The 115,343-nt window shown below is 26.4% G+C and carries 103 protein-coding genes, 1 other RNA gene, 1 pseudogene and 3 riboswitches (3 of these 108 running past the window's edge); of the genes and pseudogenes, 72 read left to right on the top strand and 33 right to left on the bottom strand.

All coding sequences use genetic code 11. The features are described from left to right. Positions 1–1,009, bottom strand: the 5' portion of a protein-coding gene (locus T364_RS0102135) for a potassium/proton antiporter (protein WP_027128110.1). It extends 383 nt beyond the left edge of the window; the window shows 1,009 of its 1,392 coding nt (coding positions 1–1,009); it begins with the start codon at positions 1,007–1,009; the stop codon falls past the left edge of the window. Between the two features lie 141 nt (positions 1,010–1,150). On the opposite strand from T364_RS0102135, the gene T364_RS0102130 reads away from it, so the two are divergent. From T364_RS0102130 to T364_RS0102075, 12 genes are all read left to right on the top strand, one after another. Continuing rightward, a complete protein-coding gene (locus T364_RS0102130; protein ID WP_035945208.1) occupies positions 1,151–2,119 on the top strand; it encodes a biotin--[acetyl-CoA-carboxylase] ligase in 969 nt (322 codons plus the stop codon). Positions 2,120–2,275: 156 nt separating this feature from the next. Further along, complete coding sequence (locus tag T364_RS0102125; RefSeq protein WP_035945207.1) at positions 2,276–3,253, top strand: tripartite tricarboxylate transporter substrate binding protein; 978 nt, start codon at positions 2,276–2,278, stop codon at positions 3,251–3,253. A 64-nt stretch (positions 3,254–3,317) separates the two neighbouring features. Next, positions 3,318–3,815 carry a tripartite tricarboxylate transporter TctB family protein gene (locus tag T364_RS0102120; protein WP_027128107.1) on the top strand — a complete coding sequence of 166 codons (498 nt, stop codon included), beginning with the start codon at positions 3,318–3,320 and terminating at the stop codon, positions 3,813–3,815. Between the two features lie 3 nt (positions 3,816–3,818). Then, the gene (locus T364_RS0102115; RefSeq protein WP_027128106.1) at positions 3,819–5,318 is read left to right on the top strand and encodes a tripartite tricarboxylate transporter permease; all 1,500 of its coding nucleotides are present in this window, start codon (positions 3,819–3,821) and stop codon (positions 5,316–5,318) included. A 139-nt stretch (positions 5,319–5,457) separates the two neighbouring features. Then, positions 5,458–5,721, top strand: a complete 264-nt coding sequence (gene citD / locus T364_RS0102110; RefSeq protein ID WP_027128105.1) for a citrate lyase acyl carrier protein — start codon at positions 5,458–5,460, stop codon at positions 5,719–5,721. Then, the gene (locus tag T364_RS0102105; protein ID WP_027128104.1) at positions 5,721–6,605 is read left to right on the top strand and encodes an HpcH/HpaI aldolase/citrate lyase family protein; all 885 of its coding nucleotides are present in this window, start codon (positions 5,721–5,723) and stop codon (positions 6,603–6,605) included. Before citD ends, T364_RS0102105 begins: the two co-directional genes overlap by 1 nt. 23 nt (positions 6,606–6,628) lie before the next feature. After that, on the top strand, positions 6,629–8,179 hold the full coding sequence (citF, locus tag T364_RS0102100; protein ID WP_211249018.1) for a citrate lyase subunit alpha: 1,551 nt from the start codon (positions 6,629–6,631) through the stop codon (positions 8,177–8,179). Between the two features lie 124 nt (positions 8,180–8,303). Then, positions 8,304–8,978 (top strand): GntR family transcriptional regulator, encoded by a 675-nt coding sequence (locus tag T364_RS10320; protein WP_051532605.1) that lies wholly within the window; start codon positions 8,304–8,306, stop codon positions 8,976–8,978. Beyond that, the gene (locus T364_RS0102090; RefSeq protein WP_027128102.1) at positions 8,975–10,531 is read left to right on the top strand and encodes a nitrite/sulfite reductase; all 1,557 of its coding nucleotides are present in this window, start codon (positions 8,975–8,977) and stop codon (positions 10,529–10,531) included. Before T364_RS10320 ends, T364_RS0102090 begins: the two co-directional genes overlap by 4 nt. Positions 10,532–10,706: 175 nt before the next feature. Further along, positions 10,707–11,561, top strand: coding sequence for a DUF6282 family protein (locus T364_RS0102085; protein WP_027128101.1), 855 nt, complete (start codon positions 10,707–10,709; stop codon positions 11,559–11,561). 14 nt (positions 11,562–11,575) lie between these two features. Continuing rightward, positions 11,576–12,865, top strand: coding sequence for an SLC13 family permease (locus tag T364_RS0102080; RefSeq protein WP_027128100.1), 1,290 nt, complete (start codon positions 11,576–11,578; stop codon positions 12,863–12,865). Between the two features lie 18 nt (positions 12,866–12,883). Then, complete coding sequence (locus tag T364_RS0102075; protein WP_027128099.1) at positions 12,884–15,118, top strand: hydratase; 2,235 nt, start codon at positions 12,884–12,886, stop codon at positions 15,116–15,118. 114 nt (positions 15,119–15,232) lie between these two features. Here the strand turns inward: T364_RS0102075 and T364_RS0102070 are convergent, their stop codons facing one another. Genes T364_RS0102070 through modA form a run of 3 tightly spaced genes read right to left on the bottom strand, consistent with a single transcriptional unit; the run spans position 15,233 to position 17,672 of the window. Continuing rightward, entirely contained in the window at positions 15,233–16,249 is a 1,017-nt protein-coding gene (locus tag T364_RS0102070; protein WP_027128098.1) for a molybdopterin-binding protein, read from the bottom strand. Continuing rightward, entirely contained in the window at positions 16,236–16,919 is a 684-nt protein-coding gene (gene modB, locus T364_RS0102065; protein WP_027128097.1) for a molybdate ABC transporter permease subunit, read from the bottom strand. Before modB ends, T364_RS0102070 begins: the two co-directional genes overlap by 14 nt. 9 nt (positions 16,920–16,928) lie before the next feature. Continuing rightward, positions 16,929–17,672, bottom strand: a complete 744-nt coding sequence (modA, locus tag T364_RS0102060) for a molybdate ABC transporter substrate-binding protein (RefSeq protein WP_027128096.1) — start codon at positions 17,670–17,672, stop codon at positions 16,929–16,931. A gap of 96 nt (positions 17,673–17,768) precedes the next feature. On the opposite strand from modA, the gene T364_RS0102055 reads away from it, so the two are divergent. The 5 genes from T364_RS0102055 (at position 17,769) to moaC (ending at position 20,813) form a co-directional block, all read left to right on the top strand. Further along, complete coding sequence (locus tag T364_RS0102055) at positions 17,769–18,260, top strand: MogA/MoaB family molybdenum cofactor biosynthesis protein (protein WP_027128095.1); 492 nt, start codon at positions 17,769–17,771, stop codon at positions 18,258–18,260. A gap of 61 nt (positions 18,261–18,321) precedes the next feature. Next, positions 18,322–18,948: a DedA family protein gene (locus T364_RS0102050; RefSeq protein ID WP_027128094.1), complete on the top strand. Its 627-nt coding sequence runs from the start codon at positions 18,322–18,324 to the stop codon at positions 18,946–18,948. Further along, complete coding sequence (moaA, locus tag T364_RS0102045) at positions 18,938–19,885, top strand: GTP 3',8-cyclase MoaA (protein WP_027128093.1); 948 nt, start codon at positions 18,938–18,940, stop codon at positions 19,883–19,885. The genes T364_RS0102050 and moaA overlap by 11 nt, the downstream gene beginning before the upstream one ends. A 1-nt stretch (position 19,886) precedes the next feature. After that, positions 19,887–20,333, top strand: a complete 447-nt coding sequence (locus tag T364_RS0102040) for an MOSC domain-containing protein (protein WP_245596514.1) — start codon at positions 19,887–19,889, stop codon at positions 20,331–20,333. A 9-nt stretch (positions 20,334–20,342) separates the two neighbouring features. Next, entirely contained in the window at positions 20,343–20,813 is a 471-nt protein-coding gene (gene moaC, locus T364_RS0102035; RefSeq protein WP_027128091.1) for a cyclic pyranopterin monophosphate synthase MoaC, read from the top strand. Between the two features lie 36 nt (positions 20,814–20,849). Here moaC and T364_RS0102030 read toward each other — a convergent pair whose 3' ends face one another. Further along, on the bottom strand, positions 20,850–22,559 hold the full coding sequence (locus tag T364_RS0102030; protein ID WP_027128090.1) for a sigma-54 interaction domain-containing protein: 1,710 nt from the start codon (positions 22,557–22,559) through the stop codon (positions 20,850–20,852). Positions 22,560–22,888: 329 nt separating this feature from the next. Here T364_RS0102030 and dpaL point away from each other — a divergent pair, with 329 nt between their 5' ends. The 13 genes from dpaL (at position 22,889) to rplT (ending at position 35,759) form a co-directional block, all read left to right on the top strand. Then, positions 22,889–24,109, top strand: coding sequence for a diaminopropionate ammonia-lyase (dpaL, locus tag T364_RS0102025; protein ID WP_027128089.1), 1,221 nt, complete (start codon positions 22,889–22,891; stop codon positions 24,107–24,109). Positions 24,110–24,128: 19 nt separating this feature from the next. After that, positions 24,129–25,310, top strand: coding sequence for a YgeY family selenium metabolism-linked hydrolase (locus tag T364_RS0102020; protein WP_027128088.1), 1,182 nt, complete (start codon positions 24,129–24,131; stop codon positions 25,308–25,310). Between the two features lie 26 nt (positions 25,311–25,336). Then, positions 25,337–26,848 (top strand): sodium-dependent transporter, encoded by a 1,512-nt coding sequence (locus T364_RS0102015; RefSeq protein ID WP_027128087.1) that lies wholly within the window; start codon positions 25,337–25,339, stop codon positions 26,846–26,848. Positions 26,849–27,018: 170 nt separating this feature from the next. Beyond that, positions 27,019–28,227: a M24 family metallopeptidase gene (locus T364_RS0102005; RefSeq protein ID WP_027128086.1), complete on the top strand. Its 1,209-nt coding sequence runs from the start codon at positions 27,019–27,021 to the stop codon at positions 28,225–28,227. 30 nt (positions 28,228–28,257) lie between these two features. Then, on the top strand, positions 28,258–28,635 hold the full coding sequence (locus T364_RS0102000) for a RidA family protein (protein ID WP_027128085.1): 378 nt from the start codon (positions 28,258–28,260) through the stop codon (positions 28,633–28,635). 171 nt (positions 28,636–28,806) lie between these two features. After that, a complete protein-coding gene (locus tag T364_RS0101995; protein WP_027128084.1) occupies positions 28,807–30,114 on the top strand; it encodes a uracil-xanthine permease family protein in 1,308 nt (435 codons plus the stop codon). Positions 30,115–30,298: 184 nt separating this feature from the next. Continuing rightward, entirely contained in the window at positions 30,299–31,090 is a 792-nt protein-coding gene (locus tag T364_RS0101990) for an FAD binding domain-containing protein (protein WP_027128083.1), read from the top strand. A 1-nt stretch (position 31,091) separates the two neighbouring features. After that, the gene (locus T364_RS0101985; RefSeq protein ID WP_027128082.1) at positions 31,092–31,556 is read left to right on the top strand and encodes a (2Fe-2S)-binding protein; all 465 of its coding nucleotides are present in this window, start codon (positions 31,092–31,094) and stop codon (positions 31,554–31,556) included. Then, a complete protein-coding gene (locus T364_RS0101980) occupies positions 31,556–33,835 on the top strand; it encodes a xanthine dehydrogenase family protein molybdopterin-binding subunit (protein ID WP_027128081.1) in 2,280 nt (759 codons plus the stop codon). The genes T364_RS0101985 and T364_RS0101980 overlap by 1 nt, the downstream gene beginning before the upstream one ends. Continuing rightward, the gene (locus T364_RS0101975; protein WP_027128080.1) at positions 33,835–34,413 is read left to right on the top strand and encodes a nucleotidyltransferase family protein; all 579 of its coding nucleotides are present in this window, start codon (positions 33,835–33,837) and stop codon (positions 34,411–34,413) included. Before T364_RS0101980 ends, T364_RS0101975 begins: the two co-directional genes overlap by 1 nt. 208 nt (positions 34,414–34,621) lie before the next feature. Next, positions 34,622–35,134 carry a translation initiation factor IF-3 gene (infC, locus tag T364_RS0101970; protein WP_027128079.1) on the top strand — a complete coding sequence of 171 codons (513 nt, stop codon included), beginning with the start codon at positions 34,622–34,624 and terminating at the stop codon, positions 35,132–35,134. Between the two features lie 29 nt (positions 35,135–35,163). Next, positions 35,164–35,373, top strand: coding sequence for a 50S ribosomal protein L35 (gene rpmI / locus T364_RS0101965; protein ID WP_027128078.1), 210 nt, complete (start codon positions 35,164–35,166; stop codon positions 35,371–35,373). Positions 35,374–35,408: 35 nt separating this feature from the next. Further along, on the top strand, positions 35,409–35,759 hold the full coding sequence (rplT, locus tag T364_RS0101960) for a 50S ribosomal protein L20 (protein ID WP_027128077.1): 351 nt from the start codon (positions 35,409–35,411) through the stop codon (positions 35,757–35,759). A 152-nt stretch (positions 35,760–35,911) separates the two neighbouring features. Here the strand turns inward: rplT and T364_RS0101955 are convergent, their stop codons facing one another. Both T364_RS0101955 and T364_RS0101950 read right to left on the bottom strand, forming a co-directional pair. Further along, positions 35,912–37,282 (bottom strand): YfcC family protein, encoded by a 1,371-nt coding sequence (locus T364_RS0101955; protein WP_035945205.1) that lies wholly within the window; start codon positions 37,280–37,282, stop codon positions 35,912–35,914. 26 nt (positions 37,283–37,308) lie between these two features. Beyond that, positions 37,309–38,475 carry a M20 family metallopeptidase gene (locus T364_RS0101950; RefSeq protein ID WP_027128075.1) on the bottom strand — a complete coding sequence of 389 codons (1,167 nt, stop codon included), beginning with the start codon at positions 38,473–38,475 and terminating at the stop codon, positions 37,309–37,311. A 153-nt stretch (positions 38,476–38,628) separates the two neighbouring features. Between T364_RS0101950 and T364_RS0101945 the strand changes: the two genes are divergently transcribed. Continuing rightward, positions 38,629–39,513 carry a LysR family transcriptional regulator gene (locus tag T364_RS0101945; RefSeq protein WP_027128074.1) on the top strand — a complete coding sequence of 295 codons (885 nt, stop codon included), beginning with the start codon at positions 38,629–38,631 and terminating at the stop codon, positions 39,511–39,513. A 50-nt stretch (positions 39,514–39,563) separates the two neighbouring features. Here the strand turns inward: T364_RS0101945 and gpmI are convergent, their stop codons facing one another. The 7 genes from gpmI to T364_RS0101910 form a co-directional block, all read right to left on the bottom strand. Beyond that, positions 39,564–41,081 carry a 2,3-bisphosphoglycerate-independent phosphoglycerate mutase gene (gene gpmI, locus T364_RS0101940; RefSeq protein WP_027128073.1) on the bottom strand — a complete coding sequence of 506 codons (1,518 nt, stop codon included), beginning with the start codon at positions 41,079–41,081 and terminating at the stop codon, positions 39,564–39,566. Between the two features lie 33 nt (positions 41,082–41,114). Continuing rightward, positions 41,115–41,870, bottom strand: coding sequence for a triose-phosphate isomerase (tpiA, locus tag T364_RS0101935; RefSeq protein ID WP_027128072.1), 756 nt, complete (start codon positions 41,868–41,870; stop codon positions 41,115–41,117). A gap of 122 nt (positions 41,871–41,992) precedes the next feature. Then, a complete protein-coding gene (locus T364_RS0101930; protein WP_027128071.1) occupies positions 41,993–42,595 on the bottom strand; it encodes a hypothetical protein in 603 nt (200 codons plus the stop codon). Then, positions 42,579–43,250 carry a ComF family protein gene (locus T364_RS10315; protein WP_051532604.1) on the bottom strand — a complete coding sequence of 224 codons (672 nt, stop codon included), beginning with the start codon at positions 43,248–43,250 and terminating at the stop codon, positions 42,579–42,581. Before T364_RS10315 ends, T364_RS0101930 begins: the two co-directional genes overlap by 17 nt. After that, on the bottom strand, positions 43,222–43,440 hold the full coding sequence (locus T364_RS0101920) for a zinc ribbon domain-containing protein (protein ID WP_027128070.1): 219 nt from the start codon (positions 43,438–43,440) through the stop codon (positions 43,222–43,224). Before T364_RS0101920 ends, T364_RS10315 begins: the two co-directional genes overlap by 29 nt. Beyond that, entirely contained in the window at positions 43,424–43,798 is a 375-nt protein-coding gene (locus tag T364_RS0101915) for a YraN family protein (RefSeq protein WP_035945204.1), read from the bottom strand. The genes T364_RS0101920 and T364_RS0101915 overlap by 17 nt, the downstream gene beginning before the upstream one ends. An 18-nt stretch (positions 43,799–43,816) precedes the next feature. Next, on the bottom strand, positions 43,817–44,425 hold the full coding sequence (locus T364_RS0101910) for a ribonuclease HII (protein ID WP_027128068.1): 609 nt from the start codon (positions 44,423–44,425) through the stop codon (positions 43,817–43,819). A gap of 167 nt (positions 44,426–44,592) precedes the next feature. Continuing rightward, positions 44,593–44,766: riboswitch (Lysine riboswitch) on the top strand. Positions 44,767–44,921: 155 nt separating this feature from the next. Between T364_RS0101910 and T364_RS0101905 the strand changes: the two genes are divergently transcribed. After that, positions 44,922–46,319 (top strand): Na+/H+ antiporter NhaC family protein, encoded by a 1,398-nt coding sequence (locus T364_RS0101905; protein WP_051532611.1) that lies wholly within the window; start codon positions 44,922–44,924, stop codon positions 46,317–46,319. Between the two features lie 87 nt (positions 46,320–46,406). Here the strand turns inward: T364_RS0101905 and T364_RS0101900 are convergent, their stop codons facing one another. Then, on the bottom strand, positions 46,407–46,949 hold the full coding sequence (locus T364_RS0101900) for a flavodoxin family protein (RefSeq protein ID WP_027128066.1): 543 nt from the start codon (positions 46,947–46,949) through the stop codon (positions 46,407–46,409). A 165-nt stretch (positions 46,950–47,114) separates the two neighbouring features. Here T364_RS0101900 and T364_RS0101895 point away from each other — a divergent pair, with 165 nt between their 5' ends. The 6 genes from T364_RS0101895 to T364_RS0101865 all read left to right on the top strand — a co-directional run bounded on the left by T364_RS0101895 (position 47,115) and on the right by T364_RS0101865 (position 54,730). Continuing rightward, entirely contained in the window at positions 47,115–48,500 is a 1,386-nt protein-coding gene (locus T364_RS0101895; protein ID WP_027128065.1) for an APC family permease, read from the top strand. Positions 48,501–48,502: 2 nt separating this feature from the next. Next, a complete protein-coding gene (locus tag T364_RS0101890) occupies positions 48,503–50,134 on the top strand; it encodes an amidohydrolase (RefSeq protein WP_035945203.1) in 1,632 nt (543 codons plus the stop codon). A gap of 209 nt (positions 50,135–50,343) precedes the next feature. After that, a complete protein-coding gene (gene sfsA / locus T364_RS0101885; RefSeq protein WP_027128063.1) occupies positions 50,344–51,072 on the top strand; it encodes a DNA/RNA nuclease SfsA in 729 nt (242 codons plus the stop codon). 333 nt (positions 51,073–51,405) lie between these two features. Beyond that, entirely contained in the window at positions 51,406–52,470 is a 1,065-nt protein-coding gene (locus tag T364_RS0101875; RefSeq protein WP_027128062.1) for a branched-chain amino acid aminotransferase, read from the top strand. Between the two features lie 9 nt (positions 52,471–52,479). Further along, complete coding sequence (locus tag T364_RS0101870; RefSeq protein WP_027128061.1) at positions 52,480–53,004, top strand: DUF8052 family protein; 525 nt, start codon at positions 52,480–52,482, stop codon at positions 53,002–53,004. A gap of 22 nt (positions 53,005–53,026) precedes the next feature. After that, positions 53,027–54,730: a carbon starvation CstA family protein gene (locus tag T364_RS0101865; protein WP_027128060.1), complete on the top strand. Its 1,704-nt coding sequence runs from the start codon at positions 53,027–53,029 to the stop codon at positions 54,728–54,730. Positions 54,731–54,804: 74 nt separating this feature from the next. Here the strand turns inward: T364_RS0101865 and topA are convergent, their stop codons facing one another. From topA to T364_RS0101800, 13 genes and pseudogenes are all read right to left on the bottom strand, one after another. Further along, positions 54,805–57,114, bottom strand: coding sequence for a type I DNA topoisomerase (gene topA / locus T364_RS10310; protein ID WP_035945202.1), 2,310 nt, complete (start codon positions 57,112–57,114; stop codon positions 54,805–54,807). Positions 57,115–57,144: 30 nt separating this feature from the next. Next, on the bottom strand, positions 57,145–58,206 hold the full coding sequence (gene dprA, locus T364_RS10305; protein WP_035945201.1) for a DNA-processing protein DprA: 1,062 nt from the start codon (positions 58,204–58,206) through the stop codon (positions 57,145–57,147). 11 nt (positions 58,207–58,217) lie between these two features. Next, positions 58,218–59,024, bottom strand: coding sequence for a tetratricopeptide repeat protein (locus T364_RS10935; RefSeq protein ID WP_051532603.1), 807 nt, complete (start codon positions 59,022–59,024; stop codon positions 58,218–58,220). Further along, complete coding sequence (gene xseA / locus T364_RS0101845) at positions 59,024–60,226, bottom strand: exodeoxyribonuclease VII large subunit (RefSeq protein WP_081775651.1); 1,203 nt, start codon at positions 60,224–60,226, stop codon at positions 59,024–59,026. Before xseA ends, T364_RS10935 begins: the two co-directional genes overlap by 1 nt. Continuing rightward, on the bottom strand, positions 60,226–62,211 hold the full coding sequence (gene uvrB, locus T364_RS0101840; protein WP_027128057.1) for an excinuclease ABC subunit UvrB: 1,986 nt from the start codon (positions 62,209–62,211) through the stop codon (positions 60,226–60,228). Before uvrB ends, xseA begins: the two co-directional genes overlap by 1 nt. Positions 62,212–62,669: 458 nt before the next feature. Beyond that, a pseudogene (locus T364_RS0101835) lies at positions 62,670–63,698 on the bottom strand (asparaginase); the annotation flags it as partial. 178 nt (positions 63,699–63,876) lie between these two features. Continuing rightward, positions 63,877–65,637 (bottom strand): hypothetical protein, encoded by a 1,761-nt coding sequence (locus tag T364_RS0101830; RefSeq protein WP_027128055.1) that lies wholly within the window; start codon positions 65,635–65,637, stop codon positions 63,877–63,879. 10 nt (positions 65,638–65,647) lie between these two features. Continuing rightward, the gene (locus T364_RS0101825) at positions 65,648–68,386 is read right to left on the bottom strand and encodes a DEAD/DEAH box helicase (protein ID WP_027128054.1); all 2,739 of its coding nucleotides are present in this window, start codon (positions 68,384–68,386) and stop codon (positions 65,648–65,650) included. Positions 68,387–68,568: 182 nt separating this feature from the next. Beyond that, complete coding sequence (gene galE, locus T364_RS0101820) at positions 68,569–69,582, bottom strand: UDP-glucose 4-epimerase GalE (RefSeq protein WP_027128053.1); 1,014 nt, start codon at positions 69,580–69,582, stop codon at positions 68,569–68,571. 100 nt (positions 69,583–69,682) lie between these two features. Then, the gene (locus T364_RS0101815) at positions 69,683–70,639 is read right to left on the bottom strand and encodes a YheT family hydrolase (RefSeq protein ID WP_027128052.1); all 957 of its coding nucleotides are present in this window, start codon (positions 70,637–70,639) and stop codon (positions 69,683–69,685) included. Between the two features lie 11 nt (positions 70,640–70,650). Further along, positions 70,651–72,174 (bottom strand): YifB family Mg chelatase-like AAA ATPase, encoded by a 1,524-nt coding sequence (locus tag T364_RS0101810; protein ID WP_027128051.1) that lies wholly within the window; start codon positions 72,172–72,174, stop codon positions 70,651–70,653. A 308-nt stretch (positions 72,175–72,482) separates the two neighbouring features. Next, on the bottom strand, positions 72,483–73,028 hold the full coding sequence (locus T364_RS0101805; RefSeq protein WP_027128050.1) for a nitroreductase family protein: 546 nt from the start codon (positions 73,026–73,028) through the stop codon (positions 72,483–72,485). A 45-nt stretch (positions 73,029–73,073) separates the two neighbouring features. Then, complete coding sequence (locus T364_RS0101800) at positions 73,074–73,907, bottom strand: MBL fold metallo-hydrolase (protein WP_027128049.1); 834 nt, start codon at positions 73,905–73,907, stop codon at positions 73,074–73,076. Positions 73,908–74,081: 174 nt separating this feature from the next. Between T364_RS0101800 and T364_RS0101795 the strand changes: the two genes are divergently transcribed. The 16 genes from T364_RS0101795 to rnpB all read left to right on the top strand — a co-directional run bounded on the left by T364_RS0101795 (position 74,082) and on the right by rnpB (position 93,563). After that, positions 74,082–74,708: a DUF1847 domain-containing protein gene (locus T364_RS0101795; RefSeq protein WP_027128048.1), complete on the top strand. Its 627-nt coding sequence runs from the start codon at positions 74,082–74,084 to the stop codon at positions 74,706–74,708. 14 nt (positions 74,709–74,722) lie between these two features. Next, positions 74,723–75,349 (top strand): LysE family translocator, encoded by a 627-nt coding sequence (locus T364_RS0101790; RefSeq protein ID WP_027128047.1) that lies wholly within the window; start codon positions 74,723–74,725, stop codon positions 75,347–75,349. 804 nt (positions 75,350–76,153) lie between these two features. Beyond that, a complete protein-coding gene (locus T364_RS0101785; protein WP_027128046.1) occupies positions 76,154–80,098 on the top strand; it encodes an autotransporter outer membrane beta-barrel domain-containing protein in 3,945 nt (1,314 codons plus the stop codon). Between the two features lie 209 nt (positions 80,099–80,307). Next, entirely contained in the window at positions 80,308–81,006 is a 699-nt protein-coding gene (locus tag T364_RS0101780; RefSeq protein WP_027128045.1) for an undecaprenyl pyrophosphate synthase, read from the top strand. Next, positions 80,996–81,793: a phosphatidate cytidylyltransferase gene (locus tag T364_RS0101775; protein WP_027128044.1), complete on the top strand. Its 798-nt coding sequence runs from the start codon at positions 80,996–80,998 to the stop codon at positions 81,791–81,793. The genes T364_RS0101780 and T364_RS0101775 overlap by 11 nt, the downstream gene beginning before the upstream one ends. A gap of 16 nt (positions 81,794–81,809) precedes the next feature. Further along, positions 81,810–82,967 (top strand): 1-deoxy-D-xylulose-5-phosphate reductoisomerase, encoded by a 1,158-nt coding sequence (locus tag T364_RS0101770; RefSeq protein ID WP_027128043.1) that lies wholly within the window; start codon positions 81,810–81,812, stop codon positions 82,965–82,967. A gap of 9 nt (positions 82,968–82,976) precedes the next feature. After that, on the top strand, positions 82,977–83,657 hold the full coding sequence (locus tag T364_RS0101765) for a dTMP kinase (protein ID WP_027128042.1): 681 nt from the start codon (positions 82,977–82,979) through the stop codon (positions 83,655–83,657). Then, positions 83,657–84,664 (top strand): M50 family metallopeptidase, encoded by a 1,008-nt coding sequence (locus T364_RS0101760; protein ID WP_027128041.1) that lies wholly within the window; start codon positions 83,657–83,659, stop codon positions 84,662–84,664. The genes T364_RS0101765 and T364_RS0101760 overlap by 1 nt, the downstream gene beginning before the upstream one ends. A gap of 166 nt (positions 84,665–84,830) precedes the next feature. After that, positions 84,831–86,216, top strand: coding sequence for a sigma-54-dependent transcriptional regulator (locus tag T364_RS0101755; RefSeq protein ID WP_027128040.1), 1,386 nt, complete (start codon positions 84,831–84,833; stop codon positions 86,214–86,216). 27 nt (positions 86,217–86,243) lie between these two features. Further along, a complete protein-coding gene (locus T364_RS0101750) occupies positions 86,244–87,947 on the top strand; it encodes a peptidylprolyl isomerase (protein ID WP_027128039.1) in 1,704 nt (567 codons plus the stop codon). Between the two features lie 124 nt (positions 87,948–88,071). Beyond that, complete coding sequence (dnaG, locus tag T364_RS0101745; RefSeq protein ID WP_027128038.1) at positions 88,072–89,877, top strand: DNA primase; 1,806 nt, start codon at positions 88,072–88,074, stop codon at positions 89,875–89,877. Positions 89,878–89,892: 15 nt separating this feature from the next. Next, on the top strand, positions 89,893–91,158 hold the full coding sequence (rpoD, locus tag T364_RS0101740; RefSeq protein ID WP_027128037.1) for an RNA polymerase sigma factor RpoD: 1,266 nt from the start codon (positions 89,893–89,895) through the stop codon (positions 91,156–91,158). 41 nt (positions 91,159–91,199) lie between these two features. Then, complete coding sequence (locus T364_RS0101735) at positions 91,200–91,976, top strand: sigma factor (RefSeq protein ID WP_027128036.1); 777 nt, start codon at positions 91,200–91,202, stop codon at positions 91,974–91,976. Beyond that, positions 91,973–92,755 (top strand): Nif3-like dinuclear metal center hexameric protein, encoded by a 783-nt coding sequence (locus tag T364_RS0101730; protein ID WP_027128035.1) that lies wholly within the window; start codon positions 91,973–91,975, stop codon positions 92,753–92,755. The genes T364_RS0101735 and T364_RS0101730 overlap by 4 nt, the downstream gene beginning before the upstream one ends. Before the next feature lie 10 nt (positions 92,756–92,765). Next, complete coding sequence (locus tag T364_RS0101725; protein ID WP_027128034.1) at positions 92,766–93,200, top strand: hypothetical protein; 435 nt, start codon at positions 92,766–92,768, stop codon at positions 93,198–93,200. 31 nt (positions 93,201–93,231) lie between these two features. Next, positions 93,232–93,563, top strand: an RNA gene (gene rnpB / locus T364_RS10940) — RNase P RNA component class A. A 54-nt stretch (positions 93,564–93,617) separates the two neighbouring features. On the opposite strand, the gene T364_RS0101720 is transcribed toward rnpB, so the two are convergent. Together T364_RS0101720 and T364_RS0101715 are read right to left on the bottom strand one after the other, a co-directional pair. Beyond that, the gene (locus T364_RS0101720; protein WP_027128033.1) at positions 93,618–94,280 is read right to left on the bottom strand and encodes a YwaF family protein; all 663 of its coding nucleotides are present in this window, start codon (positions 94,278–94,280) and stop codon (positions 93,618–93,620) included. A gap of 10 nt (positions 94,281–94,290) precedes the next feature. After that, complete coding sequence (locus tag T364_RS0101715; protein ID WP_081775650.1) at positions 94,291–95,088, bottom strand: ribonuclease H family protein; 798 nt, start codon at positions 95,086–95,088, stop codon at positions 94,291–94,293. 169 nt (positions 95,089–95,257) lie between these two features. Between T364_RS0101715 and rpmE the strand changes: the two genes are divergently transcribed. The 6 genes from rpmE to T364_RS0101685 all read left to right on the top strand — a co-directional run bounded on the left by rpmE (position 95,258) and on the right by T364_RS0101685 (position 102,788). Then, complete coding sequence (gene rpmE, locus T364_RS0101710; RefSeq protein ID WP_027128031.1) at positions 95,258–95,467, top strand: 50S ribosomal protein L31; 210 nt, start codon at positions 95,258–95,260, stop codon at positions 95,465–95,467. Between the two features lie 69 nt (positions 95,468–95,536). Continuing rightward, positions 95,537–96,163: a uracil phosphoribosyltransferase gene (gene upp / locus T364_RS0101705; protein WP_027128030.1), complete on the top strand. Its 627-nt coding sequence runs from the start codon at positions 95,537–95,539 to the stop codon at positions 96,161–96,163. Positions 96,164–96,281: 118 nt separating this feature from the next. Next, complete coding sequence (locus T364_RS10295; protein ID WP_027128029.1) at positions 96,282–98,090, top strand: oxaloacetate decarboxylase subunit alpha; 1,809 nt, start codon at positions 96,282–96,284, stop codon at positions 98,088–98,090. A gap of 578 nt (positions 98,091–98,668) precedes the next feature. Beyond that, positions 98,669–100,288 carry an FAD-dependent oxidoreductase gene (locus tag T364_RS0101695; RefSeq protein ID WP_035945200.1) on the top strand — a complete coding sequence of 540 codons (1,620 nt, stop codon included), beginning with the start codon at positions 98,669–98,671 and terminating at the stop codon, positions 100,286–100,288. A 251-nt stretch (positions 100,289–100,539) separates the two neighbouring features. After that, positions 100,540–101,100, top strand: coding sequence for an alkyl hydroperoxide reductase subunit C (gene ahpC / locus T364_RS0101690; protein WP_027128027.1), 561 nt, complete (start codon positions 100,540–100,542; stop codon positions 101,098–101,100). A 56-nt stretch (positions 101,101–101,156) separates the two neighbouring features. Continuing rightward, positions 101,157–102,788 carry an FAD-dependent oxidoreductase gene (locus T364_RS0101685; protein WP_027128026.1) on the top strand — a complete coding sequence of 544 codons (1,632 nt, stop codon included), beginning with the start codon at positions 101,157–101,159 and terminating at the stop codon, positions 102,786–102,788. Positions 102,789–102,928: 140 nt separating this feature from the next. Here T364_RS0101685 and T364_RS0101680 read toward each other — a convergent pair whose 3' ends face one another. After that, a complete protein-coding gene (locus T364_RS0101680; RefSeq protein ID WP_035945199.1) occupies positions 102,929–103,720 on the bottom strand; it encodes a MetQ/NlpA family ABC transporter substrate-binding protein in 792 nt (263 codons plus the stop codon). A gap of 115 nt (positions 103,721–103,835) precedes the next feature. Beyond that, positions 103,836–103,922: riboswitch (SAM riboswitch) on the bottom strand. 127 nt (positions 103,923–104,049) lie between these two features. Between T364_RS0101680 and T364_RS0101675 the strand changes: the two genes are divergently transcribed. The 8 genes from T364_RS0101675 to thiE all read left to right on the top strand — a co-directional run bounded on the left by T364_RS0101675 (position 104,050) and on the right by thiE (position 110,485). Then, positions 104,050–104,712: a YoaK family protein gene (locus T364_RS0101675; RefSeq protein WP_051532608.1), complete on the top strand. Its 663-nt coding sequence runs from the start codon at positions 104,050–104,052 to the stop codon at positions 104,710–104,712. Positions 104,713–104,945: 233 nt separating this feature from the next. Continuing rightward, complete coding sequence (locus T364_RS10930; protein WP_051532602.1) at positions 104,946–105,527, top strand: TetR/AcrR family transcriptional regulator; 582 nt, start codon at positions 104,946–104,948, stop codon at positions 105,525–105,527. Positions 105,528–105,555: 28 nt separating this feature from the next. Next, entirely contained in the window at positions 105,556–106,902 is a 1,347-nt protein-coding gene (locus T364_RS0101665; protein ID WP_027128023.1) for an OmpP1/FadL family transporter, read from the top strand. 57 nt (positions 106,903–106,959) lie between these two features. Continuing rightward, positions 106,960–107,061: riboswitch (TPP riboswitch) on the top strand. 120 nt (positions 107,062–107,181) lie between these two features. Next, positions 107,182–107,394 (top strand): sulfur carrier protein ThiS, encoded by a 213-nt coding sequence (gene thiS, locus T364_RS0101660; protein ID WP_027128022.1) that lies wholly within the window; start codon positions 107,182–107,184, stop codon positions 107,392–107,394. Positions 107,395–107,441: 47 nt separating this feature from the next. Beyond that, positions 107,442–108,218 carry a thiazole synthase gene (locus T364_RS0101655; RefSeq protein WP_027128021.1) on the top strand — a complete coding sequence of 259 codons (777 nt, stop codon included), beginning with the start codon at positions 107,442–107,444 and terminating at the stop codon, positions 108,216–108,218. Beyond that, entirely contained in the window at positions 108,218–109,324 is a 1,107-nt protein-coding gene (gene thiH / locus T364_RS0101650) for a 2-iminoacetate synthase ThiH (RefSeq protein ID WP_027128020.1), read from the top strand. Before T364_RS0101655 ends, thiH begins: the two co-directional genes overlap by 1 nt. Then, the gene (gene thiF / locus T364_RS0101645) at positions 109,321–109,863 is read left to right on the top strand and encodes a sulfur carrier protein ThiS adenylyltransferase ThiF (RefSeq protein ID WP_027128019.1); all 543 of its coding nucleotides are present in this window, start codon (positions 109,321–109,323) and stop codon (positions 109,861–109,863) included. The genes thiH and thiF overlap by 4 nt, the downstream gene beginning before the upstream one ends. Continuing rightward, on the top strand, positions 109,853–110,485 hold the full coding sequence (gene thiE / locus T364_RS0101640; protein WP_027128018.1) for a thiamine phosphate synthase: 633 nt from the start codon (positions 109,853–109,855) through the stop codon (positions 110,483–110,485). Before thiF ends, thiE begins: the two co-directional genes overlap by 11 nt. Before the next feature lie 92 nt (positions 110,486–110,577). Here thiE and T364_RS0101635 read toward each other — a convergent pair whose 3' ends face one another. Both T364_RS0101635 and T364_RS0101630 read right to left on the bottom strand, forming a co-directional pair. Beyond that, positions 110,578–111,939, bottom strand: a complete 1,362-nt coding sequence (locus T364_RS0101635) for a sensor histidine kinase (RefSeq protein ID WP_027128017.1) — start codon at positions 111,937–111,939, stop codon at positions 110,578–110,580. Between the two features lie 13 nt (positions 111,940–111,952). Continuing rightward, positions 111,953–112,627 carry a response regulator transcription factor gene (locus T364_RS0101630; RefSeq protein WP_027128016.1) on the bottom strand — a complete coding sequence of 225 codons (675 nt, stop codon included), beginning with the start codon at positions 112,625–112,627 and terminating at the stop codon, positions 111,953–111,955. A 122-nt stretch (positions 112,628–112,749) separates the two neighbouring features. Here T364_RS0101630 and T364_RS0101625 point away from each other — a divergent pair, with 122 nt between their 5' ends. Beyond that, the gene (locus T364_RS0101625; protein WP_027128015.1) at positions 112,750–113,472 is read left to right on the top strand and encodes a glycosyltransferase family 2 protein; all 723 of its coding nucleotides are present in this window, start codon (positions 112,750–112,752) and stop codon (positions 113,470–113,472) included. After that, entirely contained in the window at positions 113,465–113,734 is a 270-nt protein-coding gene (locus T364_RS0101620; protein WP_035945198.1) for a lipid-A-disaccharide synthase N-terminal domain-containing protein, read from the top strand. Before T364_RS0101625 ends, T364_RS0101620 begins: the two co-directional genes overlap by 8 nt. 2 nt (positions 113,735–113,736) lie before the next feature. Then, positions 113,737–115,343, top strand: partial view of an ArnT family glycosyltransferase gene (locus tag T364_RS10280; protein WP_035945197.1) — the 5' portion only. It continues 10 nt past the right edge of the window; only the first 1,607 of its 1,617 coding nucleotides appear in the window; the start codon lies at positions 113,737–113,739; its stop codon lies beyond the right edge, outside the window. Continuing rightward, positions 115,338–115,343, top strand: partial view of an ArnT family glycosyltransferase gene (locus T364_RS0101610; RefSeq protein WP_027128013.1) — the start only. It continues 1,464 nt past the right edge of the window; only the first 6 of its 1,470 coding nucleotides appear in the window; the start codon lies at positions 115,338–115,340; its stop codon lies off the right edge, out of view. Before T364_RS10280 ends, T364_RS0101610 begins: the two co-directional genes overlap by 16 nt.

Raw genomic sequence — 115,343 nt, 5'->3', positions numbered from 1 at the left:
CTTTCAAACCAGCCCATGAAACAAAAAATTTTTCTTTTATATCAAATTTAAAAATAGAAAGAAGAGAAAAGACTACGATAAATCTTCCTAAAATAATAACTAAAATAGCTAAAAAACTTCCAGTCCAAATAACAGATAAAAGTTGTGAAGGAAATACTAATAAACCTAAAATTAAGAACATTGTAATTTGCATAATCCAAGAAAAAGCTCTCATATTTCTTAAAAGATTTATTCTATATTCAAATTTTTCATTTCCTACTAAAATTCCCATTAAATAGATTGCTAAGAAACCATTTCCATTTAATAGATTTGTCAAAGAATAACAGATAAATAGGAAAGAAATTACATGAATAATTAAAAATTCTTCTCTTTTTATAGATAAAAATTTAGATATTGGGATAGTTATTTTTCCGAATATGAATCCTAAAGCTCCTCCTATAATAATTTGTTTTAATAAAAATATTATTCCATTAATAATATCCAAATTTCCAATTTCATAAATAGAAATAAAAAATAATATAAGAGCATAGGCCATTGGGTCATTACTTCCTGATTCAATTTCTATTACAGTTTTAACTTTTTTATTTAATTTTGACTCACCTAATATAGATATTACAGCAGCAGCATCAGTAGAGGATACAAAAGCTCCAAATATTAATGATTCCATCCAAGAAAAATTTGTTAAAAAATAAGTAAAAGTAGCTGATAATATAGCTGTTAAGAAAACTCCTAAAGTAGCTAAAGTCCCACTAGGATATAAAGAAGATATAACATCATTTTTATTAGTTTCCAAAGCTCCACTAAATAAAATAAATAGAAGAGCAAAATTTCCTATATTTTGAGCCAAATTATAATCTTCAAATTCAATTCCTCCTATTCCCTCTGAACCAGCTAACATTCCTATAAAAATAAACATAATTAACAAAGGAATTTTTATTTTATGTGATATTTTTATTGAACAAAGACTAAAAAATAATAATAAACCAAAAATAAAGATATAAGATTCTATTTTTAAGACCTCCTTTTTTTGTATACTATTATGTATTATAACATTTTATTCAAATAAAAGCAATTAAATAAATTTATATTGAATTTCAATTAAATAACATTATATAATAAAAATAATAATGTTATTTTTAGGAGAAAGCTTATGACAAAATATAAAATCTTAGAAATTTTATTAAAAAATAAAGGTACTTTTGTTTCAGGAGAATATCTTAGTTCTGTTCTTTTAGTTTCTAGGACAGCCATTTGGAAAGGAATTAATTCTTTGAAAAAAAGTGGTTATAATATAGTAGGAGTTAATAATAAAGGGTACTGTTTATATGATGATAATAATATAAATGAATTTGATATAAAAACAAATATTCAATGTAAAGAAATTGGGAGTAAGATTCTATATTTTGAGCAAATAGATTCTACAAATACTTATATAAAAAAAGAAGTTGATTCTTTACAACATGGAACAGTAGTAATAGCTGAGGAACAAATCAATGGAAGAGCAAAAAATGAAAAGTATTTTTATTCTCCAAAAGAGAAAGGGATATATATGAGTATTTTATTAAAAAAGAATATTTTTTTAGATTCTTTAAAATTATTATCTTTGACATCAACTGTAGCCGTAATTAGAGGGATATTTCAATCAACTGGTATTTCTCCAATGAGTGATTGGAATAGTATTATAATTAATAATAAAAAAGTAGCTGGAATTTTAACAGAATGCAATATAGAATGTGATACTAATAATATAGAATATATTGTTATTGGAATAGGAATTAATGTTAATAATTTATCTTTTCCAAAAACTATTAAAGATAAAGTTACATCACTTAGACTAGAAAAAGGAATAGAAATAAATAGAAAAACTTTAATTTGTAATATATTGAATGAATTAGAAAACTTAATATGTGATAAACGTTATATTTCAAATAGAAAAATTCTAATAGAGGAGTATTTAAAAGATTTTTTATTTCTTGATAAAGTTGTTACATTAAAAACTAATACAAGAATAATAGTTGGAAAAGTTATTGGAATTAATGAAAAAGGTGGAGTAATTCTTCTTAAAGAAAATAATAAAAAAGAAATTTTTTATACAGGTATTATCAAAGAAAAAAAATAGATATATTATATTTATTTTGTTTTAAATTCAGAATAAAATTTCGTAAATAAGACTAAAAAAAGATTGACAAAATGAAGAAAATAAGATAAAATCTTATTAAGATTAATCCTGTATACAAGATTCGGGATTTTAATAAAGTTTAAGGATGGTGAGAATATGTTTAAAAAAAGAGGTTTGTTTGCAGCAATATCTGCATCATTGTTACTAATATTTGGAGGATGTGGTGGTAATGACCAGACTCAAACTAATGGAGAATGGGAATGGGAAAGAAAAGTAGAAATTATTTGTCCTTGGGGAAATGGTGGAGGAGCAGATACAACTACAAGAAATTTTGCAACAGCACTTGAAAAAGAATTAGGTGTACCAGTTGTTGTTAACAATAGAGCTGGAGCAGGAGGAGTATCAGGAATAGAATTTGGAGCAAAACAACCAGCAGATGGATATACATACATAATGGCAACACCATCTCCATTATTAGCTCAAATAGCAGGGGCAACAGATTATGATGTTTATGGCACATTACAACCTTTAGTACAAATGGTACATGATGTTAATATATTTGTAACAGGAGCAAAAGCTCCATATAATACTTATGAAGAATTAATGGATTATGTGGCTAAAAATCCAGGAAAAGTAAAAGCAGGAGTTATGTCAATAACAGGGCTTGATACAGCTTGTGTAAAAAATGCTTTTGGTGATGCTATAGAGCCAGTTGCTTATACTGAAGGGTCTCAATTAAATGCAGATGTTATTGGAGGGCATGTAGGTCTTGCTGTTGTTGGTCCAGCTGAAGTATCAGCAATGATAGCTTCTGGGGATATGAAAGTTATATTAACAGCAACTGAAGAAAGATTAACATTACCAGGATTTGAAAATGTTCAATGTGCAGGAGAGTTAGGTTTAGATTGTTTCTTTGGACCTGCTAGGGGAATTTTCTATATAAAAGGAACACCTGAAAAAGCACTAAAAGCTTTTGAAAATGCAGCAGAAAAAGCTATAGCTAGTGAATCATTCCAAAAATGGGCTAAAACAGAAGGATTAGATCAAAGACAAGGATGGAAAAACACTGCTGATTTTAAGGCACAATGGGATCAAGATTATAAAGATTTAACAGAACTTTTTGGCAAAAAATAGTAAATGAATTAAAAAAGAGTGTATACTCTCTACACTCTTTTTTTTATAAAAGGTGGTGAAAATTTTGGATATTTTATTTTCAATAGGATTAATAATATTTAGTATTTATTGTTTCTTTTTAGTAGGAATACAATCTCCTACTCCAACACCAACTGAGTTAGGAGCAGCATTTTGGCCTAGAATTATTTTAATATTGATGATAATTCTTTTATTTTCAAATTTAATAACAAACTTAAAACAAAAAAAAATAGAAAAAATAAATATTTTTGATTTTTTTAAAAGTAAATTATTTATAGGAATGCTTTTAATAGTTTTTATGACAATTTCAATGTCTTACATAGGATTTATAACAAGTTGTTTTATATTTCTAATTGCTTATGGAGCTCTTTTAGGAGAAAAAAATATAATAAAACTTATTATATTTTCTTTTATAATAACAGCTATTTTATATATAGTTTTTCAGGGATTACTAGATATTAGATTAGAAAGAGGTATAGGAATTTTCCGTAATATAGCACTATCATTAGAAACTATTATACTAAAAATAAAAAGGGGGATATAATATATGTTTAATTTGTTATTTTCAGGTTTAAAAATTATACTTGTACCAAGTACATTTTTATTGATAACAGCTGGAACAGTATTAGGAGTTATCTTTGGAGCTCTTCCTGGTGTTAGTGCTTCAATGGCTGTTGCCTTAGCTCTTCCTTTTGCTTATGCTATGAATCCAGTTATAGCAATAGCTTTTTTAGTTTCTGTATATTGTGCTTCTATTACAGGAGGGGGAATAACAGCTATTTTATTTAAAATACCTGGAACTCCTTCAAGTGCTCCAACAACATTTGATGGATATCCAATGGCTCAAAGAGGAGAGGCTGGAAAAGCTTTAGGTTTTTCTTTAGTAGCTTCTGCAATAGGAGGAATGGTTGCAGCATTTGCAATGGCTTTAATTTCTCCACAATTATCAAGTGTGGCATTAAAATTTGGACCTTCTGAATTATTTGCAGTATCTTTTTTAGGATTATCAGTTTTATCTTGTCTTGATAGTGATAATATAGTAAAAACTTTAATTTCTGGTTTATTAGGGTTATTTTTAGCATGTATCGGAATGGATCCTATGTTAGGAATCGCAAGATTTACTTGGGGAAGTTCTACATTACTTTCAGGAATTGAGATGATTCCTATAATGATTGGACTTTTTGCTGTAACAGAAGTTTTAAAACAAACTGGAAAGAAAAAAGAAAAATTAGAAAGTACTTCAGGAGAAGGAGAAGCAAAAGTAAAAACTGTTTTACCAAGTTTTAAAGAATTATGGGAAACAAAGGCAACTATGACAAGATCTTCCATTTTAGGAACAATAGTAGGAATTTTACCTGGAGCTGGAGCTACAATTGCATCTTTTTTATCTTATGCTATAGAAAAAAAAATAAATAAAAAAGCAGATAAATTAGGAACAGGAATAGCAGATGGGATAGTTGCTTCAGAAGCTGCTAATAATGCAGCAACAGGTGGTTCTATGGTTCCTTTATTATCTCTTGGAATTCCAGGAGGTAATGCTGCAGCAATTATGATGACAGCTTTGGTAATAAAAGGAGTACAAATAGGTCCTTTGTTGGTAAAAACTCAACCTGACTATTTAGCTTCTGTATTTGGATCAATGTTTATAACTAATATAGTAATGGTAATTGTAGCAATGTTGGTAGCAAAAATATTTGCCAAAATATTAGCAGTACCTTATACTATTTTAGGACCAGTTATAATAATGCTTGCTACTATTGGAGCCTATGCTTTAAAAAATAATACAGGAGACATATTATTAATGACAACAGCAGGGATATTAGGATATCTTTTTGTAAAATTAAAATATAATTCAGCTGCTTTGGTATTAGGTTTGGTATTAGGACAAATGAGTGAATCTAATTTTAGAAGAGCATATACTTTAACTAATGGAGATTTTATAGGAATATTTTCAAAACCTATAACAGCTATTTTAGTAAGCGTATGTGTTATTATGTTAGTGTATCCTTTAATAAAAATGGTATTATTTAATAAAAAAAATAAATAAAATAATAAAAATAAGAGAAAAATATTTTTCTCTTATTTTAGAATAATAAAGAAAAGATTGACAAAAGAAGAAAAATATTTTAATATAATAATTAGATATGATGTATACAATATACAGTAGATATAAGGAGGACTACAAAATGATTGGCATTTGTGGCAATGAAAAAGATTCAGATGTTTTAGTAACTGTTGATTTAAATCATGAAGGAATAGAAATTATTATTGAATCTAAATTAAAAAAAATGTTTGGAAAATTAATGGAAAAAGCTGTTAAGGAAGTTATAGAAGAAATGAGTATAAAAAATGCTAAAATATTAGTTCAAGATTTTGGGGCTTTAGATTTTGTAATAAAAGCAAGAACAAGAACAGCTGTAAGAAGAGCAATGAATGGAGGGGAAAAATAGTGGAAATAAAAAGATCAAGAAGAACAATGATGTTTTCTCCAGCAACTAATCCAAAAATGTTAGTGACTGCTCATTTATATGGAGCAGATTGTGTTATCTTTGATTTAGAAGATGCAGTTAAGTATTCGGAAAAAGATTCAGCAAGAGATTTATTAGCAGAAGCTTTAAAAGTAGTTGATTATGGTGATACTGAAATATTTGCAAGAATAAATCCTTTGTATACTGAATTTGGAAGAGATGATGTTAAAGTATTAGTTCCTGCAGGACTTAGAAATATGAGACTTGCTATGACAGAAACTCCAGAACAAATAAAAGAATTAGATGAACTTTTAACAGAAATAGAAAGAGAAAATGGAATAGAAATAGGTTCTTGTAAAATACAAGCTTCTATAGAAACTCCAAAGGCAGTTATGAATGTTTTAAACATAGTAACTGCTTCTCCAAGAATAGTTAGTGTATCTTTTGGAGCAGAAGATTATACTAGATGTTTAGGAGCTTCTAGAACAAAAGAAGGTACAGAGATTTTTATGGCTAGAAATATGGTAGTTATGGCTGCTTCAATAGCTGGAATTGATGCTATAGATACAGTTTGGGCCGATATTTCTGATATGGAAGGATTTAGAAATGAAGTAAAATCTTCTATGAATTTGGGATTTGCTGGTAAATCTTGTATACATCCTTCTCAAATAAAAGTTGTTCATGATGTATTCACTCCAAGTAAAGAAGAAATAGAAAAATCTATAAGAATAGTAGAAGCAGCTAAAGCAGCAGACATTAGTAAAGGTGGAGTTATTACTGTTGATGGAAAAATGGTTGATATTCCTGTAATTTCTAAAGCAGAAAGAGTTGTTAGACTTGCACAAGCTGCAGGAGTTATAAAATAATAAGGAGATGAATAAAATTGGAAATAAAGACATTAATAAATAAAGTAAATAGAGAAATACCTAATTATATAGAAGGATATGGAGAAGTAAAACCTTATGTAGGACCATTTGAGACTATTCCAACAGGAAAAAAATATTCTCCTAATAAATCTTTTTCTAAACCAGGTCAAAATAAAATAGTAGCATCAATAAGAGAAGCACTAGAAAAATGTGAAATTAAAGATGGAATGACAATTTCATTTCATCACCATTTAAGAAATGGTGATTATGTCTTAAATATGGTTATGGATGAAATAGCAAATATGGGAATAAAAAATATTACTCTAGTAGCATCATCTTTAACAAAAGCTCATGAACCTTTAATAGAACATATAAGAAATGGTGTAGTTACTGGGATAAATACCTCTGGTCTTAGAGGAGAAATAGCAAAAGAAATTTCTAAAAACAATATATTAGGAAAACCTGTAGTATTTAGAACACATGGTGGAAGAGGAAGAGCAATTGAAGCAGGAGAATTAAAAATAGATATAGCTTTTATAGCAGCTCCAGCATGTGACCCTATGGGAAATATGAATGGATGTGAAGGAAAATCAGCATTTGGAGCTATGGGATATCCTATGGTAGATGCTGAATATGCTGAAAAAGTTGTAGCAATAACTGATAATTTAATGGATTTTCCTTTAAAGAAAATATCTATTCCAATGATATATACAGATTATGTAGTAGTTGTAGATTCAATAGGAGACCCTGAACAAATAGCTACAGGAGCTACAAGAATAACTAAAAATCCTCAAGAATTATTAATAGCAGAAAATGCAGCAAAAGTTTTAATAGCAACAGGAAGTATAAAAAATGGATTTTCTTTCCAAGCAGGTTCAGGAGGATCATCTTTAGCAGTATGTAGATTTTTAAAAGATTACATGAAAGAAAATGAGATAAAAGGTTCTTTTGTATCTGGTGGAGCAACAGGATATTTAGTAGAATTATTAGAAGAGGGATATTTTGATGTTATATTAGATACACAAAGTTTTGATAGTGTAGCAGCAGCTTCAGTAGCAAAAAATTCTAATCATATAGAAATGTCATCTTCAATGTATGCAAATCCTCATAATAAATCTTGTGTAGCTCATCAATTAGATGTAATGATACTATCAGCAACAGAAATTGATGAAGAGTTTAATATAAATTCTTTAACAGGGTCAACAGGAATGATAATGGGGGCTGTAGGAGGAGCACCAGATACAGCAGCAGGAGCAAAATTAACTTTAGTTGTTGCACCTACAATGAGAAAGAGAATTCCTATAATTGTAGATAAAGTAACAAATGTGGTTACTCCAGGAGAAACAGTAGATATATTAGTTACAGAAAGAGGAGTATGTGTAAATCCTAAGAGAAAGGATTTGCAAGAAGCTTTAGATAGTGTAGGAATTAAAACAAAAACAATGAGAGAATTAAAAGAAGAAGTAGAACATTTAACAGGTATTCCTGAAAAAACTCAATTTGGAGATAATATTGTAGGTATAATAGAATATAGAGATGGAACAGTTATAGATGTAATAAGACAAGTTAAATAAAATAAATGAAAAAATAAAAAAGTAGGAGATAATTTTTAAAGATTTCCTACTTTTTTAATATATTTTGCAATATTTTACATTTTAAAGTATAATGTAAATATAATATGTAAAACGGGGTTAGTTTATGCAAAAAAGAACAAATATAAGTGATAATATATATATTCAATTAAAAGAACAATTTATGACTGGACAATTTGAATTTGGAGAAAAAATAGTTGAATTAGAATTATGTGAAAAACTAAATGTTAGTAGAACTCCTTTAAGAGAAGCTATAAAAAAGTTAGAAATTGAAGGAGTTATAGAAAGAACGCCTAATGGAAGAATAAAAATTATGGAAATGAATGAAGAAAGAATTGAAGAAATTTTTGATATTAGGATGGCACTTGAAGATATTATATTTGATAGACTTTTTTCATTAGATTCAACTGAAAGTTTAATTTTAGAATTAGAAAATAATATTAATTTAACAAAATTTTATATTGAAATATCAAATGTTATCGAATTAAAAAAATTATTTTCTGATTTTAATAAAATTTTATATAAGTATTGTAAATTAGATTTTACTACTAAAATTTTAAAAAGTTATACTTTTATTTTAGGGAAACTTAGATTAAGTTCTTTAGAAAGTGATATTAGATTGAAAGAAGCTTATCTTGAACATATAGAAATATTAAAATGTATTAAAAATAATGAATTAGATAAAGCTAAAAAGATAAACAGAAAACATTTAGCTAAAGCAAAAGAATCAACAATTCAATATTTTAGAAATAAAAATAATAAAGTTAAGGAGAGAGAATGAATAATTATAATCAACTATTAAAAGATGAAATAAAGGATTTTAGAGAATTAGGATATAGATTTTTAAATAAAGAAGTATCTGTAGGTGATTTTAAAGGAAAATCAGGTGGAATGGGGGTTTATGCACAACGTGGTGGAGAAAAGTTCATGATTAGACTACGCACAAGTTCTGGAATTTTACCATTAGAACATCTAAAATTAATAGATACTTTCTTGGATAGATATTCTATAGAACGTTTACATTTAACAACAAGACAAGCTATTCAACTTCATGATTTAGGAATAGATGATGTTTGTGATATAATGTCAGAGTCAATTGATAATAATCTTTATACTCGTGGTGGTGGAGGAAATTTTCCAAGAAATGTTTCTCTTTCAGTTATGTCTGGAGTAGAAAAAAATGAGTATTTTGATGTTACTCCTTTTGCTTTAGAAGTTGGAAAATATTTAATGAGACAAATAATGACTTATAAATTACCAAGAAAATTAAAAATTGCTTTTTCATCAAGTGATGTAGATGAAAGTAATAGTACTTTAAATGATTTAGGATTTATGGCAACTATAAAAGAAGGGAAACCTTATTTTAGAGTATTTTTAGCAGGGGGATTAGGCGGAAATCCAGCTCCAGCTCTTCATTATAATAAATTAATAGAAACTAAAGACATTCTTTATCATGTAGAGGCTATGACACAATTATTTATGGCTGAGGGAGATTATCAAAATAAAGCAAAAGCAAGAACAAGATACATTCCTAGACGTATGGGAATAAATGAATTTTTTGAATGCTATGAAAAGCATTTAAAAGAAGTTAAAGAAAGATTATCATTAGATGTAAATATTCCTATTGAAATATCTAAAACTTTAGAAAGTTATTCTCATAAATTAGAAGAAACAGATTATTTATTACATCAAAGACAAGATAATTTATATACAGTAGTAGTTCACCCTTTAAATGGTCAATTACCAACAAATTCTTTTAAAACTATTGTTAAATTTTTAGATAAAAATCCTAATACAGAAGCTAGACTTAGTATGAAAGAAAGTATATATGTAAGAAATCTTACTGAAGAGCAAGCTTTAGAATTATTAGAATTAACAAAGAACATTAGAATGTTGAATAAAGTACAGCAAAGTGTAAGTTGTATAGGAGTTCCAACTTGTCAAATGGGAATTGAACAAAGTCAGAAATTATTAGTTACTATTTTAGATTATTTAAAAGAAAATAATATTGAAGAAAAATATTTACCATCTATTCATATTTCAGGTTGTCAAAATTCTTGTGCAAGACATCAAATTAATGAAATTGGTTTTGCTGGAGGAAAAAGAAAAGTTGGAGATGTTCTTGAAGATGTTTTTGATTTATATGTAGGCGGAGTATTTAGTAGAGAAAAAACTGAATTAGGAGAAAAAATAGGAACAATAATAATGAGAGAAATTCCTAAATGTATTGGTGATATAGCCTGTAAATTAAATGAAAAGAAAGTTACATTTAGGGAATTTTTAACAACAAATAAAGAAGAATTTTTAGATATAGTAAAACCATATTTAATTTAAAAAATAAAATTTTATAAAAAATACACTTTTTATTTTAAAATTTAAAAAGAAAGGTGTATTTTTTTTATCTATAAAAAACTATTAATATACAAAAAATAAATGATTATTGACAAATATAAAAAAAAATGTTATATTGGATAAAAGAATAATTGTATACAAAATGAGGAGGTTTTTTATGGATAAAGTTTCATTAAAAGGTGTTATTGATTTACATGTACATTCTCATCCTGATATTAGAGAAAGGGCATATACTGATTTTCAATTAATGGAAGCTGGAAGAAGAGTAGGGGCAAGAGCAATAGTAATAAAAACTCATCATGGGACTACAATGGATAGAGCATATTTAGTGAATGAGTACAATAAGAAAGTATATGGAGATAACAATTTTCAAATGTTTGGTGGGATTACGTTAAATGCAGCAGTGGGAGGATTTAATGTAGTTGCAGTAGAGACAGCTTTAAAATTAGGAGCAAAAATTGTTTGGATGCCAACAACATATGCAGAAAATCATTTGAAAGCTTATGGAAAAATTGGTGGAATAAAATGTATAGATAAAAATAAGAGGGTTTTACCAGAAGTAGAGGAAATTATAAAACTTATAATAAAATACGATGCTATTTTGGGAACAGGACACATTTCACCAGAGGAAATATTTATTTTAGTAAAGCGTGCTAAAGAAATGGGATTAAATAAAATTGTAATTACTCATCCAGAGTTTTGGGTTGTTGGAATGTCACATGAAGATCAAATAAAAATAGTTAAAGAATATGATGTTTATTTAGAAAGATGTTATGCTCAACCTATGGGAGGAGGAGTTTACAAAAGTAATTTAGAAGATAATTATGAAGTTATAAAAAAAGTTGGATGTAATAACATTATTGTAGATACAGATGGAGGACAAGTAGAAAATCCTAATTGGGAAATTGCTTTTGAAGAATATATGCAATATTTATATGATAGAGGTATTTCAAAAGAGGAATTAGAAATAATGACAATAAAAAATGCAGCTAAATTATTAGGAATAGAATAACAGGAGGAAAGTTAATGATAAGTTTTTTAATTGTTTTAGCAATAGCTATATCTATTGCTTTAGGATACAAAACTAAAATAAATACAGGCCTTTTTGCTATAGGGTTTGCTTATTTAATAGGATGTTTTATGCTTGATCTAAGTGCGTCAAAAGTAATAGTTATGTGGCCAATAAAAATTTTCTTTGTTATTTTTTCAGTTTCATTATTTTATAACTTTCCAATGACAAATGGAACATTAGAAAAATTATCTCAACATATGTTATATAAGACTAGAAAAGTACCACATTTATTACCATTTGCTATTTTCTTTTCAGCTACTTTAATAGCAGGATTAGGGGCAGGATATTTTACAGTATTAGCTTTTTTTGGACCTTTAACATTAATATTATGTGAAAGAACAGGATTAAGTAAATTAACAGGAGCATTAGCTGTAAATTATGGTTCTTTAGCAGGGGCTAATTTTATGACTAGTGCTAGTGGGATAATTTTTAAAGGACTTATAGAAAATGCAGGATATCAAGATTCTTTTTCATATACAACAACTATTTTTATTTCTACTATTATAATACCAATTGTAGTATTAAGTATTTTAATTTTAAAAGATAAATATAAAATGTCAGGGAATAAGAATTTAGATATTGAAGTGCCAGAAAAATTTGATGTAATACAAAAGACTACATTAAAATTAATATTTACAATGGTATTTTTAGTTTTAATATTTCCTATATTAAATACTATGTTTCCAACAAATGAAATTATAAAATTTATAAATTCAAAATTAGATATAGGTTTAGTAGCAATAATATTTACAATAATAGCATTTTTAATGAAATTAGGAAAAGAAAAAGAAATAATAGCAAAAGTTCCATGGAATACTCTTATTATGATTTGTGGTGTAGGAATGTTAATATCAGTGGCTATAAAAGCAGGAACTATAGAAATACTTTCTAGTTGGATAGGAACTAATATACCAAAATTTTTAATACCAATAATTCTTTGTATTGTAGGAGGAATAATGTCTTCATTTAGTAGTACTTTAGGTGTTGTAGCACCAGCACTATTCCCTATTGTTCCATCAATAGCAGAAGCAACAGAGTTAAATCCTACTATTTTATTTGTAGCAATAATAGTTGGTGCTCAAGCTACTTCAATTTCTCCTTTCTCATCTGGAGGAAGTTTGATATTAGGAGCTGCTACAGAAGAAGAAAGAGATGGACTTTTTGGAGAACTTTTATTTAAAGGAACCCCTTTAGCGTTAATATCATCTACTATTTTTAGTATTATTTTAAGCATTATAATATAGTTTAAGGAGGAGTTTTTGATGGTTAAACTTTATGAAAGTGGTATTTATTTATTAAATGGGAAAGAAATTGTAACAGAAAGTAATGTTTCTAAAGAAGAGGCAAAAAAAGGAACTATAGCTTATTCTATTTTAGAATCTCATAATAAAAATGAGGATATGAAGAATTTAAAAATGAAATTTGATGCAATGGCATCTCATGATATAACTTTTGTAGGGATAATACAAACAGCAAAAGCATCAGGAATGAAAAAATTTCCGATTCCTTATGTTTTAACAAATTGTCATAATTCTCTTTGTGCTGTAGGAGGGACTATAAATGAGGATGACCATATGTTTGGTTTATCAGCAGCCAAAAAATATGGTGGAATATATGTACCACCACATATAGCAGTTATTCATCAATTTATGAGAGAAAAATTTGCTGGATGTGGAAAAATGATTTTAGGTTCTGACTCACATACAAGATATGGAGCTCTTGGTACAATAGCAATAGGAGAAGGTGGAGGAGAATTAGTAAAACAACTTCTAAAACAAACTTATGATATAGCATATCCAGAAGTTATAGCTGTTTACTTAGATGGAAAAGCAAAACCTTGGGTTGGACCTCAAGATATTGCTTTAGCGATAATAGGAGCAGTATTTAAAAAAGGATATGTAAAAAATAAAATAGTAGAATTTGTAGGACCAGGAGTTAGTACTATGACAACTGACTTTAGAAATGGTATTGATGTTATGACTACAGAAACTGCATGTTTATCTTCTATTTGGAGAACAGATAAAGATACTAGAGAATTTTTAAAATTACACGGAAGAGAGGATGAATATAAAGAATTAAATCCAAAAGATATAGCATACTATGATGGATGTGTTTATGTAGACTTAAATACAGTAAAACCTATGATTGCACTACCATTTCATCCAAGTAATGTTTATGAAATAGACGAACTTAATAAAAATCCTTATGAAATTCTTAAGAAAGTTGAGGAAGAAGCAGAAAGTTTAACAGGAAAGAGAATTCTTTCTCTAACTGATAAAATAGTTGATGGAAAAATTATGGTTCAACAAGGAATAATAGCAGGATGTGCAGGAGGAAATTATACTAATTTAGTAGAAGCTGTAAATTATTTAGAAGGAAAAAGTTGTGGAAATGGAGAATTTTCTCTTTCTGTATATCCTTCTTCTCAACCAGTTTTTACAGATTTACTAAAAAAAGGTGTAATAACAGATTTAACAAATTCTGGTGTTATAATTAGAACAGCATTTTGTGGACCTTGTTTTGGGGCAGGAGATACTCCAACAAATAATGGATTAAGTATTCGTCATACAACAAGAAACTTCCCTAATAGAGAAGGTTCAAAACCAGGAGTAGGACAAATGTCAGCAGTAGCACTTATGGATGCTAGATCTATTGCTGCAACAGCTGCAAATGGAGGAATATTAACATCAGCAGAAACTCTTTACAAAGAACACAATATTCCAGAATATAATTATGATGAAACTTCTTATAAAAATAGAGTATATTATGGATTTAATAAAGGAAATTATGAAGAGGAATTAAAGTATGGGCCAAATATAAAAGATTGGCCAGAAATGGATAAATTATCAGATAATATTCTTTTAAAAGTATGTTCTAAAATAATGGATCCAGTAACTACTACAGATGAGTTAATACCTTCTGGAGAAACTTCATCATATCGTTCAAATCCATTAGGACTTGCTGAATTTACTTTATCAAGAAGAGACCCTAATTATGTAACTAAAGCAAAAAATATTAGAAAATTAGAGGATGAAAGAAAAAATAATACTGAAGATAAAGAATTAATTGAAGTGGTTAAAAAAATAAAGAAAATACCAGGACAAGGAGAAATAACATTAAAAGATATTCAAATAGGAAGTACTATTTATGCTGTAAAACCAGGAGATGGGTCAGCTAGAGAACAAGCTGCTTCATGTCAAAGAGTTTTGGGAGCATTAGCAAATATTTGTGAAGAGTATGCTACAAAACGTTATCGTTCTAATTTAATTAACTGGGGAATGCTTCCTTTCCAAATGAAGGAAACTCCTGTATTTGATGTAGATGATTATATATATATTCCTAATATAAAAGAAATGTTAAAGGGTGATATGAAAGAAATACCAGCTTATGTATTAGGAAATGATATTCAAGAAATTATTTTATATATTTCTAATTTAACTGAAACAGAAAAAGAAATTATAAAAGCAGGGTGTTTAATTAATTTTAATAGAAAATAAATATTAACTAAAAAAATATAATAATTGAAAGATAAATAATAAAATTATTTATAAAAAATTTATACAAAAAAGCTGTTACATTTTAAAAGTTTGTAACAGCTTTTTTATTAAAGATTATTTTCCAAAAGAACAATTAGGGTAGTGACAAACATCACAACTTTGACAAAGTCCACCAGCACCATATAACATAATGTCTTTCTTATTTAATTTTTCTCCAGTCATTACTCTTGAAAGAACTAAATCAAAAACAGTTCTTTTGGCAAACATTACACAACCAGGAAGTCCCATCATAGGAATATCATCTAAGTAAGAAAGTAAAAACATAGAACCTGGAAGGACAGGAGCACCATAAGAAATTAATTCTCCACCCATTTCAATAATAGAAGATGGAGTCAAGTCATCAGGGTCAACAGACATACCACCAGTAAAAATAAGCATATTAGCTCCTTTATTTAAAAATTCTGTTGCTTTACTTTTTATAATTTCTTTGTCATCAGGACAAAGAGTTTGTCCTATAATTTCACAATCAAATTCACTTAATTTATCTATAATAACTTTTCCAAATTTATCTTCAATTCTACCATAAAAAACTTCATTTCCTGTAGTGATAATACCAACTTTATATTTTTGGTATGGGTTTATTTTTAGTAAAGGTTCTTTAATAATTTCTTGGGCTGTATCCATTTTTGACTTATTAATAACAAGAGGAATAACTCTAGCTCCAGCTACTAATTCACCTTTTTTTACAGAAATATTATTGGGTAAAGTAGCAAAAGATATTTCTCCAAGCATATTAAGTTCTAAAAGTTTATCAACATCAACTTTTAAGATTCCATCTGTTTCAGCATAAAAATTTATTTTTCCCTCTTTAACTTCTTTTCCTAAAGTTATGTTATTTCCTTTACCAAGTTTTCCTAATATAATAGCAGCTTCGTTTTCATGAACTCCTGTATCACCTAATTCAAAAACAAATATATTATCTTTACCAAGTTTTAGTAACTTTGGAATATCTTCTTCTGTAATAATATGTCCTTTTTTAAAAGCTCTTCCTTTAAATTCTCCAGGAACAATTTCAGTAATATCATGTTGTAAAACATAACCAACAGCATCTACAGTTTTAATTTTTTTCATATATTTTCCTTTCTTTTTGAAATAAATAATTGTAAACTATCATTACTAAAAAACTAATTATTAAAATAATTCCAAGAAAAAAATTAGCTGTTTGAGAGTCACCACTTTCAACAGCTGAATAAATGGCCATAGAAATAGTTTGAGTTTTATTTGGAATATTTCCAGCAAGCATAAGAGTAGCTCCAAACTCCCCCATAGCTCTTCCAAAAGATAGAACCATACCAGCTAAAATATTTCTTTTTATTAATGGAATTGTAATTTTTTTTAAAATTTGAAAATCAGTAGCTCCAAGTTGTTTAGCAACTTCTCCATAAATAGGGTCTAAAGAACTTATACCAGTTTTTACATTATTATACATAAGAGGTAAAGAAACTATAGAAGCAGTAATTATTCCGGCCCACCAAGAAAACATTACAGTTATATTAAAGTTATTATATAAAAAAGAACCTATAAATCCTTTCTTTCCTAAAATTAAAATAAGGATATATCCTAAAACACTTGGAGATATAAAAAGAGAAATATTAATAAACATTTCGATAATGTTTTTTATTTTTAAACTAACTTTTTCGAGAAACCAAACTAAAAATATAGAAAATATAGCTACAATAAAAGTTGAAATAATAGAAATTTTTAGAGTTAATAATATTATATTTATTTGATTATTCAACATATAAAATCACTATTTTTCTGCCATTTCAAAATTATATTTTTCATAATATTTTTGAGCTTCTTGAGATGATAAAAATTCATAGAATTTTATAGTTTCATCAGAAGCTTTATCTTTAATAATTCCATAACTATAAATTATTGGTTTATGTAAATTTTCTGGAATAACATAAGAAATTTTAGAGTTTTTTAGAAGTTTAGCATCAGTTTTATATATAAAAGCAAAATCGACTTCAGATAATTCTACATATTGCATAGCACTTCTAACATCTTTTGAAAAAATAAGATTATTTTGAATTTTGTTCCATAGTTTTTCATTTATTAAAATTTCTTTTGCATATTTTCCAGCTGGAACAGTTTCAGGAGTACCTATAGCTATTTTATGATTTAAAATTTCTTCTAGTGAAGTTATTTCTTTTTGCCCAGCAATAACCATTCTATTTTTTAAAATGTTTTTATGAAAATTATTTTCTACTAAACCTTTAGAATTAAGGTCATCTAAATCACTTTGAGAAGCAAAGAAAACAATATCTACAGGAGCTCCACCAATAATTTGATTTTTTAAAGCACCAGACCCACCAAGATTTAAGTTAATTTGAATATCTTCATTTTCTTCTTGAAATTTTAATATTAATTCATTCATTACTTCTTTAAGGCTAGCAGCAGCACTTATAGTAATCTCTTTTTTTAAATCTTTAGAATAAACAGAAAAACAAATAATACTAAATAATAATAGGAATTTAAAAATTTTTTTCATAAAATCACCTCTTTCAGATTAATTTTAACAAATAAATTGAAATATATCAAGAGCAATAAAAAATATGATATAATAAAAAGAAAAGGAGAAAAATGAATGTTTAAAGTAGCAATAATTTGTATGAGTGATAAGGGTTTTCAAGGAGAAAGAGAAGATTTATCTACTAAAGTTATTGAAGAAATAATGTTAAAAAAAGGATATATAATTGTAAAAAAAATTTTAATCCCAGATGAAAAGGAGATTATAAAAGAAAATTTAATAAGTATTTGTGATAATAATATAGCAAATTTAATTTTAACAACAGGTGGAACAGGTTTTTCCAAAAGAGATGTGACTCCAGAAGTTACAGAAGAAATTATTGAGAGAAGAACTCCTGGAATTTCTGAAGCAATAAGAAATTATTCTATGGGAATAACAAAAAGAGCAATGTTATCAAGAGCCACATCAGGAATAAGAAAAGATACTTTAATTATAAATTTACCTGGAAGTCCAAAGGCTGTTAGGGAGTCATTAGAATATATAGTAGATGAATTGAAACATGGACTAGAAATATTATTAGGAACTACAAGTGACTGTGCAAGAAAATAGATATTAATTAATAGATAAATATGATATAATATTCTGAATTCAAAAAATTTAAGGGAGAAAAATGGAAGATTATATTATAAAAATTTTAACAAATTTTAGCTATATAGGAATATGTTTTTTAATTTTCTTAGAAAATGTATTTCCGCCAATTCCATCAGAGTTAATTTTAGTTTTTGGAGGATTTATTTCAAAAAAATTAGAATTAAATTTCTTCTTGATGGTAATACTTTCAACAGTAGGCTCAGTACTTGGAGCTTTAATGTTATATTATGTTGGGAAAAAAATTTCTATAGAAAAATTAGAAAGTTTTTTGGAAAAAAAGTGGATAAAAAGGTTGGGTTTTAAATCAGGAGATATAAATAAAACATTAAAATATTTTGAAAAATATAATACTTTAAGTGTATTTATAGGTAGATGTATTCCTGTAGTTAGAAGTCTTATTTCTATTCCAGCTGGAATGCAAAAAATGGAGATAAAAAAATTTATTTTTTATACAGGAGTAGGAAGTTTAATTTGGAATACTATTCTAATATATATAGGAAGAGTTATGGAAGATAAATGGGAAGAGGGATTGGTGTTATTAGAAAAATATTCATCAATAATTATTTCTATTGTAATAGTTGTAGTATTAGTTAAAGTTTTATATAAAAAATATGGAAAAAAGAAAGTGATAAAAGATGAAAGATAATTCAGGAAGAGAAATAAACTATTTAAGAATATCTTTAACAAAAAATTGTAATTTAAAATGTATTTACTGTTTGCCAGAAAAAACAGAACATATAGAAGAAGAAGAACTTTCTCTAGAAGAAATATTAAAAATTGTAAAAAATGCTATAAAACTTGGAATAAATAAAATTAGATTAACAGGTGGAGAGCCTTTACTTAGAAAAGATTTAATTGAAATAGTAAAAGAAATAAAATTTTTAGGAATAGATGAAATATATATTACTACTAATGGAATTTTATTGGAAGAAAAATTAGAGGACTTAAAAAAGGCTGGTTTAAAGGGAATAAATATAAGTCTTGATACTTTAGAAAAAGAGTTGTTTAAAAAAATAACAAGAGGTGGAAATTTAGATAAAGTAATATCTGGATTATTAAAAGCTAAGGGTATGGGATTTGAAATAAAAATAAATTCTGTAATAATGAAAGGCATAAATGAAAATTCTATAATTGATTTAGGAGAAATAACTAAAAAATATAATATAGATGTAAGGTTTATTGAACTAATGCCTATGGGAGAAGGAAAGAAATATAAAGGAATAAATAATAAAGAAATCTATAAAAATTTAGAAGAGATATATGGATTTCAAAAGGATTTTTTTCAAATAAAAGGTGTTAGTGAATATTATAAATTGGTAGATGGTAAAGGAAAAATAGGATTTATTAGTCCTATTAATAACTGTTTTTGTGAAAATTGCAATAAAATAAGAATAACTTCTACTGGTGAAATAAAAAGATGTTTAAATATGAAAAGTAATATTAATATAAAAGATTATTTAAAATCTGATGAAGAGATAGAAAATATTTTAAAGATTGAAATAAATAAAAAACCTGAAAAACATCTTTTTGGAAAAGAAAATATTGATGAAGAAAGAAAAAATATGAATGAGATAGGTGGATAAAATGTCAATGAAAGGTTTAAAAGGGAAAATTAAGGCTGTCTGTATCAGTGAAAAAAAGGGAACTGATAAAAAAAATATTCATGAATGTGAAATAGTAGAGGGATTTGGATTAAAGAATGATGCACATGGAGGAAATTGGCATAGACAAATAAGCTTACTTTCTTATGAAAAAATCGAAGATTTCAAAAAAAGAGGTGGAGAAGTAATAGATGGTTCTTTTGGAGAAAATCTTATTGTTTCTGGTTTAAATTTAGTTAACATTCCTATTGGAACAAAATTAAAAATAAATGATATAGTTTTAGAAGTTACTCAAATAGGAAAAGAATGTCATTCTCATTGTGAAATATTTAAAAAAGTTGGTGATTGTATAATGCCAAGAGAGGGAATATTTGCAAAAGTTATTTCAGGTGGAATTATAAAAGAGGGAGATATTGTTGAAATAATTTAGGAGGAAAAAATGGATTTTACACATTTTAATAAAGATGGGAAAGCTTATATGGTAGATGTAAGTGAAAAAAATAAAACTAAAAGAGAGGCTACAGCTTTTGGAAAAGTAAAAGTTTCAAAAGAAATTATTTCAAAACTTATTAATAATCAGATGAAAAAAGGAGAGGTTTTAGGAGTAGCAAGAGTAGCTGGAATAATGGGAATGAAAAAAACTAGTGAAATAATTCCAATGTGTCATCCAATTTTTATAAGTGGATGTGAAATAAAATTTGAAATAAAAGAAGAAGAGTGTGAAATTCATATTTATTCTACAGCTAAAACAGTTGGAGAAACAGGTGTGGAAATGGAAGCTCTAACAGGAGTAAATGTAGCCGCCCTTACAATTTATGATATGTGTAAAAGTGTAGATAAAAGAATGAGTATTTCAGATATCCATCTTTTAAATAAATCTGGTGGAAAAAGTGGAGATTTTAAGTTTTAGAAAAAATAAGCTAGAAAAATTTTCTAGCTTATTTTTTTATAAATTATACAATTTTATTTTTCTATATAAAGTGGCAATTCCAATATCAAGTATTTCAGATATTTTTTCTTTATCTTTAGAAGAAGAACCATATTTAATTAAGAGATTTTGAATAGTTTCCTTTTCAATTTCTGCTAAAGTTTTATCTTCAATAATATTTGAAGATTTAAAAAGTTTATTTGGAAGATGTTTTAAGAGAATTTCATTATCTTTTTCCTCTATAACATTGACTATATATTCTGTAACATTTTTTAACTCTCTAATATTTCCTGGCCAACTATAAGATTGAAAAAATTCCATAACTTCATCAGAAATTTTAATATTACTTCTATTAAAAAGCTTAGAATATTTTCTTATAAAATATTTAGCTAAATCTTCAATATCTTTTTTTCTATTTCTTAAAGGAGGAATATCTATAGGAAAAACATTTAATCTATAATATAAATCTTCTCTAAATTTATTTTCTTTAACTAATTCTTCAGGCTCTCTATTAGTAGCAGCAATAACTCTAATATCTATTTTTTTAGAATTATTTGAACCAATAGGACAAATAACTTTTTCTTGTAAAACTCTTAAAAGTTTAACTTGAAGAGAAAGAGGCATATCTCCAATTTCATCCAAAAATATAGTTCCCTCATTAGCCTGTTCAAAAAAACCAATTTTTCCATTTGGATTAGCTCCTGTAAAAGCTCCTTTAACATATCCGAAAAATTCACTTTCAATTAAAGAATCTGGAATGGCTCCACAATTTACTGCAATGAAAGGTTTGTCTTTTCTATCACTGTTAGAATGAATCAATCTAGCAACTACTTCTTTTCCAGTACCACTTTCTCCTGTAATAAATACAGTAGAAGTAGTTTTAGCTACTTTATAAATTTTAGAATATATTAAACTCATTTCTGGTGAAGAGAAAATAAAATTTTTAGAAAGATTAGTATTTATTTGTTGAAGGTAAGTTCTAAATTTATCAGACTCTTGAAATATATAAAGAGTTTTAGAATTATCTGTACTATTATTTATTTCGATAATATCTCCAATTACATCATGAGTAGTATTGTTATATTCTAAAGAAAATTCTTTTTTATCAGACATTTTAGTTTCATTATTTATTTTTATTTTTGAATTAGAATTTATATTTTTTAGAAGAGTAAGGCCACTCTTATTTATCATTTCTATTTTTTTATCTTCATTTGTAATAATAATAGAGTCAGGAATTCTATCTATAATATTAAGAAGTAACTCATTATTATTTTTAGCTATAATTTTTTCATTTTCTTGATGTAATCTAGAAGTAATGGAAAGAGAAATTTGTTTTATAAAATTAATATATAAATCTTTTTTTAGTAAAAAATTTTCTTTTTGCTTTTGGTCAAAACAAATTAAACCAATAACTCCAACAATATCTTCATTAAAAAAAATAGGAGTAGATATTTCTAATGTTTCTTTACATATTTCTCTTGATGGACATGTTTTACAAATTTCTTCTTCTCTTGGATTTATGATAATACAAAGTTCTCCAGAATAAAGAACACTTCTATAAACATGAGAGTCTTGATACATATTTTGTCCAACTTTGTCTTTAAGAAGCCCTGTTCCAACTAATCTTTTAAAATTTTTTCCCATAATTTCAACATCAATACCAATTAATTGAGATATGGCATCAGCATAAAGCTCTATATCATTTTTTATATTTTCTAAAAGTTTCATTTTAGCTCCTTTTTTCTGAAAAAAAATATTTGATTGTATTATAGCACATTAAATTATAAAAAAATATATATTTTTATCAAAATGATATGAGAAAACGATAAAATATTTTTTAGTAATAAAAAAAACTTTAAAAATAAGCAAAGTAAATATTTTATCAAAATGATATAAAAATTATCAAAATGAGATAAGAACATAAATATATTAAAAAGAAAAATAATTTATTTTAGAAAGAAAAAAACTATTTTAATACAAAAAATAAAATTTAAGTTTTGGCATGGAAAATGCTTTTAATAAATCAATTAATTTTAAATGAAATTTAGGAGGAAAAAATGGAATTAATAAAATGGGTTCATAATACTAAAAGTAGAGATGAAAATTATGAAAAATCTGAGTTAATAGGATTTGATAATAAAAGTATACATGATGTATATGAATTTCATAAAAGTTTACCAAACTACAAACCAACTCCACTAGTAGATTTAAAAAATTTAGCAGAGCACTATGGAGTAAAAAAAGTTTGGTTAAAAGATGAGTCTAAAAGATTTGGATTAAACGCTTTTAAAGTTTTAGGTGGTTCTTATGCAATAGGAAAATACTTAAGTAAAAGATTAGGAAAAGATATAAATGAACTTCCTTATAATGTATTAATATCAGATGAAATAAAAAAAGAGTTAGGAGATGTAACATTTATAACAGCTACTGATGGTAACCATGGAAGAGGAGTAGCTTGGATGGCAAATAGATTAAAACAAAAATCAGTAGTTTATATGCCAAAAGGTTCAGCAAAAATGAGATTTGATGCAATAGCTAGAGAGGGGGCAGATGTAACTATTACAGATTTAAATTATGATGATGCCGTAAGATTAGCTAATAAAGGGGCAGAAGATTATGGTTGGATAATGGTACAAGATACAGCTTGGGATGGATATGAAGAAATACCATTATGGATAATGCAAGGATATTCAACAATAATAAATGAAGTAATAGAACAATTAAAAGAAGCTGGAGAAGAAAAACCAACTCATGTATTTTTACAAGCAGGTGTAGGTTCTTTTGCAGGAGCAGTTCAAGGATACTTAGCTCATTTATATGGAGATGATAGACCAATTACAATAATTTGTGAACCACACGGAGCAAACTGTATTTATAAATCAATGGAAGCAAATGATGGAAATCCTCATAATGTAGGTGGAGATTTAACAACAATAATGGCAGGATTAGCTTGTGGGGAACCAAATACAATAAGTTGGAAAATTTTAAGAGATAATGCTGATTTTTCAGTTTCATGTGATGACCAAGTAGCAGCAAGAGGAATGAGAGTATTATCAAGTCCATTAAAAGATGACCAAAGAGTAATATCAGGAGAATCAGGAGCAGTAGGATTAGGACTATTTACAATTTTATCAGAAAGAAAAGAAGAATATAAAGAATTAATGGAAGCATTAAAAATAGATGAAAATTCAAGAATACTTTGTATCAGTACAGAAGGAGATACAGATGTAGAAGGATACAGAAAAGTAGTTTGGGATGGAGCTTATAATAATAAATAATATTTTCGGAGGCAAAGAAATGCTAACAGAAGAAAGAAAAGAAGAAGTAGTAAAAGTATTACAAAAAGCTATTCAAATAAAAAGTTATTCTGGAGAAGAAGGAGAATTTGCTAAATATTTAGAAAAATTATTTTTAGAACTAGGATATGATAAAGTTCATGTAGATGAATATGGAAATGTAATAGCTTCAGTAAAAGGGAAATATGAAGGACCAAGAATTTTATGTGAAGGACATATGGATACAGTTCCTGTAAATGAAAGTCAATGGACTAAAGAACCATTTGGAGGAGAAGTTTCAGATGGAAAACTTTATGGGAGAGGAAGCACAGATATGAAAAGTGCTTTATGTCTAATGGCATTAGCAGGAGGATATTTAGCTAAAGATTTAAATAAAGAATTTGCTGGGGAATTATTTGTTGCTGGTTCTGTACATGAAGAATGTTTCGAAGGAGTTGCAGCAAGAAGTATTAGTAAATATGCTAAACCAGATTATGTTATTATAGGAGAACCTTCACAACTTCATTTAAAAGTAGGACAAAAAGGAAGAGGAGAAATAGTAGTAGAAACATTTGGAAAACTAGCTCACTCTTCAAATCCACAAGAAGGAATAAATTCAGTTTATAAAATGATGAAGTTAATAGAAGAAATAAGAAAAATTCCATTTTCACATCATAAAATCTTAGGAGATGGAGTACTGGAGTTAACAGATATAAAATCATCTCCATATCCTGGAGCATCAGTTGTACCAGATTATTGTATGGCTACTTATGATAGAAGATTACTTGTAGGGGAAACAATGGAAGATGTTTTAAAACCTATACAAGATATTATAGATAAATTAACTAAAGAAGATAATGAATTTAAAGCAAGAGTAAGTTATTCTGATGGAAAAGATAAATGTTGGACAGGAAATGATATAGTTTGTAAAAGATTTTTCCCTGGATGGATTTATGATGAAAAAGAAGAATATATTCAAAAAGCAAAAACTGCTTTAAAAGAAATAGGACAAGAGCCACCTGTAAGTTGTTGGTATTTCTGTACAAATGCTTCTCATTATGCTGGGGAGTTAGGAATAAAAACTATTGGATATGGACCTTCTAAAGAAAGTTTAGCTCATACAATAGATGAGTACATAGAATTAGAACAAGCTTATAAAGGAATTGAAGGATATTATGCAATATTAAAAGCATATTTAAAATAATAAAAATAAAGAAAGGGGTTGGAATTATGTCAGATAAGAGTCAAGAGGTATTCTCATCAAGATGGGGATTAATCCTTACTTTAATAGGAGCATCAGTTGGAACAGGAAATGTATGGAGATTTCCAAGAATGGCTGCATTAAATGGAGGAGGTTCATTTGTTTTAGCTTGGACAATAATATTATTTTCAATATCTATACCTATTATTACAGCAGAAATGGTAATGGGAAGATTAACAAGACACGGAGCACCAGGAGCATTTAAAGATTTTATAGGTAAAAAATATGCTTGGATGGGAGCTTTTATGGCAGCTACTACTGTTGCTATAACTGGATATTATACAGTTGTTATGGGTTGGTGTTTAAGATATGCATTTATTTCATTAAAAGGATTTGAAGGAAAAACAACACAAGAATTAGTTCAATTATTTGATAATGTTTCAAATGGATGGATAAATGTAGGAATATTTGTAGGATTACTTCTTTTAACAGCAGTAATTGTTGCTCAAAAAATAAGTAAAGGAATAGAATTAATAGGAAAATGGCTAACTCCAGCATTATATATAGTTTTATTGATAATGTTAGTAAGAGCTTTAACTTTACCAGGTTCTGTTGAGGGATTAAAATATTTATTTGCTATATCACCAGATACTTTCTTTGATTCTAATACTTGGTTACAAGCTTTATCTCAATCAGCATGGTCTGTAGGACCTGGATTTGGATTAGTAATAACAATGGGAGTTTATACTAAGGCTAAATCAGATGTTGCTTTAAATGAATTCCTTCAAGGAGTTGGAGATAACTCAGCAGCATTATTAGCAGGGTTTGTTGTATTACCAGCTTTATTTGCTTTAGCTCCTAGTCCTGAGGTAGCAGAAGAGATTTGTAGATCAGGTAACTATGGGTTAACATTTATTTCTTTAACTCAATTATTTGGAGGAATGGTTGGTGGACGTATATTAGGATGTTTATTCTTCTTATCATTATTCTTTGCAGCTATGACAGCAAATGTAATATTCTTTAATACAGGAGTTGTTCCTTTAATGGATATGAAAATGTCAAGAAAAAAAGCTACAACAATAATATTCTTTGTAGTATTTGCTATTGGAATCTTTTCAGCTTATGACATAGATTTTGTAAATAATCAAGATTGGGTATGGGGAATGGCTTTATTAGTAGGGTCTTTATTTACATGTCTTGCAATATGGAAATTTGGAGTAGAAAAAACTCGTTCATATATTAATATTCCAGAAAATGAATTATATATAGGTAAATGGTGGAATATATCAGTTAGATTCCTAGCACCAGTAGCTATAATTATATTATTTGTATGGTCAGCAATTGGAGCTATGAAAGCTAGACCAAATGATTGGTGGAATCCATTTGTAGTTGATAGTTTTGGAACAGTTATATTACAAGTTGGATTATTAATAATAATAACATTATTATTTAATAAAAAATTAGGGGAAAGTGCTGAAAATAATTATATGAATACAGTAATAGAAGGATATCCGGAAATTCCAGAAGAACATCAAGATTAATAAAAGAGGAGGAGATTAAAATGCCAGTTAGTACTATTTTATGTATGATTGTTTGTGCAATGTTAAATTTTGGTGGTTTTGCTTGGGGTCTTCATAGAGTTTATCAAAAAATGAAAGAAGAACAATAATGATATTATAAATTATAATATAGAGAAATTATAGGAGGAAATATGTTTGCTAAAAATGTTCCATTTGAAGAATTTGAGAGAAGAAGAGAAAAGTGTAGAGAAGAAGTAGTAAAACAAGGACTTAATGGGGTAATGATTTGGTCTAGAGGAGGAGGAACTTGGGATAGATTTGCTGGAGTAGATTATTTTGCTAATCATTATCAACAAAGATGTTATTTACCAGATCAACCACCTTTATGGACAGGAAGATCTCATTGTGTTTTAATGATTCCTAAAGAGGGAGAACCAGTACTTATAGTAACAACATTAGAATATAGAAAAGATTTAGTAGCTGTTAAAGATATTAGATATAGTACAGATTTCTTTAAATTAGTAGCAGATACAGCTAAAGAATTAAAAATGGATATAGGAAAAGTAGGAGTTATGTATGAAGATACTCTTACTTGGAAAATAGGTAGAGAAATGAAAGAAAGAATGCCAGAATTAGAATTAGTTCCATGTGACGATATTCTTTCTAAAATGAGACTTGTTAAATCACCAAGGGAAATTGAATCTATTAGAAGAGCTAATGAAATTGGAACAGAAGCAGTAGAAATGATAATGAATAATGTAGCAGCAGGAAAAACTGAAGCAGAAGTTATAGGACCAGCTATGGCTAAAGTATATTCAGAAGGAGCAGTTTTATACTTTATTGTAACAAGTTCAGGACCTCATAGTGATGCCGTTCATAGTGTTGATTTCCCTGGATATGATTGTAATAGGAAATTACAAGATGGTGAATTATTTAAAGTAGATTTTATTATATGTTATGAAGGATATATTTGTGACTTTGGAAGAACAACTGTGGTTGGAGGAAAACCTACAGAAAAACAAAAAAGAGCAATAGATATAGTAACAGATGCGTGTGAATATGTTATGAGTTTAGTTAAACCAGGAGTTTCTGTAAGAGAATTATGTGAAGCTGGAGATAGATACTTAGAAGAAAGAGGAGTAAGTTTATCTTCAGAACAAACAGATGAAAATACATTATATGCAGCTTTCCCTCCTCATTGGGGACATGGAATTGGATTAACTTGGGAACGTCCTTGGTTCATTCATGAAGAAGATATGATATTAGAAGAAAATATGTATATAGCTATAGAAAAAGGATTATATCAACCAGGACTTGGAACAGTTAACTATGAACAAAACTTAATAGTAACAAAAGATGGTTCAGAAACTTTAAGTGAAACAAAAACTAAATTTATTTAGTTATTATTAAAATAGTTTAAGGAGAAAAAGATGAAAAGAATAATAAATACACCAAAAGCCCCAGCAGCTTTAGGACCATATTCACAAGCAGTAGAGGTAAATGAAACTTTATATATATCAGGACAAATACCATTTGTACCAGAGACAATGATATTGGTATCAGATGATGTAAAAGCTCAAACAAGACAATCATTAGAAAATTTAAAAGCAATATTAGATGAAGCAGGATACACATTTAAAGATGTAGTAAAAGCAACATGTTTCATAAAAAATATGGATGACTTTGGAGCAATAAATGAAGTGTATAATGAATATTTAGGAGAAGTAAAACCAGCAAGAGCTTGTGTAGAAGTAGCAAGATTACCGAAAGATGTAAAGGTAGAAATAGAATTAATAGCTGTAAAATAATACCCTAAGAAATGAATAATAATTAACGAAAGAGGACTGAGTTTTCCAGTCCTCTTTCATTTTAAAAAATTTTTAGAAAAATTAAAAAATCTCTTGTAAAATTTTAAAGATGTGATATAATGTTTTGTCCTTTGAAAAAGTAAAAAAATTTAATATAAATAAGGAGTAAAAATGTCACAAGTAAGTAATGAAAACATCTATCAATTAGAAGGAAAAGTTCCTTTGAAAACAGCCTTACCTTTAGGTATTCAACATTTATTAGCTATGTTTTTAGGTAATATTTCTCCACTTATTATAGTTTGTGGAATGTTACAAATGGATTTGAACTTAAAAACAGCTCTTATTCAAAATTCTATGTTTATTGCTGGAATTACAACTCTTATTCAAATTTATCCTATTATGAAAATAGGTAGTGGATTACCAGGAGTTATGGGAACAAGTTCAGGATTTTTAGGTACAGCAAAAGCAATTGGAGTAACATATGGGTATGGAGCTATAATGGGAGCCTCAGTTATTGGAGCTTTATTTGAAATGGTACTAGGATATTTTATAAAACCATTAAAAAAATTATTTCCGCCAATTGTAACAAGTCTTGTTGTAATATCAATAGGATTATCATTATTACCAGTTGGTATTAGATACTTTGGTGGAGGATTTACTCCAGAGTTTGGAGACCCAAAACATATAATAGTAGGAACAGTTGTTGTTATAATGATAATTATTTTAAATCAATGTAAACAGAAATTTATAAGTGCTTCTGCTATATTGATAAGTATTGTAATTGGATATATATTAGCAATAGTAATGGGAATGGTAGATTTTACTGCTGTAAAAGAGGCTGCTTGGTTTAGCTTACCAAAAGTAATGCCAGTAGGAATAGAATTTAATATAAATGCTATAATAGCTATGCTAATAATGTATGTGGCTACAGCTGTAGAAACAGTAGGGGATTTATCAGGAATAGCTAATGGAGGATTAGACAGAGAACCAACAGATGAAGAATTATCTGGTGGAGTTATTGCTGATGGATTTGGAAGTTTAATTGCTGCTTTCTTTGGAGTATTGCCAAATACAACATTTAGTCAAAATGTTGGATTAGTAGCAGTAACTAAGGTTGTTAATAGATTTGTTATAGGAACTGGAGCTATAGTTTTAGTTCTTATGGGATTTATACCAAAATTAAGTGCTATATTTACAGTAATGCCTCAATCTGTTTTAGGAGGAGCAGCTGTTGTAATGTTTGCTATGATATTTGTTAGTGGATTAAAATCTTTATTAAGAGATGAAATAGATGATAGAAAAGGATTAATAATTGCTATTTCTTTAGGACTTGGAGTAGGAATTGGAAACTTACCAGATGTATTAGCACATTTACCAAAATGGGTTGGACAAATATTTGCACAAAATGGAATTATTATGACATTTGTTATAGCAACTACATTAAATTTAATATTACCAGAGAAAAAGAAAGAAAAATAATCTTTACAAAGTAGTTGAAATAATGATAAAATAAATACAAATATATATTACAGAGGTGAAAGAGTTGAGTAAAACAATTAATTTTGTGATAAAGTATTAATTGTTTTCTAATTACTAGATAATTAGGAGAAATCAACTCTTTTTTCTTGGAAAAATTTAAAATAAAAGTAAAGGTGGTGGGTAAATGTTAACAATAAAAGAATATGTATCTGTTGAATCACTAGAAGAGGCATATAAATTAAATCAAAATGTAAATAATGTAATACTTGGTGGAACAGGATGGTTAAAGCTACAAAATAGAAATATAGTTAAAGCAATAGATTTATCAAAATTAGGATTAGATAAAATAGAGGAAGATGAAGAAAAATATACTATAGGATGTATGGTAACTCTTAGAGATATAGAAAAAAATGTTTCTTTAAATGAATATACAAACAATGCTTTAAAAAATAGTTTAAAAGATATAGTAGGAGTACAATTTAGAAATTGTGTAACAATAGGTGGAAGTATTTATAGTAGATTTGGATTTTCAGACATTTTAACTTCTCTTCTTACTTTAGATACTTATGTAGAAATGTATAAGGGAGGAATAATTCCTTTAAAAGATTTTGTAAATATGCCTTATGATAAAGATATATTAGTAAGAATTATAATAAAAAAAGATGGAAGAAAAGTAGGATATTCTGCTTTTAGAAATCAAGCTACAAATTTTCCTGTAATAACTTGTGGAGTAACAATTACTGAAAATAAAAAAGTCTATGCTGTTATAGGAGCAAGACCTTATAAAGCAAAAGTAGTAGAAGATAATGAAAATATTTTAGGAGAATTTTCTGAAGAAAATATAGAAAAGTTTGCAAAATATGTTAGTGAAAATTTAAAATTTGATTCAAATATGAGAGCTAGTGGAGAGTATCGTAAAAGATTAACAGAAGTTTTTGTAAAAAGAACTTTAAAAAAATTAATGGAGGAAAAATAAAATGGAAATAAAATTATGGATTAATGGAAAATTAACAGAAGATAATATAGAACCAGATACACCACTATTAGAATACGTAAGAAGTAAGGGATGTTTAAGTGTAAAAAGAGGATGTGAAACTTCTAATTGTGGATTATGTACTCTTTGGATAGATGAAAAACCTGTTTTATCTTGTACAGTATTAGCTGCTAGAGCTAACGGAAAACATATAACAACTCTAGAAGGATTACAAGAAGAAGCTAAAGAATTTGGAGAATTTATGGCCAAAGAAGGAGCAGACCAATGTGGATATTGTAATCCTGGGTTTATAATGAATGTTCTAGCAATGGTAAGAGAATTAAAAGAATTTTCTGATGAAGATATAAAAGAATACTTAGTAGGAAATTTATGTAGATGTACTGGTTATATGGGACAATTTAGAGCAGTAAAAGCATTTTTAAATTATAAAAGAGGAGGAGAGAGATAATGAAAATAGTAAATACATCTATTATGAAAAAAGATGCTATGGCATTAGTTACAGGAAAACCTGTATATACTGACGATATAGCACCAAAAGATTGTCTTGTAATAAAATTATTAAGAAGTCCTCATGCTCATGCTTTAATTGAAGAAATTAATACAGATATAGCAAAAAAAGTTCCTGGAATTCATAGTATATTTACTTATAAAGATGTACCAAATAAAAGATTTACAATGGCAGGACAAACTTATCCTGAACCAAGTCCATATGATAGACTTATACTAGACCAAAGAGTAAGATACGTTGGAGATGTAGTAGCTATAGTAGCTGGAGAAAATGAAAAAGTAGTAGAAAAGGCTATGAAACTTATAAAAGTTAAGTATCAAGTTTTAGAAGCTATATTAGATTTTAGAAAAGCAAAAGATAATAAAATATTAATACATCCAGAAGATAACTGGAAAGCATTATGTCCTGTTGGAGCTGACAATAAAAGAAATTTATGTGCTCATGCTAATGATGGCGATGAAAATATAGATAAAGTTTTTGAAGAATGTGATGTTGTTCTTCAAAATACATATCATACAAAAGCTAATCAACAAACTCCAATGGAAACTTTTAGAGCTTATGCAACTATGGATATGTTTGGTAGATTAAATGTAGTTTCTTCTACTCAAATTCCTTTCCATGTAAGAAGAATAGTAGCTAATGCTTTAGATATATCAAAATCTAAAGTAAGAGTAATAAAACCTAGAATAGGTGGAGGTTTTGGAGCTAAACAAACAGCTATAATGGAAGTTTATCCAGCTTTTGTTACTTATATGACAGGTAGAAATTCTAAATTAATATTTACAAGAGAAGAGAGTCAAACTGCTTCAAGTCCAAGACATGAAATGGAAGTAACAATAAAAATAGGAGCTACTAAAGATGGAATAATAAAAGCTATTGATTTATATACTTTATCAAATACAGGAGCTTATGGAGAACATGGACCAACAACAGTTGGATTAAGTGGACATAAAGCAATACCTTTATATAGTAAGGCTAAATCTTATAGATTTAGATATGATGTAGTATATACAAATACTATGTCAGCTGGAGCTTATAGAGGTTATGGAGCTACTCAAGGAATATTTGCTATGGAATCAATAATAGATGAATTAGCAGAAAAGTTAGGAATAAATCCAATAACTTTAAGAGAAAAAAATATGGTTAGAGAAGGAGATTTAATGCCAGCTTATTATAGAGAAACAGCTAATAGTTGTGCTTTAGATAGATGTTTAGAGAGAGCTAAGGCTATGATAGACTGGGATAATAAATATCCTCGTAGAGATATGGGAAATGGTAAAGTTAGAGGAGTTGGATTAGGATTTTCTATGCAAGGTTCTTCAATTTCTAATGTAGATGTAGGTTCTGTAGCAATAAAAGTAAGTGATGATGGATTCTACAATTTAATGGTAGGAGCTACAGATATGGGAACAGGTTGTGACACAGTACTATCACAAATAGCTGCAGAATGCTTAGATTGTAGTGTTGATAATATAATAGTACATGGTGTTGATACAGATACTTCTCCATATGATTCAGGTTCTTATGCTTCAAGTACAACATACTTAACAGGTATGGCTGTAGTAAAAACTTGTGAAAAATTAATAACTAAAATCAAAACTTTAGGTGCACAATATTTAAATGTAGATGTAGAAAAAGTTGATTTTGATGGAAAGAAAGTTTTTGATTTAGAAGATAATAAAGAAATTTCATTAAAAGATATAGCAAATAAGGCTATGTGTAACAACAATAATACTCTTTATGCTAGTGAATCTCATTCTTCTAAAGTATCTCCACCACCATATATGGTAGGAATAGCAGAAGTAGAAGTAGATACAGAAACTGGAAAAGTAGATGTTATTAATTATAAAGCTGTTGTTGACTGTGGAACAGTAGTAAATCCAGCATTAGCTAGAGTACAAACAGAAGGTGGAATAGCTCAAGGAATTGGAATGGCTTTATATGAAGATGTAGTTTATACTAATAAAGGAAGTTTACAAACTCATTCATTTATGCAATATAAAATCCCTACTAGAAAAGATGTTGGAACAATAGAAGTTCAATTTGAAAGTAGTTATGAACCAACTGGACCTTTTGGAGTAAAATCAATAGGAGAAGTTGTTATAAATACTTCATCTCCAGCTATAGCAAATGCTGTATATAATGCTGTAGGAGTTAGAATAAGAGAACTTCCTATAACACCAGAAAAAGTATTTATGGGAATGTTAGAGAAAAAATAATGAAATTAGATATTATTTTACTTGCTGCTGGAAATAGTAAAAGATTTGGAAGTAATAAATTACTTTATAAATTGAATAATAAATATATGTTTGAATATACATTAGAAAATATTTTTTCATTAAAAAAAATATTTAAAGAAAGTATAGAAAATATAATAGTAGTTTCAAAATATAAAGAGATAGAAGAATATTTAAAAACTACAAAAATAAATAATATAAAATATAAAGAAAATCCCCATAGTGAAATGGGGATTTCCTCATCTATTATATTAGGACTAAATGAAATTAATAATAAAAATTTTTTGATGTTTATGGTTTGTGACCAGCCTTACTTAAAAGTAGAAACTTTAGAAAAATTTATAAAAAATTTTTTTAAACAAAGTAAAAAAATAGGATGTTTATTTGATGGAAAAGATTTAGGGAATCCATGTATATTTTCTCCTGAATATATAGAAGAATTAAAAAATATAAAAGGAGATAAAGGGGGAAAACAAATCATAAAAAAACATATGGAAGAAGTTTTTTCATTTATGGTAGAAGATAAAAAAGAGTTGGAAGATATAGATTTTCTTAAATAAAATTTATAAAAATACTTGACTTTTTGTAAAAATTATTTTATAATAATAAAGCTGAATTAAATATTTTTAAGAAGAAACTTCCCGTTTCTCACCTTATAGGTCTTGATACTTATATAAGGTTAAGAGCAATGTATATATTTATTAATTTTAAATTGTATGACGGGGTTAGTGCGACCTCGTTTTTTTATATATGATTATAGTATAGGGGGTGTCGGCTATTTCTGACAAAATTAGAATCAATGAAAAAATAAAAGGTAAGGAATTTAGAATAATATCTAATTCTGGGGAACAAATGGGAATTATGACTGCAGCTGAGGCTTTAGAAGCAGCAAGAAGAGAGAATTTAGATTTAGTAGAAATTTCTCCAAATGCTAATCCACCTGTTTGTAAAATAATGGATTTTGGAAAATATAAATATGAACAAACTAGAAAAGCAAAAGATGCTAAGAAAAAACAAAAACAAGTGGTTGTTAAAGAAGTAAAATTAAGAACAAGAATTGATACTCATGATTTAGAAACAAAGATAAATAGTATCAAAAGATTCTTAGAAAAAGATAATAAAGTTAAAGTTACTTTAGTACAATTTGGAAGAGAAAGAAGCTATGAAGAAATGGGAATTGAACTTCTTGATGATGTAGCTAGTCAATTTGAAGGATTTGCTGAAGTTGAAAAAAGATATAAAGATGCACAAAAATATTTAATGTTATCATTGAAAAAATAGGTTTGTAATTTGAGAGGAGGAACACAAAAATGCCAAAAATGAAAACTCATAGAGGAACAGCTAAAAGAATCAAAGTAACAGGAACAGGGAAATATGTAGCTAAACATTCAGGAAAAAGCCACATATTAACTAAAAAAACTAGAAAAAGAAAAAATAGAATGAAAAAAGACTTTGTACTTTTAGATAACGTTCATAAAAGTGATATGATTAGATTATTACCATACGGAGTTGGAAGATAATCGGTTTTCGAGAGAATATATTATAGGAGGATAAAATGAGAGTTAAAACTGGAATCGTAAGAAGAAGAAAACATAAAAAAGTTTTAAAAGCTGCTAAAGGATTTAGAGGAGCATCTGGTGACGTTATAAAACAAGCTAAACAAGCTGTTATGAGAGCAATGGCTTACTCTACTAGAGATAGAAAAGTAACTAAGAGAAAAATGAGACAATTATGGATCATAAGAATAAATGCTGGAGCAAGATTAAACGGAATGACTTACTCAACATTTATGAATGGTCTTAAAAAAGCTGGAATCCTTTTAGACAGAAAAGTATTAGCTGATATGGCTTTAAACAATGCTGAAGGATTCGCAAAATTAGCTGAAACAGCTAAAGCAGCATTATAATATAAAAATAAAAGTCAGTTTAAAATATAAAACTGACTTTTTTATTTTAAATAAAAAAGACTATTGAAAATTCTTTATTATAAAATCCAACAGTCTTTTTTTATTATAATATAGTAAAATGGGGGTACTATATTATTTATACTTTTTTATTTTTATGCATATTGAGTAAAATAAGCATAAGAAAGAATTATTGAACCTAAAATCATCCATATTAAGAATAATTTCCACATGAATTTCATCCAACGGTCATAAGTAATTCCAGTAGCCCCTAAGAATCCCATTAAAGCAGATGCATGAGGTAAAATATAGTTACAGAATCCATCACCAAATTTATAAGCTAAAACAGCCGTTTGTCTAGTAATTCCTGAAACATCAGCTAAAGGAACCATAACAGGCATTACAACAGCTGCTTGACCTGTACCAGAAGTAACAAATCCATTAACAATAACATTTATAAATAACATTACAGGAGCTTTTAAGAAATTAGGGAACCATTCTAACATTTTAGCTAATCCATAAACTACTGTATCTAGTACTTTGGCTTCTGATAAAATTAAAGCAACGGCAGCTCCAAGTCCAACAATCATAGCAGCAGAAGACATTCCTTTAATTCCTTTTACAAAACAACTAGCTATTTTACTAGGGTCATATCCATAACTAAGTCCAATGATAAATCCCATCCACATAAAACATACAGCAGTTTCAACAAGTCCCCAACTAAATTTTATACAACCATACATTAAAATAGCGAAGAAAATAATAAGGATAGTTAATACTAAAGGATGTTTTTTCTCAACTTCAATATTAGAATCTTTTAAATCAAAAGTTTGTACTTCTTCAACCCCATAAAGAGCACTTTTTGTAGGGTCTTTTTTAGATTTTTCAGCATACCAAACTATATAAGCAGCTGTAACAAGATAGAAAAGTACAAAAGAAACTGTTCTTAATCCAATTCCAGAATAAGCTGGTAACTCAGCCATTTCTTGAGCAATAGCTGTTGTAGGAGCTAAAATACCTGTAGAAAATCCAATACCAACTCCTAATAAAATCATAGCAACTCCAACTATAGCATCATATCCTAATGTAGCTGATAACATAACACCTAAAGGAGCAAAACCTATAAATTTATTTGTTGATTGAGTTATTCCTATAATAGCAAATAGTAATAATACTGCTGGGATAAATAATCTTTCTTTACCAGAACATTTTCTAGCAAGTTTATTACAATAAGCATGGAACATTCCAGTAGAAAGAACTGTTTCTAAAGCTCCTCCTATAACAAGGATTGGGAATATAATACCAGCTTGTTTAATAAGACCTTTCATAACAAAATTTGGAATCATCCAAATACCAACAGGTTTAGCTTCAACTAAATGATAACTAGTACTATCAACCATTTTTAAACCACTAGCAGTAGTGATTCTTGTATATTCTCCAGCTGGAATAATATAAGTAAGAATTGATACAAAGATAAGTAATATAAAAATAATTACATATGAGTGTGGAACTTTAAATTTTTTCATAATTTCCTCCTTAAACTTTAAAAAATTTATTTTTTATTTGTTTTTCTTTCAAATTCATCTTTAATACTTTTTAAAATTTCTTTATCTGTAATTATTTCATAAATAGTAGATAAAAGAATTTTTCCACCCATGTCAATGGCTTTATAAGCTTCTGGTGATTTTCCCGCTTTTAAATATTCATCTGAATGAGAAGCTGTTCCTTCAGGAACAAAAGCTATTCTTAAACAAGTTCCTGGAACTATTGCCATAACACTTCCAAAATCAGTTGAACCTGTTTTTTCTCTTGGTGGGCTCATAGAAGGAGCATTTAATTCTAAAGCATTTTTCATAATTAAATCATTCAAAGTAAGAATAGGAATTTTTCCACCCATTTCTTTATCTATATGAATATCATAAGTTGTTCCAGTCATAAGACTAGCTCCTTTTATGATGTTAAAAAATCTTTCTTTACAATCTACAAGAGTAGCATTATCATAAGACCTTAAGTAGAAGTTTCCTATAGCTTTATCAGGTACTACATTAGCTGGTCCACCAGCATTTAAAACAGTATAATGCATTCTAACATCATCTGGTACATGTTCTCTCATAAATTCAATAGCATTAAATGTAAGAAGAAGAGCATCAAAAGCACTTCTACCAGATTCAGGTTTTAAAGCAGCATGAGATTTTATACCATTAAATGTAACTGTAAGTTTACACATAGCTAAAGATTTTATATCAGTTGTAGTGTTCGGACCTCCATGGGTCATTAAAGCTACATCAATATCTTTAAAACAACCATTTTTTAACATTGTTAATTTTCCACCTGTTGTTTCTTCAGCTGGAGTTCCATAAACAACTAATTTATAATTTTCATTTTTTAAAACTTCTTTTAAAGCTACAGCTACTCCAACTCCTATAGGTCCTTGCATATGATGACCACAAGCATGACCAATTCCTTCAATGGCATCATATTCTACTAAAACTCCAATAGAAGGACCATCAGTTCCTTGTTCATAAATAGCTCTAAAAGCAGTTTCTAATCCTCCTACACCTTTTTCAATAATAAATCCATTTTCTTCTAAATAATTTATCAAAAGATTAGAAGCTTTGAATTCTTTTAAACCAAATTCAGGATTATCAAAAATAAAATTAGCCATATTTTGTAATTGAGGTTCTAAAGATTCAAATTTTTTTAATAATATCTCTTTCATATTGTCTCCTTAAAAAAAATATGATATAATTATGTATACAGTATCATGTTTTATTACAAATATTTTAATATAAATTTATAAAAAAATGAAATATTGAATTTTTATAAGCTTTTTAAAAAATTTTTATATCACTAAATTTTTATGGGAGAATGTATGGATTTAAAAGACTGCGAAATAATAAAAGTTATGTCAGAAGAGTTAAATTTAACAAAAACAGCAGAAAAATTATATACTTCACAACCTTCTTTAACTTATAGATTAAATAAATTAGAGGAAGAATTAGATGTAGTTTTATTTAAAAGGCTTTCTACTGGAATTATATTAACAAAAGAAGGAGAGTATTTAGCAGAATACTCTAAAAAGTTTCTTTTAGAATATGAAATAATGAAGAAAAATATAAAAAATATAAAAGATTTAGAAGAAAAGAAAATAAATTTAGGTATAAGTACAACAATGGCTAAATATAAATTAGCTTTTATATTACAAAGTTTAAAAGAAATATATCCTCAAATAAAAATTAATATAATTTCAGGAAATAGTTATCATGAACTTCCTAAATTATTAAAAGAAGAAAAAATAGATATAGCAATTTTAAGAGGAGATGTTCCATGGAATGAAGAAAAATATATTGTTTCAAAAGAGCCTTATGGAATAATATCACAGAAACTATTAAGAATAGAAGAATTAGAAAAATTACCATATATTCAATATGAAACTAATACTGTGGTAAAATCTAGAATATTTTTAGATGAATGGAGTAAAATTTATTTAGGAAAACCATTTCAAGGGGAGATAATGAAAGTTAATTCTACAGAAGCTTCTTTGGAAATGATAAAAAGTGGAATTGGTTGGACAGTATTACCTAAAATTCATATGCAAAATTTTAAAGAGTTAAATTTTTTTCCTATGGTTAAACTTAATGGGGAACCTTTTGAGAGAGAAACATATCTTTTAGTAAAAAAGGAAAAATTAAAAGATGAAAATATAAAAAAAATTGTAGAAAATATTTTAGAAAATAAAGAAAGATATTTTAAATAAAAAATTTAAAAAAATAGAGGATGTTGTTATACAACACCCTCTTTATTTTATTATTTAACTAAATTTTCTCCATCCATTTCTACAGGTTTTTCAATTCCTAATATATTTAACATAGTAGGAGCAATATCTGCTAATTTACCATCTTTTAAATGAATATTTTCTGTATGATTAGATACATAAATAAATGGTACTTTATTGATTGTATGAGATGTGAATGGAGCTCCTGTTACAGGGTCTACCATAAGTTCAGCATTTCCATGGTCAGCTGTAATTAATAAAGTTCCATCTAATTCAAGAATTTTTGTAGCCACTTTTTTAACACATTCATCAACAGCTTTTATAGCTTTTTCAGTGGCTTCAACAACACCAGTATGTCCAACCATATCAGGATTTGCAAAGTTTACAATGAAAACATCATATTCGTTACTATTTAAAGCTTCTATTAATCCTTCAGTAACTTCATAAGCTGACATTTCAGGTTTTAAATCATAAGTTGCTACCTTTGGAGAAGCAACAAGTTTTCTAACTTCTCCTTCATATTGAGTTTCCACTCCACCATTAAAGAAGAAAGTAACATGAGCATATTTTTCAGTTTCAGCAGTTCTAAATTGTTTTAAACCAGCTTTAGAAATAACTTCTCCAAATGTATTTTTAATTTCTTCATCAACATATATAACTGGAGCATCTATTGTAGAGTCATATTGTCTCATACAATATACTTTAACTGGAGCTATATTTCTTTCGAAATATGAAAACTCTTTATCATTTAAAGCTCTTGTAATTTGTCTAGCTCTATCAGGTCTAAAGTTGAAGTTTATAAATACATCTCCCTCTTTAATTAATCCTTCTTTATCAATTATTGAAGGTTCAACAAATTCATCTGTAATTCCTTTATCATAAGAAGTTTTTATAGCTTCTTCAACAGAAGAAAATTCTAAACCATTTCCAATAGTCATATTATCATAAGCTCTTTTTGTTCTATCCCAGTTTTTATCTCTGTCCATAGCAAAGTATCTTCCTGAAATAGTAGCTATTTTTCCATAGTTTAATTCAAACATTTTTTCTTCAACTTGTTTTAAATATCCAGCTCCTGAAGTAGGAGGAGTATCTCTACCGTCTAAGAAAGCGTGTAAGTACATAATTACACCTTCTCTTTTTCCCATTTCTAAAAGTCCATAACAATGTTCAAGATGAGAGTGAACTCCACCATCAGATACAAGCCCTCCAATATGAACTCTATTGTTATATTTTTTAGCATATTCAAAAGCTTCTTTTAAAGTTTTAATTTCAAAGAAAGTTCCATCTTTAATATCTTTACTTATTTTTACTAAAGGTTGATAAATAACTCTTCCAGCTCCAATATTTAAATGTCCTACTTCTGAGTTACCCATTTGTCCAGCAGGTAATCCAACATATTCTTCAGAAGCATTTAGTTGGGAATTTGGATAATTTTTTAAAAGATTCAAAAAATATTCTGGATGTGCATTTTTTATAGCATTAACACATGTATCACATGTACTTATTCCCCATCCATCTAGTATCATTAACATTAATGGTTTTTTTATCATCATTTTTCCTTTCTATATTTTTGTATAAAATAATTATAAAGCTGCTTTAATAATGTCATAGAAATCAGTTGCTTTAAGAGAAGCACCTCCAATTAATCCACCATCAATATCAGCTTGAGCTAATAATTCTTTAGCATTATTTGGTTTCATAGAACCACCATATTGAATAGTAATTTCATTAGCAACTTCTTCTCCAAACATTTCAGTAAGTTCTTGTCTAATAGCTTTATGAGTTTCTTGAGCTATTTCTGGAGTAGCTGTTTTACCTGTTCCTATTGCCCAAACTGGTTCATAAGCTACAACTATTTTTTTAGCTTCTTCTCCAGTAAGGCCAGCAAATCCTCCTCTAATTTGAGTTTTGTTAACTTCATCAGTTCTTCCAGCTTCTCTGTCTTCTAATTTTTCTCCAATACAAAGAATAGGAGTCATTCCATGAGCTAATACAGCTTTTACTTTTTCGTTTATAAATTCATCAGATTCTTTAAAATATTCTCTTCTTTCTGAATGTCCTAATATAACATATTCAACACCTAAATCTTTTAACATAACTGGTGAAACTTCTCCAGTGTATGCTCCTGAATCTTTAGGATATACATTTTCAGCTGCTATTTTAACATTACTTCCTTCTACTGCTTTAACAGCATCAGATAAAGCTGTAAATGGAGCTCCAATTACTATTCCAACAGAATCTACTCCTTTAACAAGTTCTTTTAATTCTGTTAACATTTCAACAGCTTCTTTGTTAGTTTTATTCATTTTCCAGTTTCCTGCAATTATTGTTTTTCTCATAACTAAATCCTCCTAAATATTTTTATCTTAATAACTAATTTTATCACATTCTAAAAAAAATTTCTAATTTTGTATAAGTTAATAAATAAATATTTTTTGATTAATTTTTATCCGTTATTAATTTAATTGCTATTATTTGATGATTGTTCTTCTAAAATAATATCATTTTTATAATTTTCAATATTCTCACTTAAAAGAGATAACATATCAGAAATTTCGAATTCTAAAATATCAAAAGCTGTTTCATAATCTTCTTGAGTTAAAGCCTTTATAAGTGAATTGTAACTTTCTTTAAAATCATCTAAAAACTCATTATATCCAAAATATAGATAATCTACATAGGTATTTTCTTTTAAACTATATAAAAGATTTAAAGTCCAATTTAAAAAACTTAATATCTCATTCATTTTCATATCATATGCTATTTCTTCAAGTTCAAATTCTTCTAAAGCTTTTAAGCTTTTAAAATATTCTTCTATATATTCTTCTAATAAATATAAAGAATGAAATAAAATATTTCTATGACTTTTTGTATAAATCTCTATTAAAGATACTTTTGAAATATCAACAATAGAAGTAGTAGTTAGGACCACTCCATCAACTACAATTTTTTCTAATATTTTATCTTCTCCTTTAAGTTTTTTTGTGATTTCATTTATAATTTCACCAAAACTACTATATTGTTTATCTAAAAGATATTCTTTATTATCAATTAATATTGTCATGATTCTCCCCAAAATTATATTTTTTAAAACTTGATGCCATAGAAAAAGAAAAAATAGTTATAGATTTTACTTTTCCTTTACTTTTAATTTCTTTTTTTAATTCGTTTATGGTATTTCCAGTTGTTATTATATCATCTATTATTAAAATATTTTTATTTTCCACTTGAAAAGGAATATAAAAAGCTTTATTTATATTAAATTTTCTTGAATTTTTATTCAGTAAATGACTCATATGTTTTGTATTTTTTATTCTCTCTGCCTCATAATACTTTATATTTAAAATATCTAAAATATAAGATACTTGATTAAATCCTCTTGAAAAGAATCTTTTCTTATTTAAAGGTATGGGAATAATTATATCTATATTATTTTCTTCAATTACTTTTTTTAAATTTTTTTCTATAAGTTTTGCTAAAAAAAATCCAATATATTTTCTATTTTGAAATTTATAATTTTTTATTAAACTTCTAAAATATTTATTATAATTAAAAATATAATAAACATTATCATATTTTTTTAAAGAATTATTTTGTAGAAAAATATCTTTACATTTTTTACAAATATATATTTCATCTTCAAATAAAATGCTGTTACAAACACTACATCTATTGTTAAATAAAAATTTTCTAAGGTGTTGGTTTAGGCTCTGGAACATTTTTCACCTTCTTAAGTTCTTTATTAACAACTTTAGCAGAATAAATTTCTGTATATCCACAGTCTGAACAAATTTTTAGATAGTAAGTTCCAAATTCAACTTTTAATTTTGAATCTTTTTCAGGAAAAATAGCTGTTTTTACATAATAATCGCTACTTCCACATTTTGCACATCTAAAATCCAATTTCATCACCCCACAATATATTTTCAATCCAACAACATTTATTATTTTCATCAAATGCTATTGCATCAAATCGGATATCAAAATTTTGCAGTTTATTTATTGTTATAAATTCATTGGCACTTAAAAAAATTCTTTTTAGTTTTTGCTTAGAAATAGCTTCAAAACCATTTCCAAATTTTTTGCTACTTCTTTCTTTTACTTCTACAAAAATAATTAAATTATCTTTTCTTAAAATTAAATCTATTTCTCCAAAATGTGAATAAAAATTTTTTTTAATTAATTGAAATTCTTGAGCTTCTAAGAATTTTAATGCTAAATTTTCAAAATAATCTCCTTGAGTTCTTTTATTTAAAAATTTTTTCATTTTAAACCTGATTTTTTATTAAAAATTAGATAAAATTTTTTTTAAGAAAGTTTTTCTATGAATTTTTAAAGGACCTTTTTCTAGTAAAATTTCTCTATGAAGTTTTGTTCCATAACCTTTATGTTTTTCAAAATGATATTCAGGATATATTTCAGAAAATTTTAACATTATTCTATCTCTTGTTACTTTAGCTATTATAGAAGCTGTAGCTATTGATAAAGATTTTCCATCACCTTTTATAATACATTCTTGATTTCCATCATAATTTTTTATTAATTTATTTCCATCTACTAATACAATATCATAATTGATATTTTGACTTTTAATATCTTCAATAGCTCTGTTCATTGCTAAAAAAGTGGCATTTAAAATATTAACTTCATCAATTTCTTCTACAGTAGCTATTCCAATTCCAACATCACAAAATGTTAAAATTTTTTCAAATAAATTTTCTCTTTTCTTTTCTGTTAATTTTTTTGAATCATTAATTTCTTCAAAAAAATCATGATACTCATTTATTTTTACAGCGGCTGCTACTACAGGACCAGCTAGTGGGCCTCTTCCAGCTTCATCAACACCTAATATTATTTTTCCTTTTTCAATATCAAATTTATATAATTCACTCATTTTATCTCCTAAATAATTTTATATGAATTTAATTTTATTATATTCTTCTCAAAATAGGTTCATATTTAATTATAACATTCATAGAAAGAAAAATAAATAAGAAAATGAAAAACAAAATTGACAATAAATATAAAAAATGTTATCATGTATATTGGACAATTTAATATTTTAGAGGTAGAGGTTGCAAAAAACATTATTAAATAATAGGAGCTTAGCAAGCATAGATTATTATTGAAAGGGAATTTTGCCGAAAGGTTTAAAGAGCTAACTTTAGACACTTGGGATTATAGAGAATATCTATAAGACTGACATTAGTTTACTAGTGTAGAGCTATCAATTAGATTATAAATTATATAGTTTATTTTATATTTTCTGCCTTATATTTTAATAATATAAGGCTTTTTTTATTGAGGAGGATTAAGTGACAAATAACGAGAGAAGAGGGATTTTTATAGAGATACTAAAATTATCTCCTATTGTTTTATTGGGAATTTTAATGGTTGGAATAAAATTAGACTTTTTAATAGCAGCTCCAATTTCAACTATATATGTAGCAATAATTGCTTGGTTAACTGAAAAGTTTTCTTTTAATCAAATTGTAGAAAAAGCTGTAAATAGTGTAAAAGAAATTCAATTAGTATTTTTTATTTTGATGTTAGCTTATGCTATGGCTGAGGCTTTTATGGCTAGTGGTGTAGGAGCTTCAATAATTATTATGTCATTAAATTTAGGACTAACAGGAAAAACTATAGCAGTTACAGGAATAATTGTCACAAGTATTTTATCAATTACAATAGGAACATCTTGGGGAACTTTTGCAGCTTGTGCTCCTATATTTTTATGGTTAAATCATATAGTTGGTGGAAATATTCTTTTGACCTTAGGAGCTATTGCTGGTGGAGCTTGTTTTGGTGATAATATAGGACTTATTTCAGATACTACAGTTGTAAGTTCTGGAATACAAAAAGTAGAAGTTATACATAGAATAAGACATCAAGGAGTATGGTCTGTAGGGTGTCTTATAGTTGGAATAATAACTTTTTATGTAGTGTCAGTTATGTTGGGGTTACCAAATATAAGTGGAAATGTAAATGATGCTATCAATCAAATTCCTGATAACGTTTGGGAAGTTTTAAAAACAGAAAGAGAATCAGCAATTATTCTTTTAAATCAAGTAAAAGAGGGAGTACCTTTATATATGTGTTTACCTCTAATTTTTGTTTTAGTATCAGCAATAAAAGGTTTTCCAACTTTAGCTTGTCTTTTTATAGGAATTATTAGTTCTATGGTATTTGGATTAATATCAGGAACAATTCCTAATATTTCAGAATTTTTAGATTTAATGTATACAGGTTTTTCAAGTGCTGGAGCTAGTGTTATTATAATGATGATGTGGATAACAGCCTTTGGTGGAATTATGGGAAGTATCAATGCATTTGAACCATTATCAAGAATAGTAAAGAAAATTTCTAGAAATGTAAGACAATTAATGTTTTATAATGGAGTTTTTTCAATATTAGGAAATGTTGCTTTAGCTGATGAGATGGCTCAAATAGTTACTATTGGACCAATAATAAAAAATTTAGTAGATGAAAATGTAGAAGGGACAGAAGAAGAAAAATATAAATTACGTCTTAGAAACGGATGTTTTAGTGATGCTATGGGAGTTTTTGGGTCTCAATTTATTCCTTGGCATACTTATACAGTATTTTTTACAGGAATAGCTTCTGTTGTTTATCCTCTTTATGATTTTAGACCAACAGATATTATAAAATATAATTTTCTTTCTATAATAGTTGTAGTTTCTATACTTATTTTAACTTTAACAGGATTAGATAAATTTATTCCATTATTTAATATTCCTGAAGAACCAAAAGTAAAATTAAAAAAATAAAGTTTTTATAATTGATAAATTTTTTCTTCATAATAAAAATAAAAAGGATATTATAAAAATACAATATCCTTTTTATTTTATTAAAATTTAGATTTTTTTCCAAAAATCTTTTAATTCAGTTATTTTAGTAGTATCTTTTAATATATCTCCTTTTTCATAAGCAGAAATATCTATGTTTCCAACAAAATCCCATTTTAAATATTCACAAATACATTTGAATTGTCTTTTAATAATATCATATTCTTCATCACTTAATTCAGCAGCTCCAACAGTAATTAATCCTATTTTTTTAGATTTTTGAGGTAAGAATTCTCCTTTCATATATATTCTATCTATAGCTGCTTTCATTTGAGAAGTTATTCCCCACCAATAAACTGGAGAAGCAAAAATAATTACATCAGATTCAAGAATTTTTTCAGCTACCATTTGTCCATCATCTTTTGTGATACAATTCCCACCAGATGTTTTACAATAGTTACATCCTAAGCAACCTTTTATTTGTAATTTTGGAAGATTAATAGTTTCTATTTCACCTTTTATATTTTTTTCTACCTCTTCTTTTAAAACTTTTAAAGCTACTTCTGTATTTCCAGCAAGTCTTGGACTTCCGTTTAATAGTAATATTTTCATTTTTTATCCTCCTAATAAAAGTTTTCTACCCATATTTTATATTTACCCCTTTTTCATTATAAAGTCAAGAAAAATTTAATCTAACTACTATAATATTAATTCTTGACAATAAAAAGAATATATACTATACTTTATTTTAATTAAATAAAAGAGGGGGTAGTTTTTATGAACGAACAAGAGAGAATAAAAAATCTAACCTCTGAGGAAACTCAATTTAATAGAGAAATTGGAGTTTTTGGGGGAGTTAGTATTATTGGAGGAATCATGATAGGGTCAGGAATTTTCTATCTTGGTTCTTATGTTTTAGAAAGAGTTAATATGAATTTAGGATTAGCTCTTTTATGTTGGCTTATAGGGGGATTAATCTCTTTAATGGCTGGACTTTGTTATGCAGAGTTAGGAACTTTAATGCCTAAGGCTGGAGGAAGAACTGTATATTTAACAGAGGCCTTTCATCCAATTGTTGGATTCCTAACAGGATTTACAGATTGGGCTATTGGAGGACCAGGTTCTGTAGCCAGTATTGCTATTGCCTTACCAACAGCTTTAAGAACTTTTTTTGATATGAGTGATTTTACAATAAAAATAATTGCCATAATCCTTATAGTTGTATTAACAATATATAATTGTTATGGAGTTAAAGGTTCAAGTTGGCTTCAAAATGCTTCAATGGTAGCAAAATTAATACCTATTTTATTAATAATGTTTGTGGCTATTTTTGTTGGAGATGTAAAACCAGATTTTTCTTTAGCTAGTGTATCAACAGCTGTTGAAACTAGTGAAAGAGGTTTAATTGGAATGATAGCTTTTGCTGTTGTGGCTACTTTATGGGCTTATGAAGGATGGACAAACTTAAATACTTTAGCTGAAGAAATAAAAAATCCAAAAAGAAATTTACCTCTTTCTTTAATATTTGGTATAGGTGGAGTAACTTTACTTTATGTATTTTTTAACTTTGCTATATTTAAAGTTCTTCCTCATGAAGAAATAGTATCTATGATAGGTAGTGGAGATTTTTATTTAGGAACAGCTGTAGCTAAAAAAGTTCTTGGAAATATAGGAGCTTCAGTTGTTGTTATAGGAATGGTATTAGCTATGTTTAGTGCTCTTAATGGATTAATAATGGCTCAACCTCGTATGTATTATGCTATGGCTGTAGAGGGACATTTCTTCAAATCTTATGCTTATTTACATCCAAAATATAAAGTGCCAACAGTTGCTATAGTTATTCAAGGAGTTATTTCTGTAGTTTTAGTTTTATTACGTAACTTAGAACAATTAACAATTTTAGTTGTATTTTCAAGTATGATATTTAGTTTCTTATCAATAGTAGCAGTAATGAGATGTCGTAAAAAATATCCAAGCTTAGAGCGTCCTTATAAAGTTTGGGCATATCCAGTATCTGTAATAATAACAGCAGTGATTTTCTTAGGGCTAGTTATTAATACATTTATAGAAGATACAACAAACTCTATATTAGGAACTTTAGTTTTAGTAGTTGGAGTATTTTTCTATATGTATTTTGATAAAAAATTAAAAAAAGGTGAGTAATTATGAGTACACAAACTTTAATATTTAATGGAAAAGTTTATCTTGAAAGAGAAAAATTTACAGAAGCTATTCTTATAGAAGATGGAATCATAAAAAAAGTTGGAAAAAAAGAGGAACTTTTACCATTATGTTTAGAAGATTGTAGAAAAATAGATTGTGAGGGAAGAACAGTAATTCCTGGATTAAATGATTCTCATTTACACCTTATACAATTTGCTGAAGTATTACAAGAAGTATCTATTTTTGATTGTACTTCAGTAGAAGATTTAGTTGAAAGATGTATAAAATTTAAAAAAGAAAATCCTGAATTAACAAAACATTGTATCCATGCTATAGGTTGGAATCAAGATTATTTTCCAGATAAAAGAATACCAACAAGATTTGATTTAGATAAAATTTCCACAGAAATTCCAATTATATTAGAACGTGTTTGTGGCCATATATTATCAACAAATACAAAAGCAATAGAATTATTAGAAATTGATGGAAATTCACCTCAATGGCCTGGTGGAACTTTTGTGATAGGTGAAGATGGATATCCTAATGGAGTATTCACAGAAAATGCTTGTAACTTTGTAAAAAAACTTATTCCAGATTATACAATGGAAGATAGAGAAAGAATGCTTATAAAAAGTATGAAACAAGCAGTTGCTTATGGGCTTACAAGCGTACAAAGTAATGATATAGGAACAACAATAGTAAAATCAATAGATGAACATTTTGCAATGTTTAAAAAATTATTTAAAGAGGGAAAAGGTCTTCTTCGTTATAGACATCAAGTTTGTTTTACAAATATAGAGGAATTTAAAAAATATGTAACAGATGGAGAGTTTACTAGAGATGGATATTCAGAAGAAAATTGGATAACTTTAGGACCTTTGAAACTTTTTAAAGATGGAAGTTTAGGAGCAAGAACAGCTCTTATGTGTAAACCATATAATGATGATCCTTCAACAATAGGAGAACATTTTACAACAACTGAAGAGATGGAAGAATATTGTGCTATAGCTAAAGAACATGGAATTCAAGTTGTTACTCATGTTATTGGAGATAGAGCTATAAAGGAAACAATAGAATGTTATAAAAAAGCTTTTGTTGATGGTAAAAATAAATTAAGACATGCTTTAGTTCATTGTCAAATTACTGATAAAGAGATGCTTGAAGATATTGCAAAATCTGGAATACTTGTTATGTATCAACCAATATTCTTAGATTATGATATGAAAATAGTAGAGGATAGATGTGGAAAAGAATTAGCTTCTACTTCATATGCTTTTAATACTCTTGACAAATTAGGTGGAAAAATATCTTATGGAACAGATTGTCCAGTAGAATCTTGTAATCCATTCCCAAATATTTATTCTGCTGTAACTAGAAAAGACTCTAATGGACAACCTATAAATGGATTTTATCCTGAAGAATGTGTAGATGTTTATACAGCAATAGATGCCTATACAATAGGTAGTGCTTATGCTGAATTTTGTGAGGATAGAAAAGGAAGAATAAAAGAAAATTATTATGCTGATATAGTTATATTAGATAAAGATATATTTACAGTTGACCCTATGGAAATTAGAAATATAAAACCTATTATAACTATGGTTGGTGGAAAAATAGTTTATTCTCAAAAATAAAAGTAAAAAAGACTGTTGGAAAATTTACAACAGTCTTTTTTATAAAAATATTAGTTTTATTTCATTTATTTTAAAGAAATAATTATATTTCAATAAATTATTTCCTATTTATTGAATTATTTCATAGATTATTCAAATTTTATTTCATATTTAACAATTATAAAATATAATTTTTTATGATAAAATATAAAAAAACTTATGGAGGTAAAATGGAAAAAGTTATATATGAAATTGAAATAAATGAAATAGGAAGTTTTTTAGAAAGACCTAATAGATTTATTTCAAAAGTAGAATTAAAAAATAAAGATATTGTAACAGTTCATGTACATGATAGTGGAAGGATAAAAGAGTTACTTTATGAAGGAAATGAAGTTTCTCTTAGAAAAGCTAAAGATTTAAGTAAAAGAAAAACAGAATGGGATTTAATTTCAGCTAAAGCTCCTGATGGAGAAGATATTCTTTTAAATTCATCTTTTCATAGGTATATTTCAGAAAATATTTTAAGAGATTTTTCAATATCACCTTTTGGAGAAGTGGATTTAGTAAAAGCTGAAGTAAAAAATGGACATAGTCGGCTTGATTATTATTTAGAAAAAAATGGAGAAAAAATTTGGGTTGAAGTGAAAGGAGTTTCACTTTCAGAAAATAAAATAGCTATATTTCCAGATGCTCCATCTGAAAGAGCAGTAAAACATTTAGAAACTTTAATGGAAATTAAAGAAAAAGGGGAAAGAGCAGCAGTAATGCTTTTAATTTTTAGAGATTCTCATAGTTTTATACCAAATTATAAAACAGATAAATCATTTTTTGAGACTTTTTATAAGGCTATAAGTAAAGGTGTAGAGGTATATCCTATTCAATTAAAGCTAAAAAATGGAAAAATATCTTTTATAGATAAAAAAATTAATGTTATTTCTAAAGAAAATACTATATTTTAAGAAAAAAATACTAAAAAATTAAAAAAAATAAAAAAAATTAAAAAAACACTTGATTTTTTTAAAAGAATGTTTTATACTTTACGCAAGAAAACTTTAAGGAGGGTTATATGTTTAAACTACTTAGCATAATATTTGTCATAAGTATAATAAATCTGATATTTATGAATATCAGAAGTTTTGACGTACAAAAAATAAATGCTAAGAGTTGTTTGGTGTAACCATTTTTTACTAGGGATAAAATAATAAATTTTATATAAAAAATTAAGTAAAAAATATTAAAACAGCCTTGGCCAAGGCTGTTTTTTTTATAGACATTACAAGGAGGAAAGTTTTATGGAAATCAGAGTTGAAAGAGTTAAAGAGTTAAAGGAGAAACCAGACCAAAACAAATTAGGATTTGGAAAATATTTTACTGACCACATGTTTTTAATGGATTATTCAAAAGAAAAAGGATGGCATGATGCAAGAATAGTTCCTTATGGACCATTATCTTTAAGTCCAGCTTCATTTGTTTTACATTATGCTCAAGAGGTATTTGAGGGATTAAAAGCTTATAGAACAAAAGAGGGAAAAGTTTTATTATTCCGTCCTGAAATGAATGCTAGAAGAATGCAAAAATCTTGTGAAAGACTTTGTATGCCAGAGTTTCCAGAAGATATGTTTGTTGAAGCTATAGAAAAATTAGTTGAATATGAAAAAGAATGGATACCATCAGCAGAGGGAACTTCTCTATATATTCGTCCATTTATGTTTTCAACAGAAGCTACAGTAGGAGTTCACCCAGCAAGTAATTATCTATTTGCTATAATTTTATCTCCTGTAGGAAATTATTATCCAGAAGGAGTTAGTCCTGTAAAAATTTATGTTGAAGAAGAATTAGTTCGTGCTTGTAAAGGTGGAACAGGATTTACAAAATGTGGAGGAAACTATGCAGCTAGTATCCTAGCTCAATACAATGCTCAACAAAAGGGATATACACAAGTTCTTTGGTTAGATGGAGCTGAGCGTAAATATGTAGAGGAAGTTGGAACAATGAATGTTATGTTTTTAGTTGATGGAGAAGTTTATACTTCACCTATTGATGGAACAGTTCTTCCAGGGGTAACAAGAGATTCTTGTATTCAACTTTTAAAAGATTGGGGATATAAAGTACATGAAGAACATTTCACTATTGATTTCTTAATGGAAGCAGCAAGAAATGGAAAACTTCAAGAAGCTTTTGGAACAGGAACTGCAGCTGTAATATCTCCAGTAGGAGAATTATTCTATAGAGGAGAAACTGCTGTTATTAATGATTTTAAAACAGGAGCTTTAACTCAAAGATTATATGATACTCTAACAGGTATTCAATGGGGTAAACTAGAAGATACAAAAAATTGGACAAGAGAAGTTAAATAAGAGAGGTATATGGAATCAAAAGAGTATTTAAATAATTTATTGGAAGTATATAAAAGTTGTTTTGATATAGAAGAAAATATAAAAATTGATGAGTATAATTTTTCAGCCTATGGATATTTTAATTCCAAGGCTGAAAAATATATATTAGTAAAAGAAGTAAATCTTTGGGAAGTTAATAATTTTGAATATATCTTTTTCTTAGAAGTTAATAAACTTAGTGAAAAAGATATAGACAATATGGAACTTTTAATAAAAAACAAGATTGAAAAAGATTATGTAAGAAAGGGAGAAAAATATCCTCCTAAAAATCATATGACAAGTTATATATCAATAGTTTTTATATCTTCAAATAAAATTTCTGAAAATATAAAAAAGAAAATAGAAAAATTTAAGTTTGAAAAGACATATTTATTTTCTATAAGAGGTTTTTTAACAACTAGATTTATAGGAATAGATTTAAAAGAAAATAAAATCTATTATAATAAACCTTCTAAAGAAATTATAAATGTATTTGAAAAAAATTTAAAAAATTGATAATAAGGAGAGGGAAATTTATATGAGTAGTTTATTAATTTTATCAGTAGCTATTATTTTATTTTTAATAGCCTATGTAACATATGGTTCATGGTTAGCAAAACAATGGGGAGTAGACCCAAAACAAGTAACACCAGCTCATACAATGGAAGATGGAGTAGATTATGTACCAGCTAAAGCTCCTATTCTTTTAGGACATCACTTTGCTTCTATTGCTGGGGCAGGACCAATAACAGGACCAATTCAAGCAGCAGTTTTTGGATGGATTCCAGTATTTTTATGGATTGTTATTGGAGGAATTTTCTTTGGAGGAGTTCAAGACTTTTCATCTATTGTTGTTTCTATAAAACATGGTGGAAAAACTTTAGGAGAAGTTATTGAAGAATATATTGGACATAAATGTAAGGTATTATTTACAACATTTGCTTGGTTAGTAATTTTATTAGTTATAGCTGCTTTTGCTGATATTGTGGCTAGTACTTTCCAAGGATATACAGTAGCAGCTGATGGAACAAAAACATATATTCAAGCTAATGGTTCAGTAGCTACAGCTTCTGTATTATTTATTCCACTAGCTATAGCTTTTGGATTCTTAGTATATAGAAAAAATGCTCCACTTGTTATTTCTTCAGTTGTTGGAGTAGCTCTTTTAATACTATGTATATATTTAGGATTAAAATTTCCTATCTATTTAAGTAAAAATTTCTGGTTAGGATTTGTATTTATCTATATTATTATTGCTTCAGTTACTCCTGTATGGATTTTATTACAACCAAGAGATTATCTAAATAGTTTCTTATTATATTTCATGATTTTAGCTGCTTTTATTGGAGTTGTATTTACAAATCCAACAATTAATTTACCAAGTTTTACAGGACTAAAAAATAGTTTTAATGGACAATTTGTATTCCCATATCTATTTATTACAGTAGCTTGTGGAGCTATTTCAGGATTCCACTCATTAATTGGTTCTGGAACAACTTCAAAACAATTAGATAATGAAAAAGACGCTAAAATGATTGGATATGGTTCTATGTTAATAGAATGTGTATTAGCTGTTATTGCTTTAATTACAGTAGGAGTTTTATTTAAAGATGGTCAAATGCCAAATGGGTCACCAGCTGTTGTATTTGCTACAGGGGTTTCAGGATTTTTTGGAGCAATGGGATTTAATGATATAGCTGTTAGAACTACATTTACAGTAATTTCTCTAGCTTTCTCAGCTTTTGCTTTAACTTCACTAGATACAGCTACAAGATTAGGAAGATTTTTATTTCAAGAGTTATTTACTTCTAAAAACCCAGAAGAAAATGTAGGAATTAAAAAATCGTTTAGTAATATGTATGTAGCTACAATCATTACAGTATTTTTAGGTGGAGTATTATGTCTTGGAGGATATAAAAATATTTGGCCTATATTTGGAGCATGTAATCAATTAGTTGCTGTACCATGTTTCTTAGGAGTATCTGTATGGCTTGCTAAAACAGGAAAAAATAATAAGATGTTATTTATTCCTATGATATTTATGATTTGTGCTACTATGAGTTCTTTATTAATTTCATTTAAAACTAATATAGTATTATTAATTTCAGGTCAAGGAAAACTAGCAGTACATGGATTACAATCAGTTGTAATTTTCTTTATCTTTATTCTTGCTTTTATGTTAGTTGTAGAAGGAACAAAAGTTTTAATTGACCTTAAAAAAAATACTAATTCAACTAAGTAGTTGATTTCAGTATAAATCCTTTGTAATGTTAAAATAGCAAAAGCCACTCGAAAGGGTGGCTTTTGCTATAATAATTATTTTTTCTTTTTAGTAGTTTTCTTTTCTTTTTTTTCTATAATATTTCCATCTTTATCTAAAGTTTTAATATTTTTACATTCTGGATATCCTGTACAAGCAAGATATCTACCAAATCTACCTTTACCAATTCTAAATGGTCGACCACATTTTTCACAAACTCCAGCTTTATCAAGAATGTTTTTTTCTTCAGATTTTATTACTTGTAATCTCTCATTTAATTTCACAATACCATCTTCAATTAAAACTTGATTTTGCATTAAAGCCTTTTTTATTTCACTAGGAAGAGTAACTCTAATATTATCATTAGTATAATTTTCACTTTCTAAATAACTTCCATAAGGCCCAACTTTAAGTAATAATCTAGTTCCATCATTACTAAAAACATCTGTTAACTTTCCTTTTTTTTCATCTAATTTTGCTTCTAAGATATCTTTTACAAATATTTTTCCTTTTTGTATATCTTCCATAGGAATATCTATTCCACGAAGAGAGATATTTTGTTTACATCCTTCTTCATTACAAGCAAGATATCTACCAAATCTACCATTTTTCATTATCATATATCCTTTACCACAAGGACATATAACATCTGATACAATAATTTTATTTTCATCTTCATCTATAATTTTTTTATATTTTTCAATATTTTTAGAAAGTTCAGAATAAAATTTTTCAAGAACTTCTTGCCAATGTTCTTTTCCCTCTGCAATATCATCAAGTTTATTTTCCATATCAGCAGTAAACTTAACATTCATAAAAGTTTTAAAATTTTCATTAAGAACATGTTTAACTTGATATCCTAATTCTGTAGGAACAAAACTTTTTCCTTTAAGAGTAACATATTCTCTATCTTTTAAAGTATTGATAATAGTAGCATAAGTAGATGGTCTACCAATTCCATCTGACTCTAGTTTTTTAATAAGAGATGATTCTGTTAACCTTGCAGGTGGTTTTGTAAAATCTTCTTTTATATTTAATTTTAAAAGTTTTAATAATTCGTCTTTTTTTATATTTGGAAAATCACCTAATGGAATATCTTCTTCATCTTTAAAAACTTTGTAATATCCATCAAATAAGATTTTGTTTAAAATTCCTCTAAATTGAATATTATCTTTTGAACAAATAAGTTCAAATTGTTCATATTTCATAGGAGCTAATTGAGAAATTAAAAACCTTTCCCAAATAAGCTTATATAACTTTAGTTGGTCTTTATCTAAAAATTTAGCTAAATAATCAGGAGTATATTCTATAGTTGTAGGTCTAATTCCCTCATGAGCATCTTGAATATTCTCTTGTTTTTTAGTAGATTTTTTAATTTCTCCACCAACATATTCTTTTCCAAAATTTTCAAGAATATAATCTTTTGCCATTTTAGAAGCTTCCTCTGAAATTCTTATGGAATCAGTTCTCATATATGTAATAAGTCCTTTATGAGTTCCATTTATACTAACACCCTCATATAGTCCTTGAGCTATCTTCATAGTTTTTGTAGCTGAAAATCCTAAGTATGAAGATGAAAGTTGTTGAAGTGTACTTGTTTTTAAAGGAACAGGTGGATTTTTAGTTTTTTTAGTAACTTTAGCACTTTCTACTAAGAATTCTTCTCCTTTAAAAGACTTTATTTTTTCAACTATTTTTTCATCTTTCAATTTATCTATTTTTTTATTATTAATTTTATAAAGAGATAAATTAATTTTGTTTTCAAACTCTCCATTTATATCCCAGAATTTTTCAGGAACAAAAGCCTTTATGCTGTCTTCTAATTCACAAATTAATTTTAAAGCTACTGATTGAACACGACCAGCACTTGTATTAGATGAAACAGTTTTCCATAAAAGTGGACTAACTTCATAACCAACAAGCCTATCTAAAATTCTTCTAGCTTGTTGAGCATTAACTTTATTTATATCAATTTTTTTAGGATGTTTTATAGCTTCTTTTATGGCTGAAGCCGTAATCTCATTAAATTCTATTCTATTATTTTCATTTTCATCTAGTTTTAAAGTGTAAGCAATATGCCAAGCTATAGCTTCTCCTTCTCTATCAGGGTCAGAAGCAAGATAAATTTTATCAGATTTTTTAGCTAAAGCTTTTAAATTTTTTGTAACTTCTCCTTTTCCTCTTATAGTTGAATAATTTGGAGTGAAACCATTTTCTATATCAACACCAAGAGAACTTTTAGGTAAATCCCTAATATGTCCAAATGAAGCTGTTACTTGGAAATTATTTCCTAATATTTTTTCAATAGTTTTAGCTTTTGCTGGTGATTCTACTATAACTAGATTTTTTTTATTATTCTTCTTCATAATATCAAACCTTTCCAAAATAAAATAAGTTTATTTTATTTTTCTAATATATTTTCCTCCACTAATACTTAGAATGTATCCATTTATTTCCATTTCCATTAATATAGCTAATAGAATTTTAGCTTTTATTCCTGTAATTATTATTAATTCATCTAGTGATTTTTCCTTTTCTAAAATATTGTATATTTTAAGTTCATCTTCTGATAAATTTAGATTTATTTTATTAGATTCCTTTATAGGCCAATTAAATTCTTTTAGTATATCTTCACTAGATGTAATAAGTTTAGCTTCAGAATTTTTTATTAAATTATTTGTTCCTGTAGAAACAGGTGAATAAATATCTCCAGGTATAGCAAAGACATCTCTACCTTCTTCTAAAGCTAATGAAGCTGTTATAAGGCTTCCTCCTTTTTCTTTACTTTCTACTACAACTATTCCTTTAGATAAACCTACAATTATTCTGTTTCTCATTGGAAAATTATATGATAAAGGTTCAGTACCTAAAGGAAATTCAGATATTAAAAGTCCTTTTTCTCCAATTTCTTCCCAATATCTTTTATTTTCTCTAGGATAAATTATATCTAATCCAGAACCAACAACTGCAATAGTTTTTCCATTATTTTCAAGAGTGGTTTTATGAGAGATTGCATCAATTCCTAATGCCAATCCACTTACAATAGTAACTTGAGATTTTACTAAATCAGTTGTTATTTTTTCACAAACTCTTTTTCCATAAGTAGTTGGTCGTCTAGTCCCTACAATTCCAATAGTTTTTTCATTTGCAATAGAAATATCCCCTTTATAATATAGGAATAAAGGTGGATGAGAAATATTTTTTAAATTTATTGGATAATTTTTATCTTTCAAAGATATAATATTTATATTCTTTTCTTTAAAAAAAGTCAATTCTTTTTCTAAATTTGTTTTTTTAGACTGATATATCAAGGAAATTGTTTCATCATCAAATTTAAAATATAATTTTAATAGTTCTTTATCTAACAAAAAAATATCATTATATTTTTCAAAATGAAGCATAAGTTTAGCTATAATACTATCTTTAAGTCCAATAATCCTTAATCTATACCATTCCATATTTTCACCTATTATTTACCATGAGATTTTATTAAAAGTTCATTTATAATTTTTGAATTAGGATATAATATCTTTCCATCATTTAAAACAAATCTAGCATTAGAATAATCTTTTTTCAAAATATAAAGATTTCCTAAAGCAGCATAAGCTTCTTCTGTATTTCTCATTTTTTTGTATTTTAATAAATCAGCTAAAGCTTCTCTATATTTTTCTTGATTTCTATAGCATAGCCCTCTTTCAAGATAAGGTTCAGCTAAGTTTGGATTCATATCAATGACCTCACTATAATATAAAATAGCTGTATCATAATCACCTAAGAATCTATTTGTAACAGCAGCTCCAAAAAGATTTTCGATACTATTTATATTTTTACTAAAAACTTGTCTTGCTTTTTCATATCTTCCATGAGTAAAATAATAATTTCCTAATTTATATACTTCTTTAGAATCATTACTGATAGACTCAAGATGATAACGAAAAGCTTCTTCATAATATTCAAGCATAGCAGCAGCTTTTTCTCTAACTCTTTCTCTATTTACTAACTCTTCGATAGTAGCAATATCAGCTGGTCTTGGGTCATCCTTATCTTTTTTTCTTATAGGAATTCTAAATGTTGTAAGTTTATTTCCATTTTCTTTATTTCGATACTTAAGTTCAAGAGCAATTTTAACATTTTCTTCTTTTTTATCTTTTAATGAATTATTATTCTCTATATTAACTTTTCCATTTAAAAGATTTGAAGAGTTTGGATAAAGAGTATTAGCAAAAGTATTAATTGTTAAAATACAAATTAATAAAATTTTATAAAAATATTTCATTATTTTTTTATCTCCTTTACAGTAGCTTTTAAGCTACCATCATATAATTTTATAAAAAGTTCATCATCTTTTTCTATTTCTTTAGATGACTTTATTATTTTATCATTAGATTTGACTATAGAAAAACCTCTTGCAAGAATATTTAAAGGATTTAATGCTATAAGTTTTTCAATTTGTAATTTTAAATTTTGATTTTTTCTTTCTAAAATTAATTTTAAATTTTTTTCTAAAAATAATTCTCTTTCAAATAAATCTTCTTTAGCCTTTTCAATTTTTTTATTAAAGTTTTTAAAAATATATGATTGACTTTTATTTTCTAAAATTAATTTTGATTTTTTTATTTTTTCATTTATAAGAGTTGTAAGATATCTTTTATCATCATCAAGTAATGATAAAATTTCTTTTTTTACAGGAACAGAGATTTCTATACTTTGAGTAGGAGTTGCTGCTCTAACATCAGCTACTAAATCAGTTAAAAGAAAATCTGTTTCATGACCTACAGCAGATATAATAGGTTTCTTACAGTTAAAAAAGGCAAGAGCAACTTTTTCTTCATTAAAAGACCATAAATCTTCGATACTTCCTCCACCTCTTCCAGCTATTATTAAATCTATTTCTGGAATTTTATCAAGAGTTTCAATCCCTTTTATAATCTCCTCAACAGAACCCTCTCCTTGAACTTTGGCTGGATACACATAGATATTTATATTATCCATTCTTTTTCTAGCTGTAGTTATTATATCATAAAGTCCAGCTCCAATAGAAGATGTAACTATTCCTATTGTAGTAGGATATTTTGGAAGAGGTTTTTTATTAAGTGGAGAAAAATATCCCTCTTCTTCCATTCTTAATTTTAATTCCTCTAATTTTTGATATAGTTCACCTATAGAATTTTCTTTTTCAATATGCCGAACAAGTATTTGAAAATCTCCACGAACTTCATAAAATCCAACATCTCCAAAAAGTGTAACATTATCTCCCTCTTTTAAATCTTCTGGAATTCTTTTTAATTTATAATTAAATGCTACACATTTTATTTGAGATTTTCTATCCTTTAAAGTGAAATATAGATGTCCACTTTTATAATAAGTTATACCTGATAACTCACCTTTTAGAAAAAAATTATGAAATTCAGGAATTTCATCTACATATTCTTTTACTATTTTATTAAATTCAGAAACATTGTAGATTCTATCTTTCATTATAACTCCAATAATATATTTTTTAATCTATTCATTTCATCTCTTTTTATTATAGCAGTTTCAAAATCAAGCTCTTCAGAACATTTTTTTATTTCTTTTAATAATTTTTCAATCTCTTTTTCAATCTCATCTTTACTAGAGAATTTTTTAATTGGAGATTTTTTAGAAGTTTCTTCAGTATCTAGTCCATAATCAAGATTTAAAATTTCTTCAGAAACCTCTCTAATTATAGATTTTGGGTCTATATTATTAAATACATTATATTCATGTTGTATTTTTCTTCTTCTTTCAGTTTCCTCTATAGCTTGAGCCATAGATTTTGTTATAACATCTCCATAAAGAATAGCTTTTCCATTTAAATTTCTAGCAGCTCTTCCAATGGTTTGGATAAGAGAACGACGGCTTCTCAAAAATCCCTCTTTATCAGCTTCAAGAATAGCTACAAGAGAAACTTCTGGGATATCTAATCCCTCTCTTAAAAGATTTATTCCAACTATAACATCAATAGTTCCATATCTTAATTCACGAATTATTTCAATTCTTTCAAGAGTATCAATATCTGAGTGCATATATTTCACTTTTACACCTAAAGTGGAATAATATTCAGTAAGCTCCTCAGCCATTTTTTTAGTAAGAGTTGTAACTAAAACTCTCTCTTTTTTCTTTACTCTTTCTCTTATTTCATTCAATAAATCATCAACTTGATTTTCAGTTTTTCTTATTTCAATTTCAGGGTCAAGAAGTCCCGTAGGTCTAATAAGTTGTTCTGCAATATTTCCTTTAGACTCTTTTATTTCAAAATCTCCAGGAGTTGCTGAAATAAAAACTGTCTGATTTGAAATATCTCTAAACTCTTGAAATTTTAAAGGTCTGTTATCAAGAGCAGCTTTTAATCTAAATCCATTTTCTACAAGAGATTCCTTTCTAGCTCTATCTCCATTGTACATTCCACCAATTTGTGGAACGCCTATATGAGATTCATCTATAAATATTAAAAAATCTTTTGGAAAATAATCGATTAGAGTATCTGGTCTTTCTCCAGGTTTTTTACCACTTAAATATCTTGAATAGTTTTCAATCCCTTTACAATGTCCAATCTCTTGTATCATCTCTATATCATAATTAGTTCTTTGCTCTAGTCTTTGAGCTTCTAAAATGTTTCCTTTATCTTTAAAAGCTTGGACTTCTACATTCATATCATTTTTTATTTCTTCAATTATTTTTTCAAGTTTTTCCTCTTCTGTCAAATAATGAGTAGAGGGATATATAACAATTCTTTGGATATTCTTTTGAATTTTTTGTCCTGTCAAAGTATTTATAGTAGAAATCTCATCTAAATCATCACCAAAAAATTCTAATCTATATCCCATTTCCATATATGATGGATATATATCAATAACATCACCTTTTATTCTAAATTTTCCTCTTTCAAAAGCAATATCATTTCTTTCATATCTTAAATTTATTAATTTTTCAATTAGTTTATTTCTATCATATCCTGTTTTTAAATCAATAGGTATAGTCATTTTTTTATAAGTTTCAGGAGAACCTAATCCATAAATAGCCGATACAGAAGCTACAATTATGACATCTTTTCTATTTATAAGAGCAGCAGTAGCAGAGTTTCTAAGTCTATCTATATCATCATTTACAGATGAATCTTTTTCTATATATGTATCAGTAGATTTTATATAAGCTTCAGGTTGATAATAATCATAATAAGAAACAAAATACTCTACAGCATTTTCTGGAAAAAATTTTTTATATTCAGAATAAAGCTGAGCTGCTAAAGTTTTATTAGGAGCTAAAATAAGAGTAGGTTTTCCAACATTAGCAATAACATTGGCTACTGTAAAAGTTTTACCAGAACCTGTTACACCTAATAATACTTGGTCTTTCACTCCCTCTTTTATTCTTTTTGTTAAAGTTTCTATAGCTTGAGGTTGGTCACCTGTAGGTTTAAAATTAGAATGTAATTTAAACATAAAATCTCCTAAACAAAAAATTATATACAACTATTGTATAATATTTTATAGATAAAATAAAGTCAAAAAAATTAAATTAATTCAGAGAAAATAGAAAAACTAATATTTTCCCAATTTATTTTCATATTACTTTCCATAGAAATTTTAACAGATTTACTGCTATCTAAAATTCTTTTAACAGAATTATTAAAAATAATATGAGCACTTTTTTGTGTAACATCTATTTTTTTCTTTATTTTACTGCTTGATTCGATAAAGTTATCGTTGTAATCATCTAGACTTTCCATAGACATTGTTATTTCTAAATCTTTATCATTAAATTCTCTTTCAGTAATTTTATTTATACGTACAACAGCTCTTACTAAGTATTCTTTTTTTAATTTTTTAGGGACAACGATTTCCATAGAGAAATTATCAGTAAATTCTTTATCATTTTCTATAACAAAATCATATTGACTCAAAGTTTGCTCTCCACTAATATCAACTTGCATTTTTCTTTTTACTTGTTTAATATCTTTATAAGCTCCTAATAAATACATAAGTTTTGTTACAGCAGCTTCTGGAGTTAAATCAGCTCCACTTATAACACCGACATCTGTAAGTTTGGCACTAGCTTCATATAATCCCATTTTAACAAAACCTTTTGTACATTGAGTAATATCAATAATAACAATATTTTTAGAAGAGATATATTCTAATATTTCAAGAAATTCTTTATTAGTTGGAGCATTACCATTTCCAAAAGTTTTTAGAATAACTCCTTTTATATCACAATTATCATCAAAGATTTTTTTCAAATAATTAAAGTTAAGTCCTGGGAAAAGTTCTAATACAATAACTTGATTAGATATTCTTTTATCCACATAAAATTTATCATGGCTAGGTTTTAAGATTCTATCTTTTATTATTTTTATATCTCCACCAACTTCTCCAATAGCTGGATAATTAGGAGATGAGAAACCAAAATAATTTGTAGCATCTATTTTTCTTGCTCTATTTCCTCTAAGTAAAGTATCTCTAAAGAATATAGCAACTTCTGGTACAAGTCTAACTCCATAAATTTCATTTCCAGCTATTTGAATAGCTGTTATAAGATTTTGTAAAGCATCACTTCTTGGAAATTGAAGAGGGACTTGTGAACCTGTAAGTATTATTGGTTTAGAAAGATTTTTAAACATAAAAGAAAGGGCAGAAGCTGTGAAAGCCATTGTATCTGTTCCATGTAAAATTACAAATCCTCTATAATTATCATATTCTTTTTCTATGAGTTCACCTATTTTTATCCAAACTTCTGGAGACATATCAGAAGAATCTATTAAAGGATTAAATTGATAATAATCTGTTGGAAATTTTTTTAAAATAGGATGTTCTTTAGCTATTTCATTCCAATCATTTGCTGGTCTTAATGGGCTAGTTGGGTCTTTAGGGTCATTATGAACCATTCCAATTGTTCCACCTGTATTTATTATTAATACTTTTTCTAGCATTTGTACCTCCAAAAAATATTTTTCAATAAAATTATATCATAAAAAATTCTAAGAATAAATAAAATAAAAAGTAATATTTTTGATAATATACAAATAAAAAAGACTATTGCAAATTCTTTTTTATAAAATGCAATAGTCTTATTTATTATAAGAATAAAAATTCAAAAGCCATTATTTTTTATGATAAATAATATCCATTACTATTCAAAATTTCTTGGAATTTATTAATATTTTCATTTTTTATTATAATATGGAAATTTTCAGCTTTTAAGATAATTTTAGATAATTCTTTATTTGAAGAAATAAAGCTAATTAATTCTTTATCTTGTTTAAGTTGTAGTACACTATAATCTTCTAGTAATTTTACAGATGACATTCTTTCTTTAACTCCTTTAAAAAAGTCTTCCCAGATTTCTCCAGGATTTTCAGCAATTTTTTTTCTAAATTCATTGATTTTTTCTTCAGCTTCTTTTTTATTAGAAACTTTCTTTAAGAAACTTTCATATGAAATTTTATATTTGTTTTGAGCTATTTTAGTACCAATACTTTCTAAGAATAATGCTCTAGTAGGAGCTTCTCCAACAATACTTGCTATTAAAATATCATCTTCTAAGAATACAACTCCCTCTTCCTCTTGTTTGAATTCAAAGGAATCTCTTTTATCAAAAATAAATTCTCCTAATTTGGTAAGCTTAAAAGCTTTTATTCCATCATATTTTGATAAGTAACCATGTCTAAGGTAAAGAGAATTTTTTCCATTAGGAACAGTATAATAAATCTCTAAAACTCCAAAAGTACCTAAAATAAAAAGTATAGATTTTATAAAAGGTTCTATAATATAATCTTTATAAGCTTCATAATTTAAAAGTTTTGTTCTTTCATAATTTGCTTCATTTATATAAACTCTTTCATAAACTTCATCAATATTTAAAATTTCTATAAATTTATCATTATAAATTATATAATTTATAATATTATCTACACTAATAATTTTGTTAGGAGAAATATTTTTTAAAATATCTTTAATTGTTTGTATTCCTCTAAGAACTTCACTATTAGTTTTCTTAGGTTTTGTATATCCTTTTAGATAATTTAAATATAATCTTGGGAAGGTATAGTTATCGTCTATAATATTTTTTCCATCTAAGAAGTCTAAGATAATAGTTTTTAAATTATTTCCTTTCATATATGTAGAAGTTAAATATTCTTTTTTTAATATGTAAAAGAATAGAGCTATAGTTTCTGTCTTTAAGAAATCTAAATCATTTAAGTCAGTATAATATTCTTCAATATTACAATATTTATGCATTCCTATTTTAGAAGATTTTAATAGTTTTCCACTAGAAGAAATTTCTAACTTATTATCATTGAAAAAATTAAAATATTTTCCTAGATTTTCTATAATACTTTCTTCATTATTTCCAATCTTATATCCATCTACATTATTTATTGTATAGATAAAACACTCTTTATTTTTAGGAAGGAATTGTCTATACCATCTTACAATATCATTATCTAAATATAGAAATTCATTTTTCTTATTATCTTCTCCATATTTAAAGAAAGAATAATTTTCATTTAAATCAACAATAGATGAAAATCTTTGATTTTTCTTAAAGAATATATCTCTTTCTTCAGGAGAAATGTTATATTTTCCTTTCCAAGCAATTTCTGTAAATATTTTTTGGATATTTTTTGGTAATGTTTCAAAAATAGTTAAAAATATTTTTTCTTTTGAAAATGATTGCTCCATCAAATCTAAAAATTTTATTTTAGGACTATTTTCAGTTAAGAGAGAAACCTCAAAAAGTCCTAAATTTAAACCGATATATCCATCAGCTATCCATTTTATAAAATATGTCTTAAAAAGATTATACAACATTTCTTGTGTATAAAAATTATCTAAGGCTTTTCTAAATCTATCTTTGTTAATTCCCAATTTTTACTCCTTAACTACCTAAAATAAATTCAATATCTTCTTCACTTAAGAATTTGAAATCTGCCCCTTCATCAGATATTAAATTTTCTATAAGTAGACTTTTTGCTTTTTGTAATGTTAATATTTTTTCTTCAATAGTATCTTTTAGTATCATCTTATAAGCAAATACTGTATTATCTTGTCCAAGTCTGTAGGCTCTATCTATAGCTTGATTTTCTACTGTTTTATTCCACCAAGGGTCATAGATAAATATAGTATCTGCTGCTGTAAGGTTAAGTCCAACACCACCTGTTTTTAAAGTCATAACAAATACTTTATAACTTGGGTCTGATTGGAATTTATCAACTAAAACATGTCTATCTTTAGTATCTCCTGTCATTGATAAATATTTTATACCTCTACTCTCTAATTCGTTACATATACTATTTATAGAAGTTAAATAATTAGCAAAGATTAAAACTTTGTGGTTATTTTCAACAGCTTCAATAGCATTTTCAATAACAGCAATTTTTTTATTTGAGAAAATATTTGGATTTTTATTTTCAGGACAACTTGCAATTTGTCTTAACTCATTAAGAGCTTGTAAAATACTAAATTGACTTTTATTTATTCCTTGTGTTTTGATGTTCATATGAACTAAGTTATAATAATAACTTCTTCTCTCTTCATAGAATTTCTTTTGTTCTTTATTCATCTCGATAAATAGAGTTTTTTCAATTTTTTCTGGTAAATCTTTAAGAACTTCTTTTTTAACTCTTCTTAAAATAAATGGATAAATTCTTTTCTTTAACTCTTCCATAGCAACTTTATCATTATCTTTTTGAATTGGAAGAATATAATATCTGTTGAAATTATCCAAAGAACCAAACATGGTTGGATTTAAAAATCTAAATAGGGAATAAAGTTCTAAAAGATTATTTTCTATTGGAGTACCAGAAAGAGCAAGTCTATATCTAGTATTTAAAAGCATTATAGCTTTATTAGCTTGAGAATAAATATTTTTAATATTTTGTGATTCATCAAGAATTACAAAGTCTAGCTTTATATCTTTTAAAATTTCAATATCATTTCTGATAGTTCCATAAGTAGTCAATATTACTTCATAGTTTTTAAATGTATCTAAATCTCTATTAGTTCCATAATAAATTCCTACTTTTAATTTAGGACTGAATTTATTAATTTCACTTTCCCAGTTAAAAATAAGACTTTTTGGCATTATAATCAGAGTTTTTTCACTTAATTTTTTATTATGTAGGTTAGTTATGACTGATATTGCTTGTAAAGTTTTTCCAAGTCCCATATCATCAGCTAAACAAGCACCTAAATTATTTTCTAATAAATATGATATCCAATGATATCCATATTTTTGATATTCCCTTAAAGTTGCGTTGATTTTTGGAAGATTTTTATTTAAAGAAATATTGTTGATACCTTCAAAGAAATCTCTTTGTGGATTATGTCCATCTTCAAATATTTTTTCATTTATTAAATCTTCTATTATAGGTAAATCAAAGAAAGAGATTTTTACATTATTAGAAGTAGTATTATCAAATACTCTTTCCAATTTTTCTATATATTTTTTATTGATAATAGCACTACTTCCATCACCAAGAACTATGTAAGAATCTTTTTTAAGCTTGGATAAAAGCTCCATAATACTGAATTTTTCATTACCAATTTCTACTTCTAAATTTCCTTCTAAGAAATCAATAGAACTTGATAATTTTCCAACTAATTTTGGTTTAATAAATTTAATATTATATTTTTTTAATTTATCAGAACCAACTATTCTATATTTTGAAGCTAGTTGGAATAAATCTTTTGTGATAAATTCCTTTGCAATATCTTCTTGAATAATTAAAAGATTTCCTTCATCTAAGTAATATCCAGAACGGATAGAGAAGTTTCTTTGATGTTTTAAAAGAAGTTTTATAATTTCATCTATTACAGCTTCAAAAGTTTTATAGTTAACATCACAAATAAGTAATTTTTTTTCTAAATTATTAACAAGTATAACTTTTTCTAAATCATTTTCTTTTATGAAAGAATCACTTATTGTAGAAAAGAAAGTTTCTATTTTTAAAAATAAACTATTATCTTTTGAAATTTTTTCTATAGAAAGTTGAGGTACAGCTTCTATATCTTTCTTTTCCTCTGTAGTATAATTATTATATAAAATTTCTAAATCTTTTATATAATGGTTTGCAAGAGATAGATATGCTTCAACAGAATCTTTTGGAATTTCTGTATTCATCTCTTGAATAAAGTGAATATCGTCTATAAAATTATCAAATACATAGATAATTCCTTTTCTAAAAATAAGATTTTCACTTATAACTTTAAAATCAGTATATTTTTTATTAAGCAGTAACTGTGACTTTAAAATTAAATCATTATTTTCTATTTCTTCAATTTTTAAAGTTAGAGTATTTTCTTCAAAACTCCAAAGAATTTTATTAAAATTTTCATCTACAAAAGTATCGATATTTTTTAAATTATTAATAACTTCAGCAGCATCTTCTAAATAAAGTTCTTTATTGTTAGGTTCATCTCCCCAACCAGAAAAAAAGTCATCTTGTTCAACATCTTCTAGTATGGTGATGATATTTTGTATATGTTCATTTTTTATATTATAATTAGAAAAATCTGTGATTTTATTTTTTTGATTATCAATAGCTCTTATAAAACCACCATTTTCATCTGAACACAACATAAAATATATATTTTTTTCGTCTATTAAATTATCCATGTTTTCATTCCTTTAAAAAAAATTTCCAATGGATATTATACCATATTAATTTAATTTTGACAAGGAAGGTATTTTTTTATTAATACTTTTAGAAAAAGAGTTTTTTAATTGTAAAATTTTTATATTTATAAAAAAAGACTGTTGTAAAAATTTTACAACAGTCTAAAAAATTATTTTATTAATTAGTCATTATATCCATTAGGATTATTACTTTGCCATCTCCAAGAGTCAGCACACATTCTATCTAAATCATATTTAGCTTCCCAACCAAGTTCATTTTTTGCTTTAGTAGGGTCAGCATAGCACATAGGAACATCTCCAGGTCTTCTTTCAACAATTTTATATGGAATATCGTGTCCACAAGCTTTACTAAATGCTTTAACCATGTCTAAAACACTATATCCTTTTCCTGTTCCTAAATTATAAGTTACAAGTCCAGGTTTAGTTTCTAATTTTTCTAATGCTTTAAGATGTCCATTTGCTAAGTCTACAACGTGAATATAATCTCTAACTCCTGTTCCATCATGAGTAGGATAATCATTTCCATATACACTTAAAACAGGTAATTTTCCTATAGCAACTTTTGTAATATAAGGCATTAAGTTGTTAGGAATTCCATTTGGTTCTTCTCCAATTTTTCCACTTTCATGAGCTCCAACTGGATTAAAGTATCTTAAGATTGCTACATTTAATGTAGAATCAGCCTTACAAATATCTCTTAACATATCTTCTATCATAAGTTTTGTGCTTCCATAAGGGTTTGTTGTACTTAATGGGAAATCTTCTAATATAGGACAAGTATGAGGATTTCCATAAACTGTTGCTGATGAACTAAATACAAAGTTATGAACATTAAATTCTCTCATTGTATTTAAAACTGTAAGAGTATTTACAAGATTGTTAGTGTAATACTCTAATGGTTTTGCTACAGATTCTCCGACAGCCTTGAAAGCTGCAAAGTGAATAATAGAATCTATTTTGTTTTCCATGAATACTTTTCTAAATTCATCTTTATTAAGAATATTTAATTTATAAAATTTAGGTCTTTTTCCTGTAATTTCTTCTATTCTGTCAATTACCTTTTCTGAGCTATTACTTAAATCATCTACTATAATAACTTCTTTTCCAGCTTCTAAAAGTTCAACTACTGTATGACTTCCAATATAACCTGCTCCACCTGTTACTAAAACTGCCATATTTTCACCTCACAATAAATATTTATATCATAATTATACTTTATTAAATATGTTTTTCAAAAGAATTTTACTATTTTTTTTATAACTTAATAAACTTTATTTAAAAAGATTTTTCTAAAACTTTTCTTACAAATTCGTAAGTTTTTTCTTCTAAAATATAAGGATAATCCTTAAAAGAAGCAAAACCAACATGACCACCATAAGTAGGAGTTTCTAAAGTAATATTTTTATTTTGATTAGCTTCTTCATATGGATAACATTCTTTTCCCATCATAGGGTCATCTAATGGAGTTAATATATAAGTAGGAATAGAAATATTTACAATATTTTTTTTACTACTTACTTTTGAATAATAATCTTTATAACCATTAAAACCAAAGAATCTTCCTGTGTAAGCATCATCAAACTCTTCTATTGTTTTAGATTCTCTTATTTTTTCAATATTTATAAATTTTCTCCATTCAGGGTGATTTTGATATTTTTCTTCACATTTGTTTTTTAACTTTTTTAAAAATCTTATAGAATAAATTTTATTTTCTGGTTTCTTTAATTGATTATTAGATGAAAAAAAGTCACAAGGAGGAGATACAGCAAAACCACATTTTAAATTTTTAGGATATGTTTCTGTTCCTAAATATTTAAGTACAATATTTCCACCTAAACTAAATCCACCTATTACAACAATTTCATAATCTTTTCCCTTTTCTTCAATTAAAAGTTTTAAATCATCTGTAAGTCCTCCATGATAAGCAGAGGGTTTTTGATTTTCTCCAACACAACCTCTATAATTTATAGCTATTATATCCCAACCTCTTTCAGAAAAATATTTTCCATGTCCTTGAATATATTTGCTTTTAGAACTTCCCTCTAATCCATGACAAAGTATTAAAAGCTTTTTATTATTATTTTTTACCCAGTTAATATAGAGAATATCTCCATCAAAAGTATTTATTTTTTCTCTCTCTGTATAATCTAATTTTATTTTTCTAAATAATGTTGGAAAACAAGTATTTATATGCTTGTGTTTAAAAAGCCAATTTGGTTTGTATTCTATCATTTATATTTCATCTACCTTTCATTTATTCTATATGAAATAGCCTCAAATAAATGCTCTTTTTCTATAGTTTTACTATTAGATAAATCGGCTATTGTACGAGCTACCTTTAATATTCTATCATAGGCTCTAGCTGATAAGTTAAGATTTTTTATAGCTGTTTTTAATAAATTTTTTAAATTTTCATCTAAAACTACAAATTTTTCGATATCATTTCTAGTCATATGACTATTTAATTTATCTGAATTAAATCTTTCTTTTTGAATCTCTCTAGCTTTTATAACTCTTTTTCTAATTTCTTCAGAAGTTTCCCTTGGAATGTTATCTAAAAGTTCATCTTCTGATAATCTAGTCATTTCTATTTTTAAATCTATTCTATCTAATATTGGGCCAGATAGTTTTTTCATATAATTTGAAATTTCTCTAGGTGTACAGGTACAAATTTCAGAAGGCTCTAAACTAAAGCCACATTTACAAGGGTTACAAGCAGCAATAAGAATAAAGTCTGTAGGAAATTCTACCCTATACCCAGCCCTTGTTATAGAAATTTTTTTCTCCTCTAAAGGTTCTCTTAAATTTTCAATAATATCTTTTTTAAATTCTACAACTTCATCTAAAAATAAAACTCCTTTATTTGCTAAGGTAATTTCTCCTAAAGCTGGAGTTCTTCCACCACCAATAATAGCTACTCCGCTACTTGTGTGGTGTGGAGTTCTAAAAGGTCTTTTTGTAATTATAGGATTTTCCTCTGTTAATTTTCCAGCTATACTGTAAAGTTTAGTAAGCTCTATTTTTTCTTCCTCTGTAATAGGTGGTAAAATTGACATTATTCTTTTAGCTAACATAGTTTTACCACAACCAGGAGTTCCTATCATTAAAAAATTATGTCCACCAGCAGCACAAATTTCTAAAGCTCTTTTTGCTTTTTCTTGTCCTTTTACATGAGAAAAATCTAAGTCTTCATCATATATATTTTCTATTTCTTCATTATCATTAATGTAAGTTTCTATTTTTTGAAATTCTCCTGTTGTTAAAAAATTTTCTATATCTTTTAAATTTTTTACAACTATTACATCTATTCCTTTTATTAAATTTCCCTCTTTTAAATTATCAAAAGGAATTACAATTCCCTTATATCCCAAATCTTTAGCAATAATAGCTCCATTTACAATTCCTTGAGTTCTTTTTAAATCACCACTAAGAGAAATTTCTCCCATAAAAAGATAGTTTTCTAAGATATATTCTTTATAGCTAAAAGTTTTTTGTCCACAGAGAATTCCAACAGTTATAGGTAAATCAAAATGAGTTCCTACTTTTTTTATATTTGCTGGAGTAAGATTAACTGTAATTCTTTTAGGCTCTAATTTATAGCCACTATTTCTTATACCAGCTTTTATTCTCTCTTTACTTTCATTTATAGTAGTATCCCCAAGTCCTACTATATTAAAAGTTGGTAGTCCATTAGAGATATCAACTTCAACCTCTGTTAAAAAGGAATCTATTCCAAAATAACCTAAACTTTTGATTTTTACTATCATAATATTTTTCTCCTAATTAATATTATTATACCTGTTTTTCATTAATTATATTCCTTGGATATTATATTTTCAATAGATTTTTATAAAAAATTTTTATTAACATAAAAAATTATGAAATATCATAAATAAAAGAATTTATGGAAAATATCTATAATAAAAAAAATAGAGTATATTAAAAGTAATATCTTGTACTATTGTTTTATACATTAAAATACCATAAAATGAGGTAGAAAAAATTTGACAATAAAAAAAGCTAAGTAAAACATTTTTTGGAAATGTTACTCAGCTTTTTATAATTAATTTTTATTTTACCATTTATTATATGATAAAATTTCATCTAAATTTTTTCTTATTTTCTTTCTTGGACCATCATTTGTAGCAGGATATCCAACTGTAATTACAAGACGAACTATTTTATCTTCAGGAATTCCTAGAGATTTTTTTATTTTTTCTTGATTAATAGTTCCAATCATACAAGTACCAAGACCAAGAGCAGTAGCCTCATAACAGATAGCCATAGCAGCCATACCGATATCCATTTGAGCAAAATGTTGTGAACCATAATGTTCAGCTACACCAGGCATTAATTTTGCTTTTTCTTCACAAATAACTATAAAAGCTGGAACTTTATCTCCCCAAGGGCAACCTGTAAGTCCATTGTCATCAAAAGCTTCCACAACTTTATCGTGAGCTTCTTTTTCATCAACTATGATGAAATGCCAAGGTTGAGAGTTACAACCACTAGGACTAAAACGGGCAACTTCAACTAATTCAGTTAAAAGCTCTCTAGGAACTTTTGTGTCTTTGTACACACGACAACTTTCACGTAAATTTTGTAAATTTTTAAAATCCATATTCTCACCTCACTAAAAGGGATTAACCCCAGATTTAATAAAAAATTATACTTTATATTTTTCTTTTATAGAATAAAGTAAATAAAGTCTACCTAAAGTTTCAACATCTTTTCTATAGATTAAAGCTTTTTCTCCATTTCTTCTATGAGTGAAAACTTTACTTTTTTCAGGGTCTCTTTCTTTGATTAAGTTTTGTAATTCTGTTACAAGAGATGGAGGAAGTAAATTTTCTACATGAGCTGATAAAAATCCTTTTATTGAATATTTTTTTAATACTTCTAAATTTTCAATATATTGTTCAGGGGAAATTCCATTGTTATAATATATCCATATAGAAGTAGAAACTGCATCACCAGAAAATACAATTCCTGTTTCATAGTCAAGTATAACCATATGTCCAAGAGTATGCCCTGGAACTTCAATAACCTCTAATTTTCTATTTCCTAAATCTATAATTTGATTATTTTCTAAAGGAATAAAAGTTTTTGTAGTTGTTTTTAAAAATTTTTCTTCATTAAAGTCATCTGCCCACATTACCAAGCCTCTTTCTTTATAAAGCTCTTTGTAGGTATCAATCATCATCTTTTTTTCTTTTTCATACTTATAGTATAAAGGAATATCCTTAGGATTAATGTGGATTTCATCAAAAAGATAATTTCCTCCTGTATGGTCCATATGTCCATGAGTATTAATAACCATTAAAGGAAGAGAAGTTATTTTTTTCACTTCCTCTTTTAAATTTTCAAATCCATGTCCTGTATCTATAAGAAGAGCTTTCTCCTCTCCAATAATTAGAGTAGAAAAAATATCTCCTGGTTCATAAATCCTATAGATATTTTTAAATGGATTAGATACTTTGTAATAATTTTCTTTTTTCATTTTTGCCTTTCTATTTTCTGATTAGTAATTTTCTTCAATAATAATATTTTACTATATAAAACTACTAAATACAATTTTTTTAATTGCTGACTAATAAGTTAAATACTAAAAAGAAAAAAGGAAAACAGAAGATTCTAAAGAATAACAGTTATAAAAAGTTTTAGGAGGAAAATTATGTATACTTGTGATTTATGTGAAAAACATAGTTGTACAAAAGGAGAGGTAGAATTATTACCAACAAATTGTCCTTGTAGAGAATTAGAAAAATTAGAAGAAATAAAATCTTTATATAAAGATGAAGAATTGGAGATAGCTTATAATTCAGCCTTAGTTGAAGCAGAAGGATATTGTCAATTAACTAGAGTTCAAGAGATAATAGATTTTGCCAAAAGAATGAATTATAAAAAAATAGGTTTAGCTTTTTGTTTAGGTCTTTCAAAAGAAGCTAAAACATTTGGGAAAATTTTAAGATACCATGGATTTCAAGTAAACTCTGTAATATGTAAAAGTGGTGGAGTAAGTAAAAAATTTATAGGAATAGAAAGAGAAAAACAAGTAAGACCATATTGTGAATTTGAGGCTATGTGTAATCCTATTGGACAAGCAGAATTTTTAAATTCTCAAAAAACAGATTTTAATATATTATTAGGTTTATGTGTTGGGCATGATACACTTTTTATAAAACATTCAGATGCTCCAATAACAGTTTTTGCTGTTAAAGATAGAGTTCTAGGTCATAATCCTTTAGCAGCTATCTATATGGCAGAGGGATATTATAATAAAAAACTTTTTAATAAATAAAAGGTGGAGAAAAAATGTTTGGAATAATTAATTATGGAGTATTTTTTACATCTTGTATAATTTTACATTTAACTCCAGGAGCTGATACTATGTATATTTTAGGTAGAACTCTCTCTGGGGGAAAAAATTCTGGGATAGTTTCAGTATTAGGAATATCAACAGGAGTATTTTTTCATACTTTATTAGTAGCTTTTGGACTTTCAACAATATTAGTAAAATCTATTTTTGTTTTTAATTTAATAAAATATTTGGGAGCTTTTTATCTAATTTATTTAGGATTTAGAAGTATATTAGAGAAAGAAAAAATAGAAAAAGATAATATAGATACAAATCTTCCAAGAAAAAAATTATTAGAAATCTATAAGCAAGGAATTTTAACTAATATATTAAATCCAAAGGTAGCAATATTTTTTCTAGCTTTTTTACCTCAATTTATTGATGAAAGTAGTAGTTATGGAATAATACCTTTTTTACTTTTAGGAATTAGTTTTATTATAACAAGTAGTATATATGGAATAATTTTAGTTTTGTTTGCTTCAAAACTTTTGAAAGGCATAGAAAAAACAAATATAATGAAAAAAGTTTCAGGAATAATTTATATTATTTTAGGAGTTATGTTATTAAAAGCAAAATTAAATTAATATTATTAAGGAATATTTTTATTATGATTATATTTATAATTATATAAAATATATTCCTTTTTTTGTTTTTTTGATAATTTAATAAAAAATGTGCCAGTTGTTGCCAAAAGTGTGCCAAAACTTAAAATTTTTAATTTTAGATAAAATAATATGTTATATAAATATGTGCCAAAGTGTGCCAAAAAACATTTTAAAAAATCTAGTTATAAAATATTAATATTAAATAATTTATAAAAAATTTGTTGCCAAAATTATAAAAAAAACTTCACTATATATATAATTTTTTTGAAAAAGTTTAAAAAAAAATAGATATATAGGAAAAAGTGGCACTTTGGCACAAATTATAAAAAATAGATATAACTATTGTAAATATAGATTATAAAAGTTGTGCCAAAATTTTAAAAATTTATATTATTTGTTACCAAATTTTTTATTTATTAAGAGTAGGATTAAGAATAAAAATTTAACTATCTAATAATATTTAATTTAGTATAAAGTATAAAGACAAATTTTGCCATTTGTTAAAATAGTGATACAAAAAAATAAATATAATCTAAAAAAATATTTTTTGTTATATTTTAATATTGAAATACTTTAAAATAAATACATGTATATAAGATTGAATGTTATTTTTGATAAAAAAGTATTGCTTTTTTTTTTTTTTTTTTTGTAGTAAACTTTTATTAAGAAATAAATGTAATGATTGCAATTTAAGAGGATATAAAAAAAACAAAAGTTTTTATATATCTATTTTAGATTGCTTTTTTTTATCTAAAAAATAATTTATTATTATGGGGGTGTACTATGAAAGATAATATTGAAAAAAGTTTGAAGAGATGGCTTAAGAGAAAAGTTAAAGTAACATTGGCGTTAATAACTACTTTTTTAATAACTGGTAGTATTGGTTATGCTGATTTTATAATTGAAGATATCGCAGGTGGGAAAAAATTAACTGGAAATAATAATGAAAGTTTTACCGAATATAAATCTTCAGAACATGGGGGAATGACCTTAGACCAATTTAAAGAAATACATATTACTGTTACAGATAAATCAGGATTAAAAACATGGAGTGGTAGATATGATTTACCAAATACTGATTTATATATTACTGTTAATGGGAAGGCATCAAACTCTGATGGAATTCATTTAACAAACTGGAATCCTCATATAGTATTAAATAAGTATGTTGCAAATATAGACGCTCCTATATCAGATGCTTTAAATTTAAGTCGTGATGCTACTTCAGCATATGCAACTATAAATTATTTAGATGTTACAGTAAAACAAGGACATGGAATAAGAGCTAATTCATCAATACAAAGTGAAAATGAAATTCATAAAATTACTATAAATGAATCAGCTAAAATTGATATTTATGGTAAGGGTTATACTGCTGTTTTTGCAGGTTGTGATGAAACTTTAAGAGATAACTCAAAAGGAAAAGGGGAAATATATTTAAAAGGAATAACAAATATAAATTTATTTGAAAATAATTCTTATGGTATATGGGCAGGAAAAGATGGATATATTGAAGTTGGAGATGTAGTTATAAATGGATATAAAGATAATAATGGTATAGTTGCTAATAATAAGAGCCTAGGTGGATTTATATTTGGTGGAAAAAATAGACATGGCAGTGAAATATTATTAAAGGGAAATAATGTAACTATTAATCTTAATTCAGGAAAAGCTATTTGGGCTGATAGTGAATATGGAAAAATTACTTCTGAAAATAATAAAGAAATATTATATAATATAAAAGGAGACATTTTAGCTTCTAATAGTGGATTAATAAATTTAAATATTGCTTCAGGCTCTTTAATAAATGGGAATGCTACTTCAAATAAAGGAAATTTAACTCTTAATTTTTCTGGAGAAGGACAACATTTATGGAGAAACTCTTCTGAAAATAATACTGTTATGGGAATAGAAAATAGTAATGGAGGAAAAATTTCTTTAACTGGTAGTAATCTTATTATGGAAGTAAATGGAAAACAATTAACTGGAGAAAGCGCAAAACAAGTTGGTACTAATTCAACTGTAACTAGTTTTTTTGATGATGTAACTCAAGGAATAAAGATTGAAGGAAAAGAAAATAAATTTGAAATAGCTGGAATAAATGAATTCAAATCTAGTGATATAGCTATAACAAGTAAAAATGCTAACATGGTATTTAATGGAACTAATCGTTTTGAAGGAAATAATTATTTAATTCAAAAATATGATAAAGAAAATTTGATGGTAAGACCAGTAATTCAAGCTATAGAAGGTGGTAATATTAGTTTATCAGGTAATACTACTATAATAAGTAATACTGGCGAAGATGGACAAAAAGATGATATTAAAATTAATAATGTAGGAATATATACAGAAGGAAAAGATTCGTCATCTACTGTAAATGGAAGTTTAACAATAATTTCTGGAAATGATATATTTGAAAAAGAAGACAATCCTTATAATCCAGACGATATTTATACAGAAAAAGCAAAAGAAATTATAGAAAATACGGATATTTCTTTGATGGCAACAGCTGGAGGAAAAATAAAAGTAGAAGGAAAAGATGAAAGTAAGATTTATTTAATAGGAGATATTATTTCAGGAAAAGAGAAATCATTAATAGAAATAAATAATGGAAAAAATAGTAGTACAATAGTAGTAGGAGAAGTTCTTGCAGCTAATGGCGGAAAAGTAAATTTAGATATGTCTAATGGTGGATACTTTGTTGGAAGAGTAGATGATTATTCTTCAAGAGATTTTGATGGTATAGGGTTGCGTAATGATAAATTCTCATCAGATATAACTTCAGGTGGAGAAGTTACTTTAAATTTAGGAAATAATGCTATGTGGAATGTCATAGGTCAAAGCTTTATAACTAATCTTAATTTTACTGATGGTGGTGGAGTTGTAGATTTAACATATGAAGGAAACGCTTTGAGAATAAAAAATCTAACTGGAGAAGGAACTTTTAATTTAACATTAAACGCAGAGGAAAAAGAATTAGGAAATATGTTATATATTTATGATGTAGGTACTGGAATTGAGGCACTATCTTTAGATGATAATTCAGATGGTCAAGAATCTAAAGTATTAACTCAAAAAATAAACTTAACAGATAGTGTTTTATCTTTAGATTATGGAGAAAAATTACGTTTTGCTACATTAGGAAAAAATGCTTATGGAAAAGTAACATTTGAAGTAAATGAGGTAAAAGAAAGAGGTATTAATAATGTTTCTTTTGAAACTCATAATGAAGATTATGATATAAATGATGAAGAAAATAAAGTTTATAATGGTGATGGAGCAAGTGCTAATAAACCAGGAGATAGTCTTGTTTCTGGAAATAAAGAACAAACAAAAGATAATACATCAACAACTTTGGAAATAACATTAGCTGATGACGAAACAACTACAGAAGAAGGAAAATTTATTGCTTCTGAAAACTGGTATTTAACAAGAGTAGGAGAAGAAATCAATGATGGTGGAAAAACTATATTAGAAATGTCAAGAGCCAACTATGCAAGTGCTGTATATATGGATAACCTTAATAAACGTTTAGGAGATATGAGTTTTGTAGATGGTGATGAGGGAATTTGGACAAGAATTAGAAATGATAGAGTTGGAGAAGATAAAGAATATAGATTACGTAATAATATGTACCAATTAGGTTATGACAAAACTTATCCAATGGACGATGGAAAAGGAAATGAATATAGAGGAATAGCGCTTGAATACACAGAAGGAACTATGGAATATAAAAATATAATAGGAGAAGCAGATATAGACCGTGTAGCTTTATGGTTATATGATACAAATGTTTATAATGATGGATTCTATAGTGACTATGTATTTAGAGTAGGAAGAATGTCAAATAACTTCAGTATAAATGGAAGAGAAACTGGAGCTAAAGTAGAAGGGGATTTTAGAAACCTATTCTTAGGAGCAAGTGCAGAATTTGGGAAAAGATACGATTTAACAGAAAAAACATACTTTGAACCACAAGCGCAATTACAATATACATATATAGAAGATGTAGATTATACAACAAATCAAGGAACAAGAGTAGATTATAGTGATATTCATAGTTTAATTGGTCGTATAGGATTTAGATTAGGTCATGATTTCTATAACGATAACGGTAAAGACAATACAATTTACTTAAAAGCAGATGTAAATCATGAATTTTTAGGAGAACAAGATGTAAATGCTGTGGATATGACAGGTTCACTAGGAGAAGAATTTAGAAATTACAAAAATAAAGGAACTTGGTATGATGTAGGAATAGGAGCAGCTAAAAATATGACAGAAAATCTATATGTATATGCAGATATAGAAAGACAATTTGGTCATAGAGATGATAATTCATGGCAATTTAATTTAGGATTTAGATATAAGTTTAGTAGTATAAAAGATTTTTCATTAACAAATCTATTTGACTTTGATAAATCAGAAATTAAACCAGAAGGAAAAGAAACAATAGAAAAAGTATCAAAAGAATTGAATAAAAAAAAATATAAAGGAACATTAAAATTAGAAGGGCATACAGACTGGACAGGAACAAGAGAATACAACCAAGGTCTATCAGAAAGAAGAGCCAAAGCAGTAGAAGAAGAATTAAAGAAAAATGTAACAAATGAAAAATTAAAATATGAAACAAAAGGATATGGAGAAGATAGACCAGTAGTAGACAACAGAACAAAAGAAGGAAGAGCAAAAAATAGAAGAGTAGAAGTAAAATATGAAAAATAAGACTACTTAAATAAATTAGTTGTTTTAATGTAATTAATATTCATAAAGGTAAAAGCTCGAGAGAAATCTCGGGCTTTTATTATTAACAAATCTAAATTATTAAATAAAATAAAAAAATAACAAGATTAAAAAAAGAATATAATGTAAATATGTATGGAAAAAAAACAAAATATATGATAGAATCTTAGAATAATAAGTGAGGTGAAAAATTGGAAAAAAATATAAATATACCAAAACATATTGGAATTATAATGGATGGAAATGGAAGATGGGCTAAAAGTAAAAATAGACCTAGAGTTTTTGGACATAAAGCTGGAGCAACAGCCTTAAGAAAAATAGTAGAACATTGTAGAAGAATAGGGGTAGAGTATTTAACAGTCTATGCTTTCTCAACAGAAAATTGGAAAAGGTCACAAGAAGAAGTAAATGCTTTAATGACTTTGTTTAAAACATATATAAACTCAGAAAGAAAAATGTTATTAGATAATAATGTAAGATTTATGGTTTCAGGAAGAAAAGAGGGAGTTAGTGAATCTCTTTTAAAAGCAATAGAAAAATTACAAGAAGAAACTTCAAAAGATTATAAAATGACATTAAATATTGCATTTAATTATGGAGGAAGAGCTGAAATAATTGATGCAATAAAAAAAATAAAGGATTCTCAAGAGGAGGTTACAGAGGAAAATTTTTCAAAATATCTATATAATGATTTGCCAGACCCAGAATTAATTATAAGAACAAGTGGAGAATTTAGAATTTCAAATTTTCTTCTTTGGCAAATAGCTTATTCAGAATTTTATATAACAGATACTTATTGGCCAGATTTTGATGAAAAAGAATTAGAAAAGGCAATATACAGTTATAACAAAAGAGAAAGAAGATTTGGAGGAAGATTAGATGCTGAATAGAATATTAATAGCCATATTAGGTATTCCTGTATTAATGTTTATATATTTAAAAGGAGATATTTATTTATTATTACTTGCTAGTATAATTATAGGTATAGCTCTACATGAATTTTATAAAATGTCAGAGGTTGTAGAAATAAAACCTTATAAAAATTTAGGTGTATTAACAGGGGTATTAATCCCAAATGTTATGTATTTTGTGGGGCTTGAAGAAACTTTTGGACTTATAATTCTATCTTTAGTTTTAATGTTAGGTATAAGAGTTATAAAAAATCAAATAGAAAATACAACTAGAGATGTTGGAACAAGTTTATTAGGAATAATTTATATTGGTTTGATGTTTGGACATATTATAATGTTTCAAGGTCTTGAGAATGGTGGTAAATGGCTTATTGCAGTTCAAATTATGGTATGGGTATGTGATACAGCAGCATATTTTGTTGGAATGAGTATTGGAAGAAAATTCTTTAAAGAAGGATTTTCTATAATCAGCCCTAAAAAATCAAAAGAGGGAGCTATTGGAGGAATTATTTTTACGATTCTTAGTTTATTTGTAATAAATAAAATATTTCATTTATCAGATAATAATATAGCAATATTTTGGTTAGGATTAATAGTAAGTATAACAGCACAAATCGGAGATTTGGCTGAATCAATGTTTAAAAGAGAATTTAAAACAAAAGATTCAAGTAGAATTTTAGGAGAACATGGTGGGATACTTGATAGATTTGACAGTATGATTTTTGTTATTCCAATGGCATATTATATATTAAAAATATTTGAATAATGAGGTAGAGTAAGTTATGAAAAATATAACAATATTGGGGTCAACAGGAAGTATAGGAACTAATGCTTTAGAAATTATTAGAAATAAAAGAGATGAATTTAATGTAATAGGATTAAGTGCTCATAGTAATTATAAATTAATAATAGAGCAAATAAAAGAATTTAATCCAAAATATATTTCTATAGGAACAGAAGAGGGAAAAGAAAAAATAAAGGCTGAATTTCCAGAATTAGAAGTTTATGTAGGTAGAGAGGGATTAAAAAAATTAGGACAATTAGAGGAAACTGATATAATTTTAGTATCTGTAATAGGAGCTATTGGAATTGAAGCTACATCAGAAGCAATAAAATTAGGAAAAAGAATTGCTTTAGCTAACAAAGAAACAATGGTAGCTGGTGGAGATTATATAAATAAACTTCTAAAAGAAAATTCTAAGTCAGAAATAATTCCTGTAGATAGTGAGCATTCAGCGATATTTCAATCATTACTTGCTGGAAAAAAATCTCAAGTAAAAAATATTATTTTAACAGCAAGTGGTGGAACTTTTAGAGGAAAAAAAGAGGAAGAATTAAAAGATGTTACTGTTGAAGAAGCTCTAAAACATCCAAATTGGTCAATGGGTAAAAAAATTACAGTGGATTCTTCATCACTTGTTAATAAGGGATTAGAAGTTATAGAAGCTCATCATTTGTTTAATGTAGATTACGACCAAATAAAAGTTGTAATTCATCCTCAAAGTATAATTCATTCTCTTGTAGAATTTCAAGATAATGCAGTTATAGCTCAATTAGGTGTTACTGATATGAAACTTCCAATACAATTAGCTTTTACTTATCCTGATAGAATACAAAATAATTGTTTAGATACTTTAGATTTATTAAAAGTAGGAAACTTAACTTTTGAAGAACCAGATAGAAAAGTTTTTAAAGGATTAGATTTAGCTTATAAAGCTGGAAAGATTGGAAAATCAATGCCTACAGTTTTAAATGCTGCTAACGAAATAGCTGTTGAGTTATTTTTAAATAAAAAAATAAAATTTTTAGATATTTATAAAATTATAGAAAAAGCAATGGATAATCATTCTTTGGTAGAGATAAATGACTTAGATTCTATATTAAAGGTAGATAATGCTACTAGAGAATGGGTATACAAAAATTATGTAAATATTATTTAGGAGAGAGAAATGGGAAAAATAATAGTTATAGAAGGTACAGATTCTAGTGGAAAAGAAACTCAAACAAATAGACTTTTTGAAAAATTATTATTAGATAAATTAAATGTAAAAAAAATAACTTTTCCTAATTATGATAGTCCAGCTTGTGCACCTGTAAAAATGTATTTAGCTGGTGAGTTTGGAGAAACTCCATTAAAAGTTAATCCATATCCAATTTCAACTATGTTTGCTATTGATAGATATGCTTCTTTTAAAAAAGATTGGGAAGAATTTTACAATAATAATGGAGTAATAGTTACAGATAGATATGTTCAATCAAATATAATTCATCAGGCTTCAAAGTTGGCGACAAAAGAAGAAAAAAGAAAATATATTGAGTGGCTAGAGGATTTAGAATTTGAAAAAATTGGAATTCCTAGAGCTGATTTAGTAATTTTCATAAATATGCCACTTGAGTTTGCTAAAATCCTTATGGCTAATAGAAAAAATAAAATCACAGGAGAAGAGAAGAAAGATATTCATGAAAGAGATGAGGAATATATGAGAAAATCATATGAAAATGCTTGTGAAGTTGCAAAAACTCAAGGTTGGACAGAAGTTAATTGTGTAGAAAATGGAAGATTAAAAACAATAGAGGAAATATCAGAGGAAATATACAAAATTGTAAAGAATAAATTGGAGGAAAGATAATGAAAATTTTAATTTCCTTACTCGTTTTAGGCGTTATTATCTTAATACATGAGTTAGGACATTTTTTAAGTGCTAGATTATTTAAAATACCTGTGGAAGAATTTTCTGTAGGAATGGGAACAGAAGTGTATACTTATGATGGAATGAAAACTAAATACTCTTTTAGAGCAATTCCAATAGGTGGGTATGTAAATATTAAAGGTATGGACTTAGAAGATAAAAGTGAAGATGGATTTAATTTAAGACCAGCTTATCAAAGATTCATAGTTTTAATAGCTGGAGTTTTTATGAACTTTTTATTAGCTTATACAATATTATTTGGAATGATATATACAAGTGGAGAGATAAAAATAGATGAAAGACCTGTAGTAGGAAAGGTAATTTCAGAAAAAAATACTACACTACAAGAGGGAGATTTAATATTAGAAATTGAAGGTAAAAAAATAAATACTTGGTGGGATATAAAAGAAACTATAAACTCTTTAGATAATTCAAAAGATTTAGAAAAAAATATATTGATAGAAAGAGATGGAGAAAAAAAAGAAATAGTTACAAAATTAACTAAAAATAATGAAAATAATAAATATTATTTAGGGATATCTCCAGAGTATCATATAGAAAAATATGGAATAGGTGAAAGTTTAAATTTAGCTTTAAAAGGTTTTGGAAATATATTGGATAGTTTAAAAATGATGATAAATGGGGAAGTAAAAAGAGAGGAAATAAGTGGACCTATTGGAATAATAAATATAGTAGGAGAAGCTAGTAAATTAGGAATTGGAACTTTACTGTGGTTAGTGGCAGTTCTTTCAATAAATATTGGAATTTTTAATCTGTTACCATTTCCAGCTCTTGATGGAGGAAGATTAATATTTGTTATATTAGAAATATTAAAAATAAAAGTGAATAAAAAAGTAGAAGAAAGAATTCATTATGGTGGAATTATTATTATATTTATGTTGATTATATTTATAACAGCTAATGATTTTATGAATTTGATAAGATAAAAGTAGAAAATTCTAGTTTATAAAATAAACAAAAAAATTAATAAAAGGATATAATTAAAAAAAAGTCTTGAAAAAATACAAAAAAACTATTATAATACAGATATAAAAGTTTTAAAATAGTTCGTAAATATTTTTAAGAATAGTATATAAAAATTAGGAGGTAGTAATGAAAAAGTCAGTATTAGCAATATCTGAAAGAAAAGAAGTTTTAAAAGAAATTAGAAAAGAATTAGTTAAATATTATGAAGTTATAACTTTCAATAACTTACTTGATGGATTAGATATGTTGAGAGAAAGTGATTTTGATGTGGTATTATTAGACCAGTATTTAACATGGTTTAATTTTATTGATGCAAAGAAAAAATTAAATGGATTAGGGAAAGAATTTGTAACAATTGGTCTTATAGATGAAGAAACAGATGAAATTTTAGATGAATTAGAAAAAGCTGGAATTTATAGTTATGCTTTAAAACCAATTAATGGAGAAGAAATAGTAAAACTTATAAAACCAGCATTAGTAAATATTGAAAATGTAAAAAAATATAAAAAATTAAAAGAGAAAATAGCTGAATTAGAAGAACAAAAAGAAATAATAGGACAATCTATAAAAATAAAAGAAGTAAAAGCTAAAGTAGAAAAAATGGCAACAACAGATTTACCTATACTAATTACAGGAGAAGCTGGGGTTGGAAAAACTTTAGTTGCTAGAGAAATCTATAGAAAAAGTGATAGAAGAAGAAAGGATTTTTATACTTTAAATTGTGGAACAATGACAAGTGAAGTATTAGAAAGAGAATTATTTGGATATGAAAGAGGAGCTTTCCCAGGAGCTATATCTAGTAAAAAAGGTATTCTAGAAGAAATTGATGGAGGAACTTTATTTATAGATGAGATAGCTGGAATAGATATAAAAATCCAATCAAGAATTTTAAAAGTTATTGAATATGGAGAGTATAGAAAAGTTGGAGGAACTAGAGCTAAAAGAGCTGATGTAAGATTTATAGTTTCTACAGATAAAGATTTAAGAGATGAAATTGAAAAAGGAAAATTCAGAAAAGATTTATATCACAGATTAAATGGATTTAAAATAGAAGTTCCACCTTTAAGAGATAGAAGAGAGGATATACCATTATTAGCAAACTATTTTTTAACAGGAATTTCTAAAGATTTAAATAAACCAATTCCTGTACTTTCAGGAGAAGTAATGAAATATTTATTAGAATATGCTTTCCCTGGAAATATTAGAGAATTAAGAAATATGTTAGAAAGAATGATAATCTTATCAGATGAAAGAATAATTGATATTGAAAATCTACCTCTTGAAATAAAAATGAAATCTGATACAGTTGAAAATAAAACTGTCTCAGGAATTGGACCATTAAAAGAAATATTAGAAAAAGAAATATTTAGTCTTGATGATGTTGAAAGAGTTGTTATTGCTATGGCATTACAAAGAACTAGATGGAATAAACAAGAAACAGCTAAGATTTTAGGAATAGGAAGAACAACTTTATATGAAAAAATCAGAAAATATAAATTAGATGATAAATAAAAAACAGAAAGAAAGGACTAAAATATCATGGCTATTAGAAAATTTAGAAAACAAATGAAAGTTATAACTGTAATTATAACAGTAGCTTTTATTGTTTCTTCATTAGCATTATATGTAATGAATCACATAACATATTCATCAACTAAAAATTATGCTTTAAAAATAAATGGAAACAAAATAAAAATAGAAGATGTATTAAGAAGTAAGAATATGATATCAAATAATTTTAAAAATGAAATAGATGAAGATATAGTAGGAACTTTAGCTTTGGACCAAGTAATAGAAAATGAACTTGTTCAAGAAATGGCTGATAGTTTAAAAATAAAGATTTCATCTAAAGATATCAATAATGAGTATAATAACTTAGAATCTAATTTTAAAGACAAAGAACAATTTAAAAGGATGTTAACAGCTCAAGGTTATACAAAGGCTTCTTTAAAGAAAGAATTAGAAAGAAGTATGAAAAGTATAAAACTTAAAGAAACAATAGGTGGAAATATTAGTGTAACAGATGAAGAAATAGAAGAATTCTATGAAGAAAATAAATTTACAATGTTACAAGGACTTTCTTTAGAGGAAAGTAAAGAACAAATAAGAGGATATTTAAAAGAAGAAAAAGCAGGAGAATTATATCAAAAAGAGATTACTAAATTAAAAGAAAAAATGGTTATTACAGATGTTGACCCACAATTTACAAACTACTTAGAAAAAACAAAAGTAGAAAAAGAGGGAATTACTTTTACTAATGTAGATTATAATAAAATTTATATTACATTTATAAGTAATGGAGTTCCTAAAGATAAAGCTTTAGAAGAAACAGATAGATTTATTGATACACAAATAAAGATATTAAAAAAAGCAGAAGAATATCAGGTTAAATTAGAAGAGGGGTTACCAATTTCTTTACAAGTAAAGGAAGCTTATGATGGTATTTATAATGCTATAGAAAAGAAGATAACTCCTACACAAGAAGAATTAAATAGTTATTTTGAAAAAAATAGAGCAAGATATGATATACAACCATCAGCTGATGCTTATATTTCTTTTGTAAAAATAGAGCCATCTGATTTAGATAAAGCAAATTCTGAAAAAAAAGCTAAAGAGATATTAGTAACTGTAACACCAGAAAATTTTGCAAGTATTGCAAAAGAAAAATCTGATTATCCAAGTTCAGCAAATGGAGGAGAATTAGGTTGGTTTACAAAAGAGCAAATGGTATCAGAGTTTTCTGAGGCAGCTTTTAAAGGTGAAGCGGGAAAAATATATCCAGAAGTTGTTAATACAGTTTTTGGTTCACATATAATTTATGTACAAGAGAAAGATGGAGATAAAGTAAAAGCTAGTCATATTTTAGTAAAAAATGAGATTTCTCAAGAAACTATTGCTAATAAATTAAAAGAAGTTCAAGAACAAGCAGAAAAAATTTCTAATGGGGAATTAACTTTTGGAGATTTACCATTGGATAAATATCTAAATACTAATTTATTTAACGGAATCACAGACCAAGGATATATTCCAGGATTAGGATATAAAGAAAATTTAACAAATGAAATTTATAAAGCTCCTTTAAACAAAGTTGTAGCTAAAAATTTAGATGGAGAAATTTTCCTTTTCCAAAAAGTGAATGAAATAAAACCTAGAAAAGTAGACTTATCAGAAGTAAAAGAAAATGTTGAAAGAGATTATAAAGCTCAAAAAGCAACAGAAAAGATACAAGAGGTTTTAAAATAAAAAAAGGCAACCTTTATAGGTTGCCTTTCTAATCAGGAAATTAAGAGAGTTTTATTAAAATAATTGATATTTATAATAAAATATATTATAATATACTTTTGGAGATTTCTTTTAGGAGAAGTTAATGAGATATAGGTCAGAAGATATAGAAAATTTATTAAATCAATTAAGAATAGAAGAAGTAGTAGGAGATGTAATTGAATTAAAGAAAAGTGGAGCTAATTATAAGGGGCTTTGTCCTTTTCACCCTGATACAACTCCTTCATTTTCAGTTAGCCCGACTAAAAATATTTGTAAATGTTTTGTTTGTGGAGCTGGTGGAAACGCAATTAAATTTTACTCTATGTATTATAAAATTTCTTATGAAGAAGCTATTGAAGAGTTAGCTAAAAAATATAATATTTCTATAAAAGAATATAAAAGAAATTTTGCAAAAGAAAATGAGAATGAAAAATATTATAAGATAATGGAAGATGCACATAGATATTATCAAGATAATATTTTTGAAAATAATGGAAGAATAGCTTTAGAATATCTAAATAAAAGAGGTGTTAATCCTAAAATAATAAGAGAAAATCAGTTAGGATATGCTTTGAATGAGTGGAGTAGTCTGTATGATTACCTTGTAGTAAAGGGACATAAAAAAGAAGATATTATAGAGTTAGGTTTAGCCAAAAATGGAGAAAAAGGTGTATATGATACTTTTAGAAATAGAATAATTTTTCCTATATATTCAATAGGTGGGAAAGTTATAGCTTTTGGAGGAAGAACTTTAGAGAATAATAAAGAAGTTCCTAAATATATAAACTCACCAGATACACCAATATTCAAAAAAGGAAAAAATCTTTATGGAATAAAAGATAAGGGAAATATTTTAAAGAAAAAAAATTATTCATTATTAATGGAAGGGTACATGGATGTTTTATCGGCTCATTGTTATGGGTTTGATGTGGCACTTGCTTCTTTGGGAACTGCTTTTACATATGAACAAGGAGAGTTACTAAAAAAATATACTAATAATATTATAATGTCTTTGGATATGGATAATGCTGGACAAATGGCAACAGAAAGAACAGCTTTAATATTAAAAAATTTAGGATTTAATATTAGAGTTTTAAAATTAGAAAATGCTAAAGACCCTGATGAATTTTTAAAAAATTTTGGGAAAGAAGCTTTTTTAAAGGCAGTAAAAAATTCTTTAGAAATATTTGATTTCTTATATGAGATGTATTCAAAAGAATATGATTTATCTAATATAATGTCTAAAGAAAAATTTATAGATAGATTTAAAGAATTTTTTAAGAATGTAGAATCTACTTTAGAGAGAAGTCTTTATTTAGATAAATTATCCAAATATACAGGTATAGAAAAAAAATTATTACAAGAAACTTTAGTAGATAACAATATTTATCAAAAAAAAGAAGAAAGAAAAGAGTTTTTTTTAGAAAAAGAAAAGGAAAAAACAAGTAGTGTTAGTATATTAGAAGAAATGACTGTTGAATTGATTTTTTCACAGATTGATTTTTATAAATATTTTTCTGATAAAAATATAGAGTCATCTTTTGTGAAAAAAATATTTTATTTTTTTGAAGAAGTTAACGAAAATAAAAATATAAATTTCTTAAAAGAGTTTAAAGAATTTATAGAAAGAGAGAATTTTACAGAAGAAGAAAAAAATAAATTATTTATAATGCAATACAGAGCTTTAGATTATACAGATAATAAAAAAAAGCAAGAGTTGTTAAAGGAAATATTTAAATCTTGGTTCATAAAAGAGATAAAGGATATAAACATGCAAATGAAAAATTTGAAATTTTCACTAGAGGTAAAAAAGATAGAAATTTGTTTATATTCTGATATAAGTTTTGAGGAATTATTGGAAAAATATAAAAATTTTAGGGGGATACTAAGTGAATATAATATTTTATAAGGAGGCTTTTCAACTATGGAAGGATTAAAAGAATTAATAACAAATGAAAAAGTTCTTGCATTACTTCGTAAAGCTATTCAAGATAAGGTAGTAACTTATGAAGAAATCAATAGAGAATTAAAAGATGAACTTTCTGTTGAAAAGATTAAACAACTAATAGAGGGAATGATAGACCAAGGAATAGAAGTAGTTCTTGAGAAAGATTTAGTTGTTAAAAATAATAAGAAAACAAGCTCAGTACAAGAAAAGAAAGTAGAAAAAGACCCATTAGATTATATGGATTATGATGAATTTTCGGGACAAAATATATTAGATGAAGATGAGTTTGGAGACTTAGATGATTTAGATTTCCATGATTTTGATGATATGGATTTAGATGATTTTGATGATTATGGAAGAGATGATTTCTCAGATGATGATTATTATGGTGGAATAATACCTAATGAAATGGGAGTAGATGAGCCTATTAAAATGTATTTAAGAGAAATAGGACAAATCCCATTACTTAGTCATGCAGAAGAATTAGATTATGCAAAAAGAGCCTTTGAAGGGGATGACTATGCAAAACAACAATTAGTAGAAGCAAATTTAAGATTAGTTGTTAGTATTGCTAAAAAACATACAAATAGAGGATTAAAACTTCTTGATTTAATTCAAGAGGGAAATATTGGACTTATGAAAGCTGTTGATAAGTTTGAATATACAAAAGGATATAAGTTTTCAACATATGCTACATGGTGGATAAGACAAGCTATTACAAGAGCCATAGCTGACCAAGGTAGAACAATAAGAATACCTGTTCATATGATAGAAACAATTAATAAAATTAAAAAAGAAGCTAGAGTTTATTTACAAGAAACAGGTAGAGATGCTACTCCTGATATCATAGCTAAGAGATTAAATCTTGAAGTAGAAAAAGTAAAAGCTATTCAAGAGATGAATCAAGACCCAATATCTTTAGAAACTCCTGTTGGAAGTGAAGAAGATAGTGAATTAGGAGATTTTGTAGAGGATAACAAAATGTTAAATCCTTATGAAGAAACTAATAGAGTTTTATTAAAAGAACAACTTAATGAGGTTCTTAATACTTTAAATAACAGAGAAAAACAAGTTTTAAGATATAGATATGGACTTGAAGATGGAGCGCCAAAAACTCTAGAAGAAGTTGGAAAAATATTTAAAGTTACAAGAGAAAGAATTAGACAAATTGAAGTAAAAGCTTTAAGAAAATTAAGACATCCTAGTAGAAGAAAAAAATTAGAAGATTTCAAACAAAAATAAGAATAGGAGCAAAAGCTCCTATTTTTAAATAAGGAGAAAGAATGTTAATAGAAAATTTTGAAAGATTTGTATTTGAAAAATATAGAGATAATAATGAGTTTGCTAACTTTTTAATTGAAAATTTAGATTTTGATGTGGAATTAGAAAGAGAAAATGAGTTTTTAGTTTCAAAAAGAGAGGTACAAGAGTTAGAAAATGATGACGTTTTAGATTATTTAGAAGAAATAAATTTATATGAGCCTTTAACAGAAGAAGAATATCAAAATTTAAGTAATGAAATAGAGGAAGAAGAAGTTAGAGAAAAACTTTTAATTGATAATTTTAATGAGGTAGCAAGAATTGCTCTTTATTTTGTAAGAGAAGGCGTAGAGTATTTAGAGCTTATTCAAGAAGGAATAATGGGAGCTGTTGAAGCCATCAATAGATATACTTATGATAATGGAGATATAAAGAAATATATTAGAATTTGGGCAGCAAGACAAATGGGAATATATACAGAAGAAAGATTTGAACAAATAAGACAAGAATTTTTATTCTATTTTACAAAAACTCATATGGATGAAGTTGAAATAACAAATGAAGATAAAGAAAAGAAAATAAAAATTATTGAAAATTTATCAATAGATGATGTTTTGTTTACTCTTTCATATGATGAAATAAAGACAATGGAATATTATTTTGGTTTGGGATATGATAAAAGATATTCTGTTTTAGAAATAGAAAAAGAAATGGGATTAGAAAAGAATAAAGGAGAAGAGTTATTTACTAAAGCATTAGCTAAAATTTCTTCAAGAGATGGAAGGATGTTTTCATTATGATATTAAATGAAATAATAAAAGTTTTAGAAAAAAAATTTCCTACAACAAATAGTGAGGATTGGGATAATGTAGGATTATTAATTGGAAAAAGAAATAATGAAATAAAAAAGATACAGATTTCTTTAGATGTAACTAATAAGGTTTTAGAAAATGCAATAAAAAATAATGTAGATTTAATTATTTCACACCATCCTATGATATTTTCAGAGATTAAAAGAATTAATAGTGATACAATTTTAGGGAATAAAATAATAAAAGCAATAGAAAATAATATTTCAATTTATACTTTACATACAAATTTAGATAGTACTATTGGTGGATTAAATGATTTTGTAGGAGAAAGATTAGGTTTAACTAATGGTAAAATAATAGATGAAATAAAAGAGAATGAATGTGGAATAGGGAGAGTTTATTCTTTAAATGAAAAAGAAGAGTTTAATAATTTTTTACAAAAAATAAAAGAAACTTTTTTAAAAGAAAATATAAGAGTAGTTGGTAGAGAGTTAAATTCTAAAAAAATAAAAAAAATTGCTATTGTAAATGGTGCAGGAAGTAGTTATTGGAGAAAAGCTAAAAAAATGGGTGCTGATTTATTAATAACAGGTGATGTAAAATATCATGAGGCTTTAGAGGCTTTAGAAGAAAATTTTATAATAATAGATATAGGGCATTATGAAACAGAACATTTTTTTGGAAAAATAATTTTAAAAGAGTTAGAAGAAATAAAAGATATTAATATAATTGAATTTAATGACTTACCTGTTTTTACTAAGATATAATGGAGAAAAAATGAAAAAAATAATAAAATTTTTTATAATTAATATGTTTATATTTTCTCTTGCTTTTGCAAAAGTAAATATGGAAAAAGATATTTTAAATTTTAAAGAGTTAAGAAGAGTTGAAAGAGCTATAGAAAAATTAGAGAATTCTAAAAATATAAAAGTCTATTTAAATATTTTTGAAGGAGAAAATGATTTTTATACAGAAAATCCTCAAAAAGTTTTAATTTTTAATATTCAAAATATAGAAACTGATGAGTTAGGAATAGAGTTAAAATTTTCAGAAGACTTGAATATGGAAGAAAAATCTGTTGATTTAGGTATTATATTGGATAACTTTAAAAAAGAACTTTATAATAGAGAGTATGAGAAATATATAATAGGTGTATTGGAAGCTTTAGAAAAAGTCATTCCTGAAGAGGAAAATGAAGATTCTACTAGCTAAAAAAAGAAAAGTATGATATAATAAAAAACTGTAGGTATTACAGTTAATTGCTTGATTATTCAAGAGGAAAGTCCGGGCTCCATAGAGCAAGAGGATAGCTAACGGCTATTGGAAGTAATTCTAAGGAAAGTGCAACAGAAAACAAACCGCCAGAAATGGTAAGGGTGAAAAGGCAGTGTAAGAGACTACCAAATTTTTAGGGAACTGAAAATGTTTTGTAAACCCCCTCTGGAGCAAGACTAAGAAAGAAAGGTTAAGGGCTGCTCGTCCACTTTCATGGTAAGTTGCTTGAACTTATAAGTAATTGTAAGTCTAGATAAATAATTAACTGATACAAAACCCGGCTTACGTAATGCCTAAATAAAAAAGAGGATATTGTTTTATAATATCCTCTTTTTATATTGATTTTATTAGGAATTATTTTCTTTTTCTAAATAATAAATAAAATAAAAATCCAAGAAAAATAAATAGTACTTCAACTACTAATATATAAATTGGCCAAGGGCCAAAGAAATCAAGTGGAGTAGGAGTCAAAGGTTTGTGATTTATATACATATAATTAGTATTAAAAAATTTATTAAAATTATAAGCAACTATTGCTAAAATATTTAAACATATAAAAGTATATAAAATTCCTTTTTTAGTAGGACTAAATCCTAAATAAATCATTTGATATACAATCATAAATAGTATAAAAAAATGTTCTAAGAAAAATAATATTCCAAAAGGATTAGGAAAAACTACTACAGATTCTGGGAATAAAATAGCAGCTAAAGCTCCTAAAGACATATAAAAAATAATCTGAAAAGCTTTTATATTTGGTTTTATCATGAAGATTACTGCCATAATAAAAGAAACATTACATATATGAATAGGAAATAGAGCATATAAAGGTTCATGGTTAATATAAAATCTTCCTATATAACCAAGGATTTTAATTACTCCCATAGTAGAAGCTATTGAAATTTCAAAAAATCTACTATTTATAAATTTTCTTAAATATAATAAAGAGCCATAAAAAACAGTAAAAAATAAAATGTACATAATATGTTCAGTAGAAAAAAGTTTAATAAATTCCAAAATACCTCCTTTATTTATGGAAACCTAAATCAGCAGGATTAATATCACCAGATATATGTGATATAGTACCACCAATTTTTTCAAATTTTTTTCTTTTATAAGAAACTATCTTAGAAAGTTCAATGGTTTCACTATTAATATCACTTTTTATAATTCCTTTAGACCAATAATTTATAATTAAAGCACTATCTCCGAAAATATTTAAAATATTTTCTTTTAGAGCAATATCAAGAGCCATATCTAAAGCTTTTAATTCTCCAAAATTATTTGTTTTTTCAAAACCTAAGGATAAATTTCCAAATTCATTTATATTTTCATTAGGAAAATATCTTTTTAAAATTGAAATTCCATTTTTAAAGGAAACTTTAGCTTCAACTCCAATTCCTCTACCTGTACCAGCATCAAAATAGATTCCATCAACAAGAGTTTTTTCAATAAGAGCTTTTGTTTGATAAATTGCTCCATCTTCCAACCAATTTTTAGCTTCCTCATAAGTTTTAAAAGATTTATAACGACATTGATTATTTTCTATCTCTTCTTTACATTGAGTCCAATTATCAAAAATTTTATAAGACTTATCATTAATATAAAAACAAGCATAAAATTTAGAATTAGTTTTAGTAGAAGAAATATTTTTTCCATTTGGATTAAGTAGATTATCTAACCAATTTTTAGCTTCTTCATAAGTTTTAAAAGACTTATAACTAGATTTTATACCTAGAACTTTTTTTTGACAATCATCCCAATTATCTAAAATACCACTTTCTTTTGTAGATTCTATGTAATAACTATAAAATTTTTTATTCATATATACCTCACAGGAAAATAATATATATTTTATCATTTATTAAAGAAAAATAAAAGAGATAAAAAATAAATACTTTAGAATGTTTATAAAAAAACACTTGCAAAAATATCTAAAATATGGTAAAATTTCTTGTGAATTTATAAGTTTATTATCGAAAGAAGGTGAAAGAATGAAAAAGAATCTACATCCAGAATACAAAGTAGTTACAGTTGAATGTACTTGTGGAGAAAAATTTGAAACAAGATCAACTTATGCTAAAGGAGATCTTAAAATAGCTGTATGTTCTAAATGCCACCCATTCTATACAGGAAAGGCTAAGTTCTTAGATACTGCAGGAAGAGTTGACAAATTCAACAAAAAATATAATCTTAACAAATAAGGCAGGAAGAGGCAGGACTGAGGTCCTGCTTTTTTACTATATAGATAAATTTTTTTAGGAGGAAAACCCATGGCAATATTAGAAATAAAACACCCTTTAATTGAGCACAAATTAACTTATTTAAGAGACAAAAATACTGATACTAAAACTTTTAGAGAAAATTTAAATGAAATAGCAAAATTAATGATATACGAAACAACAAAAGATTTAGAATTAGAAGAAATTGAAGTAGAAACTCCTATTCAAAAAACAAAAGGATATGTATTGAAAGATAAAGCAATAGCAGTAGTTCCAATTTTAAGAGCTGGATTAGGAATGGTAGATGGAATTTTATCTTTAATTCCTACAGCAAAAGTAGGACATATAGGTGTTTATAGAGATGAAGAAACAATGAAACCTGTATATTATTATTGTAAACTTCCATTAGATATAAAAGATAGAAAAGTAATTTTAGTAGACCCAATGTTAGCTACAGGAGGGTCAGCAATTTATGCTATAGATTATTTAAAAAATGAAGGAGTTAAAAATATAACTTTTATGTGTTTAATATCAGCTCCAGAAGGAATAGCAAAAGTTCAAGAAGCTCATCCAGATGTAAATATTTATACAGCAAAAATAGATGAAAAATTAAATGAAAAATGTTATATTGTTCCTGGATTAGGAGATTGTGGAGATAGAATATTTGGAACTAAATAAGTTTAACCTTTAAATTGTATTTTTTTTATAAAAAATGATTGAAAAAAAATATATAAAGTGTTAAAATATAACCAAAATAAGTTAAAAAATAAAAAAATAGAAAGATAGGAGAGAGCTTATGACACAATTAAAAATAACAGAAACATCTCTAAGAGATGGGGCACAATCACTAATAGCTACAAGATTAACAACAGAAGAAATTTTGCCTATAATAGAAAAAATGGATCAAGCTGGATTCTATTCTATGGAAGTGTGGGGTGGAGCTACATTTGATTCTTGTATAAGATTCTTAAATGAAGACCCATGGGAAAGATTAAGAGCTATAAGAGCTAAAGTAAAAAATACAAAACTACAAATGCTAATAAGAGGACAAAATTTATTAGGATATAGACATTATTCAGATGATGTAGTAGAAGAATTTGTAAAAAAATCTTTAGAAAATGGAATAGATATAATAAGAGCTTTTGATGCATTAAATGATTTTAGAAACTTAGAAACTACAATAAAAGCAATAAAAAAATATAAAGGACATTGTCAAGGATGTATAGCTTATACAACAAGTGAGGTTCATACAATAGATTATTATGTAAAAAAAGTAAAAGAATTAGAAAAAATGGGAGTAGATTCAATTTGTATAAAAGATATGGCTGGAATATTATTACCTGATACAGGATATGATTTAATAACAGCTATAAAAGAAAATTGTTCATTACCATTAGAATTACATACTCACTGTACAAGTGGAATAGCTCAAATATTATATGCAAATGCTATAGAAGCAGGAGTAGATATAATAGATACAGCAATGTCACCATTCTCTGGAGGAACATCACAACCAGCTACAGAAGTATTTGCTGAAATATTAAAAGATACAGAGAGAGACCCTAAATTAAATATGGAAGTATTGGGTGAAGTAGCTGATTACTTAAAAGGAGTAATAGAAAAATATAGAAAAAATGGTATATTAAATCCAAAAGTAATGGAAACTGAGCCAAAAGCATTAGTATATCAAGTTCCTGGAGGAATGTTATCTAACTTAATGTCTCAATTATCTCAACAAAACGCTATGGATAAATATGAAGAGGTATTAAGAGAGATACCAAGAGTAAGAAAAGATTTAGGATATCCACCATTAGTAACTCCAATGTCACAAATGGTAGGAACTCAAGCAGTATTTAACGTATTATTAAAACAAAGATATAAAGTAGTACCTAAAGAAATAAAAGACTATGTAAGAGGATTATATGGAAAGAGTCCAGCTCCAATAGATAAAGAAATACAAAAAATAATTATTGGAGATGAAGTACCTAGTACATGTAGACCAGCTGATAAAATAGCTCCAGAATTAGAAAAATTAAAAGGAGAAATAGGAAGTTTAGCAAAATCAATGGAAGATGTACTAAGTTATGCTTTATTCCCTGAATATGCTAAGAAATTCTTAGAAAATAGAGGAAAACCAAAAGTAGAAACAGTAGAAGAGGTTAAAAAACCAATTCAAGAAAAAGATACAAAAGAAATTCAGGAGGAACCAATGTTAAGAGCTTACAGAGTAAATGTAAACGGAAAATCTTATGAAGTAGAGGTAGAGGAAATAGGAGCTCAAACTACAACAGCACCTGTACAACCAAAAGCAGCACCAGCTCCAGTGGCACCAGCACCTACTCCAAAACCAGAACCTACACCTGCACCAGCTCCTACACAAACAACATCAGCTAGTGGAGAAATTGTTGAGGCTCCAATGCCAGGAACAATAGTTGATATAAAAGTAAAAGTTGGAGATTCAGTAAAAGAGGGAGATTTAGTTGCTGTAATAGAAGCAATGAAAATGGAAACAGATTTATATTCTACAAAAACAGGAATAGTAAAGGCAATCAATGCAGCAAAAGGAACTCAAGTAAATACTGGAGATGCAATAATTACTTTCTAGTTTAAAAAAATTAAAATTCTTTCAGTATTTATTACTGAAAGAATTTTTTTTATTTAAAAATTTAATTTATACATTTATAAAATAAAAAAATAAGAATATAATATTTTAAGAAAGTAATAGATATGAAAATAGAAAATATTTTAAAATAAATATTATAAGAAATAAAAGATAAATTTTTAGATAGAGTTGACGAAAAGGAATTTTATATTTATACAATTAGTATGAGTATAAAAAAGAAAGGATAATACTAATGAATAGAAAAACTCAAATTTAATTTTTTTAAATATATTTTACTACCTATTTTAATTATTATTTTTTTAGATATATACAATTATATAAAAGCAGAAAAAATTCCTCCTTTAAATTTTGAACTTTTTATAATTTTCTTAGGATTTTTTTATAACTAGTTTTTTTGGTTAATAACAGAAGTTGTTTAAGTTAGTCTTGAAGACTTTATTAATTTAAATTTGAAAGGAAAATAGTATTTATTTTAATAATTTTAATTCTTATTTTTCTTTATAAATCTACAAATAGAATTTAATTATATAAATTTTATAAAATAAAAAAGGAGAATAACTATGGGCGAAAGAGTATATGATGTTATTGTAATTGGAGGGGGACCTTCAGGTTTAACTTCTGGAATCTATGGTGGAAGAGCAAAATTGGATGTATTAATTATTGATAAAGATGATTTTGGAGGACAAATAAAATTAACTGATGAAGTTGTCAATTATCCAGGAATAAATTCTATAAAAGGAAAAGAAATTGTAGAAGTAATGAAAAAACAAGCTCAAAAGTTTGGAGTAACTTTTATTCATGATGAAGTTATAAAATTAGACTTAGAAGGAGATATAAAAAAAGTTGTAACTAAATTAGGTGAATATAAAGGTTTAACAGTAATAATAGCCAGTGGAATAACTCATAAAAAATTAAATTTTGTTGGAGAAAATGAATTTTTAGGAAAAGGGGTTAGTTATTGTGCTATTTGTGATGGAGAATTTTTTAAGGAAAAGGATATTTTTGTTGTAGGAGCTGGATTTGTAGCAGCAGAAGAATCTATATTTTTAACAAGATATGGGAAAAAAGTTCACATACTAGCTAGAGAACCTGAGTTTACTTGTGCCAAAACAATAGCTGATAAAGTATTAAAAAATCCTAAAATAGAAGTGAAATTTAACACAGAAATTATCAGTGCTGAGGGAGATAACCTTCTTAGAAAAATAAAAATGAAAAATAATATTACTGGAGAGATAACAGAATTTATTTCAGAAAATAACGATAATATAGGTTTATTTATTTTTATTGGTTTTGTTCCCCAAACTGATATTTATAAAGGAATTGTAGAATTAACAGAAGAGGGATATATAAAAACAAATGAATTTATGGAAACTAATGTTGAAAGAGTATATGCAGTAGGAGATATAAGACCAAAAGAGTTAAGACAATTAGTTACAGCTATTTCAGATGGAGGAACAGCAATTTCTAGAATAGAAAAATATGTTTTTGAACTTAGGGAAAAATTAAATCTTCCAAGAGTAGAAAGAGAAGATGATTGTGAAGAGAATGGAATTTTAGATAGTGATATGAAAAAACAAATCGTAGAACTTACAAAAAGATTTGAATCTCCATTAAATCTTATAATGGTAAAAGGAGAAGATTTAGAAAAATCAAAAGCACTAGAAGAATTACTAAAAGAATTAAGTGGACTAACAGAAAAAATAAAAGTTTCTATCTATGAAAGTAACTCTCCAGAAATAAATGAAAAATTTCTTTTAGAAAGATTACCAGCAGTATTTATCTTAAATAAAGATAATGAATACTCAAGAATAAAATATTCCACAATTCCTTTAGAGCATGAATTAAATTCTTTTATGCAAGCTTTGTATAATATAGCTGGGCCTGGTGATGAAGTAAAAGAGGAATTGTTAGAAAGAATAGATAAGATAGAAAAGAAAATAAATGTACAAATAGGAGTTTCATTAAAATGTACTAGATGTCCAGATACAGTTCAAGCTACTCAATTTATTGTTTCAAGAAATAAAAATGTTTCTGTTGAAATAATAGATGTATTAACACATAAAGAATTTAAAAAGAAACATGATATAGTAGGAGTTCCAGCTATAGTAGTAAATGAAAAAAATATTTATTTTGGTCAAATGTCATTAGAAGAAATGATAGAAATTTTAGAAAAACAATAGAAAAAATATTGGAGTTATTGTCAAGTTTGTTTCTTAATAATAAAAAAGGCAATAACTCTTTTTATATAATAAACATCCTTTTAATTATAAAGTTTAAAATCACTTTTTAGAAGATATAAAGATTCTTTTGTTATAATTTTAAAAAAAAATATTTTGAATTTCAAAAAAACTATTGACAAAAAATAAGATAGTTGTTATAATAAATTTGTAATCAATACAAATAACAATAAATTTTAAACAGGAGGAAGATTATGTCTTTAATAGGAAAAAAAGTTGAAGAATTTAAAGCAAAAGGATATCAAAATGGTGATTTTATAGAGATAACAAATGAATCAATGAAAGGAAAATGGGCAGCAGTAGTATTTTATCCAGCTGATTTTACTTTTGTATGTCCTACAGAATTAGAAGATTTAGCTAATTTATATGAAGAATTCAAAAAAGAAGGATGCGAAGTATATTCAGTTTCAACAGATACAGAATTTGTTCATAAAGCTTGGCACGATACTTCTGAAAGAATTAAAAAAGTTCAATACCCAATGATAGCTGACCCAACAGGAAAATTATCAAGAGCTTTTGAAGTTATGATAGAAGAAGAGGGATTAGCTTTAAGAGGAAGTTTCATTATAGACCCAGAAGGAGTTATCCAAGCTTATGAAGTTCATGCTAATGGAATAGGAAGAGAAGCTAGTGAATTATTAAGAAAATTACAAGCAGCTAAATTTGTAAGAGAACATGGAGAGGTTTGTCCAGCTAAATGGAAACCAGGAAAAGAAAGTTTAAAACCATCAATTGATTTAGTTGGAAAACTTTAAGATTTAAAAAGATGTTGCTTTTTTAAGTAACATCTTTTCTTTATAGAGGAGGGAATATGGAAAAAATTTATGATATGATTGTAATAGGAGGAGGACCAGCTGGACTTACAGCTGGAATCTATGGAGGAAGAGCAAAATTAGATGTTCTTGTTATAGAAAAAGAAGAAAAAGGTGGACAAATAAAAATAACAAGTGAAGTTGTTAATTATCCAGGAATAAAAGAAATTTCTGGAAGTGAATTAGTTGATAAAATAAAAGAACAAGCTAAAAGTTTTAAAAATGAGTTTATTCAAGATGAAGTTATTGATATGGAATTACATGGAGATATAAAAGTTATAAAAACAAAATCTGGAAAGGAATATAAAGGATTATCAGTTGTTATAGCTACAGGAGCTTCTCCAAGAAAATTAAATTTTCCAGGAGAAATAGAATATTCAGGAAGAGGGGTAGCTTATTGTGCTACATGTGATGGAGAATTTTTTACAGGATTAGATGTTTTTGTAATTGGTGGAGGATTTGCTGCAGCTGAGGAATCAATGTTTTTAACTAAATATGCTAAAAAAGTCCATGTTATAGTTAGAGAACCAGAATTTACTTGTGCTAGAACAATAGCTGATAAAGTATTGGCTCATCCAAAAATAGATGTTAGATTTAATACAGAAGTATTAGAAGCTACAGGAGATAAATTTTTAAGAAAAATACTTTTAAAAAATAATATTACTAATGAAATTGAAGAATTTTCTCCTGAAGATGGAGAAACTTTTGGAATATTTATTTTTGTTGGATATGAACCTCAAAGTAAAATTTTTAAAAATCATGTAGAAATTGATAAACAAGGTTTTATTTTAACAAATGAAGATTTAATGACTAATGTAACAGGAGTATATGCAGTAGGTGATATTAGACCTAAAAAATTAAGACAAGTTGTTACAGCAGTCTCTGATGGGGCTATAGCTTCTAGTAATATAGAGAAGTATGTTTTTGACCTTAGAGAAAAATTAGGATTAAAAAAAGATGAAGTAGAAGTACAAAAAGAAAATGAAGTAAAAGAACAAATGTTAGATGAGAATCTAAAAGAACAACTTAGAGAGGTAACTAAAGTATTTCAAAATAAAATAGAATTAGCTGTAATAAAAGGAGAAAATTTAGAAGAAACTTCAGAGATAATCCAAATGGCAGAAGAAATTGGAAGTACAAATGATAAAATTCAAGTTAAAATTTATGAAAAAACAGATGTACAATTAAGAGAAAAAGGAATTGATTTAGAAAAATTACCAGCTATTGCTATATTAAATGATAAAGGGGAATATTCAAGAATAAAATACACAACTGTTCCTACAGGACATGAATTAAATTCATTTATTTTAGCTATGTATAATGTTTCAGGACCAGGACAAAAAATAAATGATTCTTTAGTTGAAAGAATATCTAAAATAGATAAAAAATTAAATATAAAAATAGGAATTTCATTAAATTGTACTAGATGTCCAGAGACAGTTCAATCAACACAAAGAATAGCTGTAGAAAATCCAAATATTAATGTTGAAGTAATAGATGTATTTTCTCACAAAGAATTTAAGAAAAAATATGATATATTAAGTGTGCCAGCAATGGTTATAAATGATAAAGAACTTCGTTTTGGACAACTATCTTTAGAAGAAGTTTTAGATATTTTAGAAAAAATATAAATTAAAAATTTAAAATAAGAAGGGATGTTATAACTTATATTATTAATAATAAATAAAGTAAGTTATAACACTTTTTTTATAAAAATATTCCCTATCTTATTTTAATTTATGATAAATTTTCCCAAAATTATCAGCTTAAATTAAAAAGTTGCTATTACAGACCCTTTATATTGCTCATTTATAAATTTTTTAATATTTTCAGTTCTAAGTTCATCAACTAACACTTTGACATCAGCATCATTTAAATTTTCATCTCTAACAGCCACAATATTAGCATAAGGAGATTCAGCTCCTTCAATGGCAATAGAATCTTTTATAGGGTCTAAATTAGCTTGAAGAGCATAGTTACAATTTATGATAGCTACATCAACATCTTTTATAACACGAGGAAGTTGAGGAGCTTCAATAGATTTAAATTTTAATTTTTTAGGATTTTTTATAATATCAAATTCAGTAGCACTAAGGTCTGTAGGGTCTTTTAAAGTAATAATTCCTTTATTATGAAGAAGTAATAAAGCTCTTCCACCATTTGTAGGGTCACTAGGAATAGCTACTACTCCACCTTTTTTTACTTCTTCCAAAGATTTATATTTATCAGAAAATACAGCTATTGGAGAAATAAAAATTCCTTCACCTATTTGAGAAATTTTTAAATTTCTTTCTGTTTTAAATTTTTCAAGATAAGGTGTATGTTGGAAAAAATTTGCATCTAAATCTCCATCAGCTAAAGCTAAGTTAGGAGTAACATATTCATTAAATTCAATGATTTCTAAATCTATTCCTTTTTCTTTTAACTGAGGTTTAACAGCCTCTAAAATTTCAGCATGAGGAACAGGTGAAGCTCCTACTTTAAGAGTTTTAGAAAATGAATAATTTCCTAGTAGAGAAAAAGCTACAAGTGTTGTAAATAATTTTTTTGATAAGTTTGACATAATATTATCATCTCCTTAAAATTTTTTTAATTATAAAAAATATCACTCTTAATAAAAAATCTCTAAATTTTACTATCAAGAAAATTTAGAGATATAAGGAATAGATTATTAATCTAAACCATCTACATGGAATTAGCACCACACTCTAAAGTAGGTTGCTGAAACATCATAGGGCCAGTCCCTCAGTTTCTCTTGATGGATATTTTTTATTTTGTGTATGATATAATAAAAAAATAAATTTGTCAACTATTTTTTTTATTTTTTCTTTATGTTATAATAAAGTTGGTATTACATACAGAGAGGTGATAAAATTGAACAAAGTATTTCAAATGTCTGAACGGTATAGGGTAGGTCTAATTTTAGCTATTGTAGGTGGTTATTTAGATGCTTACACTTATGTGTGTAGAGGTAAGGTATTTGCAAATGCTCAAACAGGAAATATAGTTTTATTTGGAATAAAACTTGTAGAAAAACAATGGGGTAGTGCTTTAGAATATTTTACTCCAATAATGGCCTTTGTAGTAGGGATTCTTCTTTCAGAGTTTTTTAGAAAAAAATATAATAAAGAATTTTTACATTGGAGACAAAGTATTTTATTATTAGAAATGGCTATTTTGATAATGGTATCTTTTATGCCTATGGGAGATTTAGATATATTAGTAAATGTACTAATATCTTTTGTGTGCTCTCTTCAGGTAGAAGCTTTTAGAAAATTTAGAGGTAAAGCTTATGCTTCAACAATGTGTACAGGAAATTTAAGAAGTGCAAGTGAAGCTCTTTATAAATCTATGATAGGAAAAAATAAAGAAGATTTTAGGAGTAGTATGAACTATTTTGGAATAATAACTTTTTTTATTATAGGTGGAATGATAGGAGCTATTCTTACTAAAAAATATTTAGAAAAATCGGTTCTTTTTTCTGTAATTGGATTAATGATAGTATTTATAATGATGTTTGTTGATTATGATAGAAATAAAAAAGAAACTTGTTAAGGAAACTTAACGAGTTTTTTATTTACAAATTTTTTATTTTAATAAATTACTAATGTGATTTTATTTTATAAAAAATGTAATGAAAAAAAATAATAACGTTATGAAATAAAAAATAAATTTTATTTATATATTGACTTTTCAAGGATATATATAGTATAATTTTTTTTGTTCATGTAAAATATGTTTTTTTATTTTAATAATAGTGTTATGTAAAAAACGAAAAGGAGTTTTTTATGGGAAGGAAATTAAAGTTCACAAGAGAAGAAATTTTAAATAAAGCTTATGAAATTTTGGTAAAAGAAGGTATGAAAAAAATTTCAGCTAGGACAATAGCTAATGAGTTGGGAATATCAACAATAGGTGTTTACTCTAATTTTAAATCAATGTCAGATTTAAAAAATGAACTTTCATTACTTGCTAAAAATAAACTACTAGATAAAGTAAAAATTAATTATACAGAACTTGGACTTTTAAATATAGGAATAGGAATTTGTCTTTTTGCTAAAGAGGAAAAGGCTTTATTTAGAGCTATATTTATGAGAGAAAATTTATCAGAAGAATTTTTAAATGAAATTACTAGAGATTTGATAAATTTAGTTTATAAAGGATTTAAAGAGAGTGACAAATACAATATTTTAAAAGATAGTACTATTAACTGGATGATAAGAAAAGGTTGGTGGTATACTCATGGTTTTGCTTGTTTAATTTGCTCAGGTTTTTATAATCCAACTTATGAAATGATTGAAAGTGAATTACGTGAAGTTGGTTATCTTATATTAAAACAAGCTATGAAAATAAATGAGGAAAAAAATTAAAAATTATATATAGATTAAGGAGAGAGAAATGAAAAAAACACTTATGTTAACAGCTTTAATAGCTTCAGTAAATGTTTATGCTGGAAGTATTGATTATTTAGCCCAACAAGATGCTGAATATTTTGCCCATGCTTCAATGACAGGAAAAATTGGAACATCAGGAGCTTTCTATAATCCAGCTGGTACAGCTTTCATGGAAGATGGACTTTATGTAAAAGTAAACACTCAAACAGTATTTAAAAATTATACTATGAATACAGATTATAAAGGAATACCTGGATTTACAGATAATGTAAAAGGAAAACATGATAGTGATTATCCATCAGTAATGGTTCCAAGTATTCAAATAGTAAAAAAAGATGGAGATAGAAGTTATTTCTTACACGGTGGTATAGCTGCTGGTGGAGGAAGTTTAAAATATAACAATGGAATATCAGCTTTTGAAGTTATTGGAGAAGGAATACAAGGAATATTTAGACAAGAACAAATTAAACTTGGAGAATCTCCAGAAGCAACAGTTGAATATTTAGGAGGAAGTAAAGTAAAAGGTTCATCTTTTTATTATAATTTAAACTTAGGAATGGCTCAAAAACTTAATGAAAAATTTTCTGTAGCTGGAGGAGTTAGATTTATTTATGCTACAAGAGCTTTAGAAGGAACAGGACATTTTGGATTAGACCTAGATGGGCAAGGAAATATTCCTCAACAAAATGTAGATGTTACTATAGATTCTGAAAGAGAAGCTTATGGAATTGGTTGGTTAGTAGGATTTAACTATAAACCAATAGAAAAATTAAATATTGGTTTTAAATATGAAAGTGAAATTAAATTAGATTTTGAAGCTAAGAATGGAATGAATGGATTAAAAGTAAATTCTCCAATAAAGGAAGAGGATATATATGGAAGTTTAGCCAAAAATCCTATAGTAAGTGAATGGTTAGTAGATGGATATAGAAATTTACCAGCAATGATGTCATTAGGAATTTCTTATGATGTTAATGATAGACTTACATTACTTACAAGTGGAAACTATTATTTTATAGAAGATGCTAATGATAGTAATGCTTATGCTCATTATACAAATGGATATGAAGCATCAGTTGGATTTGATTATAAACTAAATGAACAATATACTTTAATGGCTGGATACCAATATACAAATACAGGAGCTAATGAAGATACATACAAAGATACTGACTATGCTTTAGATGCTCATATGTATAGTATAGGACTTAAATATACTCCAAATGAAACTAGAACATATACAATCGCTTATTCATATGTAGATTATATTGATGGAACTTCAAAAGAACATGGAACAAGATTTGAGAAACAAGTTCATGCTATTGGATTAGCTGCTGAATTTAAATTATAATAAAAACTTGACAAATAAAACATAAAGTTATACAATACTTTTGAAAAAATTAAATAGATAGCTTACTAGGGGAGCCAAAAAGGCTGAGAGGAGGTTCGACCTCGACTCTTATTACTTGAACCAGATAATGCTGGCGAAAGGAAGTAAAATTATTTCCTCATAAAGAGGCTTTGTACTATTAAGTTATTTAAGAGGAAAATTTTATAAGAAGATTTATCCCTAGTAGATTTCTACTAGGGATTTTTTTATAGAAAAATTTTTGAGAAAGGAGGAAAATTTATGAAAATAATTTTAAACGGTGTTGAAGAGGAAATAGAAAAAGAAATTATTTTAAAAGAATTTATTGAAAAAATTTCAATAGAAAAAAATATAACTCTTTCTGGAGCAGTGGTTTTAGTAAATGATAATCTTATTAAAAAAGATAATTGGCAAGATGTAACTATAAAAGAAAATGATGTTGTAGAAGTTCTAGTTTTTGTTTCTGGTGGATAAGAAAAAATATGTATATAAATAAAAATAAAAAATAAGTTGGAGGAAAAATGGATAAGTTAGTATTAAAAGGACATGAATTTGAAAGTAGATTATTAACAGGAACAGGAAAATTTTCTGATAAAAATTTGATAGCTCCAATGTTAAAAGCAAGTGGTTCAAACATTATAACAATGGCATTAAGAAGAGTAAATTTTTCAAATCCAAAGGAAAATGTTTTAAATTATATTCCTAAAGATGTAACATTATTACCTAATACTTCAGGGGCTAGAAATGCTGAAGAGGCCATAAAAATAGCTAGAATAGCTAGAGAAGCTGGTTGTGGAGATTTTATAAAAATTGAAATAATTAATGATATGAAATATTTAATGCCTGATAATGAAGAAACAATAAAAGCTACAAAAGTATTAGCTGATGAAGGATTTATAGTTTTACCTTATATAGTTCCTGATTTAATTACAGCCAAAAAATTAGAAGAGGCTGGGGCAGCTGCTGTAATGCCTTTAGGTTCACCAATTGGTTCAAATAAAGGATTACAAACAAAAGCTTTAATAGAAATGATAAATGAAAATAAAAAAGTTCCTGTAATTGTAGATGCTGGAATTGGAACTCCATCACAAGCAGCTGAAGCTATGGAAATGGGAGTTGACGCTGTATTAGTTAACACAGCCATTTCAACAGCTGAAGACCCTGTAAAAATGGGAGAGGCTTTTGCTTTGGGAGTAAAAGCTGGGAGAATGGCTTATCTTTCAAAATTAGCTAAAACTTCAAAATATGCTAATGCTTCATCTCCTCTTACAGATTTCTTATTCAGAGGTGAAAAATAATGGGATTTTATTCTGTTGTGAAAGAATGGAAAGATTTTGACTTTGAAGGATATTTTTCAAAAGTTACTGATGAAGATGTGGTAGATAGTATTTATAAAGAACATTTAACTGAATATGATTTTTTAAATTTACTTTCTCCAATAGCTAAAAATCATTTAGAGGAAATGGCTAGAAGAGCTAATGAGATAAAAACTCAACATTTTGGAAATATTATATCTCTTTATATGCCAATATATATTTCAAATTTCTGTACAAATAATTGTACTTACTGTGGTTTCTCAAAGAAAAATCATATTGTAAGAAAACATCAAAATCTTGAACAAATAGAAGAAGAGGCCAAAGAGATAGCAAAAACAGGAGTAGAACATATTTTAATGCTTACAGGAGAAGCTCATGGACTTGTGACTTTAGATTATTTAAAAGATGCTGTAAAAGTATTAAAAAAATATTTTAATTCTGTTTCAATAGAAGTTATGCCATTAGAAGAATGGGAATATAAAGAATTAGTAGATATTGGATTAGATGGATTAACTGTATATCAAGAAACATATAATGAAGAGAGATATGATGAAGTTCATTTATCTGGTAAGAAAAAAGATTATCATTTCCGTTTAGATACTCCAGAGAGAGGGGCAAAAGCTGGAATAAGAACTATTGGAATTGGACCTTTATTTGGTTTGAGTGAAATAAGAAAAGAAGCTTTTATGGCTGGAATGCATTTAAAATATTTAACTGATAATTATTTGAATTCTTCTTTCTCAATCTCTTTACCAAGAATAAATCCAGCAGAAGGGGGATTCCAACCAGACCATCCACTAGATGATATAACTTTTGTACAATTTATGACAGCTTTTAGAATTTTCCAAATAAAAGCGGATATAAATATTTCTACAAGAGAGGTAGCTTCATTTAGAGACCATTTAATGCATATGGGAATTACAAAAATGTCTGTTGGTTCTAAAACAGATGTTGGAGGATATACAGAGAATGACCCATCTACTTGTCAATTTGAAATAAGTGATAATAGAAGTGCTGAAGAAACAATACAAGCAATTAGAGATAATGGATACCAACCAATATTTAAAGATTGGGAGCAAATCAAATGATAATAGGTATAGCTGGTTGTGGTGGAATCGGAAGTAATGTAGCTTATCATTTGGTGAGAACAGGGGTAAAATATTTAAAGTTTGGAGATTTTGATAAGATTGAAGAATCAAACTTGAATAGACAATTTTATTTCAAAAATCAAATTGGAAAATATAAAAGTGAAACTTTAAAAGAGAATTTAACCCTTATAAATCCTGAAATAAAAATTGATTTTGAAATAATTAAATTTGATAGAAATAATATTTCTGAATTTTTTAAAGATTGTGATATTGTAGTAGAAGCTTTTGATAAAAAAGAATATAAAAGTATTTTAGTGGAAGAACTTTTACCACTTGGAAAAAAGATTATTTCAGCTTCTGGAATAGGAGATTATGATACAAAATCAATTGAAATAAAAAATATTGGAAAAAATTTAATTGTAGTAGGAGATTTCAAAAAAGATACTGATGATTATAAGACTTATTCTCATAAAGTTGGAATAGTTGCAGCTTTAATGAGTGAAAAAGTTTTAGAGATAGGAGGATATTTTGAGAAATAGAATAATTATTCCTGAAGGAATCTATGGAATTACAGGTGAAAATTTTACTAATGGAAAGACTAATATACAATGTGTAGAAGAGATGATTCGTGGTGGAATAAAAATAATTCAATATAGAGAAAAGAATAAAAGTTTGGGCGAAAAATTAAAAGAAGCTAGAGAGATAAGGGAAATTTGTAAAAAAAATGGAGTTACTTTTATTGTAAATGATAATATTGATATAGCAATTTTAGTTGATGCAGATGGGGTTCATGTGGGACAAGATGATATTCCTCCTAGTGAAGTAAGGAAACTTATAGGAGAAAATAAAATAATTGGTCTATCAACTCATTCTCCAGAACAAGGAAAAAAAGCTTATGAAAATAATGATGTAGATTATATTGGAGTTGGGCCAATATTTCCTACAACAACAAAAGATACTGCTCCTGTAGGATTAGAATATTTAGAATATGTTGTAAATAATTTAGATATTCCTTTTGTTGCCATTGGAGGAATAAAAGATTATAACATTGATAAAATAATTGAGAGAGGGGCAAAAAGAATTTGCTTAGTAAGTGATATTGTGGGAGCTGAAAATATTTCAGAAAAAGTAAAATCTTTAATAAGCAAATTAAAAAAATAAATTTATTCCTAAAAGACTCTTTAAATAAAAAAAGAGGTTATTGTAAATATAAAATACAATAGCCTCTTTTTATTATAAAAGATATAAAAAATTTATATTTTTGTAGTAGGAATTGTTACTGTAACCTTTGTGCCTTTATTTATTTCACTTTCAATATTCAAATCAATTTTTAATATTCTAGTAATTTTTTTAACTATTGATAAACCTAAACCATGACTTTTTATTTCTCTATTTCTACTTTTATCAACTCTAAAAAATCTATCATAGATATGATTTAGATTTTCTTTTGATATTCCAATACCATTATCTTCAATTATAATTGAAATATTTTTATTATTGACAATAGACACATTTATTTCATTATTATTTCCATATTTTATTGCATTTTCAATAATATTGAAAAATAGTTGTTTTATTAAAAAATAATCAGAGTTTATGTAATTTTCACTACCATTAAAAGATATTTTTTGTTTAGGATAAACAACTTTTAATTCTGAAATAATATTTGAAATAACTTCTGAAATATCCAATTCAATATATTCTAAATTTTCATTATCATCTTTTGCAAGAAATAATAATTTTTTGATAAGAGTATCCATATTTTCAACTTCTTCTTTTATAGAAACAAGTGCTTCTAAAGAAATATCTTTCTTTTCAATTCCCCATCTTTCAATTAAATTTAAGTAACCTTTAATTATAAAAAGAGGAGTTTTTAATTCATGAGAAGCATTATTGACAAACTCTATTTGGGCATTTGTTTGAGTATATAATCTTTCTAACATATTTTCATAAGATAACATAACTTTTTCTATTTCAATAAAGTAATTTTTTGATTTTATTTGGGGATTAATATTATTAAGATTTATATTATTAGTGATTTTTTGTAAATTATTTATAGAGGTAACCACTTCATTATAAAACTTTTTAGATACAAATATACTTATTAAAAAAGCAATAGTTATTAAAATAGTAGAAACTATGATAACATTAAAAAGTAAAAGTCTATCATCAATTAAATTTTTTACTATTAGAACTTCAATATTTCCAAAATCTTCAGCACTAACAATCTTTTTTAAAAAATGATATTTATAAAAATCTATTTTTTGAATTTCATTAGAGAATTTTTTCTTTTCAAATTTATAAAAATTTTCTAAAACTTTATCATCTGAATAAATTTTATTATTAAATTTAAAAAAAACAGTTACTCCAGGAACATCTGGACATTCTTCCAAAGCTTCATAAAAAAATTGGTCTACAGTTTTTTCTTTAGAAACTATTTCTTCTTTAAACTCTGTTAATTCATAACTTAAAAAACTATCTACAGAATATATATCATCAAAAGAAACTTTTTTTATATATGAAGCAAAAAAAAGTAAAAATGTTATATATGGAAGTATAAAAATGACTATTAAAAGTTTATAATTTTTATGAAGTTCATGAGCTAATCTTTTCATATATTTTCTCCAACTAATTTTTTAACTTAAAAATATATCCAAATCCTCGCATAGAGGAAATATATTTTTCGTTTTCTAAATCTATTTTTTTTCTTAAGGAGTTAATAAAGACATCAACTATTTTATTATCACCATCAAAATCAAATCCCCATACTTCTTCTATAATTTTTTCTCTACTTAATCCTATTTCTTTATTTAAAAAGAAAATTTCTAATAATTTATATTCTGTTTTTGTTAAAGAGATTTCTTCATCATTTCTTTTCAAAACTTTTAAAGAAGTATTAAGACTTAAATTTCCATATCGTAAAATATCTTTTGTATTATAATTCTTTTTATTTCTTAAAACAACTCTTATTCTAGCACAAAGTTCTTCTATATTAAAAGGTTTTGTGATATAATCATCAGCACCCATATCTAATAATTCAACCTTACTAATTATACTATCTTTTGCAGTTATAACAATTATAGGAATTTCAGATATTTTTCTAATAATTTTACAAATTTCTTCTCCAGATAGATTAGGAAGCATTAAATCAAGTAAAATAACATCAAAAAAACTATTTTTAAATTTTTCTATAGCTTTTTCTCCCTCTTCATAACTTTCTACTAAATAACCTTCATGTTCTAATTCTAGTTCTAATAATCTTCTTATTTTTTTATCATCTTCTATTATTAAAATTTTTTTCATATTAAATCCTTTCTTTTTTTGAATTAGACTTTAAAAAAATTTTTTTGGTTAATTAAATTTTCTTTACCAAATCTTAATAATACTATTATATAATTCAAAAAAATAAAAAAGGAGATAAAGGTATGGAAAGAATTTCAGTTGTAGCACCTGTTTATAATGAAAAAGATAATATTTCAAGATTTATAGAGAAAGTGGAAAACTCTTTGAAAAAAGGTTTTGATTCTTATGAAATAATTTTAGTAAATGATGGAAGTACAGATGGAAGTAAAGAGATTTTAAATGAAGAAGCGAAAAAAAATGGACATGTAAAAGTATTTCATTTTACAAAAAATAATGGACAAACAGCAGCTTTAGATTTTGCTTTTAAAAAAGCTAGTGGAGATTTAGTTTTAATGATGGATTCAGATTTACAGACAGACCCAGAAGATGTATATACACTTTTACCATATATAAAAGAATATGATATGGTAAATGGAAAAAGAGAGACAAGAGAAGATGGATTAAAAAGAAAAATATCTTCTGTTGTAGGAAATTCAGTTAGAAATTATATTACAGGAGATGATATTAAAGATACAGGGTGTCCATTAAAACTTTTTAAAAAAGAAGTTGTTAAAAGCTTTTATCTTTATGAGGGAATGCATAGATTTCTTCCAACTTTGGCAAAAATAAATGGATTTAAAGTAGTTGAAATTCCTGTAAAACATTATGACAGAGAATTTGGATATTCTAAATATGGAGTTTTTAATAGACTTTTTAAAGGTTTAAAAGATGCTTTTGCTGTTAGATGGATGAAAAAAAGAAGATTGAGATATCAAGTTGAAATGGGAGAAGATAAAAATGTTTAAGTGGAATATATGGTTTTTATTAGGACTAATCGGACAAGGACTTTTTTCAATGAGGTTTATAATTCAATGGATTGCAAGTGAAAAGGCAAAGAAAAGTGTAATTCCATTTTCATTTTGGGTTTTTAGTTTAGGAGGAAGCACACTTTTATTGATTTATGCTATTTATAAAAAAGACCCTGTATTTATATTAGGACAAGCTCCAAATGTATTGATTTATAGTAGAAATATTTATTTAATTAAAAAATTTAAAACTGAGGAGTAAATATGTTAAGTAAACAAAATGAAAAAATATATTTATCTTTGCTTGGAATTGTATCTTTTATAAGTTTTTTTATAAATTTAGGGATAAGACCTGTGGGACTTATGGAAGCTAGAAATTTTATAACAGCTAGAGAGATGGTTTTAAATAATAATTTTTTAATACCAACTTTAAATGGGATATTAAGATTTGAAAAACCACCTTTTCCAACATGGTTAACAGCTATTATAATGAAACTTACAGAAAATTTTACTAATCAATGGCTCCTTCGTATTCCTGTAGGAATATTAGGAATAATTTTTATATTTTTAGTTTATTATTTTATAAAAAATTTTACTGAAAATATCTTTTTAAGTTTTTTGGGAAGCTTTGTAGCAAGTACAACTTTTATGATAATAAAAGTTGGAAATGAAAATACTTGGGATATGTTTACTTATGTACTTATTTTTGGAAGCATAACTTTTTTTGTAAAAGGATTAAAATCATCAAAAACAAGAGAGTTTATATTTGCTGGAATATTTTTGGCTCTTTCTATTATGAGTAAAGGTCCTGTAGGAGTTTATGGGCTTTTTATTCCATTTTTATTGGCACATATATTTATTTTTGGTTTAAATGAGTATAAGAAAAATTTAAAAAATATAATAATTTTTATTTTAGTTGGAATTGTTTTAGCTTTAATTTGGCCAAGTATAGTTTATTTTAAATATCCAGATTTCTTTTTATCAGTTCTTAAAAAAGAGGAAAATACTTGGATGAATTCTCATAAAAAAAGTTTTTTCTATTATTTAGATTATTTTATCTATATGGGAATATGGTTATTTTTTTCCATAAGTTTATTTTTTAAAAAATGGAATGAAGAAAGAAATGAAAATAAAAATTTTTCAAAATTAATATTTTTCTGGAATATTTTAGTGATAGTTTTTCTTTCTATAATCAAGATGAAAAAGAAAAGATATGGAATTCCAATATTTATGGTCTCTAGTATAGGAGTTGGAAATATCTGTTATTATTACTACAATTTAACATTGGATAAATTAAAAAAATCAGATAGATTTCTTTTAAATGTTCAAAATGGTTTTATTTTATTGTTATCTTGTGGGCTTTTAGGATTTATTTTTATAACTCAATATTTAAATAAAAATTTTCAAATAAAATATACTTTTTTATTAATTATTTTTTTAATACCATTTATATATTTTTCTTTTAAAAATTTAAAGGATAAAAAAGAATATTTCTTAAAATATATTACTTTAGGAAGTGGAATTTTCTTTTTGATAGTTTATTCAATATCTAGCGGTTTTATTTCTAAAAACTTTGTAGATAAACAACAAAAATTTATAAATGCAAAGAATATTAAAGAATTTGTAAAAGCTTCTAATAAAGAAGAAATATATTCAGATTCTTATGGAATTATGGATGTTTGGAGAGTTGGAAAAGAAATAGAAGATTATAAAAATATAGAATCCTTACCAGAAAAATTAATATTTTTCTCTGATTTACCAGAAGATGTAAAAGAAAATTATACTATTTTAAAAAAAGAATTATATTTTAATGAGGTTAATGAACTTGTAGAAATTTACTTTTTAGAAAAAAATAAGGAGCCTTTATGGAA

It is taken from the genome of Fusobacterium perfoetens ATCC 29250 (assembly GCF_000622245.1).
Taxonomy (GTDB): domain Bacteria; phylum Fusobacteriota; class Fusobacteriia; order Fusobacteriales; family Fusobacteriaceae; genus Fusobacterium_B; species Fusobacterium_B perfoetens.
The sequence above is the reverse complement of the archived record's forward strand: the minus strand, read 5'-3'. Positions and strand labels throughout refer to the sequence as shown.

Excerpts from the sequence above, each read along its gene's own strand:
- T364_RS0102130 (WP_035945208.1), top strand. The coding sequence starts at position 1,151 with ATGACAAAATATAAAATCTTAGAAATTTTATTAAAAAATAAAGGTACT.
- T364_RS0102125 (WP_035945207.1), top strand. The coding sequence starts at position 2,276 with ATGTTTAAAAAAAGAGGTTTGTTTGCAGCAATATCTGCATCATTGTTA.
- T364_RS0102115 (WP_027128106.1), top strand. The coding sequence starts at position 3,819 with ATGTTTAATTTGTTATTTTCAGGTTTAAAAATTATACTTGTACCAAGT.
- citD (WP_027128105.1), top strand. The coding sequence starts at position 5,458 with ATGATTGGCATTTGTGGCAATGAAAAAGATTCAGATGTTTTAGTAACT.
- T364_RS10320 (WP_051532605.1), top strand. The coding sequence starts at position 8,304 with ATGCAAAAAAGAACAAATATAAGTGATAATATATATATTCAATTAAAA.
- T364_RS0102090 (WP_027128102.1), top strand. The coding sequence starts at position 8,975 with ATGAATAATTATAATCAACTATTAAAAGATGAAATAAAGGATTTTAGA.
- T364_RS0102085 (WP_027128101.1), top strand. The coding sequence starts at position 10,707 with ATGGATAAAGTTTCATTAAAAGGTGTTATTGATTTACATGTACATTCT.
- T364_RS0102080 (WP_027128100.1), top strand. The coding sequence starts at position 11,576 with ATGATAAGTTTTTTAATTGTTTTAGCAATAGCTATATCTATTGCTTTA.
- T364_RS0102075 (WP_027128099.1), top strand. The coding sequence starts at position 12,884 with ATGGTTAAACTTTATGAAAGTGGTATTTATTTATTAAATGGGAAAGAA.
- T364_RS0102070 (WP_027128098.1), bottom strand. The coding sequence starts at position 16,249 with ATGAAAAAAATTAAAACTGTAGATGCTGTTGGTTATGTTTTACAACAT.
- modB (WP_027128097.1), bottom strand. The coding sequence starts at position 16,919 with ATGTTGAATAATCAAATAAATATAATATTATTAACTCTAAAAATTTCT.
- modA (WP_027128096.1), bottom strand. The coding sequence starts at position 17,672 with ATGAAAAAAATTTTTAAATTCCTATTATTATTTAGTATTATTTGTTTT.
- T364_RS0102055 (WP_027128095.1), top strand. The coding sequence starts at position 17,769 with ATGTTTAAAGTAGCAATAATTTGTATGAGTGATAAGGGTTTTCAAGGA.
- T364_RS0102050 (WP_027128094.1), top strand. The coding sequence starts at position 18,322 with ATGGAAGATTATATTATAAAAATTTTAACAAATTTTAGCTATATAGGA.
- moaA (WP_027128093.1), top strand. The coding sequence starts at position 18,938 with ATGAAAGATAATTCAGGAAGAGAAATAAACTATTTAAGAATATCTTTA.
- T364_RS0102040 (WP_245596514.1), top strand. The coding sequence starts at position 19,887 with ATGTCAATGAAAGGTTTAAAAGGGAAAATTAAGGCTGTCTGTATCAGT.
- moaC (WP_027128091.1), top strand. The coding sequence starts at position 20,343 with ATGGATTTTACACATTTTAATAAAGATGGGAAAGCTTATATGGTAGAT.
- T364_RS0102030 (WP_027128090.1), bottom strand. The coding sequence starts at position 22,559 with ATGAAACTTTTAGAAAATATAAAAAATGATATAGAGCTTTATGCTGAT.
- dpaL (WP_027128089.1), top strand. The coding sequence starts at position 22,889 with ATGGAATTAATAAAATGGGTTCATAATACTAAAAGTAGAGATGAAAAT.
- T364_RS0102020 (WP_027128088.1), top strand. The coding sequence starts at position 24,129 with ATGCTAACAGAAGAAAGAAAAGAAGAAGTAGTAAAAGTATTACAAAAA.
- T364_RS0102015 (WP_027128087.1), top strand. The coding sequence starts at position 25,337 with ATGTCAGATAAGAGTCAAGAGGTATTCTCATCAAGATGGGGATTAATC.
- T364_RS0102005 (WP_027128086.1), top strand. The coding sequence starts at position 27,019 with ATGTTTGCTAAAAATGTTCCATTTGAAGAATTTGAGAGAAGAAGAGAA.
- T364_RS0102000 (WP_027128085.1), top strand. The coding sequence starts at position 28,258 with ATGAAAAGAATAATAAATACACCAAAAGCCCCAGCAGCTTTAGGACCA.
- T364_RS0101995 (WP_027128084.1), top strand. The coding sequence starts at position 28,807 with ATGTCACAAGTAAGTAATGAAAACATCTATCAATTAGAAGGAAAAGTT.
- T364_RS0101990 (WP_027128083.1), top strand. The coding sequence starts at position 30,299 with ATGTTAACAATAAAAGAATATGTATCTGTTGAATCACTAGAAGAGGCA.
- T364_RS0101985 (WP_027128082.1), top strand. The coding sequence starts at position 31,092 with ATGGAAATAAAATTATGGATTAATGGAAAATTAACAGAAGATAATATA.
- T364_RS0101980 (WP_027128081.1), top strand. The coding sequence starts at position 31,556 with ATGAAAATAGTAAATACATCTATTATGAAAAAAGATGCTATGGCATTA.
- T364_RS0101975 (WP_027128080.1), top strand. The coding sequence starts at position 33,835 with ATGAAATTAGATATTATTTTACTTGCTGCTGGAAATAGTAAAAGATTT.
- rpmI (WP_027128078.1), top strand. The coding sequence starts at position 35,164 with ATGCCAAAAATGAAAACTCATAGAGGAACAGCTAAAAGAATCAAAGTA.
- rplT (WP_027128077.1), top strand. The coding sequence starts at position 35,409 with ATGAGAGTTAAAACTGGAATCGTAAGAAGAAGAAAACATAAAAAAGTT.
- T364_RS0101955 (WP_035945205.1), bottom strand. The coding sequence starts at position 37,282 with ATGAAAAAATTTAAAGTTCCACACTCATATGTAATTATTTTTATATTA.
- T364_RS0101950 (WP_027128075.1), bottom strand. The coding sequence starts at position 38,475 with ATGAAAGAGATATTATTAAAAAAATTTGAATCTTTAGAACCTCAATTA.
- T364_RS0101945 (WP_027128074.1), top strand. The coding sequence starts at position 38,629 with ATGGATTTAAAAGACTGCGAAATAATAAAAGTTATGTCAGAAGAGTTA.
- gpmI (WP_027128073.1), bottom strand. The coding sequence starts at position 41,081 with ATGATAAAAAAACCATTAATGTTAATGATACTAGATGGATGGGGAATA.
- tpiA (WP_027128072.1), bottom strand. The coding sequence starts at position 41,870 with ATGAGAAAAACAATAATTGCAGGAAACTGGAAAATGAATAAAACTAAC.
- T364_RS0101930 (WP_027128071.1), bottom strand. The coding sequence starts at position 42,595 with ATGACAATATTAATTGATAATAAAGAATATCTTTTAGATAAACAATAT.
- T364_RS10315 (WP_051532604.1), bottom strand. The coding sequence starts at position 43,250 with ATGTTCCAGAGCCTAAACCAACACCTTAGAAAATTTTTATTTAACAAT.
- T364_RS0101920 (WP_027128070.1), bottom strand. The coding sequence starts at position 43,440 with ATGAAATTGGATTTTAGATGTGCAAAATGTGGAAGTAGCGATTATTAT.
- T364_RS0101915 (WP_035945204.1), bottom strand. The coding sequence starts at position 43,798 with ATGAAAAAATTTTTAAATAAAAGAACTCAAGGAGATTATTTTGAAAAT.
- T364_RS0101910 (WP_027128068.1), bottom strand. The coding sequence starts at position 44,425 with ATGAGTGAATTATATAAATTTGATATTGAAAAAGGAAAAATAATATTA.
- T364_RS0101905 (WP_051532611.1), top strand. The coding sequence starts at position 44,922 with ATGGTTGGAATAAAATTAGACTTTTTAATAGCAGCTCCAATTTCAACT.
- T364_RS0101900 (WP_027128066.1), bottom strand. The coding sequence starts at position 46,949 with ATGAAAATATTACTATTAAACGGAAGTCCAAGACTTGCTGGAAATACA.
- T364_RS0101895 (WP_027128065.1), top strand. The coding sequence starts at position 47,115 with ATGAACGAACAAGAGAGAATAAAAAATCTAACCTCTGAGGAAACTCAA.
- T364_RS0101890 (WP_035945203.1), top strand. The coding sequence starts at position 48,503 with ATGAGTACACAAACTTTAATATTTAATGGAAAAGTTTATCTTGAAAGA.
- sfsA (WP_027128063.1), top strand. The coding sequence starts at position 50,344 with ATGGAAAAAGTTATATATGAAATTGAAATAAATGAAATAGGAAGTTTT.
- T364_RS0101875 (WP_027128062.1), top strand. The coding sequence starts at position 51,406 with ATGGAAATCAGAGTTGAAAGAGTTAAAGAGTTAAAGGAGAAACCAGAC.
- T364_RS0101870 (WP_027128061.1), top strand. The coding sequence starts at position 52,480 with ATGGAATCAAAAGAGTATTTAAATAATTTATTGGAAGTATATAAAAGT.
- T364_RS0101865 (WP_027128060.1), top strand. The coding sequence starts at position 53,027 with ATGAGTAGTTTATTAATTTTATCAGTAGCTATTATTTTATTTTTAATA.
- topA (WP_035945202.1), bottom strand. The coding sequence starts at position 57,114 with ATGAAGAAGAATAATAAAAAAAATCTAGTTATAGTAGAATCACCAGCA.
- dprA (WP_035945201.1), bottom strand. The coding sequence starts at position 58,206 with ATGGAATGGTATAGATTAAGGATTATTGGACTTAAAGATAGTATTATA.
- T364_RS10935 (WP_051532603.1), bottom strand. The coding sequence starts at position 59,024 with ATGAAATATTTTTATAAAATTTTATTAATTTGTATTTTAACAATTAAT.
- xseA (WP_081775651.1), bottom strand. The coding sequence starts at position 60,226 with ATGAAAGATAGAATCTACAATGTTTCTGAATTTAATAAAATAGTAAAA.
- uvrB (WP_027128057.1), bottom strand. The coding sequence starts at position 62,211 with ATGTTTAAATTACATTCTAATTTTAAACCTACAGGTGACCAACCTCAA.
- T364_RS0101825 (WP_027128054.1), bottom strand. The coding sequence starts at position 68,386 with ATGGATAATTTAATAGACGAAAAAAATATATATTTTATGTTGTGTTCA.
- galE (WP_027128053.1), bottom strand. The coding sequence starts at position 69,582 with ATGGCAGTTTTAGTAACAGGTGGAGCAGGTTATATTGGAAGTCATACA.
- T364_RS0101815 (WP_027128052.1), bottom strand. The coding sequence starts at position 70,639 with ATGATAGAATACAAACCAAATTGGCTTTTTAAACACAAGCATATAAAT.
- T364_RS0101810 (WP_027128051.1), bottom strand. The coding sequence starts at position 72,174 with ATGATAGTAAAAATCAAAAGTTTAGGTTATTTTGGAATAGATTCCTTT.
- T364_RS0101805 (WP_027128050.1), bottom strand. The coding sequence starts at position 73,028 with ATGGATTTTAAAAATTTACAAAATTTACGTGAAAGTTGTCGTGTGTAC.
- T364_RS0101800 (WP_027128049.1), bottom strand. The coding sequence starts at position 73,907 with ATGAAAAAAGAAAATTATTACAAAGTATCTAATCCATTTAAAAATATC.
- T364_RS0101795 (WP_027128048.1), top strand. The coding sequence starts at position 74,082 with ATGTATACTTGTGATTTATGTGAAAAACATAGTTGTACAAAAGGAGAG.
- T364_RS0101790 (WP_027128047.1), top strand. The coding sequence starts at position 74,723 with ATGTTTGGAATAATTAATTATGGAGTATTTTTTACATCTTGTATAATT.
- T364_RS0101785 (WP_027128046.1), top strand. The coding sequence starts at position 76,154 with ATGAAAGATAATATTGAAAAAAGTTTGAAGAGATGGCTTAAGAGAAAA.
- T364_RS0101775 (WP_027128044.1), top strand. The coding sequence starts at position 80,996 with ATGCTGAATAGAATATTAATAGCCATATTAGGTATTCCTGTATTAATG.
- T364_RS0101770 (WP_027128043.1), top strand. The coding sequence starts at position 81,810 with ATGAAAAATATAACAATATTGGGGTCAACAGGAAGTATAGGAACTAAT.
- T364_RS0101765 (WP_027128042.1), top strand. The coding sequence starts at position 82,977 with ATGGGAAAAATAATAGTTATAGAAGGTACAGATTCTAGTGGAAAAGAA.
- T364_RS0101760 (WP_027128041.1), top strand. The coding sequence starts at position 83,657 with ATGAAAATTTTAATTTCCTTACTCGTTTTAGGCGTTATTATCTTAATA.
- T364_RS0101755 (WP_027128040.1), top strand. The coding sequence starts at position 84,831 with ATGAAAAAGTCAGTATTAGCAATATCTGAAAGAAAAGAAGTTTTAAAA.
- T364_RS0101750 (WP_027128039.1), top strand. The coding sequence starts at position 86,244 with ATGGCTATTAGAAAATTTAGAAAACAAATGAAAGTTATAACTGTAATT.
- dnaG (WP_027128038.1), top strand. The coding sequence starts at position 88,072 with ATGAGATATAGGTCAGAAGATATAGAAAATTTATTAAATCAATTAAGA.
- rpoD (WP_027128037.1), top strand. The coding sequence starts at position 89,893 with ATGGAAGGATTAAAAGAATTAATAACAAATGAAAAAGTTCTTGCATTA.
- T364_RS0101735 (WP_027128036.1), top strand. The coding sequence starts at position 91,200 with ATGTTAATAGAAAATTTTGAAAGATTTGTATTTGAAAAATATAGAGAT.
- T364_RS0101730 (WP_027128035.1), top strand. The coding sequence starts at position 91,973 with ATGATATTAAATGAAATAATAAAAGTTTTAGAAAAAAAATTTCCTACA.
- T364_RS0101725 (WP_027128034.1), top strand. The coding sequence starts at position 92,766 with ATGAAAAAAATAATAAAATTTTTTATAATTAATATGTTTATATTTTCT.
- T364_RS0101715 (WP_081775650.1), bottom strand. The coding sequence starts at position 95,088 with ATGAATAAAAAATTTTATAGTTATTACATAGAATCTACAAAAGAAAGT.
- rpmE (WP_027128031.1), top strand. The coding sequence starts at position 95,258 with ATGAAAAAGAATCTACATCCAGAATACAAAGTAGTTACAGTTGAATGT.
- upp (WP_027128030.1), top strand. The coding sequence starts at position 95,537 with ATGGCAATATTAGAAATAAAACACCCTTTAATTGAGCACAAATTAACT.
- T364_RS10295 (WP_027128029.1), top strand. The coding sequence starts at position 96,282 with ATGACACAATTAAAAATAACAGAAACATCTCTAAGAGATGGGGCACAA.
- T364_RS0101695 (WP_035945200.1), top strand. The coding sequence starts at position 98,669 with ATGGGCGAAAGAGTATATGATGTTATTGTAATTGGAGGGGGACCTTCA.
- ahpC (WP_027128027.1), top strand. The coding sequence starts at position 100,540 with ATGTCTTTAATAGGAAAAAAAGTTGAAGAATTTAAAGCAAAAGGATAT.
- T364_RS0101685 (WP_027128026.1), top strand. The coding sequence starts at position 101,157 with ATGGAAAAAATTTATGATATGATTGTAATAGGAGGAGGACCAGCTGGA.
- T364_RS0101680 (WP_035945199.1), bottom strand. The coding sequence starts at position 103,720 with ATGTCAAACTTATCAAAAAAATTATTTACAACACTTGTAGCTTTTTCT.
- T364_RS0101675 (WP_051532608.1), top strand. The coding sequence starts at position 104,050 with ATGTCTGAACGGTATAGGGTAGGTCTAATTTTAGCTATTGTAGGTGGT.
- T364_RS10930 (WP_051532602.1), top strand. The coding sequence starts at position 104,946 with ATGGGAAGGAAATTAAAGTTCACAAGAGAAGAAATTTTAAATAAAGCT.
- T364_RS0101665 (WP_027128023.1), top strand. The coding sequence starts at position 105,556 with ATGAAAAAAACACTTATGTTAACAGCTTTAATAGCTTCAGTAAATGTT.
- thiS (WP_027128022.1), top strand. The coding sequence starts at position 107,182 with ATGAAAATAATTTTAAACGGTGTTGAAGAGGAAATAGAAAAAGAAATT.
- T364_RS0101655 (WP_027128021.1), top strand. The coding sequence starts at position 107,442 with ATGGATAAGTTAGTATTAAAAGGACATGAATTTGAAAGTAGATTATTA.
- thiH (WP_027128020.1), top strand. The coding sequence starts at position 108,218 with ATGGGATTTTATTCTGTTGTGAAAGAATGGAAAGATTTTGACTTTGAA.
- thiF (WP_027128019.1), top strand. The coding sequence starts at position 109,321 with ATGATAATAGGTATAGCTGGTTGTGGTGGAATCGGAAGTAATGTAGCT.
- T364_RS0101635 (WP_027128017.1), bottom strand. The coding sequence starts at position 111,939 with ATGAAAAGATTAGCTCATGAACTTCATAAAAATTATAAACTTTTAATA.
- T364_RS0101630 (WP_027128016.1), bottom strand. The coding sequence starts at position 112,627 with ATGAAAAAAATTTTAATAATAGAAGATGATAAAAAAATAAGAAGATTA.
- T364_RS0101625 (WP_027128015.1), top strand. The coding sequence starts at position 112,750 with ATGGAAAGAATTTCAGTTGTAGCACCTGTTTATAATGAAAAAGATAAT.
- T364_RS0101620 (WP_035945198.1), top strand. The coding sequence starts at position 113,465 with ATGTTTAAGTGGAATATATGGTTTTTATTAGGACTAATCGGACAAGGA.